Genomic DNA, 115,343 nt, shown 5'->3' on the forward strand with positions numbered 1-115,343 from the left:
CGAGGCCCGGCGTCCGCCCGCCACGGTCGCGTCCCAGCCGGCGTCCACCCCGGGGAGCGCGGCCGTGGGCGCACCCTGAGCCGCTAGAGGGCTGGGGGCGCGCTGTCCATGGAGGCCTGGCGCGACCGCTCGTCCTCGAGCTCCTCTTCCTCCGCCGCGCGGCTGGCCTCGTCCGCGGAGGCGAGCGTCTGGACCTTCACCTCCTCCAGCAGCGCGGCGGCTCGCGCCTGGGCGGTGTCCGGCACCAGCAGCTCCCACCAGGGCAGCAGGTTGCCCGTGGTCAGCTCGTCCACCACGCCCGAGCGGCCGGGGCGCACGATGAGCGGGATGCGGTGCTCCTCCAGCACGTCCACGAAGACCTGGGCCGTCACGGGGTCGTCCGCGATGCCCGCCCTCACGAAGCGGCGTTGATCCAGCTCATGGGGCAGGGGCAGCCCCCGCTCGCGCATCTCCTCCGCGGAGACGAGCGGTGGGTGGTTGGGGCAATCCGTGCAGTCCACGACACTGTCCTGATACTCCGAGCCACACCGTGCGCAGTACCTCATGAAGCCCTCCTGGGCGATGGCTGGAAAGTTAGGAACGGCTCGCGCGGATGGCAGGCGGCCCCCCGCGCGAATTTCCCTCAGTGCCGCGCCGCGTCTCCCAGCTCGCCCACCATGCGGCTCAGGCGCTCCACGTCGATGGGCTTGCGCAACACGGCGTCGCAGTAGTCCGCGTTCTCCACCTGGGCGTAGCCGGACACGAGGACGACACGGGCATTGGGTTCGCGCTCCTTCACCTGCTGCGCCAGCTCCGTGCCGTTCATTCCGGGCAGGGATTCGTCCGTCACCACGACGTCGGGGTGCGTGGCCTCGAACGCCTTCAGTCCCGCCACGCCGTCGGACGCGGTGGTGACCTCGAAGTCGTCCTCCAGGAGCTCCGCGAGGAGTTCCCGGCTGTCCCCGTCGTCCTCCACCAGCAGGACCTTGATTCGCTCGCCATCCATGCGACTAGAGCAACCCGGTGCCACGGAGGATTCGTCCAACGCGTCCCGGGCGCGGTGACGTCCGGCCGGCTGCTTCGGGGGAGGGCAGGCGGGAAGGCTTGCGGCGGCCCCTCACGGGCGGGCGGGGGACTGCCCATGTTTGTGCCCGGAGGTGATTCCATGAAGGTGCTGTTGCGTGGAGTGCATCTGGGGCTGAACGACAACCTGAAGCAGTACGTGGACACCCATCTGGTGGCCCACATCGAACGGTTCGCCGAGGACGAGGCGTCGGAGATCGACATCGCGCTCGTGGACATCAACGGGCCCAAGGGAGGCGTGGACAAGGAGTGCCGGGTGACGGTGCGCATGCCTGGATTGGAAGCGGTGCACGTGACGGAGACGTCGGAGACGCTGTTCCAGGCCATCGACGCAACGCGTGATCGCCTGGAGAAGGCCATCAAGCGCGCGGTGGAGCGCCGGCGCCAGGGCATGGGCAACAGCGGGATGCCCTTCGACCTGAACGCGGACGCGACGAACTACTAGGCGTCCGGCTGTAGCACGATGGGATAGAGCGAAGGGCCCGGGAATTCCGGATGCCAGCCAGGCATCCGGCCCCCGGGTTCCTTCGGGCCAGTTCCTTGCTGGGGTTGAACGGTGGACGCTATAAGCGGACCCCTCACCCTTGGGCTAAAGGACGGCGATGGTCCGCCTCAAGTTCCTGCTGTTCGCACTCCTGGTCCTCGGACTGGGCCTCGCTCACCTCCCGATGCTGTCGGCGCCCCAGCGTGCGCGCGCGGTGGATGGTGCGGCGCTCCAGGCCGCGTCGGGCACCGGCGAGGTCGCGCGTCGCGTGGATGCGCGCCGCGCTGAAGTCCAGTCCCTGGCGCTGAAGCTGGCCGGCAGCCCCCAGGTGGCCGCCGCCGTGCACGCGCTGAATCCCACGCCCGTGGCGAAGTCCCCGCGCGACCGCGGCTATGGGCGCGACGCGGAGGAGCCGGCCGGGCTGCTGCCGCTCACCGCCGAGCGCTTCGGCGCGCTGCGCACCGCCGCGGAAGCCGGTCTGCCCAAGGAGCTCCAGGGCGCGGTGGTGGCGGTGGTGGCCGGCGACGCGAGCTTCCATGCGCGCGCGGGCGCCGAGCCCTCCTCCGACACCGCGGCGCTGGACGTCGCGGCGCTCGCCAAGGCGGGCACGTCCGTGGTGGACGCCTTCGGGGCGCCGCACGTGTTCGCGTCCGTGCCGCTCGCGTGGAGCGGTGAGGGCACTCCCGCTCCGGCGGTGACGCTGGTGGTGGGCGCGCCGCTCGCCGCCGACGCCGCGCTGCAGGGCGCGCTGGACGCGTCCGGCGCGGCCGCGGTGGGCCTGGTGCAGGGCGACAAGGTGGTGGGGGGCGTGGGCGCGGAGAAGGCGCGGCTGGATGGCGCGCTGCCCCGCCTGAGCGCTGGTGCGAAGGACACGGTGCTGGAGTCGGGTTCGCTCCAGGCGCTGGGCCCGGTGCAGCTGCCCGCCTTCACCAATGGCGACGCGATGGGCGGCCAGGCGCCGCTGTTCGTGGGCTCCCGCCAGGCGCTGACGGGCACGCCGTATGAAGTCGTGGTCCTCGCGGGCACGGCGGCGACGCTGGCCCCGCTGGCCGCGTACCAGCACACCGCGCTGCTCGCGCTCGCGGGCCTGTTGGTGCTGAGCCTCCTCTGGACGGCGCTGATGGGCGGGGGCAAGAAGGCCTCCGACGAGGAGGCCGTGTCGGGCAGCTCGGACACGCTGGGCTGGTCCGCGGCGCTCGCCGCGCAGACGGCTCCGGCCGCGCAGCCCGGGGCCACCTCGCCGCCGGCTCCGGCCGCCGTGGCGCCCGTGGCCGCTCCCGCGGCGGATCCGTTCGGTTCGAACGCTCCCGCGGAGCCCCTGTCCAACCCGTTCGGTTCGAGCGCTCCCGCGGAGCCCCTGTCCAACCCGTTCGCCTCGGCCGCGCCGCCGGCCGCGGATCCGTTCTCCGGCCCGGATGCGTTCCCGTTCCCGGGGTCGCCGGCTCCGGCCGCGGATCCGTTCGCGATGCCGCCTCCGCAGGCCGCCGCGCCGCTGGCGGATCCGTTCGCGATGCCGGCGCCCTCGGCCCCCAATCCGTTCGGTGCGCCGCAGGCCGCCGCGCCGCTGGCGGATCCGTTCGCCGGGGCGGAGTCGTTCCCCTTCCCCTCGCCGCCCGCGGCCTACCCGCCGCCGGCCGCGGAGCCGTTCACGCCGCCTCCGGCGTACGCGCAGGGCGGAGCGATGCCCTTCGAGCACCCGGCCCCGGAGCCCATCGCCCCGGCGGCGCCGCGTCACGGCGCGTTCGCCTTCGAGGACCAGCCCACGGCGGCGTACTCGCTCCAGCAGGCGGCCAATCCGTTCGCGCTGGCGGCGGCGCAGACCTCGGATCCGGAGTCCCCGGAGACGACGCGCGTGGCGGCGATTCCGCGCGAGCTGCTCCAGGCGAGCACCCGGCCCACGTCGGAGGCCATCCCGATGCCGCCCCCGCGCTCCAGCGCGCCGCAGGCGGTGCCGCTGCCCATGCCGGGCGCCAACAGCGCGGCGGCGGTGGCCCTGTCGGAGGAGCAGCACTTCCAGGACGTCTTCCGCGAGTTCGTCACCACGCGCGAGCGCTGCGGTGAGCAGGCGGATGGCCTGACGTACGACAAGTTCGTGCAGAAGCTGCGCAAGAACAAGGAGCAGCTCGTCACGAAGTACGCGTGCAAGACGGTGCGCTTCCAGGTCTACGTGAAGGAGGGCAAGGCCGCCCTCAAGGCGACGCCCGTCAAGGACTGACGTCCCCTCCCGCCACCGTGCGGTGCCCGAAGGCCCGGGACCTCTTCCACGAGGTGCCGGGCCTTCTTCACGTGGTGCCTGCTTCCGGTCAGCTCGCGCGGGGGAGCACGACGCTGAAGCGGGCACCCTGGCCCGGCTCTCCGCCGACCTCCAGGCGGCCGCCGTGCTCCTGGAGGATGCGCGCGGCGATGGCGAGCCCCAGGCCGGTGCCGCCGTCCTTGGTGGTGAAGTAGGGCTCGAAGATGCGGGCGCGGTGCTCCAGGGGGATGCCGGGGCCTTCGTCCTCCACCTCGACGATGGCGTCCGCGTCGGTGCCCTTCACGCGCACGCGCAGCGCGCCGCCCTTGCCCGTCATGGCCTCCTCGGCGTTCTTCACCAGGTTGACGAGCACCTGCGTGAGCTGGTCGCGGTCCGCTCGGGCCACCACGCCCGTCTGGAGCGCGGGCTCCAGCTGGATGCCTTCGGGCGGCGCGGCGTACAGCGACAGGACACTCTGGGCCAGCTCGCTCAGGTCCACCGGGGCGAGCTGGGGCTTGGGCAGGCGCGCGAAGCGGCTGAACTCGTCCACGATGCGCCTGAGGCGCTCCACCTCCTCCAGCACCACGCCCGCGCTCTCCTTGAAGAGGGTGGGGAAGCTGGGGTGGCGCGCCTCGTGGGCGGCCATCAGCGTCTCCAGCGACATGCGGATGGGGGTGAGGGGGTTCTTGATTTCGTGCGCCAGGCGCCGGGCGACCTCCTGCCACGCGGCGATGCGCTCGGTGGCCATCAGGCGCTCGGTGGTGTTCTTCAGCTCGGACGTCATGTGGTTGAACGTCCGGACCAGCTCGCCCACCTCGCCGGTGGCCCGGGCCGTCACCTGGACGTCCAGCGCCCCTTCCGCCACGCGGCGCGCGCCGGAGGTGAGGGCCTCCACGGGCCGCGTCATCCAGCGCGACACGAGCATGCCCAGGAGCGCCGCGAAGCCCAGGCCCAGGCCGGCGAGGAGGAGGAACGCGCGCATGACGCCCTCTTCGGCCTCACGCGCGGCGGCGCGGCTGAAGGTGAGGCGCACGGAGGCCGCGTTGCCCAGGGGCAGCACCTGCTCCACGGTGGGCGGGGCCGCGCTGCCCGCGTGCGCGACCTGCGTGTCCCCGGACAGGAGCGTCACGTCGGATTGCGTGAGGCGGGCCAGGTGCTGGGCCAGGCCGTCATCCAGCACCACGCCGCCCACTGCCCACAGGCGCACGTCGCCGTAGTCCACGGGGCGCGCGGTGACGAGGGCGGGGACCTGACGCAGGCCCGCGTCGCCGCGCACGTCCACGCGCACGGGGACGGGCTTGGGGGACTTCTCCTTCGTCACGGCGAAGAGGACGGGGTCCGGGTCTCCGCGCCGGGCGGGCAGGTGGCCAGAGGACAGCACGGTGCCGTTGCGGTCGAAGAGGGCGAGCACCGTGAGGCCACGGCTCTTCATCAGGCCCTCGGCGGTGTTGGCCTGGATGGCGCGCAGGGGGGCGGAGCGCGCTTCGCGCACGAGGTCCTCCATGGCGGGGCTCTCCACCAGCTCCTCGACGGCGCGGCGCGCGTTGGCGGCGGAGCGCTCCAGGGACTCCTGCGCGGAGGTGGTGGCGGCCGTCATGCGCGCGTCCAGCTCGCGTGACAGCGTGTCGCGCAGGCGCGTCAGCGTGAGGGGAACGACGATCGCCAGCGGCACCAGCGCGAGCAGGGCGAAGGCGAGCGCGAGCCGGGTCCTCAGCCGCATGCGGGCCGCTCCTTCCTGGGGGCCTGACGGCCGAGGCGCTTCAGGGCCGCGGTGCGAACCGTCACGTGGGCCGCGCTCACGGCCGCCCTCCACCACCCGAGGCCTCGACGGGGGCAAGCCAGGCGCCTTCGAGCACCGGCAGGCCCTGGGCATCCAGCACCAGCCCCGTCACTTCCGGCGCCGCGCGCAGGGCGAGCCCCTGGGCGTACAGCGGGATGAGCGGCACGGAAGGGGCGAGGGCCAGGGCCCTTTCGCGGCTGCGCGCATCGCGGGCCGTGGCGTCCGTGAGCGCTCCGATGGGGGGCAGCTCCACGCCGAGCAGGTCCCTGCGCCCGCCTGCTTCCAGCACCACCGCCAGCGCGGGGCCGGGGATGGGCGGCAGGAGGAACGCGTTGAGCATCAGCTCGAAGTCGCCCCGGGCCTGACGGCTCCGCAGCGCCGCGCGCGACTGGGGCTCCAGCGCGACGGTGTAGCCCTGGTCGTGCAGCTTCACCTGGATGCGCTCGGCCACGGCGCGCTGATCCGCGAGCGCGGCGTCATAGGCGAGCGTCACCTTGCGCGTCGCGCCCGCCGGGGGCGTTCCGGGCCGGGCCTTGGAGGTCTGGGGCATCAACGCGGGCGGCAGCAGGTTCGCCATGGGCACGGCGGGCCCCTTCACGAACAGCCGCGTGAGGTCCTCGCGGTCGATGGCGCTCTCCACGGCCTGACGGAAGTCCGCGGGCACCTTCCGGGGCGAGTACGCCAGATAGGTCGCGTACAGCGCGGCGCCCGTGAGCGTGTCGTTGTCCGGCGGCGTGCCCAGCTCCACCTGCACCTGCCGCGCGGACCACAGCCGTGTGAGGCCGCGTTCATCCGTGGCGGTGAGCGCCAGCCGGTCCAGGTATGGCCGGCCTTCAGGCCACGCGGCCTGGGCCTCCAGCACGCCCCGGCCCGCCGCGCTGAACGGGCCCGACGCGGGCGACGGCGGCGTCGCGAGGGCAGGGTGACACAGCGCGCGCTCCAGATCGGGCCAGGGGAAGGCCAGCGCCAGGTCCAGCGTGGCGCCCGTGGACGTCACCTGCCGGCCCTCACCGCGCAGCGGATACAGCAGCGCGCGGTACGGTGACGGCGACTCCGTGGACGACAGCCGCGTCCACGCACGGGCCAGGGCGGTGGCGCTGGCGGCGGAAGGCATCGCAATGCGCAGGGCCTGCGGCACGGGCCGGGGCAGCTCACGCGACAGCGTCGCATGCACCTGCCCGTTGGCGTCCACGCGACACACGGGCCGCGTGAGCAGGCCCAGCAGCGCGGCCTCCATCGGCGTGTCGGCGAGGGCGGGCTCACCGATTTCGGGCGGGCCCGCGTGGGCCACCCTCAGCTCGCCGCCATAGCGGGGACGACTGGCCGCCAGTGCGGGCGTGGAGGAAAGAAGAACGAGGCCCGCGAGGGCGGAGCGGATCATCACGGTGCACCCTGGCGCAGGAGGAACAGCTCGCTGGTGCCGTCCGGCTTCCATGAACCCACGAGGACCTCGCGGCGCTTGTCGCCATCCAGGTCCGCCGTCACCACGTACAGCGCCCGGCCCGGCGGGAGCGCTCCCTGCCACAGGGGCTCGTGTGCCATCGGCGCGTCGGACGTCAGCGAGAACACCCGCAGCACCTCCGGTGCCGGCTGGAGCTGCGGTGACGTGGTGAGCAGCTCCGGCACCCCGTCCCCATCCAGGTCTCCCAGCGCGCTGCCTGCTCCCAGCCCGGACACCCTCGCCGGCGCGGACGCGGGACGCGCGTAGAGCGACGCGGTGCTGTCCGCATGAACGAACAGCATGCGCGGGGCCGCGAAGCTCGCCGTGCTGAAGGGCGCGGGCACCGTGAGGGTCCGCCCGTCCGCCAGCCGCACCTCGGGCGCGAACGCCGTCTGCCCCGGCACGAACGTTCCGCGCTCCGCCGTCCCCAGCGGCGCGGCGTCCAACGTCCCCGACGGGCGCAGCGTCCCCTTCGCCTTGTCCAGCACCAGCACCTCGCCCCGTGCGTACCGCGTGCTCCAGGCCGCGAGCCTCGGCGGCCCCGTCAGCACCGCCAGCGCACCGAAGGCCTCGCGCGTCGTCGCCGCCGCCGCCGCTCCTTCCAGCTCCCGCCGCGCGAGCACCCGCCCGTCCGCGCTGAACACCACCACCTCGTGCTCGGTGAGCGCGGCCACTTCGTCGCGGCCGTCACCGTCCAGGTCACCCGCCGCCAGCGCGCCCAGCGGCATCTCCAGCCGCGCGAACACCGCGCCCAGCAGCCGCACCGGCCGCCGCTGTTGCGGCCCCGGGCCCGGCGTTCCCGACGACGGCGTCCCCACCGCGGCCAGCGCCAGCACCGCGGCGTCCGCCTCCACCCCTTCCGCCACCGCGGCGGCCGGCTTCGGCGGACGCGTGGGTGTGCGGCCGGACCAGAAGTTCACCCACGTGCCCAGCACGTCGCCTCGCGCCACCAGCTCGCCGCCCTCCACGTCCAGCGTGAGCCGCGCCAGCGAGCGGGCCCCGTGTTCGCGGGCGGCGGCCTCGGCGCGTTCGGCCGGGACGTCCAGCACCACCGGCCCCAGGTTCATGGCCGAAAGCCGCGCGGCCAGCAGCGTCCCGAACGCCCGGCGCAACTCGGCGGAGCCTCCGGACAGGCTGAGGGCCACGGGCGCTTCGGCGGGCGCACCGCGAATGGCGTCCGCCACGGCCAGGGCCAGCCGGGCGGAGGCGGGAGGCGCGCCTTCGTCCGACTCCGCCTGGGCGGGCAGGGCGAACGCGAGCGCGAGGACCAGCGTCAGGAGCGAGCGACTCACAGGCCCCTTTTGCCACCTTCCTCCAGGAAGTAGTTGTCCGGCGTCACCTGTCCGGGCGGCGGGGCCTCGGCGGTGGGCTGGGTGCCCTCCAGGTAGGGCTCCATCCGGCCCGGAACGGCGTTGCCCGCGAGCAGCCCCGTCGCCGGGTCGATGCGCACCTGGGTGACGCCCGGAGGCACCTCGAAGTCGCGCGCGGGCAGGCCGTCCTCCGCCACCCGCATGAAGTTGAGCCAGATGGGCAGCGCGGCCCGGCCACCCGTCTCGCTGCTGCCCAGGGGCGAGTTGTCATCGAAGCCCACCCACGCGCTGGCCACCCAGTCCATCGTGTAGCCGTTGAACCACGTGTCCTTGGACTCGTTGGTGGTGCCCGTCTTGCCCGCGGCGGGCCGGTTCAGCTCCCGCACCGCGCGCGCCGAGCCGTCCTCCACCACGCTGCGCATGAGCGACGTCGTGAGGTACGCCACCGCCGGAGGCAGCGTCTCCTCGAAGGCCGGCTGGTGCTCCTCCAGCACCGTGCCCTTCGCGTCCTGCACGCGCAGCAGCGTCAGCGGCTCCGCGTAGCGGCCGTTGGCCTGGAGCGTGGCGTACGCGTTGACGGCCTCCAGCATCGTCACCTCGCCGGTGCCTAGCGCCAGCGTGAGGTTCTCCGGCATCGCGGAGCGGATGCCCGCCCGGCGCGCGAAGTCGATGGCGGTCGCGGGGGTGATGGCCTCGATGAGCCGCACGGACACGGTGTTCTTCGACTTGCTCAGCGCCGTGCGCAGCGTCATGGGGCCCTCGAAGCGCCCGTCGAAGTTCTTCGGCCGCCACTCCTTGCCCGTGTACGGGTCGCGGATGGACTCCGGCGCGTCGTTCACCATGGAGAGCGGCGTGAAGCGGCCGCTGGCCAGCGCCGCGCCGTAGATGAAGGGCTTGAAGGACGACCCCGGCTGGCGCTTCGCCTGCGTGGCGCGGTTGAACGACGAGCGCTCCGCGTCGTAGCCGCCCACCATGGCCACCACGTTGCGGTTGGCCGGGTTGATGACCACGAGCCCGCCCTGCACCACGGGCACCTGATCCAACGTGGCCTCCACGAAGGCCGGCGCCGGAGGCGCCTTGAGCACGCGCACGAACACCAGTTCGCCGGGCGTGAAGACGTCCGCGATGTTCTTGGGCGCCTTCTTGTTCTTCTGCCGCGCCCAGGAGACGGAAGAGAAGGACACCTCCGCGGTGCGGCCCACCAGGTCCACGCGCGCCACGTCGCGCTTCGTGTCCACCTCCGTGACGTAGCCGGTGAGGCGCAAGCCCTCCTCCATCGGCTTGAGGAGGACCTGGCCCGCGCGCGCGCGCTCCGGCGACTGGACCTCCTCTTCTTCCGAATCCGTGTCCGCGGCCAGCGCGGCGGGGCGCTGCTCCTCGGCGCCTTCCACCTCGGGCGCGGTGGGTGACTTGGGCGCCGGAGCCGGAGCGGCGAGCGGCTGCGCGAGCGGCGCCAGGTCCGCGACGTAGCCCTGGTCCTTCTGCCGGCGGCCGGCCTCCTCGATGCGCTGGACGATGAGCTCGCGGTAGCGCTTCCACTGCGCTTCCTCCAGCTTGCCCTGCGCGCCCCGGTATCCCTGGCGCCGGTCCACGGCCTCCAGGCCGTCGCGCACGGCCTGCTCCGCGGTGGCCTGGAGCTTGGGGACGAGCGCGATGTTCACGCGCAGGCCGCCCTCCATGACCGTCTTCTCGCCGTAGCGTTCAATCAGCGTGCGGCGGATCTCCTCCGCGTAGTAGGCGCCCGCGCTGACCGGCTTGCGCGGCGCGAGCACGATGGGCTTCTCCTTCTCCGCCTCCACCACCGCGCGCGGCACGAAGCCCTGGCCCGCCATCTGCTCCAGCACGTAGCGCTGGCGCGCCTTGGCGCGGGTGATGTTCGCCACCGGGTTGATGCGGTGCGGAGACTGCACGGTGCCCGCGAGCACCGCGGCCTCGCCCACGGACAGGTCCTTCGCGTGCTTGCCGAAGTAGAAGAGGGCGGCCTCCTCCAGCCCGTAGCGGCGCTGCCCGAAGTACACGCCGTTGATGTAGAGGCTGAGGATCTGATCCTTGGTGAGGGCCTGCTCCAGGCGCGGGGTGAGGATCCACTCACGAATCTTGCGGCCCAGGCTGCGCTCCGGCGTGAGCAGCATGTTCTTCACCACCTGCTGCGTGAGCGTGGACGCGCCGGACTTGCGGCTGCCGGGGATGAGGTTCTTCACGCCCGCGCGCAGGATGCCGAAGGGGTCCAGGCCCTCGTGCTTGTAGAAGTCCGCGTCCTCGGCGGCGAGGAACGCGTTGCGCACGTGCGGGGGCAGGTCCTCGATGCGGATGAGCGTGCGGCGCTCCAGCGCGAACTCCGCGCACAGCGAGCCGTCCGCGCACGTCACCTTCGTCACCTGCGGCGGCTGGTAGTTGCGCAGTGACTCCACGGAGGGCAGGTCGCGGCTGAAGTAGACGTACGTGCCCACGCCCACGCCGATGAGGAGCACCAGCCCGACGACGCCCAGCACCAGCAGCCGCTTCGTCCAGCGCCACAGCGCGGCGCCGAAGCCGCCCTTCCTGGGCGGCGGGGCTCCGGTCGGGGCCGGGGGGAGAGGCTCGGGAGAGGAGGGCATCGGTCGGGCCGGAGTCATGACGCTCGTGAAGGCGGGGAGAAGGTTGGAAGGTTAGACCGGGGGGCGGGCGGGGTGAACCCATGCGGGCCCATCCCCCCGGGACAGGGGCTGTTTCCTGGTTGCCCGCCCTACGGCGCGACGGGCGGGAGGGCTTCCGGCAGGGCCGGGGCGGCGGGGTCGGCCCGGGCGACGCGGCCCACCCGCTCCGCGTTGACGCGGGCCTGCACGTAGCGGGGCGACAGCCGGGTGGCGGCGGCGTAGGCGGCGCGGGCCTCCTCCAGCCGGCCCAGGCGCTCGCAGGCGACGCCCAGGTTGTTCTGCACGTAGGCCACGTGGGGCAGGAGGCCCGCGGCCTGGGTGAGGACCTCCACGGCGCGGGCGTTGTCGTTGGCGCGCAGGTAGGCAAAGCCCAGGTTGTTGAGCGCGTGGCCGTGCTCGGGGTCCAGGTGCACCGCCTGCTGGAAGCGCAGGATGGCGGAGGCCAGCTCGTTGGCGCCCAGGTGGGCGCGGCCGAGCACCTGGTACACCTCCGGGTCCTCCGGGTCGCGCAGGAGCGCCTCCTCTCCCACGCGGACCCCTTCCGCGAAGCGGCCCTCGGACACCAGCAGCCGCGCCTGCTGCACCAGCGCCCCCGCGTCGGAGGGCTCCGCCTGCCCCAGCCGGCCATACGCGGCGATGGCGAGCTTCGTGTCCCCGGCCAGCCGCGCCGTGCGCCCGAGCTGCGCCAGGGCGTCCGTGGCACCCGGGTCGTCATGCAGCGCGCGGCGCAGTTCCGTCACCGCCCCGGACAGGTCACCCAGGTCGCGCAGGCCCTGGGCGCGGGCCACGTGGTCCACCCGGCGGGCGTGCGTGTGCGGCAGCGCCAGCGCGTCGCCGGAAGCCGGAGCGTCGGCCAGCGCTTCAGCGGGGGCGGCCTCGTCCACGAGGCGCGGGGCGGCCAGCAGCGAGGGCTCGTGGGTGGAGGGCTCCAGCGGAAGGGTGGGTGCGGCGGCGACAGGGGCCTGGGCGGCGCGGGCCTCCACGGCGTGGGCGAGCCAGGGCTTGAGCAGGCGGGGCAGGGGGACGTCCTCCCAGGCGGCGAGCCCCAGGGCGGCGAGCGCGGCGGGGACGAGGGCCTTGCGAAGCGCGGGCGGCACGGTGAAGCGCCGGAAGGAGGCGGGGTGGCGGGACCGGGTGCGCGTCTTCGGGTTCATGGCAATCCCCTCGGGGCTGCTCAGGACAGCGGCGGGCGCCTGGAGCGGCGGCCCGGGGCCGCGCTGGTGGCGGCCCGAGACTCCCTATTGCGACCGGTGTGCCAACGGCTTTCCCCTCGGGAGGCCAGCGGGTGTGTCCCTGGGGCCACAGGCGGCGGGGGAAAAGCGTGGCAGGGGCGTGGGCCGCGTGCGACGGTCCGCGCCGCATGCGAATCGCGACCTGGAACGTGAACTCGGTGAGGGCTCGGCAGCAGCGGTTGGTCAACTGGCTGAAGAGCGCCCAACCAGACGTGCTGTGCCTGCAGGAGCTCAAGTGCACCGACGCGGACTTCCCCTTCGACGCGGTGAAGGAGGCGGGCTACTTCGCCGCGGTGCACGGGCAGAAGACGTACAACGGCGTGGCCATCCTGGCGAAGACGGAGCCCACGGATGTCATCCGGGGCCTGTCGGACGGGGTGGATGACACGCACGCGCGCTTCATCTCCGCGACGGTGAACGGCATCCGCGTGGTGAGCGCCTACGCGCCCAACGGGCAGCAGGTGGACTCGCCCGCGTACGTCTACAAGCTGGAGTGGTACCGGCGCTTGAGGAACTACCTGGACACGCGCCACAAGCCGGACGACCTGGTGGTGATGGGCGGGGACTGGAACATCGCGCCGGAGCCCATCGACGTGTACGACGTGGCGCAGTGGGAAGGGCAGACGCTCTTCACCCTGCGCGAGCGGGACGCGCTCCAACAGGTGTGCGCGTTCGGGCTCACGGATGCGTTCCGCAAGCTGCACCCGGACGTGCAGAAGTTCTCCTGGTGGGACTACCGGATGCTGATGTTCCCCAAGAACAAGGGCGTGAGAATCGACCACCTGTTCCTCACGGCGCCGCTGGTGCCCCGGCTCACGGCGTGTGACGTGGACCGCGAGGAGCGCAAGGGACAGCAGCCGTCGGACCACGCGCCGGTGTGGCTGGAGTTGAAGGACTGAGTAGAGTCGGAGGCATGTCCGTCCTCCGACTTGAATGCACGAAGTGCGACCAGACGTATGCGCCGGGCAAGGTGTGGAACCTGTGCACGGCGTGTCAGGCACCGCTGTTCGCCCGCTACGACCTGGAGCGCGCGGCCCGGACGCTGCGCAAGGAAGCGCTGCCCGGGCGTGAGCGTTCGATGTGGCGCTACCACGAGGTGCTGCCGGTGGACGACCCGGCGCACCGCCTGACGCTGGGTGAAGGCTTCACGCCGCTGCTCTCCGCGCCCCGGCTGGGCTCATGGCTGGGATTGCAGCGGGTCCTGGTGAAGGACGAGAGCGGCAACCCCACGGGCTCCTTCAAGGCGCGAGGCCTGTCCGCCGCCGTCTCCATGGCGAAGGCGCTGGGCGCGAAGGCGGTGTGCCTGCCTTCCGCGGGGAACGCGGGCAGCGCGCTGGCGGCGTACGCGGCGCGGGGCGGGCTGGAGGCGCACGTCTTCGTGCCCAAGGACATCGCGTCGTTGTTCCTGATGGAGACGCGGGCGTACGGCGCGCACGTGGAGACGGTGGACGGGCTCATCTCCGACGCGGGCCGGGTGTGCGCGGGGCTGGCGGAGGAGCATGGCTGGTACGAGTGCGCCACGCTGAAGGAGCCGTACCGCGTCGAGGGAAAGAAGACGATGGGCTACGAGCTGGCGGAGCAGCTCGGGTGGACGCTGCCGGACGTCATCCTCTACCCGACGGGCGGGGGCACGGGGCTCATCGGGATGTGGAAGGCCTTCGAGGAGATGGAGGCGATGGGGCTCATCGGCGCGAAGCGGCCGCGCATGGTGGCGGTGCAGGCGCAAGGGTGCGCGCCCATCGTGAAGGCGCACGCGGAGGGCAAGCCGGACGCGCCGATGTGGCAGGGTGCGACGACGCACGCGCACGGCCTGCGGGTGCCCAAGGCGCTCGGGGACTTCCTCATCCTGCGCGCGGTGAAGGACAGCCACGGCACGGCGGTGTCGGTGACGGAGGAGGAGATCGTCCAGGGCACGAAGGACATCGCCGCGGCGGAGGGCCTGTTCGTGGCGCCGGAGGGCGGCGCGTGCGTGGCGGCGCTCAAGAAGCTGCACGCGGCCGGGGACGTGAAGCCTGAGGAGACCGTGGTCGTGTTCAACACGGGTACGGGCTTCAAGTACGTGGAGAACATGGCGCCACTGTGGTGAGCCATTGGTTCAAGAAAGTCTTCGCGGTGGTCGTCTCCGTGATGCTGGCCGGGTGCGCGTCCGCGCCCCTGCCCGCGCTGGAGGACTGGGGCGCGGCGGAGGAGGACCACGCCTGCGATGGTCACGATCGGTGCGTGGCGCTGGTCTGCGCGGATGACCTCTGCGGCCTCTATCGCTGTGAGGACACCGGTGTGTTGCTGGCGCGGGGAGGCATCCGGCCTCCCGTGTCGTCAGCGGCACCCGGAGCAGGGCCCCGGCGCAACTGAGGCAGCGCCCAGCCGCTTCCGGGTGACCGCGACGCCATCTTCGTCATCCGTTGGTACAACCATCCCGCTCCGCCGCCGCCCCCGGATGGCAGGAAGCCTTCAGGCTCTGGATGGGTTCGGCACCATCTCTATCCCCAGGCAACGGACCTTGCGCGGTACTTCAAGCGTCAGGCGGGAATCAACGTGCATGATTTTACCATGGTGATTCCTCGCGCTGAGCACGTACGAATCCATGGCCCGGGAGGACGGGGCGGTCCCTGGAATCAGACTTGGAGGGAGTTCGCGGAGCAATACCCGCTCGCGACGCCACAACAGATCCAGAACCAGTTGGCCCGAATGATCGTTGACTTCAACATCATTGGGCCGATCGTCCACTATTACTACATGCGGTGATACCAGGAGGACCTCGTGAAGTTCTTCAGGCTTAGGGCCGCTGAAGGCCCACGCTTTACAGGTTTCCTGGATGCAGGGCATCGCTGGGGATTGCCGGGAGGGCTCTGCCCTGTTTGCAAGGCAAGCCCAGGGGGGCTGGGAGAAGCGTATCCCTCCGTTGATCTCTCAGGCTGGGCCCACAGAGGCGAGCTCACGGAACCAAGGCAGGAACCGCTCGAAGAGTATGAGCGACTGCGAGAGCTTCTCCGGCCGCAGGTGCCTTTCGAGGCGCCATTGCGTCCTGGGGCCGAATTCGGGCCGCTCACTGGAAAAGCCTCCGGCAAATGGAGCGCGCTCGATCTTCCGAGCCCTTGGACCCTGGTGATGCGAAGTGAGACCGTGGACCAGCTGTGCGAGGCTGGCATTGCGCTTCGCGCGAGCAAGATGGACCTGCGGTTCCGGAGCAAGACCGAAGTGGACCTGCGGGAGGTCGAAATCCATTGCCGGGGCCGACTGCACGACAGCTGTTTCCCAGGCGGACGGGAACGTCCCTGCGAACGGTGCGGGCGACAGGGAGGCAGCTTTCCAGATGCGCCCATCCTCGACGGGAGCACCCTGACCGGCGACCTGGACCTGTTCCGGCTGACGGACTACACGACCATCATCATCGCCACGGAGCGCTTCGTGGACGCCGTGAACCGCTTCGAGTTCGAAGGCGTCGTGTTCAAGGAAATCCCCGTCCTCTGACCTACGGCTCCACGTCCAGCCGGGTCCAGTCCGCGGCGACCTGAAGCTCCAGCACGCCGTTCTCGAAACGGTGTGCGCGAGCCCCTGTCACGTGTTTCACGGACTTCAAGCCATACACCCGCACCGTCTCCTCCGACCGGGCCCGAGAGAGCTTTCCCGTCTCGCTCCGCTCCAATCGCAGCACGCCCGCGTTCACGCCGCCGCGCAGCACCGTGAGCCGTGACTCGCCGTACCCATCCCCCGCGTCCTCGTAGAGCCGGCCGTGCACCTCCGGCGACGCGTGCACGTGCCACTCCAGGTGCTTCCAGTTCGCGTCCGTGGTGTGCATCGCGGGCCGCGTCAGCGCCACCGCGCCTCCCGCGCGCAGCCACACCGGCACCGTGTCCAGGGGCCCTTCCGCGATGACGTGCTGTCCTCCCTCGCGCACCGCTCCCGTGCGCTCCAGGCCCGGCCACTCCAGCCATTCCCCCGCCGGCAGATACGCCAGCCGCTTCGTCTGCCCGGGCCGCACCACCGGCGCCACCAGCAGGTCCCGTCCGAACAGGAACTGATCAAACGCCCCCGCCGCCTCCGCGTCCCCGGGCGCCTCCATCAAGAGCGGCCTCAGCGGCGCGAGCCCCGTCTCCGACGCCTCGTGCATCAGCGTGTACAGCGTGGGCAGCAGCCGGTAGCGCCGCTCCAGCGCCGCTCGCGCCAGTGACAGGTACGGCTCTCCGTACCGCCACGGCTCCTGCGGCGACGTGCCCTTGCCCGCGTGGTTGCGCATCAACGGGTAGAACGTCCCCGCCTGCATCCAGCGCACCAGCAGCTCACCCGTCGCCCGGCCGATGAACCCCGGGATGTCCACTCCCGTGAAGGCCACTGCCGCCAGGCCCAGTCCCATCAACATGGGCAGGGAGGTCTCCAGTTGCGTCCAGTGGCTGGAGTTGTCCCCCGTCCACACCGCCGAGTAACGCTGGATGCCCGCGAACCCCGCCCGCGTCAGCAGGAACGGCCGGGCCTCCGTGCGCAGTTCGCGCAGGGCCTCGAACGCGCCCTTCACCATGCCCAGCGCGTAGACGTTGTGCACCTCCAGGTGCCGCTTGTCCCCGTGCCGGGCGTCGTAGGGCAGCGTGTTGCCCTCCACCTTGCCCACGCCCTCCGAGCGCTCGCTCGTCAGCGTGAGGATGCCCACGTCCGGCTGCACCGCGAAGCACGACGGCTCGTTCATGTCATTCCAGAACCCCGCCATGCCCAGCGCCACGAAGTCGCGGTGCAGGCCGCCCCACCAGCGCTGCACCTCCGGCCGCGTCAGGTCCGGGAACACCGCGGGCCGGGGCCACACCTCGCCCACCAGCACGCCGCCCCGGTCGTAGCGCACCAGGTAGTCGCGCGCCTTCGCCTCCTCGTACACGCTCCAGCCCGGCTCCAGCTTCAACGCCGGGTCGATGATGGGCACCAGCCGCACACCCTGCGCCGCCGCCTCGCGCACCAGGCCCGCGGGATCCGGGTAGCGCGCCCCGTCCCAGGTCCAGACCTTGTACCCATCCATGTAATCGATATCGAGATACACGCAGTCCAGCGGCAGGCCCCGCTGCCGGTAGCCCTGGATGACGCCCCGGACGTCGTCCGCGTTCTCGTAGCCCCAGCGGCTCTGCTGCGCGCCCAGGCTCCACAGCGGGGGCAGGGGAGGCCGCCCCGTCAGCGCCGCGTACCGCCGCACCACGTCCGCCACGCCCGGGCCCGCGAACAGGTAGCAGTCCAGCTCCGGCCCCCAGGACTCCCACGTCACCCGCGCCACGTCCGCGAGCGCCACGTCCACCTCCGAGCGCCAGGACTCGTCGAGGAAGAACCCCCACGCCACGCCCTCGCGCAGGCCCATGAAGAACGGGATGGACTGGTAGAGCGGATCCGTGTCCGGGTGGTGCGGCACCACGTCCGTGTTCCAGAACGTGAAGTGCATGCCGCGCTTGTCCAGCGGCCCCACCTTCTCGCCGAAGCCCAGGTAGCGCTCCCCTTCAGGCGCTCGCAGCGCCAGCCGTGCGCGATGCCGGCTCATCGGATACGCGGCCTGCACCTCCCCGGACACGTCCACGCAGCGCGCCAGCTCCCGCCCCTGCGCGTCCCGGAAGCGCCACGTCCCCGCCTCCGCGTCCACCTCCAGGGACACCCCCTCCGCCGTCACCCGCACGTGGTCGCCCTCGCGCTCCACCGTCAGCGCGCGGCCCCCTTCCGCGATGACGGACCAGGAACGCTTGCCGGGCAGCTCGGGATGGAGGAAGCCGATCTCCGACGACACCGGCGCGTGCCTCAGCCGCAGGACACCGGGCAGCGGACACGACACCTCCAGGACGGCGTGCCGGCCGGACAGGCGCAGCCGGTAGGGTTCGACGTGGGCGTCAGCGACGTGCATGCCTCGCAATCTAGGGAGCGCGCACGGCCGGCACCCGCCTTTCCTTCCGGGCCCGTGCGATGCTGTCCACTGCCATGACGCCGCCCCCGGATCCGCTGCCGTTCCCGGACAGCCTCTGCCACCGCTGTGCCGCGCCGCCCCGCTACGTCCAGACGCGGACCTCCACGTTCATCATGTGTCCGCTGCTGCCCCAGAAGTACGCGCCCCAGCCGGTGCGCGCGTGCTCGCTGTTCAGCCCCCGCGAGCCCGGCGCCGCGCCCACGTAGCGCCCACCTGGCTCCAAGGGTGGGCAGGCGGCGGAGCAGGGAAGCCACTCCACCCCGGGCATCCGTACCTTTGCCCCAAGCAAAGGAGCCTTCATGGCCATCCGACGGAAGACCCCCGCCGCTCCCCGGCGGAAGCACGCCGCCGCCTCGCCCGCGAAGCGCGCCGCGCGCAAGAGCCACGCGTCCGCCAGCGCCAGTGGCCGGTATACGAACCCCGCGCTGCGCGAGCGCCTCAAACGGCGCATCTTGAAGGGAGACAAGGGAGGCCGCGCCGGCCAGTGGAGCGCGCGCAAGGCCCAGCTCCTCGCCACGGAGTACAAGAAGGCCGGCGGCGGCTACCGGGGCGGGCGTGGCACCGCGCAGCGGCACCTGTCCTCCTGGACGAAGGAGGAGTGGGGCACCCAGGACGGCGGCACCCGCGCCCGCCATGGGCGGACCACCGCGCGTTATCTCCCGAAGAAGGCCTGGGCCCACCTGAGCCCGGCCCAGAAGAAGGCGACCGAGCGCCGCAAGCGCGAGGGCTCGAAGGCGGGCCGCCAGTTCGTCGCCAACACGCCCGCCGCACGCCGGGCGAGGAAGCAGGCCACGAAGCGCCAGGCCGCGCCATCCCGCTCCTGAGGGCGTGCGACAGGTCCCGCGAGGACGGCCCGCGCTCGTGGCATAGAGTGCGGACCTCCTGGACGCGGGGGAACTCGCGCGCGCTCCGGGAACGGAGAGGACGTCATGGACTGCGACTGGCTCATCATCGGCTCGGGGTTTGGCGGCAGCGTCAGCGCGTTGCGGCTCGTCGAGAAGGGCTATCGCGTGGTGATGCTGGAGAAGGGCCGGCGCCTCCAGGGCCAGGACTTCCCCAAGTCCAACTGGAACCTGAAGCGCTGGTTGTGGATGCCGCAGCTCGGGTGGCGCGGCCTCTTCAAGATGACCTTCTTCCGCCACGTCACCGTGCTGTCCGGCGTCGGCGTGGGCGGCGGCTCGCTCGTCTACGCCAACACGCTGCCCATCCCGAAGGACGACTTCTTCGACGCTGGCTCCTGGGGCCACCTGGCGCCGTGGAAGCAGGAGCTGGCGCCGCACTACACGACCGCGCGCCGCATGCTGGGCGCCACCGTCAACCCGCTCAACACCTTCCCCGACCAGGTGCTCAAGGAGGTGGGGCAGGACCTGGGCCGCACCGACTTCCAGCCCACCACCGTGGCCGTCTACTTCGGCGAGCCCGGCGTCACCGTGAAGGACCCCTACTTCAACGGCGAGGGCCCGGACCGCACCGGCTGCAACGCGTGTGGCGGCTGCATGCTGGGCTGCCGCAACAACGCCAAGAACACGCTCGACAAGAACTACCTCTACTTCGCGGAGAAGCGCGGCCTCACCCTCCACGCGGACACGGAGGTGACGTGGGTGCGCCCCCTGCCGGGCGGCGAGGGCTACGAGGTGACGGCGAAAGAGGGCACCGGCTTCTTCAAGAAGACGCGCCGCTTCACCGCGAAGCACGTCATCTTCGCGGGCGGCGTGCTGGGCACGATGGACCTCCTGCTCAAGCTCAAGGCCTCGAAGGACGGCCTGCCCCTGCTCTCCGAGCGCGTGGGCGACGGCGTGCGCACCAACTCCGAGGCGCTCATCGGCATCGTCAGCGGCAAGCAGCAGAAGGACCGCGACCTGTCCCGGGGCATCGCCATCGGCTCCATCCTCCACACCGACGCGCACTCGCACCTGGAGCCCGTGCGCTACCCGGCGGGCTCCGGCTTCTTCCGCCTGCTCATGGCGCCCCACGTCCCCGGCGCCACCGCGTGGACGCGCGTGGCCCGCCTGGTGGGCCTGCTCGCGCGAAGGCCCCTGCGCTTCCTCCAGGCGTGGTTCGTCCCGGACTTCGCGCGCCGCACGATGATCCTCCTGTACATGCGCACCATGGAGGGCCACCTGCGCATGCGCCGCGGCCGCGCGCTCACCACCGGCTTCCGCTCCGGCCTCACCACCGGCCTGCAGGAGGGCCCCGCGCCCACCGCGAACATGCCGGAGGCCTTCGACCTGGCGAAGCGCGTGTCCGACAAGCTGGATGGCTACCCCATGACCATGGTCAGTGAGACGCTCATGGGCATCCCCACCACCGCGCACATCCTGGGCGGCGCGTGCATGGGGGATTCCGCGAAGACAGGCGCCATTGATTCACGCCACCGCTTGTATGGCTATGAGGGGCTGTATGTGGTGGATGGCGCGGCCATCTCCGCCAACCCGGGCGTCAATCCCTCTCTCACCATCACCGCGCTCGCCGAGCGCGCCATGACCTTCATCCCCGCCGCCCGCGAGCTGCCCCGGGGCGACACCGACGCCACGCTCGAAGCGCCCCGGCAGCCCCGCGCCGCCGCCTCCTGATGGTGCCCCGCGGGGCGTGTACGCGGACGGCCCCTGTGCCCCCTTGAGACCCGGGGCGCTCCGAGTGGACAGACGTGGGCGCAAGCCTCGTACTCCGGTCCCGGATGCGCCCGGTTCCATGGACGCCGGGATGGCCAGGATGTCATTGTTGGCTGCGAATGCACGGGATGGAGCCAGCCTGGTTCTGTCTCACACCGTCGGCGTGGGTGGGGGCCGGCAGTGTTCAAGCGAGGGCACTCCTCGTGCCCTCGGGCAGCATGGTTGGCCTGGGGAGTTCCGTGTAGTTCCTATTTTACAGGGTTAATCGCTTCCGCCACCATTCCGGTCGGGTGAAGAGATGACTTCGTCCATGTCTGCCTTTTCCTTTCATGCTCCGGCGAATGTCTCTCAAGGTCTGGAAGGGCGGGCGGCGGCGCTCCTGGCATTGCAGTTGCGTGAGTCTCGCAAGCGGGTGGATGGCCTGTTCTCCTGGCTGATGCTGGGGCAGTGGGTGGCCGCGGTGCTGGTGGCGGTGGTCGTGTCGCCCCACGGCTGGGAGGGCAAGGTGCGCGCGCTGCACCTGCACGTGCAGACGGCGGTGCTGCTGGGCGCGGCGTTGAGCCTGTTCCCGGTGATGCTCACGCGCCTGCATCCGGGGGAGGCGGTGACGCGTCACGTGGTGGCGGTGAGCCAGATGCTCTGGTCCGCGCTGCTCATCCACCTGACGGGGGGCCGCATCGAGACGCACTTCCACATCTTCGGGTCGCTGGCGGTGCTGTCGTTCTACCGCGATCCGAAGGTGCTGCTCACCGCGAGCCTGGCCATCGTCGCGGACCACTGCATGCGGGGCGCGCTGTGGCCGGAGTCCGTCTACGGCCAGCTCCACCCGGAGTGGTGGCGCTTCCTGGAGCATGCCTTCTGGGTGGCCGTCATCGACGCGGTGCTGCTCGTCGCCTGCCGGGACGCGCTGCGGGACCTGGGGGAGCGGGCCGCGCGCCAGGCCCTGACGGAGGCCGCCATCGAAGAGGAGCTGGCGCTGCGGGCGGGACAGCTCGACGCCGCCGTGCGCGAGGTGCACGCCTTCCGTGACCACGCGGAGCGGATGGAGCGGCTGGCGTCGCTGGGGCAGCTCACCGCCAGCGTCAGCCACGAGCTGCGCAACCCGCTGGCGGCCGCGCGCACCGCGCACGCGTTCGTCCTGCGCCGGCTGCGCAAGGCGGAGGCCTATCCGTCCGACCCGCGCATCCCGCGCTTCCTGGACATCATCGACCGGGAGCTGCAGGCGTGCTCGGTCATCATCTCCGACCTGCTGGACTACGCGAAGGGCCGGCCTCCGCGCCGCAAGCCCTGTCCGCTCAAGCCGCTGGTGGAGGAAGCCATCAGCGTGGTGCCCCGCCGCGAGGGCGTGCGCGTGAACAACCAGGTGCCGGACGGGCTGCCGGTGCCGCACCTGGACCGCGAGCAGTTCCGCCAGGTGCTGGTCAACCTCATCCAGAACGCGGTGGAGGCCATCCCGCCGGAGCGCTCCGGGACGGTCTGTGTGCACGCCGACGCGCGGGGGGACGGCGGCTGGAGCCTGCGCGTGACGGACGACGGCCCGGGCATCCCCGCGCCGCTCCTGGAGCGCATCTTCGAGCCCATGTTCACCACCAAGCTGCGCGGCACCGGGTTGGGGCTCGCCATCGTGAAGAGCCTGGTGCAGGGCCACGGCGCGCGCATCCAGGCGGAGAGCGACTTCGGCCACGGCTCGCGCTTCACAGTCCTGTTTCCAGAAGCGTCTGTTCAGGCGGCTGGAGTGGTGGCGCATCCCTGAGAAGAGAGCAGCGGCAGGTTGGCGACGCGCCGTGGGGCGTGGGCCCACGCGAACATGGAGGAATCACATGCAGGCACAGGCGAAGCCGTTCCCGGAAGCGGGCTCAGTGGAAGCGGACTGGGCGGTGCGGCGCATGGCGGCGACGGAGCTGGACACCGCCCGGGGCATGTTCTTCCTGGGGGTGCTGGAGTCGGTGCGCACCGGCGTGGGCGAGGAGGCCGTGGCCACGTGCCGGGCCGTCACCGACGAGCGCCGCTTCGTGGGCTTCTTCAACTACCCGGTGGCCACCTTCCTCAAGCTGTCGCAGGTGGCGGCGCGGTTGCTGTCGCCCCGGTGGGGCGGGTTCGACGAGGCGCTGCGGCAGATGGGCATGCAGGCCACGCGCAGCTTCCTGGAGTCCGCGGTGGGCCGCACGTTCCTGCTCCTGGCCGCGGGCGACGCGCGCAAGCTCGTGACGAACCTGCCATCCGGCTACCAGATGGCGGTGAGCTACGGGGAGCGCTCCGTCGACTGGAAGGGGGCAGGGGACGCGCTGTTCGTCATGCGGCGCGACTTCATGCCGGCGGCGTACCACGAGGGCGTCCTGCGCGAGGTGCTCACCATGGTGGGGGCGCGCAACCCGCGCGTCCAGGGGCGCAAGCTGGGCCTGCTGGACACCGAGTACCACATCACCTGGGAAGCCCCCGTCGCGCTGCCCACGGGAACTCCGAAGGAGTCCCGCTGGCGGATGTTCCAGTAGGCCGCGCGAAGGACCCGGAGTGGGGAGGGCCCGGTCCCCCACCGGCCGGGCGCCCGGAAGGTGCGAGCCCGGCCGCCGGGCGTTACGCTCCAGTCCCATGTGTGGCCGAGTCACCGTCCGGACCTCCCCCGCGCAGCTCGTCGCCGAGCTGGAGCTCGCGGGCGCGCGCGCGACGCTGGAGCGCGAGCGCTTCAACCTCTGTCCCACGCAGCTCTTGCCCGTGGTGCCCAACGACGGCGCGCGGCTGCTGGACGTGTTCCGCTGGGGGCTCATCCCGTCCTGGGCGAAGGACGCGTCCATCGGCAACAAGCTCATCAACGCGCGCGGTGAGACGGTGGCGGAGAAGCCCAGCTTCCGCTCGGCGCTGAAGCGCAGGCGGTGCCTGGTGGTGGTGGACGGCTGGTATGAGTGGAAGCAGTCCACGAAGCCCAAGACGCCGTACTTCTTCCACCACCGCGACAGCAAGCCGCTGGCGCTGGCGGGCCTCTGGGAGGAGTGGACGGCGCCGGACACCGGCGAGGTGCTGCGCACCTGCACCATCATCACCACCGGCCCCAACGCGCTGATGGCGCCCATCCACGACCGGATGCCCGTCATCCTGTCGCCGGAAGGCCAGTCCGTGTGGCTGCGCCCGGAGCCCCAGGAGGCGTCCGTCCTCCTGCCGCTGCTCGTGCCCGCGCCGGAAGCGCCGCTGGACGTCTACGAGGTGGCGCGCGGGGTGAACTCGCCCGCCAACGACAGCCCGGAGTGCGTGGCCCGCATCGCGGCCTGAGCTGGACCGGCTAGCCCGCCGCGGAGCTCTCCTTTTCACCCGGAGGCGGGCAGTACGGCGCGACCGCCTCCAGCAGCAGCTCCATGTGCAGGGGCTTGTGCAGCAGCCCCACGACGCCGGCCATCCGCTCCGTCTGGAAGCTGGCGGTGAGCACGAAGACGGGCAGTCCGCAGAGGGTCGCATCGTCGTGCAGGCGCCGGAGGAAGCCGTAGCCGTCCATCACCGGCATCATCAAATCCAGCAGGACGATGCAGGGCTTGCGACAGGAGGCCAGGGCCAGCAGTCCCTCCTCGCCATTGGTCGCCGTCAGGACGGAGTAGCCTTCGAGCTCGAGGTACCGGGCCATCACTTCCAGCTCCGGCTCGTCATCGATGATGAGAATCAGGGGCGGGGTCGTCGCGTCGGGCACGGCTCTCTCTTCCGTGTGTTCGAAAGAAAGCTAGGTCGCCCAAGCGACGCACTGCCCAGGGGCCGCCGTTGATTCCGGGCACGCCGTCCCTCCCGCGGCCAATAGGGCAGGGGGCTGGTTGGCCGTCTACCCTGAAACAGTGGCGCGGCGGCCGCGGACACTTCCTGGGTCCGCTGGAAAAAGCCCTCTAGAATTCAGGGCATGACGTCCTCCGACAGGGCCGTGCGGAACCGGGGCCGGCGCATCGCCGCGGCCTCCGTCGCGGGGCTCGTCGTGCTGGCCGGCGCCTGCGGGGTGGGCGCGGAGGCGTGGTTCCAGCGGGAGGTCGAAGCGCCGCTGCGCCTCCACCGCGAGGCGCTCGCCGCGAACGTGGACGCCTACTGCGCGCAGGAGGCCGCGCTGGGCGCCGACCCCTGGTTCCACGAAGGCCGGACGGAAGGAGACGCGGGGCTGCTGCTCAACGCCTGGCTGCCCTGGTCGCGCGACCTGAAGCGGGCGCCGCCGGAGGGCTCGCCGCTCGTGCTTCCCCAGGCGCTGCGCGAGGAGGCCCTGGACCTGAGACAGGGCCGCTGGCTCACCGCGGACATCGACGTGTCCCGCCTGGACTTCGACTGGATGGTCCGGCTGCTCGCGTATGACCGGTGGGACCTGTTCAACGGCAGCCCCTTGAGCAGGGAGGGACGCTTCAGCTGGGTCGCCGGTGAAACCCCCGACTTCTTCCTGCTCCAGCGCTGGGCGAAGTTCCGCATGTTGCACGGCCTCAAGACGGGCCACCCGCTGGAGGCCGCGCAGCAGGTGCGCCACCTCGCGTGGCTGAGCCTGCGCACGGACTCGCTCGCGGGCGGCTCCCTCGCCATCAACCTGCTCGACATCGAGCGGCTGGCCCACGACGCCATGGCCTCGCCGCCGGCGGACTGGACGCCCATGCCCGCGGAGCAGACGGCCCGGATGAACACCCTGCTCCTGACGGGCCCCCGCTTCGCCAGCCTCGCCGCGCCTCCGGACGTGGCCCGTCAGGCCCGCCGCTGCGCGACCCCGGCGAACCGGTGCATCGCCCTCACGGAAGGGGCCTTCCACGCGCGGCTGCTGGAGCCCTTCGCCGCCACGTCCCTCGCGGAGGCCTCCGCCACGCTCGACCGCGACCTGGCGGACGCCGGCTGTCCTACGCTCGCCGCGCACGAGGTCCGGACGCGGAGTGTGACGCTGCTCGACCCCGCTTCGGGCCTGTCCACCCTGGCCTCCACCGTGGCATGGATCCCCGGGCCTCCCGGCCGCTGGCTTCGCTCCCGCATCGCCTGGGGCGTCCTCGCCAGCGCCCTGGGAGACCTCCCACCGCTGGACGAAAACAAACCGAAACCTCCCGACCGTCTCCGTGGCCAGGCAAGCACTCCAACCCCCTGAATCACCGTCCCCGAAGCGCCGTACAGAGGCCTGCGCCTGCCCACCTCCACGGTTTTCCATGGATGACATGGAACTGGCGCCTCGACTGACCTACAGTTCTTGAACGGAGGGGGAAGTTGCCCGAACTGCCACCCAGCGCGTATCCGGCCTTGTTCGAGCACACGCGAGACGGCGTGCTCGTGCTGGACCCGACCCTGCGGGTCGTGGCCGTGAACCGCGCCGCGGAGGCGCTGCTGGGACCCCGTGACCTGCTGGTGGGACAGGCGGTGGACCGCCTGTTGCCGGGCTGGACGCCCCCCCAGGTCTCCTCTCCGGGCGCCGCTCCTCACGAGACGGACTGCCACGTGGGGCCGGTGCACCCGGTGCGGGTGACGGCCGTGCCGCAGGACGGGGGCTGGATGCTGCTGCTCCGGGGCATGGACGCCGCCCAGACGGCCGAGTCCATCCTCCGGCAGCAGAAGGAGTTCTTCGAGGCGGTGGTGCGCCACAGCCCGGTGGCCATCATCACCATCAGCCGCGCCTTCGAGGTGCTCACCTGGAACCCCGCCGCGGAGCGCCTCTTCGGCTACACGCCGCAGGAGGCGCTGGGGCGCAACATCCTCAAGCTGGTGGCCAACGCGGACGGCATCCGTCCGGAGGCCGAGGAGACGTCGCGCGAGGTGCTGCGCAAGGACCGCGTGCACGTCGTCACCAAGCGCGTGCGCAAGGACGGCACGGTGGTGGACGTGGAGCTGCGCGCGCTGCCGGTGACGGTGGCCGGGCAGTCCATGGGCTTCATCGCCATCTACCACGACGTCACCGACCTCCAGCGGGCGCGCCAGGCCGCTGAAGACGCCAACCAGGCCAAGAGCCTGTTCCTGGCCACCGTGAGCCATGAAATCCGCACGCCGATGAACGCCATCATCGGCATGGCGGGGCTCTTGATGGACACGGCGCTCACGCCCGAGCAGCGCGACTTCGCGTCCACCATCCGCCAGAGCGGGGACGCGCTGCTGGGGCTGCTCAACGACATGCTGGACTTCTCCAAGATCGAAGCCGGCCGGGTCGAGCTGGAGCAGCAGCCCTTCAACCTGCGCCAGTGCGTGGAGTCCGTGTTGGACCTGCTCGCCATGCGCGCGAGCGAGAAGTCCCTGGACCTGGGCTACCACGTCACCGACGAGACGCCCGTCACCGTGGTGGGCGACGGCGCGCGCCTGCGGCAGGTGCTGCTCAACCTGGTGGGCAACGCGGTGAAGTTCACCGAGCGCGGCGGCGTGTCCATCTCCGTGGACACCCCGCGCCAGCCGCTCGCGCCGGGCGGCCTCTTCGAGCTGCACTTCGCGGTGCAGGACACCGGCCTGGGCATCTCCGAGGCCGCGCGCGGCGGCCTGTTCCAGCCCTTCAACCAGCTGAACGAGTCCGTGTCGCGCCGCTACGGCGGCACGGGCCTGGGGCTGGCCATCAGCAAGCGGCTGGTGGAGGCGATGGGCGGGCGGCTGTGGATGGAGAGCGAGGGCGTCCCGGGCCGGGGCGCCACGTTCCACTTCACCTTCCAGGCGCGCGAGGCCCCGCGCAGCGCGGAGGCCCTGCGCCCGGACGCGCTGAAGCTGCACGGCCGGCGCGTGCTGGTGGTGGACGACAACGCCATCAACCGCAAGCTGCTGGGCCGTCAGCTGGCCGCGTGGGGGATGACCATCGTGGAGGTGGGCTCCGGCGCGGAGGCGCTGACGAAGCTGGAGTCCGGGGCCCGCTTCGACCTGGCCATCCTGGACCACCGCATGCCGCTGATGGACGGCCCCACGCTGGCGGCGCACATCCGCCAGCAGCGCGACGCGCGCGAGCTGCCCCTCCTGCTGCTCACGTCGTATGACCAGCGCGACGCGCAGCCGCCGGGCCTGTTCACCGCGGTGCTGCCCCGGCCGGTGAAGGCGTCGCAGCTGCATGACGCGCTGATGACGTGCCTGGCCCAGGACCTCATCTCCGCCCGGCCCCTGCCGCCCGCCCCCGCTCCCGCCACGCGCGAGCGCTCCGTGTTCAACACGCGCCCTGGCGAGCAGATGCCGCTGCGCATCCTGCTGGTGGAGGACAACCCCACCAACCAGAAGCTGGCGCTGCTGGTGCTGGACCGGCTGGGCTACCCGGCGGACACCGCGAACAACGGCCGCGAGGGGCTGAACCTCCTGTCGCGCAGCCGCTACGACGTCGTGCTGATGGACGTCCAGATGCCGGAGCTGGACGGCCTGGAGACGACGCGCCAGCTGCGCAAGGACGTGCCCCCGCGCGAGCAGCCGTGGGTCATCGCCATGACGGCCAACGCGATGACGGCGGACCGGCGCGAGTGCCTGGACGCGGGCATGGACGACTTCCTCAGCAAGCCCATCCGCGTGGAGGAGCTCATCTCCGCGCTGCGCCGCGCCTGGGAGCGCCTGCCGCGCGAGCCCGGTGCCGCCCCCATCGCCCGCGTCCCGGAAGCGCCCCGCATGGGCGCCCCGCGCATCCGGGGGCTGGAGGCGGGCGCGCTGGACAGGCTCTGGCAGTCGTTGGACGGGCAGGTGGAGCGGATGCTCCCGGAGCTCGTCGACACCGCGCTGGAGAGCATGCCCCGGCTGATGGACGACGCGCGGGGCGCGCTCGCGCGCGGCGAGCTGGAGAACCTGGCGAGGGCCGCGCACACGCTCAAGTCCAACGCGGCCTACTTCGGGGCGGCCACGCTGGAGTCGCTGTGCTGGGACATCGAGCAGCGCGCGGACGCCCGGGTGCTGGAGGGGCTGGAGCCGCTCGTGGCCCACTGCCAGGAGGCGCTGGAGGAGAGCCGCCAGCTCCTGGAGCAGCTCAAGCGCACGGTGCGCTGACCGCCGCCGTCAGGCCCGCTGGGGCGCGTTCGGGTCGGTGATGGTGAGCGCCTGCCTGCGCCCGTCCTTCGCGACGAGGCTGGCGGTGAGGGCGAAGTCCGGCCCCATGCGCAGTTCCAGCGTGGTGGGGCCCGGGTGGGCCACGCGCCAGTCCGGTTCGATGCGCACGGTGCCCAGGAGCTCGCGCTCCACGGTGGTGCGATCCAACGCCTCGAACAGCGCCACCGGCACGGGGCCGGGCCAGGGCGGCAGCTCCAGGTCCACCGTGCGCGTGCCGGGCACGGGCGTGTTGGCGGGGAGCACCTCGTGCTGGCCGCCGCCGGGCACCATGGCGCCAATGGGCATGGGCACCACGTCCGACAGGCCGCTGATGCCGCGCGCCAGGTTGCGCCCGAGGATGGCCGCGCCCACGGCCACGCCCAGCTCCGGGTGCACCTCCTTGTCCGACGACAGCTTCTTGAAGTGGGACAGGCGCGTGCGGATGGCGGGCATGCGCGTCTGGCCGCCCACCATGACCAGCTCGTCGATGGCGTCCGGCTTCAGGCCCGCCTTCTCCAGCACGTCGTCGCACGCGGCGGCGGTGCGCTCGATGAGCTGGAACACCATGGCCTCCATCCGCTCGCGGGTGAGCGTGACGTTGAAGTCCACGAAGGCGCCGTCCTTCTGCGTGATGCAGGGGATGCGGATGGGGACGGACGCGCCGCTGGAGAGGGCAATCTTCGCGGACTCGGCGGCGAAGACCAGCCGCTGCATCACGACCTTGTTGTCCCGCAGGTTGATGCCGTGCTCCCGCTGGAAGTCGTCCACCAGCGCTTCCACGATGGCCTCGTCGAAGTTGGCGCCGCCGAGGAACGCGTCGCCGCCGGTGGCCAGCACCTTCACCACGCGGTTCTGCACGGACATGAGGGTGACGTCGAAGGTGCCGCCGCCCAGGTCGAACACCATCACCGTCTGCTCGGGGTTGCGCAGGTTGGCGTAGTAGAGCGCCGCGGCGGTGGGCTCGTTGACGATGGCGCGCACGCGCAGCCCCGCCTTCTCCGCCGCGCGGCGGATGGCCTCGCGCTGGCGGATGTTGGCGTGCGCGGGCACGGTGAGCACGCACTCCTCGAACTTCATGCCCGCCGCGTGCGTGGCCAGCGTGTGGATGTGCTTGAGGATGAAGTGCGCCACGTCGATGAGGGGCGTCACCTTCCCGTACACCTGCACGGCGGTGTAGCCGTCCGGGCCCTCCACCAATTCGAAGGCGAAGCGGCCGCGGTGGCGGGCCACGTACTCGGACTGGAAGCGGCGGCCCAGGAAGCGCTTGGCGCCGAAGACGGTGTGGCGCGGGTCGTCGATGATCTGCCGCCGCGCCGCGGGGCCGACGATGGCCTTGTCGCCCGCGTGGAACCACGCGATGGAGGGCAGGGTGAGGCTCTTCTCCGCGATGGGCACCACGCGCAGCTTGTTCGCCTTGTCGAAGAAGGCCGCCGCGGTGTTGGTGGTCCCGAAGTCAATGCCGAGGATGGGGGCGGCGCTCGTGCTCATGAGAGGCCGCCATCCTCGCACGTCCCGCCGCGCCGGGGCACCCTGCAAGGCGGGCGGGATGTGCTCAGGGGTGCTCCAGACGGACCTCCATTCGCCTGTGCGCGGAGGTCCGTTGAACCCACCGTGTCAGGGCCTGGGGGGCGCGTTGTAGCCGGCGTCGCCGTAGGGCTTCAGGCGCTCCAGCCACATCTCCTCCAGCACCTTCAGCTCCTCCGCGGGCGGAGGCCCGCCGGGCTCCTCGCGGGGCGGCAGCTTGTCCAGCACCTCGAAGGAGAAGGCCGCCTCGCCATGGCGCTCCCAGTCCGCCTGCAGCTCGGGGACGCGGTGCATGCGCTGGGCGAACTCGAACCGGATGCGGTTGAACATCGCGGTCAGGTTGAGCGCGTGGCCCACGAAGAGCTTGCCGTTGGCGTGGCAGCGGATGGCGTAGATGCCCATGGGCACGTCCGCTTCCTTGTACGCGCGCTTGCGTTCGGCGCGGGACGCGCGCGAGTCCTCACCGGGCGACATGGTGGCCTCCGTAGCCCAGCGCGACGAGCTTCGCTTCCAGCCGCTCCTTCGCGGCGCCGTCCCGGGGGCGCACCCAGTCCCGGCCCATCCGCTCCCAGTCCGCGTCCCTCGGGTCGATGCCCAGCGCCTGGAGGAAATCGGCCTCGCAGACGAAGCACTGCGCGCGGAAGGGGAAGAGGAAGCCGCCCTGGGCTTCCAGCGAGCGCGCGGCCTCCTCGTAGGTGGAGAACCACCGGTTGAGGAACACGGCCTGGACCTTCTGGAAGAAGGCGCGTGTGTCCAGCCCGCGCGCACCGTCCTCCAGGGCCTGCTTCAAGTCGGTCCAGGTGGCGTGGCCGGCTTCCCGCGCGATGACGGCGAGCCCGTGCTTGTGCCGCACGGTGTCCCGGCGCGCGAGCACCTCGCCCAGGGACAGGGCCGCGAAGAAGGGCAGGGCGCGCATCCGCTCCGCGGCGCGCGTGGCTCGGGCGGTGTCGGACGAGTCCAGGTCCTTGATGAGCAGGGACGCGCGGACCTTGTATTCATGAAGCGTGACGGGGAGGGTGCTGCCGGTACCCATGACGAATCCTCCGGTGCTGGCCCTCACCCGTTGGGGGACCGTGGAAGGACTGCATCAGGAGTCTGGCGACAGCGGGTGAAGCGAGGGTGACGTCGTCTTTCCGGGCGGCGGGCGCCCCTCGGCACCCGTGGGACGAATAGACCAGACGCCTCCCGCGGCCGTCAACGCGCTCGCGCAACGGACCCCGGGTCGCACGCGAGCGTGTGCTGGACGGCAGGCAGGCGCGGCGTGGCCGGCGGCCCGGAGGGGAGGTCACTGCGTCTGATACCGTCCGGGCGGTTGCACCGCGCAGGGGGGCAGTGATGCATCGATACATCGGGTTGCTGCTGATGCTGTGGCTGACGTTCTGGCCCGAGGTCGCACGGGGCCAGGCCAGCGCTGCCTCACGAGACCCGGAGTCGCTGAACCTCCTGGCGCCTCCCGGCATGGCGCCGGAGCCACCCGCCTTCGCCCCCACGACCGTCTCCACCACCGCGAAGCCTTCGCCGGACTATCGCGTGGGCAAGCACCTGGCCCTGGGAACGCTGATGGGGAGCGCCGGGTTCGTGAGTGGCGCCCTGACCGGCCTGGCCGTCGGCATCGGGCTGGACCGCCGGTGTGATGCGCTGGGCTGCCCGGGCTCCGCGATGAGCCTCGTCCCCGTGGGGCTGGGGGCGGCCATCGGGACCTCGATTCCCATCTACTTCGCCGGAAACATGTCGGGAGGGCAGGGAAGCTACGGCCTCACCCTGCTGGGGGCCACCCTGGGGGCCGTGCCTTCCGCGCTGCTCACCCTCAGCGAGGACAGCGCCCTGCATTCCGTGGGCGTCATCGGGCTGGTGGTGACGCCCTTCCTGGGCTCGTTCCTGGGCTACGGGCTGTCCCAGGGCGGTGACGCCCCGGATGCGTGGACTCCCTCGACCCCGAGCCTCCCGGGCACCCAGGTCACGCCGATGCTCGGCATGTCGAGGAAGGGCGCCGTCGTGGGCGGCCTCATGGGCCAGTTCTGAGGGAGGACCTCACGCCTCGGACTGGCCGCGGCGCAGGCCCAGGGCCTTCATCTTCTTGTAGAAGTGCCCCCGCTCCAGGTCGAGGATCCGCGCGGCCTCCGTCACGTTGTCGTGCGTGTGGGCGAGCACCCGCTGGATGATCTCCCGCTCCGCGTCCTCCACCTGCTCGCGGAAGGTCTGATCCACGCGCGGCCTCCATCCGCCCGGGCTCGCGAGGGCGGGCTCGGCGGCGGGGGCCGTCGCCGCCGGCGGAGGCGCGGCGGGCACGTCCCCGCCCACGGTGGGCTCGGGCATGGGGGGCAGGGGGCGGCCCCGGGGCAGCAGCTCCAGCGCGTCCGTGCGCGAGACGATGGGGCCCTCGCACAGGATGGCCAGCCGCTCCACCAGGTTGCGCAGCTCGCGCACGTTGCCCGGGTAGTCATACGCGCTCATCACCGCGAGCGCGTCCGGCGACAGCGCCAGCGGCCGCCGCCCGTTCTTCGCGCACGCCTCGCGCAGGAAGGTGTCGATGAGGTCCGGCAGGTCCTCGCGGCGCTCGCGCAGCGGCGGGGAGTGAATCTGCACGACGTTGATGCGGTAGTAGAGGTCCTCGCGGAAGCGCCCCGCGGCGATCTCCTTCTCCAGGTTCTTGTTCGTCGCGGCGATGACGCGCACGTCCACCTTGAGCGTCTCCGCGCCGCCCACGCGCTCCAGCTCTCCCTCCTGGAGCACGCGCAAGAGCTTCGACTGCATCGCGGCCGGCATGTCGCCAATCTCGTCCAGGAAGAGGGTGCCCTCGTGCGCCAGCTCGAACTTGCCGCGCCGCACGCTCACAGCGCCAGTGAAGGCGCCCTTCTCATGGCCGAACAGCTCGCTCTCGATGAGGTCGTGCGGCACCGCGGCGCAGTTGAGCTTCACGAACGGGCCGCCCTTGCGCTTGGAGTTCTGGTGCAGCGCCCGCGCGACCAGCTCCTTGCCGGTGCCGTTCTCACCCGTGATGAGGACCCGCCCCTCGCTGGGCGCGGTCCGCTGGATGAGGGAGAAGATGCGCTGCATGGCGGGCCCGCCGCCCACCATGTCGAAGCGGCCCAGCTGCGCGCGCAGCTCCTGCAGCTCCTCCATCGCCGCCTGGTGCTTGAGCGCGTTGCGCAGCGCCACCAGCAGCCGGTCGCGCGCCAGGGGCTTCTCCAGGAAGTCGCGCGCCCCCAGCTGCGTCGCCTTCACCGCGGTGTCGATGGTGCCGTGCCCCGACATCATGATGACGGGCAGGTCCGGCTTGAGGGCCGTGAGCTTCGAGAGCACCGTGAGGCCGTCCATGTCCGGCATCTTCACGTCCATCAACACCGCGTCCACGGGACGCGCGCTCACCACGTCCAGCGCCACCTGCCCGCTGCTGGCAAGCTCCGTGCGGTAGCCGGCCAGCTGCAACGACTGGCTCAGGGTGAGGAGGATGTTTTTTTCGTCATCGACGATGAGGACGGCGGCGGGCATGGGCAAACCGCTCACACTCTCACGGAAATAATCGGGGCATCAAGGGTCTCGTGCCGCCCCGCGGGGCTGGGAAAAGACAAATCTTTTGACTCCCCCCGGTGGGTCCGACTACACGCGACAGGCCCGGCCCACCCCCCGTGGGCCTCTCTTTTCCCGTGGTTGCTGTCGGAGGAATGATGCGTCGGATTTCGCTTTGGGCCGGGTTGGCCCTCGCCGTGGCCGTGCTGACCGGGTGCCCGCCCACCTACCCCAAGTGCAACAACGACGAGCAGTGCCAGGAGAAGGGCGAGGTCTGCGTCCAGGGCCAGTGCCAGGAGTGCGCGACGGACGCGAACTGCCGTGAGGGCTTCACCTGCCAGGCCAACAAGTGCGCCCCCAAGCCGCCCGAGTGCACCACGGACGCGGCCTGTGGCGACGGCCGCATCTGCGAGGCCGGCAAGTGCGCCGAGGCCCAGTGCAAGGACGACTCCGCGTGCAACGGTGGCAAGTGCCAGGCCGGCCGCTGCCAGGCCCCCAAGGACACCTGCTCCGCCAACACCGACTGCGGTGAGGGCCAGGAGTGCCAGTCCGGCAAGTGCGTGACGGCGGACGCCTCCTCGCGCTGCGACTTCTCCCCGGTGCGCTTCGGCTTCAACGAGTCCACCCTGGACTCCAGCGCGCAGTCGCGCCTGGGCGACCTGGCGGCCTGCATCAAGGCCAGCCAGGGCAAGATCACCCTGGGCGGCCACGCGGACGAGCGCGGCACGGAGGAGTACAACCTCCAGCTGTCCAACCGCCGCGCCGCGGCCGTGAAGCGCTACCTGACCGACCTGGGCGTGCCGGGCAACCGGCTGTCCACGGTGGGCTATGGTGAGACCCGCCCGGTCTCCAGCGCCGCCACCGAGGAAGGCTGGGCGGAGAACCGCCGCGTGGAGTTCCAGCGCTAGTTCTGGGGTAGGCTCTGGGGCGCATGGCCGCCCTAGAGTCGGAAACGACGCGACAGTCCTACCTGGTCTTCGCGTGTGGAAGCAGTTGGTACGCGGTGCCCGCGGAAGCCGCGGCGGAGGTCGTCACCTTCCCCGAGCTGACGCGGGTACCGGGTTCCCCGCCCCACCTGCTGGGTGTGTTCGCGCACCGGGGTGAAGTCATCCCCGTCGTGGACATGAGCCTGCTGGTGGGCGGGGTGTCCGCCGGGTCCCGCCGCGCCGTCCTGGTGCGGCTGGCCCGCGGCACGCTGGCCCTCACCGCCAGCAACGTCGCCGGCGTGTCCGCCCTGATGGGACCGCTGGAGCCCCTGGGCCCCTCGGGCGTGCACGTCCACCTGCGCGGCCCCGTGAAGAGCGGCTCGCGCGACGTGGCCGTCATCGACCCGGAAGGCCTCTTCGACCACCTCAGCCAGGGCGGCTAGCCCCATGCTTCCCGCGGGCCGGGTCGAGGGGACGCTCCTGTGCCACGTGGGGCCACACCGCATCGCCTTCGAGGCGGGCGAGGTGGCCTCCATCGCCGCGCCGGACGCTGGCACGGTATCCGCCCACCGGGCCTTCCAGGGCGCCGGCGGCGCCCAGCGCGTGCTCGTGACGGCCGCCGGGGGAACGGTGGGCGTGGACGGGCTGGAGATCGACTCGGAGGTGCTGTCGGTGCTGCCGCCCTCGCCGGTGGTGGCGGGGGCTTCCGGGGGAAGCCTGCGCGGCTTCGTCATCACGCGCGGCGTGCTCTGGCCGCTCTTGCGCCTGGAGGACTTCCAGCGCTACCTGCTGGGCCTGGCCGGGGAGGGCGCATGACGCCGCCGCCGGAGCTGCGCGCGCTGGGCCGCTGGACGACGCGGCCGCGCATCCCGGGCAGCTGCCTGGGCGTGGGGGTGGCGTTCCTCCACATCCACCTGTCGCACACGCTGCCGGAAGCCGGGCGCACGCCGCTGACGTGGCTGATGTTCTGCGCGCTCGCGCTGTTCATCAGCGTGGGGTACGCGCGCGACACGCGGGCCCTGCGCACGCTGTTCGCGCTGGGCGAGGGCCGGCTGCCCGTCACGTCCGAGCACCTGCTGGTGGCGGTCCAGGAGGTGGCGGCCATCCCCGGCCGCAGCTTCTGGTTCGTGATGCAGGGCTGGCTGGGCGGCACGCTGACGGTGGCGCTGGCCTTCCCCACGCTGGCGCACGTGCCGTGGACGGAGGGCCTGCGGGTGATGGTGCTGGGGCTGTCCATCGGCCCCCTGAGCGCGATGCTCGTCTACCTGATGGTGGTGCGCCGCGCGCGGGCCACGCTGGAGCGGCTGGTGGCGCTGGGCCCGTCGCCGCTGGAGGTGCTGGCCGCGCTGCCGCCCCGGCGCATGCACATCCGCCGCCGGCTGGTGGTGTTCACCGCCATCGCGGTCCTGAGCCCGTCCCTCTTCATCCTGGACGTGGCCTTCACGCGCACCGTGACGGTGGTGGACGCGTGGGCCCAGGCCAACACGCCGGCGGAGCGGGCGGAGGTGATGGCGCGAGCTCTCAAGGGCGAAGGCCCGCCGCTGGGGCTCATCGCGGGGCTCGTGACGCTGCTCATCCTGGGCACCGCGGCGCTCGCGGGCACGGCGCTGTCGGAGCCCCTGCGCGCCATCACCGAGGACGCGACGCGCATCGCGCGCGGCGAGGTGCGGCCCCCGCGCGTCATCCACGCCGAGGACGAGGTGTGGGCCACCTCCGCGGCCTTCACCCAGATGCAGGTGCAGCTGGTGCAGGCCCTGTCGCAGCTCAAGCGGGCGGGCATCCAGATCTCCTCCACCACGGAGCAGCTGGTGGCCACCAGCACGGAGCAGGAGGTGGGCGCGGACGAGCAGGCCGGCGCGCTCAACGCCACCAGCGCCACCACGGAGGAGCTGGCCCGGTCCGCGCAGCAGATCGCCGACAACGCGGAGTCCGTGTCCGCCATCGCGGAGACGACCTTCGGCGCGGCGCAGTCCGGGCAGCGCGGCGCCACCGCCTTCCTGGGCGCCATGCAGCGCATGAAGGAGGACAACGAGGCCATCGCGGACGCGGTGGTGCGCCTCAACAAGCGCGTGCAGCAGATTGGCAAGGTGGTGGAGTTCATCAACGAGATCGCCGACAAGTCCGACCTCTTGGCGCTCAACGCGGAGCTGGAGGGCACGAAGGCGGGCGAGGTGGGGCGGGGCTTCTCGCTGGTGGCGGCGGAGATGCGAAGGCTGGCGGAGAACGTCATCCGCTCCACGAAGGAGATTGAAGGCCTCATCGGGGAGATCCGCGACGCGACGAACGGCGCGGTGATGGCCACGGAGGCGGGCCTGAAGACGACGGAGCTGGGCACGCTCCTGGCGGCGCAGGTGGACGACAGCCTGGGGCTCATCCTGGAGCTGGCGCGGCAGACGTCGCACGCGGTGCGCAGCATCTCGCTGGCGACGCTGCAGCAGCAGACGGGCACGGATCAGCTCGCGGCGGCCATGGGCGACATCCTGCGCGTCACCGAGCAGAACGCCGCGGCCACCAAGCAGATGGTGGCGGCCAACGCGGACCTGTCCACCCTGGCGGCGGACCTGCAACACGTGGTGCAGCGCTTCCACGTCGAGCCTGTGGGCGAACCGACCGGGGCTCCTCATGCGCCCCCTGCGTCGAGAGGTGGGTGACATGGCCTCCCCTTCGCGCGTGGCCCCCCGGCGGGCCGGCTTCAGCCGGCAGCTGATGGTCCCCATCCCGCTGGCGAACCTGGTGGGCTCCACGCTGGGGCTGCACTTCGCGTCGCTCGTGGTGGGCGGTGAGCTGGTGGAGCGGCTGGGCAGGCTCGTCATCCTGGTGGTGGGCGTGAGCGCGCTGCACATGCTCCTGGGCGTGGGCGTGTCCCTGCGCCGCTTCCCCCGGCTGCGGGCGCTGGAGCGCGGGGAGCTGCCGCCCACGCCCGAGCACCTGGCGATGGCGGTGGGCGAGGTGGCGCGCGCGCCGGGTGAGGCGTTCTTCCGCTCGCTGGGCCTGTGGGGGCTCACCACGGGCGTGGTGGCGGTGGCGCTCTGGTCGGGGATGGAGCTGCCGGGGGACATCACCCTGCGGGTCGCGGGGCTGGGCGCGCTGTTCGGCCCGCTCACGTCGCTGCTCGTGTACGGGCTCGTCACGCTGAGGGCGCGGCGCGGCGTGCTGTGGGTGGCGGAGCAGGGGCTGACGCATGCGCAGGTCATCGCCGCGCTGCCCCGGCGCTCGCGCATCCGCGCGCGGCTGGTGGCCTTCACCGCCATCTGCGTGGTGACGCCCGCGGTGATGTGCGCGCAGGTCGTGACGGCGCTGACGGACCGGCTCTTCTCGCGGCTGATGGAGGCGGGCAGCCCGGACGCGCAGGGCGTGCTGGTGGACGCGCTGCGGCTGGACGCGTTCACGTCCAGCGCGCTGCTGTGCGCGGTGGTGTTCGGCCTGGCGCTCGCCACGGCGTACCTGGGCGGGACGCTGCTGGGGCGGCCCATGCGGGAGCTGTCCGGCGAGGCGCGCCGCATCGCCGCGGGCGACCTGGCCAGCCCCCGGCTGGTGCCCGCGGAGGACGAGGTGTGGGCGGTGTCCGCGGCCTTCACCACGATGCGCACGCACCTGGCGGACGTGCTCGCGGAGCTGCAGCGCGCGGGGGCGCAGATCTCCGCCACCACGGAGGAGATCCTCAGCACCTCCGGGCGCTACGAGGAGGGCGCCGCGGAGCAGGCCAGCAGCCTGGACGAGACGAGCGCCACCACGGAGGAGCTGGCGCGCTCGGCGAAGCAGATCGCGGAGAACGCGAGCTCCGTGGCGGAGATCGCCCAGCGCACGCTGGCGGCGGCCCAGGGCGGACAGCGCAGCGCGGAGTCGTTCCTGGGCGCCATGTCGCGCATGCGCCAGGACAACCAGGCCATTGGCTCGGCGGTGGCGCGGCTCAACAAGCGCGTGCAGCAGATCGGGAAGATCGTCGAGTTCATCAACGGCGTCGCGGACAAGTCCGACCTGCTGGCGCTCAACGCGGAGCTGGAGGGGACGAAGGCGGGCGAGGTGGGGCGGGGCTTCTCGCTGGTGGCGGCGGAGATGCGAAGGCTCGCGGAGAACGTGCTGGAGTCCACGAAGGAGATTGAGGGGCTCATCGAGGAGGTGCGCGAGGCCTCCGCCGCGGCGGTGACGGTGACGGGCGGCGGGGTGCGCGCGGTGGAGACGGGGACGGGGCTCGCGGAGCAGGTGTCCGAGTCGCTCCGGCAGATTGTCAGCCTGGCGGGACAGACGTCGGACGCGGTGCGGATCATCTCCCGGTCCACGCAGCAGCAGCAGGCGGGCACGGATCAGCTCGCGGACACGATGGCGGACATCCTGCGCATCACCCAGCAGAGCCTCAACGCGACGAAGCAGGTGGGCGCGGCGAACGGGGACCTGCTGGGGCTGGCGCAGGACCTGCGTGGGGTGGTGGAGCGCTTCCAGATCCACCAGGCGACCCTGCGCAAGGGGGGCGGCGGGTGAACCCCAGCGAGCGGCTCCTCAAGCAGTTTCGCGACCTGGTCACGGTCCGTCTGGAGCGCATCAACCGCTCCCTGATGGAGCTGGAGTCCGGGGGCAACCTGGAGGCCGGGCAGCGGGTGCTGCGCGAGCTGCACGGGCTCAAGGGCGAGGCCCGGATGATGGGCTTCAGTGAAATCAACACGCTCGCGCACGAGATGGAGGAGCTGGTCCGGTGCGCGGAGCCGCAGCGCTACCGCCTGTCGTCGGAGTCCACGGACGCGCTGCTCGCCACGGCGGACACGGTGCTCGCGCTGTCGGGCGCGCTCCAGGCGGGGGAGCCGCTGCTGGCGGTGGAGACGCTGGTGGCGACGCTGCAGCAGCAGGTCGCCGTGGAGTCCGCGCGTCCGCCGGGAGCCTCCCGTGCGGACGAGGGCGGCCGGGCCGCGAAGGGGGAGGGGACGCAGGGCGCGTCGCATCTGATCGTGCCGGACCGCCGGGAGCCGTCAGGGGCCGTGGTGGTCCCCGCGCACTGGGGCGTGCCGGCCTCGCGCCCGGACGCGCCGGCAGGAGGCGCATCCCCGGCCACCGCCGCGGCGCAGCTCCTCGCATCGGCCCTCCGCGCGGATCCGTCCGGGGCTTCGACGGAAGGACACGGTGATGGGGGCGCCGCGGGGGCCGTATCGGGCACGCACCTCGTGCACCCCGGCCTCGGAGTCGCGCCGGGTGCTGCGCAGGGAAGCGCTGCTTCCGGTCACGCCGCTGGAGCCACATCGGGCACGCACCTCGTGCACCCCGGCCTCGGAGTCGCGCCGGGTGCTGCGCAGGGAAGCGCCGCTTCCGGCCACGCCGCTGGAGCTGCATCGGGCGCGCACCTCGTGCACCCCGGCCTCGGCGTCGCGACGGGTGCTGCGCAGGGAAGCGCTGCTTCCGGTCACGCCACCGGCGCTGCGCCGGGCCCGCACGGTGCGCACACGGGGGGCGTGGGAAGCTCGCTCCTCGTGGCGCCAGCGACGGGAGGCCCGGGAAGCCCGCACCTCGTGGCGCCCACTCCTGGAAGCGCGGGCTCGCACCTGGGCAGTGCCTCCGGAATCCCGGGCAGCTCGCACCTCGTGGCCCCCGCGACGGGTGCCTCCGCGAACGCGCACCTCACCGCTTCCACCGCGTCTGCCGGCACGCGGACGGCTGACACCGCGCGCTCGCGCCCGCCCTCCAGCGCCACGCCGAAGGCCGGTCCCGGCACGGTGCGCACCGGCGACGTCCGCATGGACACGGCCGTGCGCATCGGCGTGGCCAGCCTGGACATGCTCACCAGCGCGGTCACCAACCTGGGCCAGGTGGCCCGCCGCCGTGAGCTGGCCACCGCGCGCCGCCTGGAGCTCGTGCGCGAGCTGAGCGAACTGGCCCGCGCCGCGGAGGACCTGGGCCCCGCGGGCCTCGCGCTCGCCGAGCGCCTGGGCCGCGCCAAGGAGCTGGCCGCCACCCTGCACCGCGAGGCCAAGCTGCTCGCCAACGCGGAGCTGCGTGACCTGAGCCAGGTGTCGGAGGAGATCCAGGGCCTGCGCATGCTGCCCCTCTCCGTCCTCTTCGAGCCCTACCCCCGCATGGTCCGAGACCTCGCGCGGGAGCTGGGCAAGGAGGTGGAGCTCGTCGTGGACGGCGAGGACACCCGCGCGGACCGCTCCGTCGTGGAGGCCCTGCGCGAGCCCCTCATGCACCTGGTCCGCAACGCGCTGGACCACGGCCTGGAGACGCGCGTGGACCGCGTCGCCTCCGGCAAGCACCCCCGGGGCTGCCTCACCCTGCGCGCCGCCCGCGAGGGCAGCCGCATCATCCTGCGCGTGGAGGACGACGGCGCGGGCATGGACCCGGCGCTCCTGCGGCGCGTGGCCGTGCGCCGGGGCATGCTGGACGAGCCCGGCGCCAACGCCCTGTCCGACGCCGCCGCGCGCGACCTCGTCTTCCTGCCCGGCTTCACCTCGCGCGAGGTGGTTACCGACCTGTCAGGTCGGGGCGTGGGGCTGGACGCCGTGCGGACCTCCCTCCAGGCTCTCGGCGGCGATGTGGGCGTGGAGTCCGCGCCCGGCTGGGGCACCATCTTCACCCTGCGCGTCCCGGTGTCCCTCACCGTGGCGCCCCTGCTCTTCGTCCAGGTCTTCGACGAGACGCTCGCCTTGAGCGCCGTCCACGTCTCCCGCGCCCTCAAGGTGGACGCCTCCGAGGTGGGAGAGGTCGCCGGCCGTCCCACCCTCCGCATGGAGGGCCGCGTGCTGCCCTTCGCCTCGCTGGCGTCCCTGCTGGGGCTCGCCACCGAGCGCCCCGCCCGGGAGGGGGAGCTGGTGCTGGTGGTGAAGGGCCAGGGCATGGAGGCCGCACTGGCGGTGGACCGGGTGCTGGAGGAGCGCGTCCAGGCCATCCTCCCGCTCAAGGGGATCCTCGCGCGCTTCACGCACCTCACCGGCGCCACGTCGCTCGCGGACGGGCGGCTGGCCATGGTGCTGTCCGCGGCCGCGCTGGCGGCGGGCGTGCACGGCACCGTGCCCCTGAGGCTCGCCCGGCCGCCGGTGCGCTCGCCCGCCCCGCGCCGGCGCCGCATCCTCGTGGTGGACGACTCGCCCCTCACCCGCGAGCTGGTGGCCAACCTGCTGGAGGCGGTGGGGTACGACACCCTCCGGGCGGCGGATGGCCCCTCGGCGCTGGACCTGCTGGACCAGGAGGGCCCGCCGGTGGAGCTGGTCGTCACCGACCTGGAGATGCCGGAGATGGACGGCGTGGAGCTCACCCGGCGCCTGAAGACCGACCCGGCCCGGGGCCGCCTGCCCGTCGTCATCCTCACCACCCGGGGAGGGGAAGCGGACCGGGCGCGTGGGCTGGCGGCCGGGGCGGACGGCTACATCACCAAGGGGGACCTCGTCCGGCAGGACCTGGTGGACGTCGTGGGTCGGCTGCTGGCCTGAAGTCGCTTGAGGCACGGAGACACGCGGGGGCCCCTCGCATTGCTATACTCCCGCGGCGCGTACGGGGTATTGAACGGTCATGGGCAAGAAAGTGTCGGTGCTGGTGGTCGATGACTCGGTCATCTGCCGCCAGCTCATCAGCGCGGCGTTGAGCGACGACCCGGACATCCAGGTCGTTGGCACCGCCGCGAACGGCCAGGAGGCCGTTGCCCTCACGAAGGAGCTGCGCCCCCACGTCATCACCATGGACGTGGACATGCCCGTCATGGACGGGCTCACGGCCGTGGAGCACATCATGGCCGAGGTCCCCACGCCCATCCTGGTGCTGACGGGAGACCCCCGCTCGCAGGCCCCCGCGCTCACGTACCGCGCGCTGGAGCTGGGCGCGCTGGCGCTGCAGATCAAGCCCTCCATCGACGCGGGGCCGGAGGCGTGGAACCTCACCAAGGAGGTGAAGCTCATCTCCTCCGTGCGCGTCATCCGCCACGTGCGCGGCCAGAAGCGTGGCGCGCCCGGGATGCCGCACACGCCCGTCCCGGCGCTGCCCGCGGCCTCCATGGGCATCGTCGCGGTGGCCGCCAGCACGGGCGGTCCGCAGGTGCTCTACCGGATGCTGTCGGAGCTGCCGGCGGACTTCCCGGCGCCCATCGTCATCGTCCAGCACATCAACGCCGCCTTCTCGGAGTCGCTGGCCAGCTGGCTCGCCAACGCGAGCAAGCTGAAGGTGCGGCTGGCCGGGGACGGGGACACGCTGACGCCGGGCCTGGTGCTGGTGGCGCCGCCGGATCAGCACATGGTGGTGCCCGTGCGCGGGCGCGTGGCGCTCAAGGCGGGCGTGGAGCGCGACGGGCACATGCCCAGCGGCACCGTGCTGCTGGAGAGCGTGGCGAAGGCCTATGGCCGGCGCGCGGTGGGCGTGGTGCTCACCGGCATGGGCGCGGACGGGGCGGACGGACTCTTGGCCATCAAGCAGGGCGGTGGGCTGGCGCTGGCGCAGAACGAGGAGTCCTGCGTGGTGTTCGGCATGCCGGGCGCGGCGGTGGAGCGCAAGGCGGTGGACCACCTCATCCACGGCGATGACGTCGCGGCCACCCTGGCGCGGCTGGCGCGAGGAGAGTCGTTGGCCGTCGGCCGCTGACCGCGCGCGCGATGACGTCCTCCTCCGAGCGCTGGGCTCCCGTCCACGCATGGCTTCAGGCGCACACGGGCATGGCGCTGAGCGGGGCCCAGCGGCGGCGGCTGGACGCGCGGCTGGAGGCGCTGGGACACGGCGGAAGCCCGGCGCAGCTGGCGGCGCACCTGCGCTCCCCGTCGGGCGCGGCGGACCTGGCCCGGCTGGTGGACGCGGTGGCGGTGCACACGTCGGAGGTGTTCCGGGACGAGGTGCAGCTCGCCGCCTTCCGTGAGCACGTGCTGTCGCCCCGCATCCAACGCTCGAAGGCGCCGCTGCGCGTGTGGAGCGCGGGCTGCGCGGCGGGGGAGGAGGTCGCCACGCTGCTCCTGCTGATGGCGCAGGAGGGCGCCGACCCGGCCAGCCGCGTGCTGGGCACGGACATCTCCGAGCAGGTGCTCACCCGGGCGCGCGAGCTGAGCTTTCCGGCGGAGGCGCTCCGGCGCGTGCCGGAGGGGCCGCGCGCGCGCTACTTCGAGCCCCGGGGCCGGCGTCACGGGCTGGTGGACGCGCTGCGCACGCAGGCGGAGTTCCGGCGCCACAACCTGATGGAGGCCCCGTATCCGGAGGCCTCGGGCGGCGGCGGGTTCGACGTCATCTTCTGCCGCAACGTCCTCATCTACTTCACCCCGGACGCCTTCCAGCGCACGGTGCGGAGCCTGTGCGAAAGGCTCGCGCCCGGCGGCGTGCTGGTGCTGTCCGCCGCGGAGCCCCTGCTCCAGGTGCCTCCGGAGCTGCGGCTCCTGCCCAGCGAGCACGCCTTCTTCTACGTGCGCGAGGACGCCCCGGCCGCGGAGGCCTCCCGGCCGAAGCGGGACTCCGGAGCGGGTGTCGCCGGGGTCGCCCCACCGAAGCCGGACGCGCCCGTGCCCCCCGACGACACCGCCATGGCGGAGGCGGACTGGCTGTTCTCGTGCGTGCTCGACGGGGCCTCCACGGGCGTCCCGGATGAGCGCTCGGAGCGCGACCTGCGCCGGTGCCTGGAGCTGGATCCGGACCACGTCGCCGCGCGCTACCTGCTGGGGCTGCTGCTGGAGCAGTGCGGCCAGCCCGGCGCGGCCCTGGAGGCGTACCGCCGGGCCCTGCGGGCGGTGGAGTCGGGGCGGGCGCGGCCGGTGCCCTTCTTCCTCAACCTGCCCCGGCTCCGGGTGGCCTGCGCCCGGGCCGTGGAGCGGCTGGAGGCCGAAGGGCCTCGCTGAGGGGGCAGGGGGTGGCCCGCCTGCCCGCTGAAACAGAAGCGGCGCGCGGGGCGCTTTGGACCTAGGATGCCCGGCCCATGCGCAGGCTCGTGCTCTTCGCCCTGTTGACCGCCGCCGTTCCCGGCTGTTTCTACCCCGCCGACCGCGGCCGTGCCCTTGAAGCCAAGGTGGACCGGCTGGGCGCGGACAACGCCAGGATGACCACGGAGCTGAAGGAGGCGCGCGACCAGCTCGCCGCCACCCAGCCGAAGATCGACGAGAAGATCGCCCAGGTGACCCAGGCGCTGCAGAGCCTGGACACCGCCGCGCGCCGCAAGGACGCGGACATCGGCGTGCAGTTCCAGAAGACGGTGGAGGACCTGGCGCAGCTGCGCGGCCAGGTGGAGACGTACCTCTACAAGATCGCCGAGCTGGAGGCCGCGCTCGGCAAGAGCACGGAGGAGACCAACCAGCGGCTCCTGGCGCTCCAGGGCACGGAGGCGGTGAAGGAGGCCGAGGCCAAGAAGAAGGCCGAGGAGCTCCAGCGCCCCACGGACAAGAAGGAGTTCCTCTCGCTCGCGCAGGAGAAGGCGAAGGCGGGCGACTCGCTGGTCGCGCGCCAGCTCTACAACGAGTTCGTGAAGAAGTGGCCCAAGGACGCGCTCGTCGGCGAGGCGCACTTCGGCCTGGGCGAGACGTACTTCACCGAGTCCAAGTGCCGCGAGGCCCTCTTCGAGTACGGCAAGGTGGTGCAGGACTTCGCGAAGACGGCGTCCGCGCCGGACGCGTACCTGCGCTCCTCCGACTGCTTCCAGAAGCTGAAGATGAAGGAGGAGTCGAAGCTGGCGCTGGAGGAGCTGGTGAAGAGCTACCCCAAGTCGGACGCGGCCAAGACGGCGAAGACGAAGCTGGCGGAGCTGGACAAGAAGGCCGCGCCGGCTCCGAAGAAGGGGAAGAAGTGAGCCCTCGCGCGCCGAAGCTCGCCGCCCTGGCGCTCCTCTTGCTCCTGCCCCTCGTGGCGGGGGCCGCGCCGAAGAAGCTCGTGCTGCTCTTCACGGGAGACAACGGGGGCGAAATCGCCCCCTGTGGTTGACGACACAACCCGTCTGGCGGTCTGGCCAGACGAAAGACGGTCCTGTCGCAGGAGCGCGCGAAGGGCGTGCCGGTGCTCGCACTGGACGCGGGCAACGCGCTCTTCAAGACCCTGGCGGACGGCCAGGATGCGACGGCGAAGCCTCGCGCGGAGCTGCTCCTGGAGCAGCTGGACGCGCAGGGCTACGCGGCGATGGCCGTGGGCCAGCGCGACCTCGTGCTGGGCGTGGACTTCCTCAAGAAGAAGACGAAGGGCGCGAAGCTGAAGCTCGTGTCCGCGAACCTCGTGGACGCGAAGGGGCAGCCGCACTTTCCCGCCTCGGTGGTGACGACCGTCGGCGGGCTGAAGGTGGGCGTCATCGGCGTGTCGCCCGCGTCGGCGGACCCCCAGGCGCCGCCCGGAAGCTCGGACGGTTCGGCCGTCCTGCCCCAGGGCGTCCGGGGCCTGCCGGTGGGGCCGGCGGTGGCCGCGGAGGTGAAGCGCCTGCGCCAGAAGGAGCAGGTGGGGCTGGTGGTGCTGCTCGCGGCGGTGCCCTACGTGGAGGCCGTGAAGCTGGCCCAGGGCGCCGAGGGCGTGGACTTCGTGGTGCAGTCGCACGACGGCCGCGGCGTGGGCATGGCGCAGCGCCAGGGCGTGTCCACGCTGGTGCCGCCCGGGGAGCGCGGCCGCCAGGTCGCGAAGCTGGAGGTGTCCGTGGAGGGCACGGGCCCCTTCACCGACCTCTCCGAGGCCCACCGTGCCCGGGAGAGCCAGCGCATGGTGGAGGCGAACATCGCGCGGGTGCAGGAGCGCCTGAACGCGGAGAAGAACGAGGACACGCGCCGCTCGCTCCAGGAGACGCTGACCTCCTTCGAGTCCCGGCGCGACGTACTGGCCCGCACGGCGGCGGCCCAGGGCCCGGCGACGGGGCGCACCTACCTGCTGACGTACCTGCAGCTGGGCGCGGACGTGGCGTCGGATGCCGCCGTCCAGAAGCAGGTGGAGCGCGTCGAGCCACCCGGCTCCGCGGGTCACTGAGCTTGCTTGCGTGAAACCCACCCCGTCCATCCTGGGACGGGGGCTGAAACACCTGTTTCATTCGCCCCGTCGCGGGACGTGTCAGGCCTGTTCCAGCCCCGCTGGAGAGCAGGCAGGCCGCGCGTCATGGAACGCATGGCAGGCCGCTGTTCAACCGAATAGTGTGAACAGCAGGTTTTATGGCCTCCCCCACGCTGCTCGCGCGACGAGCGGCAGGCCGTGCGTGATCGACATTTGGCGACATTGACCCGAAGGCCCTGCGTCCGGAGTCCGGGCGTCCTTCCGGGCCGCGTCGCGTCCAGGGTGCGGAGTCAATCCGATGAGCAGCAGCGGTGATCTGTCGAAGCGAATCGCGAATCTGTCTCCGGAAAAGCGCGCGGAGCTGCTGAAGAAGATGGCCGCGCAGAAGCAGGCCTCGGGCGCGGCGAACCGGGCCTCCTTCCCGCTGAGAGACCGCTCGCGGCCGGCGGAGCTGTCCTTCGCGCAGCAGCGGCTGTGGTTCATGGATCAGCTGGCGCCGGGCAGCCCGCTCTACAACGTGCCCGTGGCGGTGCGGCTGGAGGGCGCGCTGGACGTGGCGGTGCTGGAGCGCTCGCTGCGGGAGGTGGTGCGGCGGCACGAGTCGCTGCGCACGACCTTCCAGGGAGGCGATGGCGGGCCGGTGCAGCACTTCGCGGAAGCGCCCGTGCTGGAGCTGGAGCGGACGGACGTGAGCGCGCTCGCGGCGGAAGCCCGGGAGCCGGAGGCCTGGCGCCGGGTGAAGGAAGGGGCGCTGCGCCCCTTCGACCTCGCCACGGGCCCGCTGATGCGCGCGCTGCTGGTGAAGCTGGCGGACGCGGATCACCTGCTCCTGGTGGCGATGCACCACATCGTCTCCGACGGCTGGTCGCTGGGCGTGCTCGTGCGCGAGGTGGCGGTGCTCTACGCCACGTTCCAGCAGGGCCAGCCATCGCCGCTGCCGGAGCTGGCCGTGCAGTACGCGGACTACGCGGCGTGGCAGCGGGACACGTTGCAGGGCGCGGCGCTGGAGAAGCAGCTGGCGTACTGGCGCGGGCAGCTCTCGGGCGCTCCGCCCGCGCTGGAGCTGACGACGGACAAGCCCCGGCCCCCGGCGCGCGGCTTCCGGGGCGCGCGCGCGCCCATCCAGTGGTCGCGCGAGCTGACGGACGCGCTCCGGACGCTGGCGCAGCAGGAGGGCGCGACGCTGTTCATGGTGTTGCTGGCCGGGTGGCAGTCGCTGCTGTCGCGCTACTCCGGGCAGGACGACGTGAGCGTGGGCTCTCCCATGGCGGGGCGGACGCGCTCGGAGCTTGAAGGCCTCATCGGCATGTTCGTCAACACGCTGGTGCTGCGCTCGCGCTTCACGCCGGAGCTGTCCTTCCAGGGGCTGCTGCGCCAGGTGCGCGAGACGATGGTGGGCGCGACGGACCACCAGGACCTGCCCTTCGAGCGGCTGGTGGAGGCGCTCCAGCCGGACCGCGACTCGGGGCGCACGCCGTTCTTCCAGGTGATGTTCGCGCTGCAGAACGCGCCGCGCGGCCCGGTCGCCGTGCAGGGCCTGAAGCTGAACGCGATGGAGGTCGACACGCAGACCGCCAAGTTCGACCTGCTCCTCCAGCTCACGGAGGCGGACGGCAGCCTGAGCGGCTACGTGGAGTACGACACCGACCTCTTCCACGCCGCCACCGTCGCGCGGATGGTGGAGCACCTGCGCGGCCTGCTGGAGTCCGCCGTGGCCGAGCCCGGCAGGCCCGTGGCCCGGCTGCCCATGCTGGGGCCCGCCGAGCAGCGCCTGCTGGCCGAGGACTGGAACCGGACGCAGGCGGCGTATCCGCGGGAACAGCCGGTGCACGCGCTCTTCTCCGAGCAGGCGCGCAAGACGCCGGACCGGGCGGCGGTCGTGCAGGGCGTGGATGGCCGGACGCTGACGTACGGCGAGCTGGACGCGAAGGCGAACCAGCTGGCGCACCACCTGCGCGAGCTGGGCGTGAAGCGCGGCACGCGGGTGGGCGTGTACGTGGAGCGGTCGCTGGAGATGGTGGTGGGGCTGCTGGCCATCCTGAAGGCGGGCGGCGCGTACGTCCCGGTGGACCGCAACTACCCGGCGGAGCGCATCGCGCTGCTGCTGGAGGACGCGGGCGTCGAGGTGACGCTGACGCAGCAGTCACTGGTGGAGAAGCTGCCGGCTGGCGCGGGGGCACCGCTCTGCGTGGACACGGCGTGGGAAGCCCTCTCCCGCCATCCGGAGACGGCGCCGGACGTGGAGGCCGGGGGCGGGGACCTCGCGTACATCATCTTCACGTCGGGCAGCACGGGCCGCCCGAAAGGCGTGTGCGTCCCTCACCAGGGCATCACGCGGCTGGTGGTGGGCAACGGCTTCATGCGCTTCGGACCGGACGCGGTCTGGTCGCAGACGGGCCCGGTGGCGTTCGACGCCTCGACGCTGGAGCTGTGGGGCGCGCTGCTGCACGGAGCGAAGCTGGTGCTGGCGCCGCCACACGCGCTGACGCTGGAGGAGCTGGGCGGGCTCTTGAAGAAGGAGCGCATCAGCACGCTGTGGCTGACGACGGCGCTGTACGAGCAGATGGCGCTGCACCAGGGCGATGCGCTGGCGGGCGTGACGCAGGTGCTGACGGGCGGCGACGTGATGCCGGCGCAGCGAGCCCGTGAGCACCTGAAGCGGCTGCCGGAAGGCGCGGTGCTGGTGAACGCGTACGGCCCGACGGAGAACACCACGTTCTCCACCACGTACACGATGACGGGACGGACGGCGCTCGATGGCGCGGTGCCCATCGGCAAGCCGATCGGCAACTCGACGGCGTACGTGCTGGACGCGCACGGGGGTGCCGCGGGCGTGGGCGTACCGGGTGAGCTGTACGTGGGCGGCGAGGGCCTGGCGTGGGGCTACCTCAACCGTGCGGACCTGACGGCGGAGCGCTTCGTGCCGAACGCCTTCAGCACGGAGCCCGGCGCGCGGCTGTACCGCACCGGAGACAAGGCGCGGTGGAAGGAGGACGGCACGCTGGAGTTCCTGGGCCGCACCGACTTCCAGGTGAAGGTGCGTGGCTTCCGCATCGAGCTGGGTGAAATCGAAGCGGCGCTCATCCAGCATCCCGACGTGGCGGAGGCCGCGGTGGTGGTGCGCGGCCTGGGCGGGGACAAGCAGCTGGTGGGGTATGGGGTCCCGAAGCCGGGGCGGACGCTCGACGTGGCGGAGCTCCGGGGACACCTGCGGCAGCGGCTGCCGGAGTACATGGTGCCCGCCGTCCTGATGGTGCTGGAGGCGTTGCCGCTCAGCGCCAACGGGAAGGTGGACCGCAAGGCGCTGCCGGAGCCGGAGGCCCCGCGCTCGGAGAAGGTCCACGAGGCGCCCCGCACGGAGACGGAAGCGAAGCTGGCGGACATCTGGGCGCAGGTGCTGCGCGTGCCCCAGGTGGGCGTGAAGGACAACTTCTTCGAGCTGGGCGGTCACTCGCTGCTGGCGACGCAGGTGGCTTCGCGGATCCGGGCCGGGTTCGGTGTGGAGCTGCCCCTGCGGGAGCTGTTCGAGTCCGCCACCCTGGAGGCCCTGGCGCTGCGCCTGGAGCGCGCCACGCGCTCCCTCGCCCCGCCGCTGGTGTCCGTCTCGCGCGAGCAGTCCCTGCCGTTGTCGTTCGCGCAGCAGCGCCTGTGGTTCATTGATCAGCTGGAGCCGGGCAGCCCGCTCTACAACGTTCCGCTGGCGGTCCGGCTGGAGGGGCGGTTGGACGTCGCGGTGCTCCAGCAGGCGCTCGATGAGCTGGTGCGCCGTCACGAGGCGCTGCGCACGACGTTCACCGCGCACGAAGGCACCCCGGTGCAGGTCGTGAACCCGCCGTCGGCGATGCCGCTGGAGGTGGAGGACCTGCAAGGCCTTGAAGCGGGCCTGCGTGAGGAAGAGGCCCGCCGCCGCGTGATGGCGCAGGGACAGCGGCCCTTTGACCTGATGAGCGGGCCGCTGGTCCGCGCGCAGCTGGTGCGGCTGGACGCGCAGGACCACCTGCTCGCGCTCACGATGCACCACGCCATCTCGGATGGCTGGTCATTGGGCGTGCTCGTGCGGGAGATGGGCGCGCTGTATTCGGCGTTCGTGCAGGGGCAGCCGTCCTCCCTGCCGGAGCTGCCGTTGCAGTACGCGGACTACGCGGCCTGGCAGCGCGGCTGGCTCCAGGGAGACGCGCTCGAACGCGAAGTGGCCTTCTGGAAGGGCCGGCTCGAGGGCGCGCCCTCCGCCCTGGACCTGCCCACGGACCGTCCGCGCCCGGCGGTGCGGGGCAACGCGGGCGCGATGCACTTCTTCCAGTGGTCCCCCGCGATGACGCAGCGTCTGCGCGCACTGGCGCAGCGCGAGGGTGCCTCGCTGTACATGGTGCTGCTGGCGGGCTGGCAGGTGTTGCTGTCGCGCTACAGCGGCCAGCGGGACATCTGCGTGGGCTCGCCCATCGCGGGCCGGACGCGAGCGGAGCTGGAAGGGCTCATCGGCTTCTTCGTCAACACGCTGGTGCTGCGTGCGCAGGTGGACGGGGAGACGTCCTTCCGTGACTTGCTGAAGCAGGTCCGGGGCACGGTGCTGGAGGCCTACGAGCACCAGGACGTGCCCTTCGAGAAGCTGGTGGAGGCGCTGCAGCCCGAGCGCAGCCTGAGCCACACGCCGCTGTTCCAGACGCTGCTGGCGCTCCAGAACGTGCCTCAGGGCGACCTGGGCTTGCCGGGCATGACGCTCAAGCCGGTGATGATGGAGAGCCGCACGTCGAAGTTCGACCTGAGCGTCTTCTTCGTGGAGGAGGGCGAAGGGCTGAGGGGAACGCTCGAGTACAGCACCGAGCTGTTCGACGCCGCGACCGTGCGCCGGATGGTGGAGCACCTGCGAGTCCTCCTGGATGCGGCACTGTCGCGTCCGGAGCAGGCCGTGTCCCGGCTGCCGATGGTGGACGCGGAGGAGCGGCAGCGGATCCTCGACGGTGGCACCCGCACGGTGGCGGCGGCCACGGTCACCACACCGGTGCACGTGCTCTTCGCGGAGCAGGCGAGGAGGACGCCGGACGCGGTGGCGCTCAAGGCGCAGGATGGCCGGACACTGACGTACGCCGAGCTGGACGCGAAGGCGAACCAGCTGGCGCACCACCTGAGGAGCCAGGGAGTGATGCGCGGCACGCGAGTGGGCGTGTACGTGGAGCGCTCGGTGGAGATGGTGGCGGGCCTGCTGGCCATCCTGAAGGCCGGAGGTGTGTACATCCCGGTGGACCGCAACTACCCGGCGGAGCGCATCGCGCTGATGCTGGAGGACGCGGGCGTCGGGGTGACGCTGACGCAGCAGTCGCTGGTGGAGAAGCTGCCCAGGAGCGCAGGCCGGGCGCTGACGCTGGATACGGCATGGTTCGAAGCCTCCCGTCTGCCGCGGACTGCGCCACAGGGAGAAGTGAGCGCTGAGGACCTGGCGTACGTGATGTTCACGTCGGGGAGCACGGGGCGTCCGAAGGGCGTGAGCGTTCCGCACCGGGGCATTGCCCGACTGGTGGTGGGCAACGACTTCCTGCGCTTCGGGCCGGAGGAAGTCTGGCTGCAACTGGCGCCAGTGGCCTTTGACGCATCGACGTTGGAGCTGTGGGGCGCGCTGCTGCACGGAGCGAAGCTGGTGCTGGCGCCGCCGCACGCGCTGACGCTGGAGGAGCTGGGCGGGCTCTTGAAGAAGGAGCGCATCAGCACGCTGTGGCTGACGGCGGCGCTGTACGAGCAGATGGCGCTGCACCAGGTGGAGGCACTGGCTGGCGTATCGCAGGTGCTGGCGGGCGGAGACGTGCTGCCGGTCCCGCGCGTGCGTGAACACCTGAAGCGCCTTCCGCACGGCGCGGTGCTGGTGAACGGCTACGGCCCGACGGAGAACACCACCTTCTCCACCACGTACACGCTGACGCGTGACACGGCCCTTACGGCCTCGGTCCCCATCGGCAAGCCGATCGGGAACTCGACGGCATACGTGCTGGATGCGCACGGGGACGTAGCGGGCGTAGGCGTGCCGGGTGAGCTGTACGTCGGAGGCGAAGGCCTCGCATGGGGCTACCTCAACCGGTCGGACCTGACGGCGGAACGCTTCGTCCCGAACGGCTTCAGCACGAAGCCTGGCGCGCGGCTGTACCGCACCGGAGACAAGGCGCGGTGGAAGGAGGACGGCACGCTGGAGTTCCTGGGCCGCACCGACTTCCAGGTGAAGGTGCGTGGCTTCCGCATCGAGCTGGGCGAAATCGAAGCGGCGCTCCTGAAGCACGAGGGCGTCGCGGAGGCCACGGCGATCGTGCGGGAGGTGGGCGGCGACAAGCGGCTCATCGCCTGGCTCGTGGCGAAGCCGGGGCAGCACATCGACCCGAAGGCGGTGGAGTCGGAGCTGCGGCAGCGGTTGCCGGAGTACATGGTGCCGTCGGCGATGGGCGTGCTGGATGCGCTGCCGCTCACGGCCAATGGCAAGGTGGACCGCAAGGCCCTCGTGGCGCTGGACGCGCACGAGGCAGGCACCGCCTACGAGGCACCCCGCACGGAGGCGGAGCGAAAGCTGGCGGCCATCTGGGCGGAGGTCCTGCGCGTGCCCAGGGTGGGCGTGAAGGACAACTTCTTCTCGCTCGGTGGGCACTCGCTGCTGGCGACGCAGGTGGTGTCGCGGATCCGCGCGGAGCTGGGAGTGGAACTCTCGTTGCGAGTCCTCTTCGAGGCTCCCGTGCTGGAAGTCCTGGCCGAGCGGCTGGCAACAGCCGCGCGTCCGCGCCCCTCGGCGCTGGAGTCCGTCGCGAGTGATGGGGCGCCGCCCCTGTCGTTCGCGCAGCAGCGCCTGTGGTTCATCGATCAGCTGGAACCCGGAAGCGCGATCTACAACGTGCCCGTCGCGGTCCGGTTGCAGGGCACCTTGCAGCGGGGCGCGCTGGTGCGAGCCCTGGACGAAATCGTCCGGCGCCACGAATCCCTCCGCACGACGTTCGAGCTGCACGAAGGCCAGCCCGTGCAGCACATCCATCCCCATGCGCGCCTGCAGGTGGCGGACGTAGATCTCGAGGGAATCGACAGCGAGCAGCGGGAGCAAGAGGTCCGGCGTCGGCTCGGAGCCGAACTGGAGGAGCCCTTCGACCTGCACAGGGGGCCACTCATCCGCGCGAGCCTGCTGCGGCTGGGAAGCACGGACCATGTGCTGCTCATCACGATGCACCACATCGTGTCGGACGGCTGGTCGCTGGGAGTGCTGATCCGCGAAGTGGGGGCGTTGTACGCCGCCTTCACGGAAGGGCGCCCGTCGCCGCTGCCGGAGCTGTCCTTGCAGTACGCGGGCTACGCGGCGTGGCAGCGCGGTTGGCTGCAAGGGGAGACGCTCCAGAAGGAAGTGGACTTCTGGAAGGGGGCGCTCGCCGGGGCGCCGCCGGTGCTGGAGCTGCCCACGGATCATCCGCGTCCCGCGGTGCGAGGCAACGCGGGCGCGGTCCAGGCCTTCGTGCTGCCCTCCGCGCTGGAGCAGGGGCTGAAGGCCCTGGCGCAGCGCGAGGGTGCGTCGCTGTACATGGTGTTGCTGGCGGCATGGCAGGTGCTGCTGTCGCGCTACTCGGGGCAGACGGACATCAGCGTGGGTTCGCCCATCGCGGGCCGGACGCGGGCGGAGCTGGAAGGGCTCATCGGCTTCTTCGTCAACACGCTGGTGCTACGTGCCCAGGTGGATGGAGAGACGTCCTTCCGTGACTTGCTGAAGCAGGTCCGAGGCACGGTGCTGGAGGCCTACGAGCACCAGGACGTGCCCTTCGAGAAGCTGGTGGAGGCGCTGCAGCCCGAGCGCAGTCTGAGCCACACGCCCCTCTTCCAGTCCCTGCTGGCGCTGCAGAACACGCCGGAAGGAGAAGCACGGCTGCCCGGCCTCACGATGAAGCCGCTGGAACTGGAGATCCGCACGTCGAAGTTCGACGTAAGCGTCTTCTTCACGGAGACGGCGCAGGGCTTGAGTGGAGCGGTGGAGTACAGCACCGAGCTGTTCGAAGCCGCGACGGTGCTCCGGATGGTGGAACACCTGCGCGTGCTGCTGGAAGGCGTGGTGGCGAAGCCGGAGGCAGCGGTGGGTCGGCTGCCCCTGCTCACGCCCGCGGAGCGCCAGCAGGTGCTGGTGACGTGGAACCAGACGGCCACGCAGTACCCCCGCGAGCTGCCGGTGCACGCGCGCTTCGAGGCACAGGCGAGGAAGACGCCGGACGCGGTGGCGCTCAAGGCGCAGGACGGGCGGACGCTGACGTACGGCGAGCTGGACGCGAAGGCGAACCAGCTGGCGCACCACCTGCGGGGCCAGGGCGTGAAGCGCGGCACGCGGGTGGGCGTGTACGTGGAGCGCTCGTTGGAGATGGTGGCGGGGCTGCTGGCCATCTTGAAGGCCGGAGGTGCGTACGTCCCGGTGGATCGCAACTACCCGGCGGAGCGCATCGCGCTGCTGCTGGAGGATGCGGGCGTCGAAGTGACGCTGACGCAGCAGTCGCTGGTGGAGAAGCTGCCAGCAGGCGCGGGCACACCGCTGCTGCTGGATACGGCATGGAGTGAGGTTGTCCGTCAGCCGGAGACTGCGCCGCAGGGAGAGGTGGGCGCGGAAGACCTGGCGTACGTGATGTTCACGTCGGGGAGCACGGGGCGTCCGAAGGGCGTGAGCATTCCGCACCGGGGCATCACGCGGCTGGTGGTGGGCAATGACTTCCTGCGCTTCGGGCCGGAGGAAGTCTGGCTGCAACTGGCGCCAGTGGCCTTCGATGCGTCGACGTTGGAGCTGTGGGGCGCGCTGCTGCACGGAGCGAAGTTGGTATTGGCCCCGCCGCACGCGCTGACGCTGGAGGAACTGGGCGCGCTGTTGAAGCAGGAGCGCATCAGCACCCTGTGGCTGACGGCGGCGCTGTACGAGCAGATGGCGCTGCACCAGGTGGAAGCGCTGGCCGGTGTATCGCAGGTGCTGGCGGGCGGCGACGTACTGCCGGCCCCGCGCGTGCGCGAGCACCTGAAGCGGCTGCCGGAAGGCGCGGTGCTGGTGAACGGCTACGGCCCGACGGAGAACACCACCTTCTCCACCACGTACACGCTGACGCGCGACTCGGCCCTTACGGCCTCGGTGCCCATCGGCAAGCCGATCGGGAACTCGATGGCATACGTGCTGGACGCGCGCGGAGACGTGGCGGGCGTAGGCGTGCCGGGCGAGCTGTACGTGGGCGGCGAGGGCCTGGCGTGGGGCTACCTCAACCGTGCGGACCTGACGGCGGAGCGCTTCGTGCCGAACGCCTTCAGCACGGAGCCCGGCGCGCGGCTGTACCGCACCGGAGACAAGGCGCGGTGGAAGGAGGACGGCACGCTGGAGTTCCTGGGCCGCACCGACTTCCAGGTGAAGGTGCGTGGCTTCCGCATCGAGCTGGGCGAAATCGAAGCGGCGCTCCTGAAGCACGAGGGCGTCGCGGAGGCCACGGCGATCGTGCGGGAGGTGGGCGGCGACAAACGCCTCGTCGCGTACCTCGTGGCGAAGCCGGGGCAGAACATCGACCCGAAGGCGGTGGAGTCGGAGCTGCGGCAGCGGTTGCCGGAGTACATGGTGCCGTCGGCGATGGGCGTGCTGGAAGCGCTGCCGCTCACGGCCAATGGCAAGGTGGACCGCAAGGCCCTGCCTGAGCTCGAAGTGGCGCGCTCGGAGCGCGAGTACGAAGCGCCCCGCACGGAGGCGGAGCGAAAGCTGGCGGCCATCTGGGCGGAGGTCCTGCGGGTGCCCAGGGTTGGGCTCGGGGACAACTTCTTCTCGCTCGGTGGGCACTCGCTGCTCGCGACGCAGGTGGTGTCGCGGATCCGCTCGGAACTGGGCGCGGAGCTGCCCCTGCGGTCGCTGTTCGAGGCTCCCACCCTTGAGGCCCTGGCCCGACGGGTGGACACGGCCGCGCGTCCGCTGCCCTCGGTGCTCGAGGCCACCCTGAACGGTGGACCGGCGCCCCTGTCGTTCGCGCAGCAGCGGCTGTGGTTCATCGACCAGTTGGAGCCGGGCACGGCGCTCTACAACGTGCCCGTCGCGGTACGCCTGGAAGGCGAGCTGGACGTGGGAGCCCTGGAATGGGCTCTGCGTGAGGTCGTGCGCCGCCACGAGTCCCTCCGCACGACGTTCGACTTGCACGAAGGCCAGCCCGTGCAGCGCATCCAGCCCGATGTACGCCTCGGCATGGCGGAGGTCGACCTGGGAACGCTGGACAGCGCTCAGCGGGAGGAGGAGGTCCGTCGCAGGATCGGAGCGGAGCTTGCGGAGCCCTTCGACCTGCACAGGGGGCCACTCATCCGCGCGAGCCTGCTGCGGCTGGGAAGCACGGACCATGTGCTGCTCATCACGATGCACCACATCGTGTCGGACGGCTGGTCGCTGGGAGTGCTGATCCGCGAAGTGGGGGCGTTGTACGCCGCCTTCACGGAAGGGCGCCCGTCGCCGCTGCCGGAGCTGCCCTTGCAGTACGCGGGCTACGCGGCGTGGCAGCGCGGTTGGTTGCGAGGGGAGACGCTTCAGAAGGAAGTGGACTTCTGGAAGGGGGCGCTCGCCGGGGCGCCGCCGGTGCTGGAGCTGCCCACGGATCATCCGCGTCCCGCGGTGCGAGGCAACGCGGGCGCGGTCCAGGCCTTCGTGCTGCCCTCCGCGCTGGAGCAGGGGCTGAAGGCCCTGGCGCAGCGCGAGGGTGCGTCGCTGTACATGGTGTTGCTGGCGGCATGGCAGGTGCTGCTGTCGCGCTACTCGGGGCAGACGGACATCAGCGTGGGTTCGCCCATCGCGGGCCGGACGCGGGCGGAGCTGGAAGGGCTCATCGGCTTCTTCGTCAACACGCTGGTGCTACGTGCCCAGGTGGATGGAGAGACGTCCTTCCGTGACTTGCTGAAGCAGGTCCGAGGCACGGTGCTGGAGGCCTACGAGCACCAGGACGTGCCCTTCGAGAAGTTGGTGGAGGCGCTGCAGCCCGAGCGCAGTCTGAGCCACACGCCACTCTTCCAGTCCCTGCTGGCGCTGCAGAACACGCCGGAGGGAGAAGCACGGCTGCCCGGCCTCACGATGAAGCCGCTGGAGCTGGAGATCCGCACGTCGAAGTTCGACGTGAGCGTCTTCTTCACGGAGACGGCGCAGGGACTGAGTGGAGCGGTGGAGTACAGCACCGAGTTGTTCGAAGCCGAGACGGTGCGCCGGATGACGGAGCACCTGCGCGTGCTGCTGGAAGGCGTGGTGGCGAAGCCGGAGGCAGCGGTGGGCCGGCTGCCCCTGCTCACGCCCGAGGAGCGCCAGCAGGTGCTGGTGAAGTGGAATCAGTCGCAGGCGGAGTACGCCCGCGACGCGACGATTCCGCAGCTCTTCGAGGCGCAGGCGAAGCACACCCCGAATGCCGTGGCAGTGGTGAGCGGCAAGCAGCACCTGACGTACCGGGAAGTGGAGGCGAGGGCGAACCAGCTGGCCCACCGGCTGCGCAAGCTGGGCGTGGGCCCGGAGTCGCGAGTGGGCCTGTGCGTAGAGCGCACGGCGGACGTCGTGGTGGGAACGCTGGGCATCCTCAAGGCCGGTGGCGCATACGTGCCGCTGGACCCGAGCTACCCGAAGGAGCGCTTGGGCTGGCTGCTGGAAGACGCGCAGGGCCCAGCACTGGTGGCGCACTCGCACCTGCTGGAGTCGTTGCCTGCCTTCAGCGCGCAGGCCGTGTGCCTGGACCGTGAAGAAGACTGGGCGGACGAAACCTGCTGCCCGGTGACGTCGGGAGTGCGCCCGGAGAATGTGGCGTACCTCATCTACACGTCGGGAAGCACGGGCCGCCCGAAGGGCGTGGCGGTGACGCACCGGAACGCCGTGGCCTTCCTCGCGTGGGCAACGGAGACGTTCACGGAGGAGGAGACGAAGGCGGTGCTCGCGGCGACGAGCCTGAACTTCGACCTCTCCGTCTTCGAGCTCTTCGCGCCGCTGGTAAGGGGCGGCAGCGTGGTGGTGGTGCGCAATGCCCTGCACCTGGCGGAGGAGAAACCCGAGGCTGAAGTCACGCTCATCAACACGGTGCCCTCGGCGATGGCGCAACTGGTGCGCATGGGCGCGGTGCCGCCATCGGTGCAAGTCATCAACCTCGCGGGCGAAGCGCTGCCGGAGACACTGGCGAAGCAGGTGTACGCGGTGCCGACGGTGCGCAAGCTGTACAACCTGTACGGCCCGTCAGAGGACACGACGTACTCGACGTGGTCGCTGGTGGGGCGCGCGGAGGTGCCGAACATCGGCCGGCCGCTGACGAATACGCGGGCCTACGTACTGGACCGCTACCTCCAGCCGGTGCCCGTGGGTGTGGGCGGAGAGCTGTACCTGGCAGGAGAAGGCCAGGCACGTGGCTACCTGCTGAGGCCGGAGCTGACGGCGGAGAAGTTCCTGCCAGAAGTCTACGGGCCTGAAGGCAGCCGCATGTACCGCACGGGAGACCGGGTGCGGTACCGGGCGGACGGAGTGCTGGAGTACCTGGGCCGGGTGGACTTCCAGGTGAAGGTGCGAGGCTTCCGCATCGAGCTGGGCGAAGTGGAGTCCGCGCTGCGCCAGCAGGAGGCAGTGAAGGAAGCGGTGGTGGTGGCGAAGGGGGAGGGCGCGGAGAAGCGGCTCGTCGCGTACGTGGCGCCGAAGGCAGGCGCGACTTTGGAAGCCGAGGCCCTGAAGGCGAGCCTGCGTCAGCGGCTGCCGGAGTACATGGTGCCGGGCACGGTGATGGTGCTGGAGGCACTGCCGCTCAACTCCAACGGCAAGGTGGACCGCAAGGCCCTGCCGGAGCCGGAGGCACCGAAGGCCGGAAGCACATTCGAAGCGCCGCGCACGGAGACGGAAGCAAAGCTGACGGCCATCTGGGCGGAAGTGCTGCGCGTGCCGCGGGTGGGCGTGAGGGACGACTTCTTCGCGCTCGGTGGCCACTCGCTGCTCGCGACGCAGGTGGTGTCACGGGTGCGCATGGAGACGGGCGCGGAGCTGCCGTTGCGCGCGTTGTTCGAAGCGCGCACGGTGGAGTCGCTTGCTCGCCGGCTGGAGCAGAGCGCGTTCTCGAACATGACGGCGATGGGGCGGAGGCAGGGAGGTTCCGCCCGGCCGCTGTCGTTCGCGCAGCAGCGGCTGTGGTTCATCGACCAGCTGGAGCCGGGCACGGCGCTCTACAACGTCCCCGTGGCGGTGCGATTGGAGGGAGCACTGCGCCAGGACGTCCTGGAGCGGGCGCTGCGCACGGTGGTGCAGCGCCATGAAACGCTGCGGACGACCTTCGCGGAACAGGATGGTCAACCCATCCAGGTCATCCACGCGGACATGGCCTTGCGCCTGGACCGGGTGGAGTTGTCCGCAGGGGATGTGCTGCAACGGGAGGAACAGGCCCGAAAGCGGATCGAGCAGGAGGTGTTGACGCCGTTCGACCTGTCGCGCGGCCCGCTGTTCCGGGCACTCCTGCTGAAGCTGGGGGACGCCGGGCACGTGCTGGTCGTCACGATGCATCACATCGTGTCGGACGGCTGGTCGCTGGGTGTGCTCGTGCGGGAGATGGGCCTGCTGTACGCGGCCTTCACGGAGGGCCGTCCGTCGCCGTTGCCGGAGCTTCCCGTGCAGTATGGGGACTTCGCGGCCTGGCAGCGGGACTGGTTGCAGGGGGCGACGCTCCAGCGGGAGGTGGACTACTGGAAGCGGAAGCTCGCGGGCGCGCCGCCGGTGCTGGAGCTGCCCACGGATCATCCCCGTCCGCCGGTGCGAGGCAGTGCGGGTGCGACGCTGAACTTCCTCTGGCCGCAGTCGCTGGTCCAGGTGCTGCGGGAGCTGGGGAAGCGCGACGGCGCCTCGCTGTACATGGTGCTGCTCGCGGGCTGGCAGGTCCTGCTGTCGAGGTACTCGGGGCAGGAGGACATCAGCGTGGGCTCGCCCATCGCGGGCCGCACGCGCACGGAGGTGGAGGGCCTCATCGGCTTCTTCGTCAACACGCTGGTGCTGCGGACGCAGGTGTCCGGTGGCGCCTCCTTCGGTGCGCTCCTGAAGCAGGTCCGTGAGACGGTCCTGGAAGCGCAGGACCACCAACAGGTGCCGTTCGAGAAGCTGGTGGAAGCACTCCAGCCCGAGCGCGACCGGCGTCACACGCCCCTGTTCCAGGTGTTGTTGGCACTCCAGAACCTGCCCGACAGCGAAACCCACCTGCCAGGAATGACGCTCAAGCCCGTGAAGTTCGAGGGCGCGACGTCGAAGTTCGACCTGAGCCTCTTCTTCATGGAGACGCCGGGTGGGTTGCTCGGGTCGGTGGAGTACAGCACCGACCTGTTCGAAGCCGCGACGGTGCGCCGGATGACGGAGCACCTGCGCGTGCTGCTGGAAGGCGTGGTGGCGAAGCCGGACGAGGCAGTGGGCCGGTTGCCGCTGCTGACGGAGGCGGAGCGTCAGCAGGTGCTGGTGACGTGGAACCAGTCGCAGGCGGAGTACGCCCACGACGCGACGATTCCGCGGCTCTTCGAGGCGCAGGCGAAGCGCACTCCGGATGCCGTGGCGGTGGTGAGCGGCAAGCAGCACCTGACGTACCGGGAAGTGGAGGCGAGGGCGAACCAGCTGGCCCACCGGCTGCGCAAGCTGGGCGTGGGCCCGGAGTCGCGAGTGGGCCTGTGCGTGGAGCGCACGGCGGACGTCGTGGTGGGAACGCTGGGCATCCTGAAGGCAGGCGGCGCATACGTGCCGCTGGACCCGAGCTACCCGAAGGAGCGTCTGGGCTGGCTGCTGGAAGACGCGCAGGGCCCCGCGCTGGTGGCGCACTCGCACCTGCTGGAGTCGCTGCCTGCCTTCACCGCGCAGGCGGTGTGCCTGGACACGGATGCGACGTTGCCTGCGGAGCCGAAAGAGGCGCCGGAAGCAGGACTGCATCCAGAGAACGCGGCGTACCTCATCTACACGTCGGGAAGCACGGGCCGTCCGAAGGGCGTGGCCGTGACGCACCGGAACGCCGTGGCCTTCCTGGCCTGGGCGACGGAGACGTTCACGGAGGAGGAGACGAAGGCGGTGCTCGCGGCGACGAGCCTGAACTTCGACCTCTCCGTCTTCGAGCTCTTCGCGCCGCTGGTAAGGGGCGGCAGCGTGGTGGTGGTGCGCAATGCCCTGCACCTGGCGGAAGAAAAGCCCGAAGCGGAAGTCACGCTCATCAACACGGTGCCCTCGGCGATGGCGCAGTTGGTACGGCTGAATGCCGTACCTCCGTCGGTGCGGGTGGTGAACCTTGCGGGTGAAGCCCTGCCGGAGACACTGGCGAAGCAGGTGTACGCGGTGCCGACGGTACGCAAGCTGTACAACCTGTACGGCCCGTCAGAGGACACGACGTACTCAACGTGGTCGCTGGTGGGGCGCGAAGAGGTGCCGAACATCGGCCGGCCTCTCACCAACACTCGGGCGTACGTGCTGGACAAGTACCTCCAGCCCGTACCGGTGGGTGTCGCCGGAGAGCTGTACCTGGCAGGAGAAGGCCAGGCACGCGGCTACCTGCTGAGGCCGGAGCTGACGGCGGAGAAGTTCCTGCCAGAAGTCTACGGGCCTGAAGGCAGCCGCATGTACCGCACGGGGGACCGGGTGCGGTACCGGGCGGACGGAGTGCTGGAGTACCTGGGCCGGGTGGACTTCCAGGTGAAGGTGCGAGGCTTCCGCATCGAGCTGGGCGAAGTGGAGTCCGCGCTGCGCCAGCAGGAGGCGGTGAAGGAAGCGGTGGTGGTGGCGAAGGGGGAGGGCGCGGAGAAGCGCCTTGTCGCGTACGTGGCACCGAAGGCAGGTGCGACGTTGGAAGCAGAGGCCCTGAAGGCCAGCCTGCGTCAGCGGCTGCCGGAGTACATGGTGCCGGGCGCGGTGGTGGTGCTGGAGGCCCTGCCGCTCAACTCCAACGGCAAGGTGGACCGCAAGGCCCTGCCGGAGCCGGAGGCCCCGGCCTCCACCCGCACGTACGAAGCCCCGCGCACGACGGCGGAAGCGACGCTGGCGGCCATCTGGGCGGAAGTGCTGCGCGTCCCGCGGGTGGGCGTGAAGGACGACTTCTTCGCGCTGGGAGGCCACTCGCTGCTGGTGACGCAGGTGGTATCGCGCATCCGGACGGAGACCGGCGCGGAGCTGCCGCTGCGGGCAATGTTCGAGGCTCCCACCCTCGAGGCCCTGGCCCGACGGCTGGAGACGGCGAACCGAGCCCAGGAGTTCCTGCTGGGCGACACGTCCATGGGCACGGTGTCTCCGCTGTCATTCGCGCAGCAGCGGCTGTGGTTCATCGACCAGATGGCGCCAGGCACAGCGCTCTACAACGTGCCCGTGGCGGTGCGGCTGGAGGGCGCGCTGGACGTGACGGCCCTGGAGCGGGCCCTGCACGAGGTCGTGCGTCGCCATGACTCCCTGAGGACCACCTTCGAGGAGCGCGGCGGTCAGGCCATCCAGGTCATCCACCCCACGGCGTCGCTGGAGCTGGGCCGGGTGGACCTGCGGACCGTTGATGAAGCCCGCCGTGAGGCGGAGGCCCACCGGCAGGTGGAGCAGGAGATGCTCCGTCCGTTCGACCTGGGCCGTGGGCCGTTGATCCGCACCCAGCTGTTCACGCTCGGGGAGCGCGAGCACGTCCTCGTGGTGACGATGCACCACATCGTGTCGGACGGCTGGTCGCTGGGCGTGTTGATCCGCGAAGTGGGCGCGCTGTACGCGGCCTTCGTCTCGGGAAAGCCGTCACCCCTCCCCGAGCTGCCCGTGCAGTACGCGCGCTACGCCGCCTGGCAGCGCGGCCGGCTCCAGGGCGACGTCCTGGCTCGGCAGGTGGACTACTGGAAGCAGAAGCTCGCCGGCGCGCCGCCGGTGCTGGAGCTGCCCACGGACCGTCCGCGTCCTCCCGAACGGGGCATCGCGGGGGCGGCGCACGCCTTCACCCTGTCCCAGCGGCTGGCTGAAGGCCTTGGCGCCCTGGCCCAGCGTGAGGGCGGGTCGCTGTACATGGTGCTGCTCGCCGGGTGGCAGGTGCTGATGGCGCGCTACTCCGGCCAGACGGACATCAGTGTGGGCTCGCCCATCGCGGGCCGCACACGCGCGGAGCTGGAGGGGCTCATCGGCTTCTTCGTCAACACGCTGGTGCTGCGCGCGAACGTGGAGGGCCGCCTGTCCTTCCGCGAACTGCTCGCCCAGGTGCGCGAGACGGTCCTGGACGCGTACGAGCACCAGGAGGTGCCGTTCGAGAAGCTGGTGGAGGCGCTGCAGCCGGAGCGCAGCCTCAGCCACACGCCGCTCTTCCAGACGATGCTGGCCCTGCAGAACGTGCCTCAGGGCGAGCTGCGGCTGCCGGACCTGGCCCTCAAGCCAGTGGAGGCGGAGAGCCCCATCGCGAAGTTCGACCTGAGCGTGACGCTCATGGAGGGGCCTCGCGGGATCTCGGGTGCCCTGGAGTACAGCACGGAGTTGTTCGACGCGGGCACCATCCAGCGGATGGTCACGCATTGGATCACGCTCCTCGAAGGCGCGGTGGAGCGTCCGGACACGCGCGTGTCCCGCCTGCCCCTGCTGACCGGCGCCGAGCGCCGCGAGATGCTGGTGACGTGGAACGCCACGCGGGCGCCGTTCCCCGAGGCGTGCGTGCATTCGCTCTTCGAGGCGCAGGTCCGTCGCGCGCCAGAGACAGTGGCTGCGGTCTTCGAGGGGACGCAGCTGACGTATGCGCAGCTGGATGCGCGCGCCAATCAGCTCGCCCATGCCCTGCGCCGTCGTGGCGTGGGTCCGGAAGTCCGCGTCGCCCTCAGCGTCGAGCGTTCGCTCGATGTCGTCATCGGCCTCCTCGGCATCCTGAAGGCCGGTGGCGCCTGGGTGCCCGTGGATCCGCTGCTGCCCCGTGAGCGTCTGGCCTTCATGCTGGAGGACAGCGCCGTGCAGGTGCTCGTCACGCAGCAAGCACTGGTGGCCCGCTTCCCGGAGGCGCTGCATGCCCGGGCGCTCTGCCTGGACACGGAGCGCGGTGCTCTCGCCGAAGCGCCTGCGCATGCGCCCATGACAGGTGTGACGCCCGCGAACCTGGCGTACCTGCTCTACACGTCCGGCAGTACGGGGACGCCGAAGGGCACGGCGGTGGAACACCGCGGTGTCGCCAACCTCGTCACCCACGAGGCGGTGGCCTACGGCATCGGGCCCGGCAGCCGCGTGCTCCAGTTCGCGAGCCTCAGCTTCGACCTGTCGGTGGAGGAGATCTTCACCACGCTCTGCAACGGCGCCACGCTGGTGCTCGCCCCGCTGGAGAAGTTGATGCCGGGCGCGCCCCTGCCCGTGCTGCTGCGTGAGCAGGAGTTGAGTGTCGTCAGCCTCACCCCCGCGGCGCTGGCGGCTACGTCGTCCGAAGGGCTGTCCAAGGTGCGCACCGTCATCTCCGGCGGGGAGGCCCTGCCCGCGGAGGTCGTCGCGCGCTGGGCTCCGGGGCGGCGTCTGCTCAATACGTACGGCCCCACGGAAGCCACCGTCGTCGCCACGTTCGGCGAGGTGGTCGCGGATGGAAACGTGCCCTCCATCGGCAAGCCCTTGGCGAACGTGCGCGTCTACGTGCTCGACCCGCACGGGCAGCCGGTGCCCATGGGCGTGCGCGGCGAGCTGCACATCGGTGGCGTGGGCGTCGCGCGTGGGTACGCGGGACGGCCGGGCCTCACCGCCGAGCGCTTCATCCCGGACGCCTTCTCAGGTGAAGAGGGCGCCCGTCTCTACCGTACGGGCGACGTGGTGCGCTGGCGCGCGGATGGCCAGCTGGACTTCATCGGCCGCATCGACGCCCAGGTGAAGGTGCGCGGCTTCCGCATCGAGCTGGGCGAGGTCGAAACCGCGCTGGCGCGGCAGCCGGGCGTGAGCGAGGCGGTGGTGTTGGTGCGGGGCGACGGCGCCGACAAGCGGCTCGTAGGCTACGTCGTGGCGAAGGAAGGCCACGCGCTGGACGTGGACACACTGCGCACGGGCCTGCTCCAGGGGTTGCCCGAGTACATGATCCCCTCGGCGTTGCTGCTGCTGGACGCGATGCCGCTCAACGCGAATGGCAAGGTGGACCGCAGGGCATTGCCGGAGCCGGAGGCCGCCCGCCTGGGCAACGCCTACGTGGCCCCGCGCACCGTGACGGAGGCGAAGGTCGCGACCGTCTGGGCGGAGGTGCTGCGCCTGGAGCGCGTGGGCGTGAAGGACAACTTCTTCGCGCTGGGCGGCCACTCGCTGCTGGCGACGCAGGTGGTGTCGCGCATCCGCATGGCGCTGGGCGTGGAGATGCCGTTGCGCCTGCTGTTCGAGGCGCCCACGGTGGAAGCGCTGGCGCTGCGGCTCAGCCAGCTGGGACGCTCCGGCGTGCCGATGCTGAGCGCCGGGGCGCGTCCCGCGTCGCTGCCGTTGTCGTTCGCCCAGCAGCGGCTCTGGTTCATCGACCAGCTGGAGCCGGGCAGCCCGCTCTACAACGTGCCGACGGTGGTGCGGCTGGAGGGCGACCTGGACGCCTCGGCGCTGGAGCAGGCCCTGCACGGGGTCGTGCGCCGCCATGAAGCCCTGCGCACGACGTTCGAAGAGGAAGCGGGCCAGCCGGTCCAGCGCATCCACGCGTCCGTGGACGTGCCGCTGCGCCTCGTGGACCTGGGGATGTCCGGTGAAGCGGGGGAGGAGGAGGCCCGACGCCGGGTGCTGGAGGAGATGGCCCGGCCCTTCGACCTGATGCGGGGCCCGCTCGTGCGCGCGCTGTTGGTGCGCCTGGACGCGCGCGACCACGTGCTCGTCGTCACGATCCACCACTCCGTCTCCGACGGATGGTCGGTGGGCGTCCTGCTGCGGGAGCTCGTCATGCTGTACACCGCGCGGTCACGGGGGCTGGAGGCGAGCTTGCCTCCGCTGCCGGTGCAGTACGCGGACTACGCGGCCTGGCAGCGGGACTGGCTGCGGGATGAGACGCTTCAGCGCGAAGTGGCCTACTGGAAGCAGTCGCTCACGGGGGCGCCGCCGGTGCTGGAACTGCCCACGGACCGTCCGCGTCCGGCGGTGCGCACCAACGCCGGCACGACGCTGGGCTTCATGCTGTCCCCGGAGCTGTCGCGCGGGCTGGGCGCGCTCGCCCAGAAGGAGGGCGTGTCGCTGTTCATGGTGTTGCTGGCGGGATGGCAGGTGCTGCTGTCGCGCTACTCCGGCCAGACGGACATCAGCGTGGGTTCGCCCATCGCGGGCCGCACGCGCGCGGAGGTGGAGGGCCTCATCGGCTTCTTCGTCAACACGCTGGTGCTGCGCGCGCAGGTGGAGGGGGACCTGTCCTTCCGGGCGTTGCTCGCGCAGGTGCGGGAGACGGTGCTGGGCGCGTACGAGCACCAGGACGTGCCCTTCGAGAAGCTGGTGGAAGCGCTGCATCCCGAGCGCAGCCTGAGCCATACGCCGCTGTTCCAGACGCTGCTGGCGCTCCAGAACGTGCCCATCGACGAGGCCCAGCTCCCGGGGCTGGTGCTCAAGCCCCTGGCCTTGGAAGGCCGCACGTCGAAGTTCGACGTGAGCGTCTTCTTCACGGAGACCCCGCAGGGGCTGAGCGGATCAGTGGAGTACAGCACCGACCTGTTCGAAGCCGAGACGATGCGCCGGATGGTGGAACACCTGCGCGTGTTGCTGGAAGGCATGGTGGCGAAGCCGGAGGCAGCGGTGGGCCGGCTGCCCCTCCTCACGCCCGAGGAGCGCCAGCAGGTGCTGGTGCAGTGGAATCAGTCGCAGGCGGAGTACGCGCGCGACGCGACGATTCCGCAGCTCTTCGAGGCGCAGGCGAAGCGCACCCCGAATGCCGTGGCGGTGGTGAGCGGCAAGCAGCACCTGACGTACCGGGAGGTGGAGGCGAGGGCGAACCAGTTGGCCCACCGGCTGCGCAAGCTGGGCGTGGGCCCGGAGTCACGAGTGGGCCTGTGCGTGGAGCGCACGGCGGACGTGGTGGTGGGGACGCTGGGCATCCTGAAGGCAGGCGGCGCATACGTGCCGCTGGACCCGAGCTACCCGAAGGATCGGCTGGGCTGGCTGTTGGAGGATGCGCAGGGCCCTGCGCTGGTGGCGCACTCACACCTGTTGGAGTCGCTGCCTACCTTCAGCGCCCAGGCGGTGTGCCTGGACCGTGAAGAGGACTGGGCGGACGAGTCCTGCTGCTCGGTGACGTCGGGAGTGCGCCCGGAGAACGTGGCGTACCTCATCTACACGTCGGGAAGCACCGGGCGTCCGAAGGGCGTGGCGGTGACGCACCGGAACGCGGCGGCCTTCCTCGCGTGGGCGACGGAGACGTTCACGGAGGAGGAGACGAAGGCGGTGCTCGCGGCGACGAGCCTGAACTTCGACCTCTCCGTTTTCGAACTCTTCGCACCGCTGGTAAGGGGCGGCAGCGTGGTGGTGGTGCGCAATGCCCTGCACCTGGTGGAGGAGAAGCCCGAGGCGGAAGTCACGCTCATCAACACGGTGCCGTCCGCGATGGCGCAACTGGTGCGCCTGGGAGCGGTGCCGTCGTCGGTGCAAGTCATCAACCTCGCGGGTGAAGCGCTGCCGGAGACGCTGGCGAGGCAGGTGTACGCGGTGCCGACGGTGCGCAAGCTGTACAACCTGTATGGCCCGTCAGAGGACACGACGTACTCGACGTGGTCGCTGGTGGGGCGCGAAGAAGTGCCAAACATCGGTCGGCCTCTCACCAACACGCGGGCCTACGTACTGGACCGCTACCTCCAGCCGGTGCCCGTGGGTGTGGCCGGAGAGCTGTACCTGGCAGGAGAAGGCCAGGCGCGCGGCTACCTGCTGAGGCCGGAGCTGACGGCGGAGAAGTTCCTGCCAGAAGTCTACGGGCCTGAAGGCAGCCGCATGTACCGCACGGGGGACCGGGTGCGGTACCGGGCGGACGGCGTGCTGGAGTACCTGGGCCGGGTGGACTTCCAGGTGAAGGTGCGAGGCTTCCGCATCGAGCTGGGCGAAGTGGAGTCCGCGCTGCGCCAGCAGGAGTCGGTGAAGGAAGCGGTGGTGGTGGCGAAGGGGGAGGGCGCGGAGAAGCGGCTCGTCGCGTACGTGGCACCGAAGGCAGGCGCGACTTTGGAAGCGGAGGCACTGAAGGCGAGCCTGCGTCAGCGGCTGCCGGAGTACATGGTGCCGGGCGCGGTGGTGGTGCTGGAGGCCCTTCCGCTCAACTCCAACGGCAAGGTGGACCGCAAGGCCCTGCCGGAGCCGGAAGCGCCGAAGGCCGGAAGTACGTACGAAGCGCCGCGCACGGAGACGGAAGCAAAGCTGACGGCCATCTGGGCGGAAGTGCTGCGCGTGCCGCGGGTGGGCGTGAGGGACGACTTCTTCGCGCTCGGTGGCCACTCGCTGCTCGCGACGCAGGTGGTGTCACGGGTGCGCATGGAGACGGGCGCGGAGCTGCCGTTGCGCGCGTTGTTCGAAGCGCCGACGGTGGAGTCACTCGCTCGCCGGCTGGAGAAGTCCGGACGCGCGAGGGCACCGGCCCTCGTGCCCGTGTCACGGGAAGCACCGTTGCCGCTGTCGTTCGCGCAGCAGCGGCTGTGGTTCATCGACCAGCTGGAGCCGGGCACGGCGCTCTACAACGTGCCGGTGGCGGTGCGGCTGGAAGGTGACCTGGACGTGGGCGCGCTGAAGCGGGCCCTGCAGGAGGTGGTGCGCCGCCACGAGGCCCTGCGCACGACGTTCATCGCGGGCAACCCGGAGCCGGTGCAACGGACCACGTTCGACAGCACCTTCAAGCTGGCGGTGGACGACCTGACGTCGAACGCCCCCGCGCTCCAGCGGCGCGTGGAGCAGGAAGTGCTGCGGCCCTTCGAACTGGCACACGGCCCGCTGATCCGGGCGCTGTTGCTGAAGCTGGCCGAACGGGAGCACGTGCTCGTCGTCACGATGCATCACATCGTGTCGGACGGGTGGTCGCTCGGTGTGCTGATCCGCGAGGTCAGTACGCTCTACGCGGCCTTCGTGCAGGGCCTTCCCTCACCGCTGCCGGAACTGCCGGTGCAGTACGCGGACTACGCGACGTGGCAGCGCGGCTGGTTGCAGGGCACGACGCTCCAGAGGGAAGTGGACTACTGGAAGCAGAAGCTCGCCGGTGCGCCGCCGGTGCTGGAACTGCCCACGGACCGTCCGCGTCCCGCGGTGCGAGGCAACGCGGGTGCGACCCAGGGCTTCCTCTGGCCTCAATCGCTGGCCCAGGGGCTGCGAGGTCTCGCGCAGCGCGAAGGCGCCTCGCTGTACATGGTGCTGCTGGCGGGCTGGCAGGTGCTGCTGTCGCGCTACTCCGGCCAGACGGACATCAGCGTGGGGTCGCCCATCGCGGGCCGCACGCGCACGGAAGTGGAGGGCCTCATCGGCTTCTTCGTCAACACGCTGGTGCTGCGGACGGACCTGTCCGGAGACCCCAGCTTCCGGGGCCTGCTCCAGCAGGTGCGTGAGACGGTCCTGGAGGCGCAGGAGCACCAGGAGGTGCCCTTCGAGAAGCTGGTGGAGGCGCTCCAGCCCGAGCGCAGCCGCAGCCACACGCCGCTGTTCCAGACGCTGCTCGCGCTCCAGAACGTGCCCGTGGGTGAAGCCCGGCTGCCCGGAATGACGCTCAAGCCCGTGGACTTCGAAGGGCGCACGTCGAAGTTCGACGTGAGCGTCTTCTTCACGGAGACCCCGCAGGGGCTGAGCGGATCGGTGGAGTACAGCACCGAGCTGTTCGAAGCCGAGACGGTGCGCCGGATGGTGGAGCACCTGCGCGTGCTGCTGGAAGGCGTGGTGGCGCAGCCGGAGGAGTCCGTGGGCCGATTGCCCCTACTCACGCCCGCGGAGCGTCAGCAGGTGCTGGTGACGTGGAATCAGTCGCAGGCGGAATACGCGCGCGACGCAACCATCCCGCAGCTCTTCGAGGCGCAAGCGAAGCGCACTCCGGAGGCCGTCGCGGTGGTGAGCGGCAAGCAGCGGCTGACGTATCGCGAAGTGGAGGCAAGGGCGAACCAGTTGGCGCACCGGTTGCGCAAGCTGGGCGTGGGCCCGGAGTCACGAGTCGGCCTGTGCGTGGAGCGCACGGCGGACGTCGTGGTGGGAACGCTGGGCATCCTCAAGGCCGGCGGCGCATACGTGCCGCTGGACCCGAGCTACCCGAAGGAGCGCTTGGGCTGGCTGCTGGAAGACGCGCAGGGCCCCGCGCTGGTGGCGCACTCGCACCTGCTGGAGTCGTTGCCTGCCTTCAGCGCGCAGGCCGTGTGCCTGGACCGTGAAGAGGACTGGGCGGACGAGACCTGCTGCCCGGTGACGTCGGGAGTGCGCCCGGAGAACGTGGCGTACCTCATCTACACGTCGGGAAGCACGGGCCGTCCGAAGGGCGTAGCCGTGACGCACCGGAACGCCGTGGCCTTCCTGGCCTGGGCGACGGAGACGTTCACGGAGGAGGAGACGAAGGCGGTGCTCGCGGCGACGAGCCTGAACTTCGACCTCTCCGTTTTCGAGCTCTTCGCGCCACTGGTAAGGGGCGGCAGCGTGGTGGTGGTGCGCAATGCCCTGCACCTGGTGGAGGAGAAGCCCGAGGCGGAAGTCACGCTCATCAACACGGTGCCCTCGGCGATGGCGCAACTGGTACGCCTGGGAGCGGTGCCGCCGTCGGTGCGCGTGGTGAACCTCGCGGGCGAAGCGCTGCCAGAGACGCTGTCAAAGGCCGTGTACGGCATCCCCACGGTGCGCAAGCTGTACAACCTGTACGGCCCGTCAGAGGACACGACGTACTCGACGTGGTCGCTGGTGGGGCGCGAAGAAGTGCCGAACATCGGCCGGCCTCTCACCAACACGCGGGCATACGTGCTGGACCGCTACCTCCAGCCGGTGCCCGTGGGTGTCGCCGGAGAGCTGTACCTGGCGGGAGAAGGTCAGGCGCGCGGCTACCTGCTGAGGCCGGAGCTGACGGCGGAGAAGTTCCTGCCAGAAGTCTACGGGCCCGAGGGCAGCCGCATGTACCGCACGGGAGACCGGGTGCGGTACCGGGCGGACGGCGTGCTGGAGTACCTGGGCCGAGTCGACTTCCAGGTGAAGGTGCGAGGCTTCCGCATCGAGCTGGGCGAAGTCGAAGCCGCCCTGCGCCAGCAGGAGTCGGTGAAGGAAGCGGTAGTCGTGGCGAAGGGGGAGGGCGCGGAGAAGCGGCTCGTCGCGTACGTGGCACCGAAGGCAGGCGCGACGCTGGAAGCGGAAGCCCTGAAGGCCAGCCTGCGTCAGCGGCTGCCGGAGTACATGGTGCCGGGCACGGTGATGGTGCTGGAGGCACTGCCGCTCAACTCCAATGGCAAGGTGGACCGCAAGGCCCTGCCGGACCTGGACGTCTCCAGGTCCCAGGCCGAGGACTTCGTCGCGCCCCGTGACGCGCTGGAGTCCCAGCTCGTCAAGGTGTGGGAGGAGGTCTTGGGCGTGCAGCCCATCGGTGTCCGCACCAGCTTCTTCGCGCTGGGAGGCCACTCGCTGCTCGCGGTCCGCATGGTGGCGGAGCTGCGCGAACGCCTGGGCCGCGAAGTGCCCCTGGCCGCGCTCTTCCAGCACCCCACCGTGGAGGAGCTGGCGAAGCTGCTGCGCGACGAAGCCGGAGCGTGGTCGCCGCTCGTCCCGCTGGAGAAGGGCGAGCCGGGCCGCAGGCCCCTGTTCCTCGTCCATCCGGGTGGCGGCAACGTGCTCGCGTACCCGGAGCTGGCGCGGCTCCTGGGGCCCCACCAGCCCGTCATCGGCATCCAGGCGCGGGGCCTCCAGGTGGGCCATGCCGTCGTGGAGACCGTGGAGGAGATGGCGGCCCTGTACGTGGACGCCATCCGCGCGGAGCAGCCGGAGGGGCCCTACCTCCTCGCCGGCTGGTCACTCGGCGGCGTCATCGCCTTCGAGATGGCTCGTCAGCTGCGCGCCCAGGGACAGCCCGTGGGCCTGCTGGCGCTCGTGGACGCCTTCGTTCCCGGCGTCCAGCAGCCTTCCGCCGAGGCCCCGAAGAAGGACCCCGACGCCAGCGTGCGCGTCGCCTTCGCCCAGACGGTGGCCCAGGCCTTCTCCCTGACCCTGCCCGTGCCGGACGAGGCCCTGGAGCGCATGGACGACGACGCCATGCTGGGGACGCTCCTCGCCGTGGGCGTCCAGGCCGGCCTCCTGGAGGAAGCGACGGGCCGCGAGCAATTGCGCGCCCTGTTCCGCGTCTACCAGGCCAACCTGCGCGCCATGGACCGCTATACCCCCGGCCCCTACGAGGGCCCGGCCCTGCTCCTCGCCGCCACGGAGGCGACGCCTACCTCCGGGGTGCCTCGCCACCGGGGCTGGGAGCCCTGGGTCCGGGGGGGACTGGACGTGAGGGACGTCCCTGGGGGACACCATCAGCTCATGCAGGAGCCGTACGTGCGGCACGTGGCCACGCTGTTGCGCGAGGCCCTGGAGGACAAGTCATGACCGTTGAAACATCCGAGACATCCCGCGGGGGCTCGCCATGGCCCAACCGCCTCATCCTGGCCGTGTGGTTCGTGTGCTTCTCCGTGGGCTCGCTGATCCACATCCTCACCGTGGCGAAGTTCGGCCTCTTCGCGAACGACCCGGCGGATCCGCTGCCCATGGGCTTCGTCGTCGTGAACGAGCTGTTCACCGTCCTCAACCCCCTCACCATCCTGCTGCTCATCTTCAAGCGGCGGGCGGGCATCGTGTCGGCGCTGGGCGTGGTGGCGCTCGTCTTCGCCCTCAACATCGCGTTGATGGTGTGGTTCTGGGTCGCGAAGCAGCACCTGCACACCGTGTGGCTGTACCTCAATGGCACCATGGGGGTGTTCATGGCCGCCACGGCCAGGCGCCTGTGGCGGGCCGCCCCCCCGGCGGGCGAACTCCCACCCGTCACCACCCCGAGCCCCACCTAGCCCCCGTCCCCCTGGCTGGTCACCGGCCGGCCCCGGAGAGGCGTCCCCAGGGTGAAACCCTCGGCCTGGACGGGCATCCTTGAGAAAGGGCGGGGCCGTAGCTATAAGCCCCGACCCACCTACAACGCTGGACCTCCCTCCCATCCTGGGCGGGGGCAAGGCGCACTGGAGAGAAGCCATGAAGCCCGAACTGCACCCGGTCTACCCGCCCGCCCGCATCACCTGCGCTTGCGGCAACATCGTCGAGACCAAGTCCACCCGCGGCTCGTTCAGCGTGGAAGTCTGCTCGAACTGCCACCCGTTCTTCACCGGCAAGTACAAGCTGCTGGACACGGCCGGCCGCATCGACCGCTTCAAGAAGAAGTACGCGAACAACGCGCCGGCCGCCAAGAAGGGCGCGAAGGCCGCCGAGCCCGAGAAGGCGTAGTCCTTCCGTTCGACAGCATCCCGCAGCACCCCACGAGCAGGGTCGTGGAGGGCCTCGAAAGACAGAGGCGCTCCCGCCCTGCTCGCGGTGTTTCAACTCCCCGCGCTCGTCAAATTTTCGCGCGCGCTTTGGCTGCTACAGCCAATTACAGGCCAGAAATTCGACGTAGCAGCCAACTGACCGCACAGTCCGCCGCGTCCCTGAAGACGTCTGTCCCAAAGACGGAGGCGTGATGTTCGCGGAAGCTGCTGCCCCTGCCCTGAAGATTGTCCGACGCTCCCAGAACGACAGCGTCTTCGCGAAGCGCGGGGAGGCCTACACGCTGCTGCAGGGCGACAGCCTGGAGCTGATGGCCCAGCTGCCCGAGCAGTCCTTCGACCTCATCTTCGCGGACCCGCCGTACTTCCTCTCCAACGGCGGCACCACCTGCAAGAACGGCAAGCGCGTCTCCGTGGCCAAGGGCCAGTGGGACGTCTCCCGCGGGGTGGAGGAGGACCACGCCTTCACCACGAAGTGGCTCGCCGCCTGCCAGCGCCTGCTGCGCCCCACCGGCACGCTGTGGGTGAGCGGCACGCAGCACGTCATCTTCAACGCCGGCTTCGCCATGCAGAAGCTGGGCTACAAGCTGCTCAACACCGTCACCTGGTACAAGCCCAACGCGAGCCCCAACCTGGCGTGCCGCTACTTCACGCACTCCACGGAGCTGCTCATCTGGGCCTCGCCGTCGTCCGGCGGCAAGCTGAAGCACGTCTTCAACTACCAGCGCATGAAGGCGGAGAACGGCGGCAAGCAGATGCGCGACGTGTGGAACCTGCCGCGCAACGGTGACGAGGAGCTCACCGCCGACGGCGCCGGCCGCATGTGGACGCAGACGGCCCCGCGCGGCGAGGAGAAGGCCTTCGGCAGCCACCCCACCCAGAAGCCGGTGGCCCTGCTGGAGCGCATCCTGGAGGCGAGCTGCCCGGAGAACTCGCTCATCCTGGACCCCTTCAACGGCAGCGGCACCACCGGCGTGGCCGCCCTGAAGCACGGCCACCGCTACGTGGGCATCGACATGAACCCGGAGTACCTGGCCCTGTCCAAGAAGCGTCTGGACGCGACCCTCAAGCAGTCCCCGTGACTCACGCGCGGGCGAGGATGAGCTCCACGCCCTGCCGCGCGATGGGGTGGTACCTCGCCCCGTGCTTCTCGAACGCCGCGCGCGCCACCTTGCGGTGGTCGCGCGACGAGGCGAGCACGCTGTAGAGCGGCTTCAGGTACTTCATGCGCCCCACCTCGCCGAGGAACTCCTCGGCCCGGCCGAGCGGCGCATCGAAGCCCGCGCGCAGCGCCGCCACCAGCCACGCCACCAGCACCTCCGAGTTGCGGCTGGCCGTGAGCGCGTACTTCGCGTCCAGCTCCCGGAAGACGTCCTTCGCCGTGTCCGCCGGCATGGACTCCAGGAAGAGCTGCCACTCGGTGGGCGTCCAGTCCTTCGTGTCCGCCTGCGAAGGCACCTTCCCGCGCAGCTTCTCCAGCGCCTCCAGCCGCGCGGAGGCAGGGCGGGGCGCGCTCTCCGGCACGCCGGGCCGGTTCAAGTACGCGTCCGCGTCCACCTTCGCCAGCGCGCCGGGCAGCTCGCTTTCCGTGAAGCGGACGAACTCCTCCGTGGTGAGCGCCTGGAAGCGGTACTTCGCCAGGTAGCGGCGCAGGAAGCCGTCGAAGGCGGGGCGGCCCACCGCGTCCTCCAGCGCGCGCAGCAGCAGGTAGCCCTTCTCGTAGGGAATCTGGGAGAAGGCCTCGTCGGGGTCCACGCCGGACAGGTGCGTGCGCAGCGCGGTGAGCTGCGGGTGCGCGCGGAAGTGGTGCATCGCTTCATCCAGCGAACGGCGCCCCAGGGCCGCGTGCAGCGCCGCGACCTCCGGCCCCGCCAGCGCCTCCAGGATGCGGCGCTCGGCGAAGACGGTGAAGCCCTCGTTGAGCCAGAAGTGCTCCGCGGACGCGTTCGTCACCAGGTTGCCCGTCCACGAGTGCGCCAGCTCATGCGCCACCACGTTCACCAGGCTCTTGTCCCCCGCGATGAGCGTGGGCGTGAGGAACGTCAGGCGCGGGTTCTCCATGCCGCCGTACGGGAACGACGGCGGCATCAGGAGCAGGTCGAAGCGCTCCCAGTCGTACGGCCCGAAGAGCGACTCCGCGGCCTTGAGCATGTCGTCCACGCCCGCGAACTCATCCGCCGCGTCCTCCAGCGCCTCCGGCTCCGCCCACACCCGCGAGCGCGGCCCCAGCTCCTTCGACGTGAGGCTGCCCACCGCGAACGCCAGCAGGTACGGGGGCACCGGCTGCGGCATCTCGTAGTGCTCCTCCGCCTCCACGCCGTGCTCCTCGCGCCCCACGAAGGACGCCGCCATCACGGACTTGAGCTGCTTGGGCACCCGCAGGGACGCGCGGTAGCGGATGCGGATGCGCGGCGTGTCCTGCAGCGGCACCACGCTGCGCGCGTGGATGGCCTGGCACTGGCTGAACAGGAACGGCTGCTGCCCGCCCGCCGTCTGCGGCGGAGACAGCCACTGCAGCGCGCTCGCCTCCGGCGAGGTCCGGTAGCGCACCGTGAGCTGCTTCACCCCCGAGGGCAGGTCGATGCGCAGCCGGCTTCCCAGGATGGGCTCAGGAGGGGAGAGGATGTAGGGCAAGGGGCGACCCTGGGCATCCACCACGCCCCGGATGTCCAGGTCGCGGGTGTCCAGGTCGAGGGGGCCCGCTGACGCCTCCTTGAGCGTCAGCGTGGCCTCCGCGTGCAGGCGGCGCGTCCGGAAATCGACGCGGGCCTTCCAGTCCAGCGTTTCCGTCTCAGGCTGCGTGCTGTCGTTGTACGAGTGCGGGTCGAGGCGAGCCATGGGGGGACGACTTGTAGTCGGGGAGCCGACCTCCTGGCGAGCACACCCGACGGCAATGCCGGTTGACTTCCGGGTCAATCGCCTACATTTGTGCAGTCCCCTACTTCCTTTCAAGGGAGCCAATTTCCGATGACGACCCGGATCCGAAAAGTGGCGGTGCTTGGCGCTGGCGTGATGGGCAGCGGCATCGCCGCGCATCTGGCCAACTCCGGCGTGCGCGCCCTGCTGCTGGACATCGTTCCGCCCAAGGCTGCTCCGGGCGAGGACACCGCTTCCAAGGCGTTCCGCAACAAGTTCGCTCAAGGAGCGCTGGCCAACCTGCGCAAGGCGAAGCCCAGCCCCATCGTGTCCGAGCAGGTGCTGGCGGCCATCGAAGTGGGCAACCTGGAAGACGACCTCGCGCGGCTGGGCGAGTGCGATTGGATCATCGAAGTGGTGAAGGAGGACCTGGCCGTCAAGCAGGCCCTGTTCGCCAAGGTGGAGAAGCACGCCCGCAAGGACGCCATCATCTCCTCCAACACCTCCGGCCTCTCCATCGTGGGCATGACCGAAGGCCGCGGCGCGGAGTTCAAGAAGAACTTCCTGGTCACGCACTTCTTCAACCCCGTGCGCTACATGAAGCTCCTGGAGCTGGTCGCGGGCCAGGAGACGAACCCGGAGGTCGTGAAGACCGTCCACAAGTTCGGTGAGGAGGTCCTCGGCAAGGGCATCGTCTACGGCAAGGACACCACCAACTTCATCGCGAACCGCATTGGCGTGTACGGGATGATGCGGACCATCTCCGAGATGCAGAAGACGGAGATGTCCATTGAAGAGGTGGACAAGATCTTTGGCCCGGCGATGGGCCGTCCCAAGTCCGCCGTCTTCCGCACCGCGGACATCGTGGGCCTGGACACGTTCACCCACGTCGCGAAGAACTGTTACGACACGCTGACCCACGACGAGGAGCGCAGCGTCTTCGCCGCCCCCGACTTCCTCCAGAAGATGGTGGAGAAGGGGATGCTGGGCGACAAGACGGGCGGCGGCTTCTACAAGAAGGACCGCGCCGCGGGCGGCAAGGACATCCTCGCGCTGGACCTGAAGACGCTGGAGTACCGGCCGCAGGCGAAGGTGCGCTTCGACTCGCTGGGCGCCGCGAAGGACATCGAGAACGTCAAGGAGCGCGTGGCGTCCGTGATGAACGCGGACGACAAGGCCGGCAAGTTCGCCGAGCGCGTCACCCTGGACGTGCTGGCGTACTCCAGCCGCCGCATCCCGGAGATCGCCGACGACCTGGTCAACGTGGACCGCGGCGTGCGCTGGGGCTTCGGCTGGGACCTGGGGCCCTTCGAGGTCTGGGACGCCTACGGCGTCCAGAAGGGCGTGGAGCGCATGAAGGCGCTGGGCCTCAAGCCCGCCGCCTGGGTGGAGGAGATGCTGGCCAAGGGCCGCACGTCCTTCTACGGCGTGCAGGACGGCCGCGACACCTACTGGGACATCCCGTCCAAGTCCGTGAAGCCGGTGGTGGAGAACGCGCGCACGTCCCGCGTGGAGTACCTCAAGCGCGGCAACAAGAAGATCACCGGCAACGACAGCGCGTCGCTGTGGGACATGGGCGACGGCGTCACGCTCTTGGAGTTCCACTCCAAGATGAACTCCATCGACGATGACATCATCGCGATGATGAACACCGCGCTGGATGAGACGGAGAAGAACTTCAAGGGCCTCGTCATCGGCAACGACGGGTCCAACTTCTCCGCGGGCGCGAACATCATGGCCATGCTGATGGCGGCCAAGAGCGAGGACTTCGACTCCATCCGCAAGATGGCGTCCGCGTTCCAGCAGGCCAACCAGCGCATGCGCTACAGCCCCGTGCCCGTCGTGACGGCGCCCTTCAACCTCACGCTGGGCGGCGGCGCGGAGGTCACCATGGGTGGCAACGCGGTGCAGGCCAGCGCGGAGCTGTACATGGGCCTCGTGGAAGTGGGCGTGGGCCTCATCCCCGGCGGCGGCGGCACCATGATGCTGCTGCGCAACGTGTTCGGCACCTACGCGGCGGACAAGGACTTCGACGCGCTGCCCTTCCTCAAGAAGGTGTTCCTCGCCATCGGCACCGCGAAGGTGGCGACGAGCGCGGAGGAGGCCCGCGAGTTCGGCTTCCTGTCGCAGCAGGACGGCATCACGGGCAACCGCGACTTCCTGCTGTCGGACGCGAAGTCGCGCGTGCTGGGCCTGGCGAACGGCGGCTTCCGCCCGCCGCGTCCCACGCGCTTCCGGCTGCCGGGCCCCAACGGCGCGGCCACCATCGACATGATGCTGTACGACATGCAGCTCAACAATCAGATCAGCGCCCACGACCGGAAGATCGCCCAGAAGCTGGCGCGCGTGCTCTCCGGCGGTGACACCAGCCCGTCCGTGCTGGTGACCGAGGAGAAGCTGCTGGAGCTGGAGATGGAAGCGTTCCTGAGCCTCATCGGCGAGGAGAAGACCCAGGACCGCATGATGTTCATGCTCGAGAAGGGCAAGCCGCTGCGCAACTAGCGCGAGGCGTTTACCCAATGGTTTTCCAGACGCGAATTCCGAAGCACGCCCGGACGCTGTCCGGGCAGGGAGACATCTAAAATGTCCGGTCGAGTCGTAATTGCCAGCGCGGTGCGCACCCCCTTCACCCGCGCCCACAAGGGAGAGTTCAAGGACACGCGTCCGGATACGCTCGCGGCCCTTGCCATCAAGGAGGCCGTCGCCCAGGTCCCCGGCCTGAAGCCGACGGACGTGGAGGACGTCATCCTGGGCTGTGCCATGCCGGAGGCCGAGCAGGGCATGAACGTGGCCCGCAACGCGAGCCTGCTCGCGGGGCTGCCGGACACCGTGCCGGGCATGACCATCAACCGCTTCTGTTCCTCGGGCGTGCAGTCCGTGGCGCAGGCGGCGCAGGGCATCAAGTCCGGGATGATGCAGGTGGCCATCGCCGGTGGCACCGAGTCCATGACCATGGTGCCCATGGGTGGCAACAAGGTCTCCGCCAACCCGGAGATCATGGAGAAGATCCCGGAGGTCTACACCTCCATGGGCGCCACCGCGGAGAACATCGCCACGCGCTACAGCGTCACGCGTGAGGACGCGGACAAGTTCGCGGCGGAGTCCCAGCGCCGCGCGGCCACCGCCCGCGAGCAGGGGAAGTTCAAGGAGGAGATCTTCCCCGTCACCACGACGGTGTTCGACGAGGACGGCTCCAAGAAGGAAGTCACCGTCTCCGTGGACACCATCCTGCGTCCGGAGACGACGGTGGAGGGCCTGGCCAAGCTGCGCCCGGCCTTCAACGCCAAGGGCGTGGTGACGGCGGGCAACGCGTCGCCGCTGACGGACGGCGCGGCGGCCGCGGTGGTGATGAGCGAGGAGAAGGCGAAGGAGCTCAACGTCAAGCCGCTGGGCTACTTCGTGGACTACGTGGTCGCCGGCGTGCCGCCGGAGGTCATGGGCATCGGCCCCGTGCCCGCCATCCGCAAGCTGCTGGAGCGCAACAAGCTGAAGATTGAAGACATCAGCGTCTTCGAGCTCAACGAGGCCTTCGCCGCGCAGGCGCTGCACTGCATCCGCGAGCTGGGCATCCCGCTGGACAAGGTGAACCCGAACGGCGGCGCCATCGCCCTGGGCCACCCGCTGGGCGTGTCCGGCGCGCGCATGGTGGCCACCATCCTGCGCGAGCTGAAGCGCCGGGACGGCCGCTACGGCGTGGTGAGCATGTGCATCGGCGGCGGCATGGGTGCCGCGGCGCTGGTGGAGCTGGCGAAGTAGTCCGCTTCCCGTTCGCGCCCCCTGTCACACGAAGGGGGCGCGAAGGGGATGAGTCAGGAGGCCGGGGCGTCCGGGTCGTTCACCGGGACGCCCGCCAGGCGCAGCACGCGCAGCGCGTTGGTGGTGTCCACCACCCCCTGCCGGAGCCGGTAGTCGAACACCATCTTCCCGTCCTCCAGGTGGTCGCGGAAGTGGACGTTCACCACGTGCGAGCCCGGCTCGTCCGCCAGCACCGCCAATGACAAGTCATGCGTCGTCACCGCGCCACACGCGCCGGAGGCGAGCAGCAGGCGCAGCACCTCGCGCGAGGCAATCTGGCGCTCGCGGGTGTTGGTGCCCAGCAGGATTTCGTCCAGCAGGAAGAGGGCCTGGCCCTTCGCGGCCGCCGCCGCGTCCAGCACCATCTTCAGCCGCAGCACCTCCGCGTGGAAGTACGACACGCCGCGCTCCAGCGAGTCCTTCACGCGCATGCTGGTGAGCACCTGCACCGGAGACAGCCGGAACGCCGCCGCGCACACCGGCGCGCCCGCCAGCGCCAGCACCACGTTGGCGCCCAAGGCCCGCATCAGCGTCGTCTTGCCGCTCATGTTGGAGCCGGTGATGAGCAGCGCGTGGCGCGGGCCGGGCAGGGACACGTCGTTGGGCACCGGCGCGTCCAGGAGCGGGTGACCCAGCGCGGTGGCCGTCACGCTCGGGCCCTGGGCCTCCAGCTGGGGCCAGGTGAACGCGGGGCGGTCATGCGCGAGCCCTCCCAGGCAGCAGAGGGCCTCCAGCTCCGCGAGCCCCTCGAACCACTGGCGCACGTCGCGGCCGTGCGCGGCCCTCCAGCCCTCCAGCGCGAAGAGGGCGTGGATGTCCCAGAGCGTGAGCCAGTGCACCACGGGGTGGAACTGGTGCCGCTTGAACTCGATGAGCGAGTACAGCCGGCTGAAGCGCCGGAACAGCGCGGACACCGGAGGGCCTCCTTCCGCCCGCAGGCCGGCCTGGAGCTGCTTCAGGCGCGGGTGCTCGAAGGTCTGCCCCTCCACGCGCTCGAAGAGGGACGCGTAGCGCACGAAGCCGCGCTCGCCCTGCTCCACGGCGTCGTCCATCCGCTTCAGCGTGCGGCGCGTGGCCACCGCGATGCCCAGCTGCGCGAACAGGCCCAGCCACACGAGGCTGTCGGGAATCACGCCCACCGTGCCCAGGATGAAGAGGGTGAGCGTCACGGGGGGCAGCAGCACGGCCAGCGGGCGTGCCCAGCGGATGGCGTCCAGCGACGGGCCAGCCTCCGCCCACTGGATGAAGAGGGCCGGGTCCGCCTTGTCCTTCGCCACCACGCGGGCGTCCGCGCAGAGGTCCTGGCGGAAGTCCACGCGCGGGGCCAGCTCGCGCGCGGCGCCCTGCCGGGTCACCACCGTCTCCGCGTTCGCGGGTGCGGACAGCCACGCCGCCAGCCGCTCCTCGCCCGCGCGCGTCGCCGTCTCGTTGATGAGCTGGAAGAGGCTGCCCTGGCCAAAGACATCCAGGTCCGTCGCGTACAGGTGGTTGGGGGAGAGGAAGCGCTCACCCTTGTCGGTGAAGGAATGCCAGCCGCCCTCCAGCCGCGCCAGGCCGCGCTCGTTGAGCAGGACGAAGAGGCGCGCGCGCTGCTCCTTGAGGAACACCTGGTGGTGCAGCACCGCCAGCACGCCGTAGACGGCGAGCGCGCCCGCCGCCGCCCACCACCAGGGCTTGGGCAGCCGGCCCATCAGCGTCAGCGCCGCGATGACGAGCGCCACCACGAAGGCCACGGTGCGCAGGTTGGCGTACCTCGCGCTGACGCGGTCCAGCGCCGTCAGGTCCGCCTGGGCGGCGGCGCGGCGGTCGGTGTACGTGCGATGGGGGCTCGGGGACTCGGTAGGGACGGGCACGATGGCCGCGCATGCTGTGCGGTGGCACCCCCGAGGGCAAGCGCGCAACGTGCTCCGTCACGCTTCGCCGCCGCGTGACGTTGACTTCCCGTGGGCCCCCGGGATTTGAATGCGACGTGTGAGGGGCGGTCGGGCCGGCCGTGCCTCGCGGAGGGGGTTCAACCCCATGTCGTTCCCCAAGGTCGTGCTGGGCGGAGGGCTCCTCGCGGGCCTGCTCGCCGCGCCTCCCGCTGAAGCGCGCTTCGGCAAGCGCTCGGATTCCAACGAAACGTCGAAGCCCGTCCACAAGGCGTCCGCCATTGGCGCCAATGACGGCGATTCGAAGCAGGAGGACGAGAACCAGAACCGCTCACCGAAGACGACGACGGTGTCCTCCACGGAGGACTCCTTCGAGTTCCGCGACAGCAGCGCTTCCGACGATGCCGCCGCCATCATCCTGGGCGCGGTCTTCGAGCTCTTGTTCAGTGGAGTAGGGGAGGCCATCGCCGCCACCGGCACCCACCATGGCCACGACATCGACGCGCCGGACGCGTCGCCCCAGCGCAACTCGCTGCGGCACGCCGTGCCGTTCTCCTTCCGCGCGGGCGTGCTCGCGTCACCCATCGAGGGGGGCATGGGCGTGGACTTCGACGTCGGCTGGGACGTCCGCCGCTTCGGTGTGGACCTGCGGCTGTCCCGGCTGATGGGCACCCGGGAAGGGACGACGTCCCGGGACGCGCGCACCCTGGGCGAGATGCACGTGACGTTCTCTCCCCTCGTCCGGCAGGACCTGCGCCTGCGCGCGGAGGCCGGTGTCTCCACCGTGGACCTGCCCGGTCGCGTCTACGTGGGCCCCAGCCTGGGCATGTCCGTGGAGGCGTGCGTCCTGGGCCCCCTGGACGCGGAGGCGCGCCTGCAGGTGACGCCCGTGCCCTACCAGCAGGTGGACGCACGCGCGGGCCTGGCGCTGCACCTGGGCAGCCTCATGCTGCGGGGTGGGGCGCGCTACCTCGCCCTGGACTCGGAGGTCGCCCCGCGGGGGCTGGCCCTCGGCTTCACCCCCGAGTTCGGCATGGGCTTCACGTTCTGAAGAGCGCCGTGCCGTGAAAACACCACGGGCCCGGCCGCGGATGCTCTCGCGGTCAGGCCCGTTGGACGTCACGGTCCCCTGGACGGGGACGCGCGGCCTACTTTTCGCCTACTTCTCCTTGGAGGCCAGCTTGCGCAGGGCCTTCTGGTCACGCACGCAGAGGATGCGGCCGACGTTGCCGAGCACGCCCTCGCGCTTCATCTCGTTGATGAGCGTGGACACGAAGGAGCGCGAGGCGCCGACGAGGTCCGCCAGGTCCTGCTGGGTGATGCCGCGCAGGTCCGTCTCACCGCCGTGCGGGCAGCGCTCGCCGTGCGCCTCCACCAGCGTGAGGAGGGTGTCCGCCAGCCGGGCCGGCACTTCCTTGAAGGTCAGGCCCAGCACGCGCTTGCGCAGCGAGCGCACGCGGTCCGCGTAGGCGCGCACCACGTCCACCGCCAGGGCCGGACGGGCCTCCAGCTGGGCGCGGAAGTCACGGCCCTCGATGCTCCACACCTCGGCCTCGCCCGCCGCCACGGCCATCTCCTCGATGGGCGTGCCCTCGGGGCGGAACAGCTCGCCGAACAGGTCGCCCGGGCGGAGGATGGACACCACCGAGCGGGTGCTGTTCTTGCCAATGCGCATCAGGCGCACGCGGCCGGACTTCAGCAGGTACACGCGGTCCGACGTGTCGCCGGGGCGGTAGATGGTGGAGTTGTGCGGGAAGGACTCGACCTTGAAGTAGCCCTTGAAGTCGATGGCTTCCTGGCCGGGGACCAGCTTGTTCGCGGTCACCATCATGCCGGACGACGTCGCCTGCAGGGGCGCCACGACATTGGAACCGATGGGGCCGAGGGGGCGGTTGAAGCCGTGCATGGGAGTCTCCTGGAAAGACGGAAGGGGATGGGGAAGGTTGGTCGCTGCTGCTGCTGCGGACGGACCTTGCCCTTTCCAAGAGGCGTGCCACGGGCACTTGAAGTATTCCCAGGGGAACAGTTCGAGGAATGCCGGGTACTTAGCGCTACAGCCCTGCCCAGTCCCCCCCACTGTGTCCGAAACCTGAAACAGAACGTTCAAACAGTCTGATCAGTTTGAACGAAACGTTAAAGGGGCACACCGGTTTGTCCGGGCTGGGACACTGTCAGGAAGCATCCTTCACCGGATAAGGGTGCACCTGTGGACCATGACCCTGTGCAAGACCGAACTTTTGAAGCTTTCGTTCAAGGGTCGGACGGCTGATGCCGAGAATCTGACACGTGCGCCCCTTGTGGCCCTTCGTGACGGCCATGGCCCGGGCAATGAGCTGCCGCTCGGCCTCTTCCAGGGTGGGGATGAGGCTCACGTCGTCCACGGCGGGGGCCGCGAACATGCCGCCCGCGGGGCCGGGGGCGCGCTGGGGGTCCAGGGGGCCTGACGGGTGGGCCTCCAGGGCGGGCAGGTCGTCGCCGCGCAGCACGTCGCCAGGGGCGAGCACCACGGCGCGGGTGAGGACGTTCTCCAGCTCGCGCACGTTGCCGCGCCAGGGCAGGCGGGTGAGGCGCTCCATGACCTCGTGGGGCACGCGGGTGACGCGCTTGTGCACCTTCTCGTTGATGCGCTCCAGCAGGTGCTTCACCAGCGGGGGGATGTCCTCGCGCCGCTCCCGCAGGGGCGGGATGACGAGGGTGATGACCTTGAGGCGCTGGTAGAGGTCCTCGCGGAAGCGGCCCTGGTCCACCTCGTCCGCGAGGTGGCGGTGGGTGGCGGCGATGACGCGGGCGCGCAGCTTCACGCGCTTGACGCCGCCCACGCGCTCGAACTCGCGCTCCTGGAGGACGCGCAACAGCTTCGCCTGGAGCATCAGCGACATGTCGCCAATCTCATCCAGGAACACGGTGCCGTCCTCGGCCAGCTCGAACTTGCCAGGCTTGGCGCCCACGGCGCCGGTGAAGGCGCCCTTCTCGTGGCCGAACAGCTCGCTCTCCAGCAGCGTGTCCACGATGGCGGAGCAGTTGATGCCGATGAAGGGGCGGGGCTCGTCGTAGGAGTAGTTGTGGATGACGCGGGCGATGAGCTCCTTGCCCGTGCCGCTCTCGCCGTTGATGAGCACGGTGGCGGTGCTGCCCGCGACCTTGCCAATCTCCTTCACCAGCTGCTGCATGGAGGGGCTGGTGCCCACGATGTCGCCCAGGCGGACGACGGCGTTCTCGCGGTGGACCTCGTCCGCGCGGCGCGACAGCTGGCGGTACTCCAGCGCGCGCTCCACGACGAGGTCCAGGGCGGCCGGGTCCGGGAAGGGCTTGTGGATGTAGTCGAACGCACCGGCCTTCATGGCCCGGATGGTCGTCTCCATGTCGTGGTAGGCGGTGACGAGGATGATGCGCGCGTCGCCGCACAGCCCCTTCATCTCCTCGATGATCTCCAGGCCCGTCCGATCCGGGAGCATCATGTCCAGGATGACCACGCTGGGCAGGGTCTCCTGGGCGGCCTTGAGGCCCGCGGCGGCGCTGGTGGCCGTCACGACCTGGTAGCGCGGCTGCCCGTCGTCCTGCGAAATCTCCTCGAAGTGCATCGTGAGGGTTTCGAGCAGGGACACGTCATCGTCGACGATGAGGAGGGTCTCCATGGGGTCCTCAGGCGGCGAACGTCAGCGTGAACACCATCCCTGGCTCCGCACTCCCCTGGGCCGCCACGTCGCCCCCCACACCCGTCATCACCCGCCGCAGGGCGGCCAGGGACAGCCCCGCGCCCCGCGCCAGCCGCGAGCCGAAGGGGTCGAACAGCGAGCCCCGCTCCTCCGGGGGCAGGGCCGCCGCCGGATCATCCAGGATGAGGCTGACGTGGCCCGGGTCCGGCTGGCGCAGCGTCACCTGGACGCGGCCTTCTTCGGGCAGGCCCATGGCGACATTGAGCAGGACTTGAGCGAGCACGGGCCTCAACCGGTTGGGATCCACCCTCACGCGGGGCAGGTCCGCCTCTTCCTTCACATCCACCTCGATGCGGCGCTCGGCCAGCTCCGGGGCCACCATGGCGGTCGCCTCCTGGACGACCGAGCGCAGGGCGTGGGCGTCCAGGTTCGCGGCGCTCTCCCGGCCATACTCGGAGAGCAGCCAGAGCATGCGCTCCATGGTGCGGATCTCCCGGTTGGCGATGGTGAGCCGCCGCTTGTCGCGGTCCGACAGGCCGGTGTTCCGGGCCAGCGTCTGCACCGCCATCTTCACGGAGGAGAGCGGGTTGCGGATCTCATGGCTGAGCGACGACGACAGCTTGGAGATCTGCACCGGCGGGGCGCCCTCCAGCACGGTGCCCAGGTCGAGCACGCCCGCGGCGGCCTCCTCGCCGTCCATGCCCAGCACGAGCCGCAGGTGGGACGCGGGCGGGTTGCCGGTGGGGCCGCCCGCGGAGAGGGTGACGAACTCCACCGCGCGGCGGTCCTCGCGCGCCCGGGCATCCAGCTCGCGGGCGCGCTCCTGCGGAACCCCGAGCGCGGTGTGCAGGGGCATGCCCACGAGCGCCTTGGCGTCGCGGCGCAGCACCTGGGCGCAGTCCCCCTCGGCGCGTGTCACCCGGAGGTGGGGGGACCAGGCGAGCTGCGCGGCTTGCAGGAGTTGGGCGTTCATTGGTGGACCTGAAACATACCGGGTAACGTCGAGTGCTGTCCCTATGACCCGCACCCCACGTCCTCCGAAGAACCTTGTGGCCGCCCTTCTGTTCCTGTCCGGGGCGACGGCGCTCGTCTACGAGCTGGTCTGGTCCAAATACCTGGGGAACGTGCTGGGTAACAGCGGGCAGGCGCACGCCGTCGTGCTGGCCACGTTCATGGGGGGGCTGGCGCTGGGGGCCTTTGTCTTCGGGCGGACAGCGGACCGGGTGAAGAGCCCCCTGGCCCTCTACGGGGTGCTGGAGCTGGGCGTGGGCCTGTACGCGCTGGCGTTCCCCACCGTGCTGGGCGGGCTGGAGCACCTGTGGCTGGCCCTGGCGCCCCACGTGCCGGAGGGCCTGCGGGTGGCGCCGCGCCTGCTCGTGTCCTCGCTGTCCCTGGTGGTGCCCACGCTGCTGATGGGCGGCACGCTGCCGGCGCTGGTGCGCCACTTCGCCTCGAGCCTCTCCGGGGTGCGCAAGGAGCTGGCGCGGCTGTATGCCATCAACAGCCTGGGCGCGGCGGTGGGCGTGTACGTGGCGGGCACGCGGCTGGTGCCGCTGGTGGGCCTGTCCGCGTCCGCTCAAATCGCCGCCGGGCTCAACGTGTTCCTCGCACTGGCGGCGTTGGCGCTGGCCCGGCAGCACCCACCGGCGGTGGTGGTGGGGGCGGCCCCGGCCGCGGAGGACGTGGCCTATCCCCGGCGGGCGGTGCGCGCCGCGCTCATCGGCGTGATGCTGTCTGGCTTCACGTCCATGCTGTATCAGGTGACGTGGATCCGCCTGCTGGCCATCGTGCTGGGTGCGTCCACGTATGCCTTCACGCTCATCCTGACGGCGTTCATCCTGGGCATCGGCCTGGGCAGCTTCTGGCTGATGACGCGCAAGGAGGGCGGGGACTCGCTGAAGCTGTATGGCTGGACGCAGGTGGGGCTGGTGTTGAGCCTCTGCGTGGCGCTGCCCCTGTACGTGCGGCTGCCGCACCTGTTCCGCTGGTCGGAGTGGATGCTCACGCGCGCGGTGGAGACGTGGCCCATCTTCCAGGGCATCACCTTCGCGTTCTGCTGCGTGGTGCTGCTGGTGCCCACGTTCATCATGGGCGCGGCGTTCCCGGCGGCGGCCCGCGTGGCCACGGCGAAGGTGTCCGAGGTGGGGCGCGAGCTGGGCGGCGTCTACCTGTGGAACACGGCGGGCACGCTCTCCGGCTCCGTGCTGGGCGGGCTGGTGCTGATGCCCTTCTGGGGCATGCAGGGCAACTTCATCGCGGGCGCGGTGGCGAACCTCGTCGCCGCGGCCCTGGCGTTCCGCGCGCTGTCCCCGCCGAAGCAAGGGGAGGGCGCGGGCGCGGTGCCTGCCTGGCGGACCTTCGCGCCGGTGGGCGTGGCGGCGGTGCTGGCGGCGGTGGTGCTGGGCAGCATGCAGGGCTGGCCGCAGCGGCTGTCCAACATCGCGGCGGTGCGCGCGTACCAGAAGCCGCCGGAGAGCTACGCGAAGCTGGTGGAGGACACGGAGCGGACCATCGTCCCCCGCTTCTACGCCGACGACACCTTCGCCACGGTGATGGTGGGAGACCTGGCGAGCGAGAACCTCCGCTTCATGAAGATCAACGGCAAGACGGACGCCACGAACGGAGGCGACATCGAGACGCAGGTGATGGCGGGCCACCTGGGGGTGCTCCTGCACCCGCGCGAGCCGAAGAACGTGCTGCTCATCGGCTCTGGCGCGGCCATCACCGCGGGCAGCGTGCTGGCGCACCCGGTGGAGCGCCTGGACATGGTGGAAATCTCGCCGGCGGTCATCGAGGCGGCGCGTCTGTTCAAGGCGGACAACCGCAACGCGGTGGATGATCCGCGCACGCACGTGCACATCGACGACGCGAAGACGTTCATGGCGCTGGCGCCCATCCAGTACGACCTCATCGTCAGCGTGCCGTCCAACCCCTGGGTGACGGGCGTGTCCGGCCTCTTCACGCGCGACTTCTTCCAGCTGGTGGACAAGCACCTGACGGACGACGGCGTGCTGGTGCAGTGGATCCACACCTACGAGAGCAACCGCGAGCTGGTGCGGCTGGTGATGCGCACGCTGCACGACACCTTCCCGCACGCCACGACGTGGCTGGGGCCGGAGGACCTGGTGATGGTGGCCAGCCGCAAGCCGCTGTCGTTCGACGCGGCGGCGGTGGCGGCGCGCATGGCCCGGCCGGACGTGAAGGCGGACCTGGCGCGGGTGGAGATCCACGACATGTTCGGCCTGCTGTCCAAGCAGGTGCACACCGAGGCCGGCCAGAAGGACTTCGCGGGCGAGGGGCCCATCAACACGGACGACCACAACCTGCTGGAGTACGCGTCGCCGGTGGCCTTCTTCCTGGCGAACCTGGACGTGCGCGTGAAGGACGAGCGCCGGGCGCCGGACAGCGGGCCGGGGCTGCTCTTGCATCAGTACCTGCGCGAGCACCCGCCCACCGCCGAGCAGGTCGCGGGGCTGTACCGCAACGTGGAGCGCTACCACTCGGAGAGGGACCCGGTGGTCCGGGGCGTGGCGGCGCTGTGGCGGTCGCTGGCGCCGGAGGACCCCGCGTCGGCGCTCGCGCTGGGCCGGGCGGTGCTGGCGCAGGGGGACCTGACGCTGGCGGCGTCGCTGCTGGAGCCGGAGGTGGCGAAGGGAGGCCGTTCCCCGGAGCTGGTGACGGAGTACCTCAAGCTGGTGACGGCCCGGACCTGGTCGTCGCGCACGGTGTGGACGCCCATGAACGCGGACGGGGCGCTGGCGGTGGGCCGGGAGGTGGCGGCCCGCCATCCCCAGGACGCGAAGCTTCAGAAGGCGTTCAAGGCCTACTGCGAGGCCCTGCCGCCGGCCGCCTGTGAGAGCACGACCCGTGCGCCCACGGCGGCGCCCGGCGGGCCCTGAAACAGGGGCGGATCAGGCCTTGAGTGCTTCCATGTCCGCGATATTCCTTGATCAGGCCCCCCATCCTCCCGATGACGGATGGAGGCGCTTGCCCGCCCGTTGTACTGTCTGTATCGACCCTGACTTCCCGCAGGGTGTGTCTTTCCACCGCTGCAACGACCCCCGGAGCTTCCCATGAACGCGATCGCGAAGGCCCCCAAGAAGCAGTTCCGCAAGAACCGTGGTCAGGGCATGACCGAGTACATCATCATCGTGGCCCTCATCGCGATCGCCGCCATCGGCGTCATCACCCTGTTCGGCGACAACATCCGCAAGCTGTTCGGCGCCTCCGCCGCGGCGCTGGCCGGTAACGACAACGTGGCGAACGACGGCCAGACGGCGTCCGACGCGCTGAAGAAGAAGACGATGAAGAACTTCGGCCAGAACAACACCTACAACTGAGCCACCTCGGTTGTGCGGAAATGGCAGGTCCCTCCACCTGGAAGGGCCTGCCATTTTTCTTTGCGGGGGAGGGGACTACCGCGCCTCGGGAGCGGGGCGGGGCGCGAGGGTGAAGCCCAGGCGGCGCAGCATCACCTGCCGGATGGAGGGGATGCGGAAGCGGAAGATGAAGGCGTCCGCGAAGTAGTGCGCGAGCACGCACGCGAAGCCCAGGCAGGTCAGCGCGCGGAGCAGGGGATGGGCCTGCGCGCCGCCGCCGATGCCCAGCGAGCCGCGCATGGGGCCATCCAGCAGGAAGCCATGCACCACGCCCAGCGCGAACAGCGGGAGCATGGACGCGACCATGGCGGGCCAGATGAGCTTCTGGCTGAGGCGGGGCGGGTCGCCCTCGCGAGGCTCCAGCATGCGGGCGCTGAGGACGTAGTACTCCAGGCCGTGCATGCCCGGGAGCATCACGTAGCCCCAGGACGGGGCGACGAGCGCCAGGCCCGTCGCGGTGGCCATGCCCAGGAGGTAGAGCACCTTGGGGCCGCTGGCGGCGCCGGAGCGGAGCACGGAGCGGAAGAGCAGGAGGAAGTAGCCCAGCCAGACGGCGATGAGCACGGGCAGCGTCTGCCACGGCAGGACCGCGCCCTGGCCCACGTCGAGGTAGGCGGGGGCGCCCGGAGCGGCGGACTCGGCGACGAAGAAGATGCGGATGAGCAGGACGGAGAGGAGCACCGGGACGTAGAGCTGCTGGAGCTTGCGCTCCAGGGCGGAGGGCGGCGCGAGGCCGGCCTGTCCACCGCGCAGGCCGTGCAGGGACCACAGGCCCCGGTGCTGTGACAGCGTGTGGTGCATGCCGAAGACGTTGAAGATGACGGCGACGGCGAAGGTGTGGATGGAGCGGTCGGCGTAGAAGGTGAAGAACAGCGCCGCGCCCACCGCGAGCATGGCCAGTGCGCCGGCGAGGATGGTGCGAGGCTGCCTGGGGGCGGCGGTCAGCACGTCGCGGTGCACGCCGAAGAGCAGGAACGTGAGGATGACGTGTGTGGCATTGCCCAGGAGGTTCTGGGCGGTCCACCCCAGGAGCCGGTGGGCGTTGTCCGCGGCATCCGGGGCGAAGAACGTGCTGGCGAAGGCGGCCACCAGCGTCAGGGCCAGGGGGATGCCCAGGATGGCGAGGTCTGCCCGGGGAGAGAACAGCCACAGGCGGCGAAAGCGCAGGGAGCCGGGGGCGGCCGGCGCGTCCTGCTCCGTGGCGGTGGCGACTCCGGGGCTCAGCGGTGTCATGGGACTGGGAGTATACCGGGTCCCCCGGCCCCAAGAACCCGGGCCGCCCTGCCTGCCAGGCAGGAGGGAGGGGACGGGAGCCGATGATGGCGAGGGTCTCAGCGGCTTTTCAGATCACGCAGGGAACGCCACTTCTTGAGACAATCATGGAATTCGTGAGGTTGTCTGGAACTGCGTTGTCGCTCCCCGCGCTTCCGACACGCGGGTCCGAACGGTGCGGCGACTTCGCGCGGCCCAGGTGCTCTCCGCGTTGATGAACCGCGCACGCGCCCCGAGTGAGCCACGAGCAATGCGAGGCCTCTCTATGATTTTCAGTTGAATGCGCATAGAAGGCCGCGCATGCATCGTGGTGGTGAGTCGCGGAGTCGTGGTGGTGTGGGACGTCAGGTAGGTGCTTCCCTGGTGTTGTTGCTGTACTGGACGCAACTCCTTGCGAGCTGCGGGCCCGTGGGCACCTTCCGCACTGAAGAGGATGAGGCACGGGAACAGCGGAAGCTGGCGCTGTCCATCCAGCCCCAGGACACCAGCCCGCTGGAGGTCCCCGCGGACACACTGGTGCCGAGTCCCTCGGGACCGTCTACCGCGACGACGCCCTACACCGCCGACGTGACGGGCGATGGCGCGGCCTCTGTCTCCATTCCGCTCTGGACTCCGGAAGGGCGCGCGGGAATCCAGCCCCGCCTGGCATTGAGCTACAACAGCCGGGGGCCCGACGGTCCGCTGGGCGTGGGCTTCAACCTGGTCGGCCTGTCCCAGGTGACGCACTGTCCCCGGACGCTCGTGCAGGATGGCGCCTCCCAGGCCGTGGACGTCAATGCCCACTGGAGCAATGCGCTCTACTGTCTGGACGGGGAGCGCCTCGTCCTCGTTTCGGCCTCCAATAGCGAGGGCTTGCCCGAGTTTCGCACCGAGCGGGAGTCCTACGCCAAGATTGTCATTGCGCGGCAGGATTACCTGGGGCGGCCGCTGACCTTCCGTGTCTCCACCCAGGAAGGCCGTGTCATGACCTTCGGCGAAGTGGGCACGCGCACGGATGGCCTGCTGATGGCGAGCACGCTCGGCCCCATGAGCTGGGCGCAGACCCTGCTGGAAGACCGGGCCGGAAACCAGATGGAGGTCTTCTACGAGGGCGCGCCCAACACGGCGGGCGCGGGCGCATGGATCCGGCCCGACCGGATTCTCTACACCCGCTTCGTCGCCCCCGTTGGCAGCGGAGAGACGGACGCCCCCGCGCGGCGCTCGGTGAAGTTCCGGTACGACGACAATCGCCCCGACGTGTTCGTGGGATTCATGGCGGGGCAGAAGCTGCGCCGTCACTTCCGCCTCTCCAGTCTCGAAATGCGCGGCCCTGACGCGAGCGGCGCGGACGCCGTGCTGCGCACCTACACCCTGCGCTACGACAACAAGAGCATCAGCAAGCGAAGCCTCCTGCGTGAAGTCCAGGAGTGCGATGGCTTCGGCACCTGCAAGCTCCCTGTCCAGTTCGACTGGGAGCAGGGCTCCTGGGAGTTCGAGGACAAGGACGTCGGCGAAATCCAGGAGACGGTCACGGGCGGAGGAGTGCATGCGTTTGGCCTGGGCGCGGGCCGCTTCGGGCTCGGGTACCTGTCTCAGTCCTTCAAGGTGCGGACCGAGACGTGCGGGTACCAGCAGCAATCGCCTTGCTACGAGCGTTTCCCGCCCAACCTGAACCCGACGTTCACCCGCGACCACTGGCAGGACGTGTTCCGCATGCACGTCCAGAAGGACCCGGCTGTCGACCAATGGCAGGTCGAGACCCCCACCGCGAACTCCACGTGGGACTCCATCCTGTGCATCCCGCGGCCGGCCCTTCGCCCCCTGGTGGTGGACTGGCACGGCGATGGGAAGTCCAGCCTCGCGGCCCAATCCTGCCGCGTGGGTGAGTTCACGGTGCGCGCCAGCAATGGCATGGACGTCGACATTCTGGAGTCCCAATACGGCTACCGGCACGACGACCAGTACGACTCCGTCTGGGGCAGTTCACGCACCGTCTACTGGCTGGACATGGATGGCGATGGCCTCAACGACATGGCCTACATTGGCACCCCGCCCACGGTGTCGTCCTCGGACCGGGTCGGCGTCCGGCTGCACAATGGGGGCGAGCGGCTGAGCACCGCCTCGCGCTTCTTCGCGCGGACGGACCTGGGCATCCGCGCCGTCGACCTCGAGGGCGCCGGGCGCATGAGCCTGGTGGGCCCGACGGAGGCCGACCCCTCCTACCTCTGGGCCGTGAGCGCGTCTCCGGGACAGAGCGCGCTCGTCGAGCTGCCGACGCGCTTCAAGCGCCCCTTCTGGTTCGGATCGCCCTACGAGACTCCAAGCCATGGCCTGTTCGACTTCCTGGACGTCAATGGAGACGGACTGGCGGACGCGGTCGCCCTGGGCAGCGACGCAACCACGTTCCTGTCCCGCATGGAGGTCCAGCTCAACGACGGCATGCGAGGCTTCGCTGACTCCACCGTCCAGCAGCGCTATCCCGTGGCCGATGCGTCCTACATGGCGAAGCGGACGGGTGACTTTGATGGAGACGGGCGGACGGACATCCTGCTCGTGGAGTTGAGCGGTTACATGCGCCTGCTCCTCGCGGGGCCGCAGGGCGCGTTCACGGAGTTCAAGACCCTGCCGCTCTCTTCGGGCCAGGGCCTGAAGTGGATGCAGGTCGTGGACGTCAACGCAGACGGCCTGCTCGACATCACGCGACGGGTGGGAAACCGGCTGCACGTCTATGTGCGCAAGCACGCGACGGACGCCCTCACGCGCGTGTATGCCGGAACCCAGCTTCCAAGTGGAACGGCCGCCTCCGGCCTCCAGCACCGCTTCGACTACGCGTACCTCTCGGACAAGTGCGACCCCGCGGTGTCGAACTGCGACCCCTGGGTCTCGCCCCGCGTCTACTCAAGCACCGTCACGGATGACGCGCTGATCCGGCGGGCTCCCGAGACGATGCGGGTCGTCCGCCGGCTCAGCGTCTACGTCAACGATACGCAGGAGCGCGGCTGGACCTATTCCTACAAGGACGGGCGCTACCACATCCGCGGGCATGGCTGGCTGGGGTTCGCCGAGCGCTCCCGGCTGGATGGACGGACGTTTGAGCTCACGACGACGACCTTCGACAACCGGAGCTTCCCGCTCTGCAACGAAATGCTCTACTCCCAGTGCCTTCCGGGCCTGGCGCATCAGCCCCTCCGGGAAGTGACGCTCACACCGGTTCATGTGGAGACCGGGCTGCAGGAGCACCGGCGTCACACGGTGGAGTGGAAGTACCAGATGGCACTGCTCGCGCCCGGCCGCTACGAGCGCTACGTCCGCGTCGTCTCCGAGAAGTTGGAGATGGTCAAGTCCGGGCAACCCGTCACGCCCCTGGGCGAGACGGAGCGGGTCACGCAGCTCGACGCATACGGAAACACCGTCTCCAGCATCGTGCGCACGCGGGATGCGAACAGCACGGAGGAGTTCGCCACCCACACGACGGGCATCACGTTCGACGCGGCGCAGTGGATTCCCCTCGGCGCCTGGACCTCCACGAAGACCTGGGCGCGTTGTGGCTTCACCGCCCCCGAAACAGGTTGCGGAGGCGGCGACCCCGCGTCGGCGCAGGTGAGGCGCGTCACCTTCGACAGCCAGGGGCGCGCGGCCATCCTGGAGCGCGAGCCCGGCAGCCAGGGCGCGGCGGTGGCGCCGAACGTCAGCGACCTCTATCTGAAGACGGCCTTCGCCTGGGGGGAGAAGGGCTTGGTGACCGCGGTCACCCGCGAAGGCGGCGGCCAGTCACGCGTGGAATCCATCGTCTATGACACGGTGGATCAGGTCTATCCGCGCCACACGGTGGACGCGGTGGGGGGCGTGACACGCTTTGCCTTCCACTCGGGCCTCGGGGTGTTGGCCCAGAGCGCGGACCCCAACGGAGTCCGCACGCGTTACCAGTACGACGGCTTTGGCCGGGTGAGGACGTCGGTGCCCCCCTACACGGGGCCGGCGGAGGCCTGCCACCGGATCGTCACCCAGAGCCATTACGAGTGGGAGGGGAACCTGCCCCGGGTCCGCACCTCGGTGGTGGACCGGGACAATGCCCCCGGCCTGGGGTGCGACAGGACAGACAGCCTGCCCGCCGAGAGGCTGACGTCGTCCATCGTCCGGTTCGATGCGCTGGGCCGCCCTGAGAAGGCTTCGACCCAGGACTCGACCCTGGTCCAGACGTATGAGGACTTCCGGTACGACGTCCACGGCAACCTGTCGAAGCACTACCTGCCCAGGCTCGAGGCGGAGATTCCCGAACTCGCGCCGGCGCTCCTCACCGAAACGCGCGACAACCTGCAGCGGCTCGTCTCGCGTCAGCTCCAGGACCAGAGCACCACGGCGGCGTTGTTCACGGTGGAGCCTTACCGGACGTCGACGACGGTGACGGATGCGGATGGACGCAAGCGCCGGAGCACCCTCGACCACCGCGGGCTGCTGATGGAGAGCCGGGATGGCGTGGGCACCTCGCTCGAGGTTCCCACGACGTACCAGTACGGCGCGTTCACCCGGCTCGTGGGCATCACGGACACGAACAACCAGACCCTCACCACCACGTTCGACAAGCTGGGGCAGCCGGTGCGCACCCAGGACCCCAACGCCGGCGTGCGGCTGCGGGCCTTCAACGCCTTCGGTGAGCTCAAGTGGGAAGCGGATGGAGAGGACACCGACGCGGCCCGCCACGTCACCACGCTCAGCCGGGACGCCCTGGGCCGTGTGACGCAATCCCTGACCCAGCAGGGGAGCTCCGTCCAGGAGCTCACGACGTTCGTCTGGGACACGGCCCTGCATGGCTTCGGGCAACTGGCCAGCACGACGACGGAGGTCGCGGGCTCCCCCGCCATCACCACCGTCTATTCGTATGACACCCTCGGCCGGCAGGGCACGCTGACACAGCAGGTGGGCAGCGGGGACATCCTGGCGCTCACCCAGACCTTCGACGCCCATGGCCGGCTGTCCACGCTGGCCTATCCGCCCACGAGCGATGGGCGTCAATTCAAGCTCAAGTATGAGTATACGCCCCGGGGGGAGGTGCTCTCGGTCAAGAACGCGGACTCGGGGCAGGTCTACTGGACGGCGCTGGAGCGCGACTTCCAGCGGCAGGTGACGCGTGAGCGCTTCGGAGACCAGGTCACCCGCACGCGGCGCTACGACGTGATGGGGCGGCTGCGTTACCTGGACGCCGTCCGGGGAAGCACCAACGTCCAGCGGCTCATCTATGAGTACTCGAAGGGCGGCAATCTCAAGGCGCGTCACGACCACGTGCAGCAGTCGAGCGAGCAGTTCACCTATGACGCGTTGGACAGGCTCGAGAGTTGGACGCTGTATCAGCAGTTCAATTACTGCGTGACGTCAACGACCCTCTTTGCCTACGACGACGTCGGCAATCTCCTGGGGCGCGATGTCGTCTGGGGCCAGGGGACTTCCGCGACCTATTCCTACAGCGAGCCTGGCGCCACGGGAGGGCCGCATGCCGTGAAGCGGGCCACCTGGGGCGGCACACAGCAGACGTTTGACTATGACCGGCGCGGAAACCAGACCGTCGCGCGGAATGCCCAGACAGGCGCGGTGGCCCGCACGTACGAGTACACGCTGTCAAACCTGCCCTCTCACATCACGGAAGGGGGCGTGGACGTGCGCATGGCCTATGACGGCACGGGTGCGCGCGCACTCAAGCGGAGCACCCAGGCAGGAGCCACCCACGAGGTCATCTACCTGAGGGGGCTGTATCAGCGCCGGGATGGGACGTCACATGTCTATGCGGTGCCGGGCGTGGAGGGGCTCGTCGCGGAGGTGCAGTGGACGGACAACACCTCCGCGGAGCAGGTCCGCTACCTCCTGGCGGATCGCCTGGGCAGTCCCGACACGGTGGTGGGCGCCGCGGGGGAGGTGTTGGAGCGCCACAAGTACGAACCGTTCGGACAGCGCCGCAGCGACGTCAACCTGACGCAGGACTCGACGGCGCCGTTGTCCGGAGGCCATGTCGGTTTCACGGGGCATGAGTTCGATGACGAGCTGGGACTCGTGAACATGCGGGGCCGGATATACGACCCGCGCCTGGGCCGGTTCCTGAGTACGGACCCCGTCGTCGTCGACATGGGCAGGAGCCAGGCGTTCAACGCATACGCCTATGTGCTCAACAACCCGATGAAGTACACGGACCCGACGGGGATGTATCCCCAGTACGTGTCAACGACGTACAGCGGCTCGAGCATCGGGTTGGGGGTGGGGCTGGGGGTGGCTACCGGGTTCGTCCCGTGGGCGCTCTCGAAGATCCTGGGGACGGGGCCCAGCTCCTCCACGCGCATGCGGACCGATGACGCCACCGTCTCGCCGATGCGCCACATTGGGGATGAAGGTGGCAGTGTGGGCGCGCAGGTCAGCGAGAGCACGCCGCCCCTGTGGCAATGGGGGTCCGCGGCGGAGGTCGCCAATGCGTGGGACAACGGCCCCCGCCAGGACTACTACAAATGGCTCGCGAATGAGCTCAGGCCCCGTATGTCGGCCGGGGAGATCCGGGACCTGGCGCTGTTGACCCTGTCCGTGGAGCTGGGCGCGGGGACGGTCGATTCGCTTCGCTTCGGCGAGGGCTCGGCGGAGGGGTCCGCCGGTGGGTTCGTCCAGGATGTGTTCCGGGCGCTGACGCTGGTGGGGGGAGCCTCCAAGGTGGCGAGGACGCTGCGCCCCGCCAAGGCTCCCGTGCCCGCCGAAACGCCTGCCCAAGCGCCTGCTCAAGCGCCCAACCAGGTGCCGCCCCAGCTGACCGCGGGGGTTCTTGAAGAGGCGCAGGCTCTGAAAGCGCTGGGTTCGAATGGGAAGGTCACGTTCCAACCCACCATCGAACAAACGGAGAGCGCGGCATTCAAGGTGATTGTCGGAGAGCCCAAGCTCACCCGCCAGGGCAACCTTGTATCCACCATCTATGATGGGTCGTCGGTCGCGTCTGGCGTGGCTGAGATCAAGGCCGGAAGAAGCCCGCTCAACTCCAGCTACCAGCTCCGCCTGCAGGTCTATGGGGCGCTTGTCAATGGTTGGAACTACACCCTCTATACAAGTAGACCCATCAATCCGGCGTTCCGCGCGTTTCTGATTCGCATGGGCGTCTCGATTCAACCCCTGCCTGGGAAGACCCCATGAAAGTCAAGTACACGCGACACCAGGTTCCCCGTGGAACGCGCCCTGATGCGGAAGTGATGGGCAAGATCTACTTGATCAAGAAGGTGTCAGTGCTTCGAGCGACCTATCAAGTCAGGCTCCTGGCTTTCAAGGCGGTGGAGGAGCGCAAGCGGCTCATGCTGAAGGTCCCAAAGTCCTGCCAGTTCCACCCCTCGCTCAAGGCACTGATTCGGTTGACCGGAAGCACCATCAAGCGGGAGGAGATGTAGTGGGGCTCTATCTTTGTGTCTTCGAAGATGACGAGGAGCTGGAGGGCGTCGAGGTCGGGTCCTATGCGGACTTCGGCGCGTTTCGTGACCATGTCACTCGCGAACTGGAGCCAGCGGGAAAGGTGGGCTCCCGCTTCCCCACGCTCATCATGCACTCGGACTGTGATGGTGAGTGGTCTGCCGCCGAGTGTGAGCGATTGCGTGACGAACTGGCGACAATCGCAAAGGAGTTGAAGGTGCGGCCGGCGGTCGCTTTCACGTCGGACTGGCAACGGGCCGTCGCGAAGTCCATTGGCCTGGTGCCTCAGAACGCGTTCGAGTCGTTCATCGACGTGGATGGTGAGTTCCTGGTCGAGCGGCTGCAGGGGCTGGCTGAGTTCGCGGTCCAGCGTCAGGCGCCCATCTTGTTTCAGTAGCTGTCACCCGCTTCCCGTACCGGGTGGTACTTGCTTCAGAGAGAGGTCCGTCGTGCATTGTGAGTTGAAGTCCGGGTTGGCGGTGTTGGGTGGGGCCCTCTGGTGCCTCTTCGCGCTGGTGGGCTCGCCCGCCTACGCCATCTGCCCGAACCCTCCACCTCCACCCACCTCGTGCGTCAACGCGAATGGCTGCTACGGGATGACGGAGTGCGACGACTACCCGACGTGTGGTGGGTTCACGGGAGCCTCGAGGATTCCGTGCTCGGTCTGCGGCCAGGGAGGCACCCGCCAGTGTGACGCGGAGGGCAACATCATCCCGGGTTCGTGCTCAGCCTATGGCGAGGAGCAGTGCGACGGGTGCGACAACGACGGCGACTCCTTGATTGACGAGGGGGCCGAGGGCGGCGTGCTGACGGGTGGCTCCTGCGACCCGCTCTCCAATGGCTGTACGGGGACGCTCACCTGCAGCGCGGGCCAGTTCCAGTGCGTCATCCCCGCCGGCACGCGGAGAAGCTGCGACGAACCGGAATACGCCTGTGAGAACGCGACCGCCGCCTGTCTGCCCAACGGGGCGCATGGTCCCTGCCGGCCCGCCGTGCGCACCCAGGAGAAATGCAACAGGTGCGATGACGACTGGGACGGGTTCATTGACAACCAGCCCGGCGAGGGAATTGGGACGCTGACCCAGGAGTGCCGAACCTCGGCGGGCACCTGCGCGGGTTCGGTGCAGGCTTGCGTCGTTGGGAATACCCGTAGCTGGTGGGGAGCGTGTGTCAGCCCGGCGGAGTCCTGCAACGGGTTGGATGATGACTGCGACGGAGACATCGACGAAGGGGACATCTGTACCCTGTTCTGCTCGTGCACTCCGACCACCTGTGCCGCGGAGGGGAAGAACTGTGGCTCCATCTCGGACGGATGCGGCGGCACGCTGAACTGTGGCTCCTGTGGGGCGGGGCAGACGTGCAACAACAACGTGTGCGTCTGCCAACCGACGACCTGCGCGGCCGCGGGGAAGACCTGTGGCTCCATCCCGGATGGATGCGGCGGTACGCTGAACTGTGGTGTCTGCGGGGAAGGGGAGACCTGCGTCGATAATCAGTGCAGCTGCCAGCCGAAGACGTGCGCCGCGGAGGGGGCCACTTGTGGCTTCATCGCGGATGGTTGCGGCGGCTCCCTGAACTGCGGCTCCTGCCCGACAGGCCAGTCCTGTAGCGCGGCCCGGACCTGCGTCAACAAGGTGACGTGTCCGCTGCAGCAATACCTGTGCTGCGACCAGCAGACGTGCAGCAAGACCAAGGGTTGCCCGGAGATCGCCTGCCAGCAATGAGGCTGCGGTGGCGAGGTCTCCAGCCCCCAGCGGCCTCCTTCGGTCTGTCTGATGGAAGCAGGGCCGTCACCGGCCCTGCTTCACGGGCTCAACACGGAGTTGGAGCGACCTCTGGTGGGACTTCGTGGACTGGGTTTCCAGGCCGACGCCCTGCATGGATCCGCCCCTCGGGGGCTCTCAATAGGAGACGGGGTTCATCCTCCACCCACCCCGTGCTAAAACGGGGAGGTCCATGGAAGGCCGACTGCTTCTGAAGAACTGCGCCGTGTTCCGTGCGGACGGTCGCGTCCGTCACGGCATGGCCGTCGTGGTCGAAGAGGGCATCATCCGCCGCGTCGCCCCGGACGCCGAGGTGCCCGTGCTCCCCGGTGACTGGGAGGTCGCGTGTCGCGGCCGGCTCGTCGCGCCCGGCCTCGTGGACTGTCACTCGCACCTGGTCAACGGGCAGCTCTTGCCCCCCAATGGCGACTTCCTCCTGCGCCAGCCCCGCTCGCGCCTGGAGCGGATGCGCGGGGTGGCCAACCTCCTCACTGCCGAGGACGTGGAGATCCTCACCCGCTTCGCCGCCGCCCGCGCGCTGCTGGATGGCGTCTCCCTCGTCGTGGACCACCTGTCGTGTCCCACGGACGTCGCTGGCGGCCTGGAGGCCCAGGCCCGCGCCGCGAACTCACTGGGCATCCGCCTGGTCACGTCCCACTCCACGCACAGCCTGGATGGCGCCGACGTGGCCGACGCCCAGGCCGACGCCAACGCCGACTTCGTCCGTCGCTACCGCGAGCACCCCCGCGTCCGTGGCGCGCTGGGCTTCCATGCGTCCTACACCTGCGAGGACTCCCTCCTGTCCCGCATCGCGGGGCACCGCCAGGAGCTGAACGCCTCCGTCGTCTTCCACCTCGCGGAGAACGAGGACGACCTCTCCACCACCTATTCCACGCACGGCCGCCGCGTCGTGCCGCGCCTGGACGCGCTGGGCCTCCTGGGGCCTCACGCCATCGCCGGCTATCCCCGCGCCGTGGAGCGCTCCGAGGCCGAACGGCTGGCCGCCTCCGGCACCTTCATCGCCCTCACGCCCCGCGCCACCCGCTCCATGGACCGCGCGGCGGAGTCCGCTGACGGCGCGCTGTCCAGCCTCCACCTCGTGGGTCTGGGCACCGGCGGCCACGGCACCCTCCAGGAGGAGCTCGCCGGGGCGCTCGTCAGCATGCTGTCCCTGGCGCGCTCCGGGCGCATGCCGGACCTGGATGACTCGCTGGCGCACCTGTTCGTCAGCGGCCCCGCGGAGCTGTGCACCCGCCTGTACGGCAAGCCCTCGGGCGGCGTGGACGAGGGCAGCATCGCGGACCTCGTCGTCTACGACGCCATTCCCGCCGCTGATCCGGAGACGGGCTACTCGCCCTTCCTCCTGGGCCAGCTCACCGCCGCCCGCGTGGCGTGGACCATCGTCGATGGCCGCGTCTGTGTCCGCGAGGGCCAGCTCCTGGGCAGCGACTTCGTGGACCTGGCCCGTGACGCCGCCGCGGCGCTCGCCCGCGTCTGGTCCCGCGCACGGCTGGGTTCGTAGGGTAGAAGGGGCGCGTGAGTGCCCTGCCTCCCCATCTCGTGGACCTGCTGCGCGCTTCCCGCGCCCGCCGGGGTCCGCTGCTCGCCGACCCCGCGACCTCCGCGTTCCGCCTCCTGAACGGCGCCGCGGACGGCGTGCCCGAAGTGACGGCGGACATCTTCGGCGACGTCGTCGTGGTCAGCCTCTACCGCGACCTCACCGACGCGGAAGAGGCCACGCTGCTCGACGCCGCCGTCTCCGCGTGGACGCCCCGGAGCGTCTACCTCAAGCGCCGGCCCCGGGAGGCGCGCGTGCTCGCCAACGTGGCGAAGGACGCGCTGGCTCCGGAGTCCGCCGCCCGCGGTGAGCCGGTGGAGGACTTCGTCGCGAAGGAGAACGGCCTGTCCTTCCACATCCGCCCGGGACAGGGGCTCTCCGTGGGGCTCTACCTGGACATGCGCGACACCCGCGCGTGGCTCCAGGCCCAGGCCTCCGGGCTCACCGTCCTCAACCTCTTCGCCTATACGTGCGCCTTCGGCGTCGCCGCGACCGCCGGGGGCGCGAAGCGCGTGCTCAACATGGACGCCAGCCGCCGCGTGCTGGAGTGGGGCGAGGAGAACGCGCGCCTCAACGGGCAGGCCGTGGACCGCTACGACTACGTGGCGGGGGATGTCTTCGATTGGCTCGGACGGCTGGCGAAGAAGGGGGAGAGCTTCGACGTCGTGGTCGCGGACCCTCCGTCGTTCTCCACCACGAAGACGACGCGCTTCTCCGCCGCTCGCGACTACGCCCGGCTGGCCGAGGCCGCCGCGAAGGTGGTGGCTCCCAAGGGCCGCCTGGTCGCCTGCTGCAACCTGGCGGGACTGCCCTCGCGCCGGTTCGAGACGATGGTGCTGGAAGGCGTGACGCGGGCGGGCAGAGCGGGGAAGGCAGCGGGGTCGCTCGGTCCCTCGGGGCTCGACTTTCCGGCCCCTCCTGGTGAGGAACCGGCGCTCAAGGTGCACGTCGTCCAACTTCGTTAGCGCCTCCGGGCAGGGCGCGGCTACATTGCTTCCATGGCTCCCGCCGCCTCCTCGCCCCCGCGCGACGCGTTCCGCTTCGGCAACTACCGGCTCATCGACCGGATCGCCGTGGGGGGCATGGCGGAGATCTTCCTCGCGCACCAGGTGGATGCCCGTGGCGACGAGACGCCCATCGTCATCAAGCGCATCCGCCCGCACCTGTCCAAGCACGCGGCCTTCGTGAAGATGTTCCTCAACGAGGCGCGGCTGGCCGCCCAGTTGAACCACCCCAACATCGTGCAGATCCACGACCTGGGGAAGATCGTCGACAGCTACTTCATCGCCATGGAGTACGTGTCCGGCCGTGACATGCGCCGCGTCGTGCCCAAGGCCGAGTCCCTGGGGATTCCCTTCCCCATGGTGTACGCGCTGAAGATTGCCTCCTGCGTCTGCGCGGGCCTGCACTACGCGCACACGAAGAAGGACCGCTACGGCAACCCGCTCAACATCGTCCACCGCGACGTGACGCCGGAGAACATCATCGTCGCGTTCGACGGCTCGGTGAAGGTGCTCGACTTCGGCATCGCCAAGGCCGCCAACCAGGTGGAGGAGACGCGCTCGGGCGAAATCAAGGGCAAGCTCAGCTACCTCTCCCCGGAGCAGTGCCTGGGCCGGCCGCTGGACTGCCGCAGCGACATCTTCTCGCTAGGCACCGTCCTCTACGAGTGGCTCACCGGCTTCAAGCTCTTCACCGGCGACTCCGACGTCGCCGTCATGCGCAGCATCACCGAGGCGAAAATCTACGCGCCGTCGTACTTCCGCGAGGACCTGCCGGAGCGCGTGGAGGCCATCCTGATGCGCGCGCTGGCCCGCGACCGCGAGCGCCGCTACCAGACGGCGCTGGACATGCAACGCGACCTGGACGCCTTCCTGGACGCGTACGACTTCACGCCCTCGCCGCTGCACCTGGCCAACTTCGTCAAGCAGCTCTTCGAGGACGAGCGCCCGCAGGAATTGAAGCGGCTGGCCACGCGCCAGTCCTCCGCGCCCACGTCGGAAGTGGCGCTGGAGCTGTCGGAGGTGGCGGCGTCCGTGGACGGCCCGCCCACGGAGGCCATGCGCCTGGACGAGGGCACCGCCACCGAGCCGCGCCTGCTGGCGCTGCCCCTGGACCCCGCGCTGTACGAGAAGCTGGAGGCCCAGGCGCGCAAGGCGAACGTCTCCCTGGCGAAGCTCGCGGCGGACGTGTTGGAGGGCTGGCTGAAGACGCGCTGACCGCGTGCCTCTTTTGTCGCCGCGCCCATGCCCCGGCTGAAGCTGACGCTCGAATACGAAGGCACGCGGTACGTGGGCTGGCAGGTGCAGCCCAATGGCCCGTCCATCCAGTCCACGCTCCAGGACGCGCTCCAGAAGCTCCTGGGGGAGCGCGTGTTCGTGGCCTCCGCCGGCCGCACCGACGCGGGCGTGCACGCGACGGGACAGGTGGCCTGCTTCGACTCGCCGCGCGTGCTGCCCATGAAGGCCTACACGATGGGGCTCAATGGCATCCTTCCGCCGGACATCGCCGTGGTGGCCGCGGAGGAGGTGGTGGCGGAGTTCGACCCGCGCCGCTGGTCGCGCGGCAAGCGCTACCGCTACCGGCTGAGCAACCGGCGCACGCGGTCCCCGCTGTTGCGCACGACGCACTGGGAGCTGTTCGCCCCGCTGGACGTGGAGGCCATGCGCCGCGCGTCGCAGGCGCTGATTGGCCGGCACGACTTCTCCGCGTTCCGCGCCGCGGACTGCCAGGCGAAGCACGCGGTGCGCGAGGTGCGGCAGGTGCGCGTGGAGGGCGTGTCCGGCGACACCGTGGCCGTCGTGGTGGAGGGCACCGCGTTCCTCAAGCACATGGTGCGCAACCTGGTGGGCACGCTGGTGGAGGTGGGCAAGGGCCGCCGCCCCGAGGCCTGGGTGGCCGAGGTGCTGGCCTCGCGCGACCGCAAGCTGGCCGGATCCACCGCGCCGCCGCAGGGGCTGGTGCTGGAGGAGGTGTTCTACGGCGACGGCCCGCCTCCTCGCTCGGCGGGGGACGCGGCTGTCGGGGAAGAGGACGAAGGGTGAGAGTGCGCTAGGCTTTGGGCCCGTGAGCTCCAAACCCGGTGTCCTCGAGCCCCTGCGCGTCCGCGTTCGTCGCTTCCAGTTCATCGTCGGACTGGGCTTCCTGTCGCTGGTGCTGGGGGCCATGCTCAGCGTGTCGCTGGTGCTGCGCCTGCACTCGCGGGTGAACGCGCTGCCCTCCGACTTCCTGCGCATCCCGGTGGCGGTGGTGCTGGAGGACCTGTGGGTGCTCGCGGTGCTGCCGGTGCTCTGCTACGGCGCGGCCCGCATCGTCGCGCTGCGCACGTGGACCACGGCCGTGGGGGCCGCTGTCTCCGGGGGCGTGTTCGTGGTGGCGCTCAACTTCGTGCGTGACGGCCTGGATGGCCTCACCACGGGCTGGAGCTTCGCGTCCGGGCTGCGCATCCTGGCCTTCGTGGGCGGCATCCTGCTGAGCGCCCGGGCCATCCGCGCGGGCCGTGCCGCCGCCGAGAAGGGCTCCGCCGCCGCCCAGGAGAAGGCCGCCGCGCGCAAGTCGGAGTACGACGAGTTCCTCAAGGCCGCTGAAGCCGGAGGCGCCCGTCTGGAGCAGCGCGAGGGTGGCGCCGCCGCCGAAGCACCGGCCGCGCCCCAGGCAACGGCCTCCGCCGCTCCTTCGGGTGAAGCGAGCAGCGCGGGGGAGGGCACCGCGCCTTCGGGTGACGTGCCGAAGACACCCGCGGCTTGAGGCGGCCCCGGCTTCACGCCGAAGCCGCCTCTCGTTCCACGTCCTACGGGTAGCAGGCCGCCTGGCGCAGGCCGGTGTCCTCGGGGTAGCCGAGCGCCACGTTGAAGTTCTGCACCGCCTGCCCGGCCATGCCCTTCACCAGGTTGTCCAGCGCGGCCATCACCGCCACGGAGCGGCCCTTCGTCGCCACGGAGATGTCGCAGAAGTTGCTGCCCGCGACGGCCGCCACGCGCGGCGTGCCCTCCACGATGCGCACGAACTTCGAGCCCTCGTAGTAGCGGCGGTACTTCTCCGTCAGCGACTGCGTCACCACCGCGCCGCCGTGCTCCGGCCACTCGAACTGCACCGTGGCGAAGATGCCGCGCACCATGGGCGCCGAGTGCGGCACGAAGGCCAGCCGGTGCCGCTGCGCGCCGTGCGCCACCAGCATCACCTCCACCTCCGCCTCGTGCTGGTGCTCCAGCGGCTTGTACGCGCGGAAGTCGTGCGCGCGCGTCGGGTGGTGCGTGCCCTCGCCCGGCAGCGAACCGGAGCCGGACGAGCCCGTCACGCCCGACACCGCCAGCAGTCCCAGCCCCGGCGTGGCCGCGATGGGCAGGAGCGCCAGCTGCACCGCCGTCGCGAAGCAGCCCGGGTTGGCGATGCGCTTCGCGGTCTTCACCTGCTCACGCTTCCACTCCGTGAGGCCGTAGGTGAACGTGCCCAGCAGCTCCGGGGACGGGTGCGGCCGGCCGTAGGCGCCCGCGTACCGGCCCGGGTGGTCCAGGCGGAAGTCGGACGACAGGTCCACCAGCAGCATCCGGTCCGCGAGCCCCGCGTCCGCCCACTGCTTCTCCAGCCCGGCGAACTGCGTCGCCAGGTCGCCGTGGCCCAGCGCGCTGAACACCACCGGGCGCTGCGAGTCCGCGAGCCAGCGCCAGTCCGGCTCCGCCTCGAAGCGGCCGTCCACCAGCCCGCGCAGGTGCGGGTGCACCTTGTGGATGGGCGAGCCCGCGTGGTGCCGGGACACCACGCGGATGCCGGCGTTGCCGGGGTGGCCCGCGAGCAGCCGCAGCAGCTCGCCTCCGCCGAAACCGGAGGCCCCCAGGATGTAGATGTGCGCAGGCGACGTCATGACTTCCTCCCCGCGCCCAGCCGGGGCGCGAGCTTCTCCACGATGAGATTCCCCAGGGCGTTCGGATCCGCGCGCGCGTTGCGAGCGGGCAGCCCCACCACCTGCTCCACGAAGCGCACGCCCACCGCGTTGTCCGTGGCGGGCCCGGCCACCATGTCCATCTCGATGCCGTACACCTCGCGCAGGTGCCGCACGCCGCCGGCCGCGCCCACCGGGTCGTTGGCGCACAGGATGTACGCGCCGCCCAGCGCCTTGAGCTCCGGGTCCGCCAGGATGGCCTGCACGCCGTACTCGCCCATGATGCCGTCGCCCGTCTCCGCGACGATGACGTCCACCTCCTGGGCCGCCATCTCCGAGAAGACGATGCGCGCCACCTTGGACGCCGTGCGCGCCCCGGTGCACACGATGCCCGCGTCGGTGAAGTCCATCACCACGTCCGCGCCGCTGTCCTGCATGGACAGGGTGTCGCGCATCAGCGACACGCCGGTGAGCTTCGCGCCGCCCACGCGGTAGCCCGCCTGGGAGAGCTTCCGCACCACGACGCTGGCCGCGTACGTCTTGCCCGCGTTCATGCAGGTGCCCACCACATACACCACCGGGCACGTCACCGCCCTCGACGTGCCCTTGAGCGCGCCGGTGGAGATGTGCGCGTGCTGGCCCGCGCGCGACTGGAACTCCGGGAAGGTGAGGACCTGGCCCAGCACCTCCGCTTCGAAGGGCGCGCCCACGCCCGGGTTGTGCGACGTGCACTTCCCGATGACGCCGCCCATGTTGAGGATGTGGAGCTTGTCGCCCACCGTGACGGACGTGGGCACCACGCCCTCGTAGCCGTGCAGGGCGTTGCGGTGGCCCAGCGCGCCCACGACGATGTCGCCCGCGTGGAGCGTGACGAGCCGGCCGTTCACGTCCTCCAGCTGGTTGTAGACGCTCTTCTCCCCGTGGATGCGCACCGCGATGACGGCGCCCTCCTCGCACTTGACCTCATCCGTGAGGTGCACCGTGCGCCCCAGCTGGAGGTTGCGCGTGACACTGCCCACCTTGTCGACGTGGATCTTCATGTCGTCACTTCGCTTTCTGCGAGAGCATCTGCGCGACGCCGTAGAGCTTGGCGAACCCTGCCGCTTCCGTCCCCGTCCACAACACGTTGGCCTCTCCGTACGTCGCCACCTTCGCGTCCATCAGCGAGTGCGGTGAACGCACGCCTTCCACGACGTGGGCGCGCGGGGTGAGCACCAGCTTCACCTCGCCCGTCACGCGGTCCTGCGAGGAGGCGAGGAACGCCTCCAGGTCCTTCACCAGCGGGTCGAAGAAGTGCCCCTCGTGCAGCAGCGACCCGTACAGGTTGCCCACCGTCTCCTTCCAGAAGAGCTGCTTGCCCGACAGCACCAGCTTCTCCAGCTCGCGGTGCGACGCGATGAGCAGGTGCGCCGCGGGCGCCTCGAAGCCCACGCGGCCCTTGATGCCCAGGATGGTGTCGCCCAGGTGCACGCCCCGGCCGATGCCGTACGGCCGGCCCAGGGCGTTGAGCTTCTCCACCACGTCCACCGCCGACAGCGCCTTGCCGTCGAGCGCCACCGGCACGCCCTTGTCGAAGGAGATGATCAGCGGCTGCGGCTTCAGGTCGGTGGGAATCTCGCCGCCGGGGAAGGCCGCCTCCGGCAGGGTGCTCCACGAGTCCAGCGTCTCGCGGCCGCCCACGGACGTGCCCCACATGCCCTCGTTGACGGAGTACGTGCCCGTCTTCGCCGGCAGGTGGAAGCCGCGCTCCGCGAGGAAGGCAATCTCCTGCTGACGGGAGAGCGCCAGGTCGCGGATGGGGGTAATGAGCTGGAGCTGCGGCGCGAGCGTGCGGAAGGCCACGTCGAAGCGGACCTGATCATTCCCCGCGCCGGTGCTGCCGTGGGCCACGGCCTGCACGCCCAGCTTCTCCGCCATGCGCACGGCCTCCACGGCCTGGCAGGCGCGCTCGGCGGAGACGCTCAGCGGGTAGAGCTGGCCGCGCAGCACGTTGCCGGCGATGAGGAAGCGCAGGTAGCCCTGGAAGAGGGTGTCGCGCGCGTCCACCGTGTGGTGCGCCACCGCGCCCAGCTTCTGGGACAGGGCCTGGATGCGCTCCAGTTGCTCGGGCGGGAAGCCGCCCGTGTCCACGGTGACGGTGGTGACGTCCCAGCCCTGCTCGCGCAGGTACACCGTGCAGAAGGCGGTATCGAGGCCACCAGAGAACGCCAGCACCACGGACTTCTTGCTCATCTTCGGACTCCTGTTGCTGCGAAAGGGGTGAGGAAGGTTTCAGGGGGCCCAGACGCGGGAAGCAGCCTCGGCCTGCTGTGCGTGGGTGCGCGTGAGCCAGTCGCGCGCATCCGCCAGTTCCTCGCGCGCGGTGGCGAGGCCCAGGTTGCCGGCGCCCCCCAGGTGGGTGGCCGTCAGCGCGCCGCGGTCCGGCTGGAAGCTGCCGTTGTTCAGCTGACGGCCCACCTCCCGGTACGCGTCGCGGAAGGGCTGGCCCTTGGCCACGAGCGCGTAGGCGTGGTGCGCGGCGTAGAGCGTGTCGTCGCACGCCGCGCGCGCCTTCTCCGCGTTCACCTTCAGCGCGGGCACCAGCCGCGAGAGCACCTCCAGCAGCGCCTTCGCGCTGGTGAGGGCCTGGAGGGTGGGGCGCTTCAGCAGCTGGAAGTCACGGTGGTAGCTGGAGGGAAGCCCTCCGGCCACCGCCTCCACCTGGTGCGCCAGGCCGCGCAGCTCGCGGCAGCGGCCCCGGGCCAGCTCCACCACGTCCGGGTTCTTCTTCTGCGGCATGATGGACGAGCCGGTCGTGAAGGCATCCGGCAGGGCCAGGAAGCCGAACTCGTCCATGCTGTAGAGCTGCACGTCCCAAAGCCACTTCTCCAGAGTGCCCGCCACCGAGCACGCCCAGGTGAGCAGCGCTGCTTCATGCCGCCCCCGACTGTCCTGCGCGTCGATGGGGCTGCGTTGAACGCGCGTAAAACCGAGCAACCGCGCGACATATTCACGGTCGATGGGCAGCGGCACGCCGAAGCCCGCGGCGGCGCCCAGCGGGCAGCGGTCGAGCCGCCCCCACACGCCCTTCAGCGCCTCCAGCTCTTCCAGCAATCCTTCGGCGAAGGCCATGCCCCACAGGCCGAAGGTGGACGGCATCGCGCGGCGCAGGTGCGTGTAGCCGGGCAGGGGCAGGTCCGCATGGGCTTCCGCGAAGTCGAGGAACGTGCCCGCCAGCTCCGCCGTGCGCGCGCCCAGCGCGAGCAGCTCCTCGCGCATGAACAGGCGCAGGGCGAGCAGCACCTGGTCGTTGCGCGAGCGCGCCAGGTGGATGCGCTTGCCCGCTTCTCCGGTGCGCTCCACGAGCGCGGCCTCCAGCGCGGTGTGGCCGTCCTCCTGCTCCGGGCGGATGATGAAGCGGCCCGCGCGGGCTTCGTCATGCAGCGCGTGCAGCGCGGCCACGAGCGAGCGGGCGGCGTCCGGCGCGAGCAGCCCCACGTGCGCGAGCATGCGGGCGTGCGCGGCGCTGCCCAGCGCGTCGTGCGGCACCAGCGACAGGTCCACCACCGGGTCATCGCCCACGGTGAAGGCGTGGATGGCCGCGTCCAGCGGCTGGCCCTTGCCCCACAATGTCTCAGCCACGCGTCACCTCCCCGGCATAGCCGTGCAGCAGTCGTCGATAGAACGCGAGCCCCGCTTCCAGCTCCGCGCGCGTGAGGTACTCGTTCGCCTGGTGGCTCCGCAGCGTGTCGCCCGGGCCCACCTTCACCGCGGGCAGGTCGCCCAGGAACGCCCAGTCAGACGTGGTGCTGGAGCCCACGGTCGCCTGGCCGGAAGCGGCCACCGCCGCGCGCACCAGCGGGTGAGACGCGTCCGTGCCCTTGGGCAGGTAGCGCGCGGAGTGCACCAGCACCTCGCTCTCCAGCGCCTGGCCCACGTCCTCCGCCACCTTCGCGTGGTCCATGCCCGGCGTGGTGCGCAGGTCCACGAAGAACTCGCACCGGTCCGGCACCTGGTTGCGCGCCAGCCCTCCGGACACCTGCGTCACCTGGGCCCGCGCCTCACCCAGCAGCGGGTGCGCGGGGAAGCGCAGCGCGGACACGGCCTGGATGTCCCGGGCCGCCTTGAGGATGGCGTTGTCCAGCCCGCCCGTGTGCGCGTGCGCGACGTGGCCGCTCTTGCCGTGCGCCACGCAGCGCAGGAGCAGCATGCCCCGCTGCGCCGTGCAGGGCTTGAGCGACGTGGGCTCGCCCACGATGGCGGCGTCCAGCGGCCCCAGCGTGGGCAACAGCGGCCCCAGCCCCTTGCCCCCTGTCTCCTCCTCGGCGGTGAGCGCGAAGACGTACTCCACACCCTCGGGCGCGCCTTCGGCGAGGAGCGCCTTCGCGGTGAGGAGCATGGCGGTGACGCAGCCCTTGGCGTCGTTGGCGCCCAGGCCGTAGAGCGTGTCGTCCTTCCACACGGCCTCGTGCGGCTCGGTGTTCCACCCGGCGCACGGCTTCACCGTGTCCAGGTGCGAGTTGACGAGCAGGCGCTTCGGCCCGCTGCCCACGCTGAACCACACGTTGTGGCCCTGGCGGTGCACGCGGGCACCCCAGGACTCCGCATGGCCCGCCACGAGGTCCGCGATGCGGGCCTCGTCGCCGGAGACGCTGGGCGTGGCGACCAGCGCGGTGAGCAGCTCGGCGGGGTTCAACCCTTGGCCTCGCCGTGCTTCACCGGGTGCTCGCGCACGACCATGGTGCCGCTGCCCTCGTTGGTGAAGACCTCCTCCAACAGCGCATCGGACTGCTTGCCGCTCACCAGGTGCACGCTGCCCACGCCGCCCACGAGCGCGTGGCGCATGGCGTGCGCCTTGGGACGCATGCCGCCCGTGAGCCGGCCTTCGGCCTCCAGGGACGCCAGGTCCGACAGCGTGGCCAGCGAGATGAGCGACGACGGGTCGGAGACGTCCTTGAGGAGCCCCGGCACCTCCACCATGAAGAAGAGCTTCTCCGCGTGGAGCGCCGCCGCCAGGGCCGCCGCCACCGTGTCCGCGTTGGTGTTGTAGACGGCGCCGTCCTGACCGCCCGACAGCGGGGCGATGACGGGCACGTAGTCCGCGCTGCGCAGGTGCTCCACGACGCGCGTGTCCACCGACTCGATGTCGCCGACGAGGCCGTAGTCCACCATGCGGCCCTGCGTTTCACCGGGCTCCGTCACCAGCACGGGCGGACGCTTGCGCGCCTTGATGAGGCCCGCGTCCACGCCGGACAGGCCCACCGCGGGCACGCCCGCGGCCTGGAGGTCCGCGAGCAGGTCCGTGTGCAGCTTGCCCGCGAGCACCATCTTCGCCGCGTCCAGCACGGGCGCGGAGGTGATGCGGCGGCCGGCCACCTTTTCGATGGGCAGGTGCAGGGCGTCACAGAGCGCGTCCAGCTCCGGACCGCCGCCGTGCACGACGACGGGGCGGATGGAGAAGGCCCACAGGAGCGCGATCTGCTCGCACGCCGTCTTGCGCGTGCGCGGATCCGTCAGGACGGCGCCGCCCAGCTTCACCACGAAGGTCTTGCTGCGGAACTGCTTCACGTACTTCGCCGCGTTGCGGAGTGCGGCGTACGGGTCGGGAGACAAGGGCACTGTGGACCTCTGGAAAGTCGAAAGGGGACGAAGAAGGGTGGGGCGGTCGGCTTCGGGACTCAGCCGCCGCGCATCCAGGCCAGGAGGGCGCGCTGCACGTGGTAGCGGTTGCCCGCCTCGTCCACGACGCGGCTGCTCGCGTGATCCAGCACCTCGTCAGCGACCTCGACGTTGCGGCGCACGGGCAGGCAGTGCAGGAACGCCGCGTCCTTCGCGGCCTTCCCCATGTGCCGGCGCGTGGGCATCCAGCCCGAGTACGACGCGAGCAGCGCCGCCACGTCCGTGGGCGTGCTCGCCGTCTGCGCCGTGGGGCCCCACGACTTGGCGTACACGGCGCGGCTGCCCACCAGCGCCTCGTCCTGGTCGTGCGTGTACGTGATGCTGCCGCCGGTGGCCTTGGCGTACGCCTCCGCCTCCGCGCGCACGGCCGGGTGCAAATCGAAGCCCGGTGGATGCGCCACGCGCACCTCGCAGCCCGCGGCCGCCGCGGACAGGAGGAACGAGTTGGGCACGGCCTTGGGCAGCGGCTTGATGTGCGGCGCCCAGGTGAGCGTCACCGGCAGCTTCTTCGTGGTGCCGAACGTCTCGCGCAGCGTGAGCGCGTCCGCCAGGCCCTGGCAGGGGTGCTCGCGCGCGGACTCCATGCTCACCACCGGCACGGTGGCCCACTTGCGGAAGGCGTTGATGACGGGGTCGGCCTCGTCCTCCTCGTCACCGCCGCCCTGGGAGAACGTGCGGATGCCGAGCATGTCCACGAAGCGCGACAGGACGGGCGACGCCTCCTTGATGTGCTCCGCGCGGTCCGCGTTCATCACCGCGCCGGGCCGGTCCTCCAGCTTCCACACGCCGGAGCCCACGTCGAGCACGATGGCGTGCCCGCCCGCGCGCACCATCACCGCCTCGAAGGACGTGCGCGTGCGCAGCGACGGATTGAAGAACACCATGCCCAGGACCTTCCCGGGGAAGAGGGCTCCCGGATCCTTCAGCTTCCACGCGGCCGCCTGCGAGAGGACCGCCTCGACGCCTTCCGGGCCCAGGTCCTGGATGCGGGTGACATGCTTCATGGGCTTCGTGCTCCCCCGGCCGCGCCGGATGGATGGGGACTGCTGAATATGCACTCGAATTCATGCATATTCGCTAAGGAGGCGCGGATATTATGCAGAACGGCGCAGCGCGCAAGAACATTCACTGGGATTTTTCATGCGCCTTGCGTGCGTATTCAGCCGCATGCATGGTGAACGTGAATGAACCTGGACGAGACCATCCTTCAGCTCATCTCCCGGCAGGACGTTCCGGATCAGGCGGTGCTGCAGACGTTGCTGGAGGAGGCGGGGCACACGCCCAGCCAGTCCACGCTGTCGCGGCGGCTGAAGAAGCTGAGCGTGCAGAAGGTGAACGGGCGCTACCAGCGCGCGGAGCCGCCGGTGGTGCCGGTGCCGCTCGCGCCGAGCGTGACCATCATCGAGGCGCCGCCCAACATGCTGGTGCTGAAGACGGCGCCCGGCTACGCGCAGATCTTCGGGCTGGCGCTGGACCGCGAGGAGGTGGAGGGCCTGGCGGGCACCGTGGCGGGCGACGACACCATCTTCATCGCGGTGAGGGATCCGTCGCTCTTGCAGGACGTGCGCGAGGCGGTGGAGCAGCTCATCCTGCGCGGCCCGTGAACGGGAAGCGCCGCACGAGCTCCCACGGGCCTCCGAGGTAGCGCCAGAGCAGCAGCGCCGGGGCAGGGGACTCGAAGGAGGCCCAGCCCGCGCCCAGCTCCGCGAGCGCGGCCTTCGCCTCCTCGACGCTGGCCTTGTTCATCAGCGTGACGTGGGGCCGGAAGGGCTGACGGTCCTGCGGCGTGAGCCACTCCGCGAAGGCGCGGGACAGCTCGCGGTGCACGGGCGCGAGGCCCGGGGCCTCCACGTCCACCGCCATGCCGCGGCCCAGGCTCCGCGGCTTCGTGAAGCGCAGCGTGGGCGCGGGCCACTCGGTGACGACCTCGAGCGCGGCCTCCACCGCGTCCTGTTCCGACGCGGGCAGGTGGTGGAAGAGGGAGACGTGCGCGGGGATGACGTTGCGCTCGGGCGGGAAGTAGCGGCGGCGCAGGCCGTCCAGGCGCGCGAAGGTCTCCGGCTCCATCTCGGCGGTGACGAGCAGCGGGGCTTCGGTGGGCGCGGTCATGGAGGGAGCACTCTTGGCCCGGCGCCGCCGCACTACAAGCACTCCCGGGGGGGCGTCACGCCAACGCCCCCGCCGGGATTGAAAGCCACCGCCTGCCCGGGCTCACTTCTGCGCTTCGAAGTACTTCTTCAACCCCTCGTTGGCGTTGAGCCGGTACTCCGGGAGGCGGCTGCGCTCGGCCTCGGCGAGGGCCTTCTTCACGCCCGTCGCATCGAAGTCGTGGGTGTAGACCGGGGTGCCGGGCTGCTGGCGCCACGACTCGGAGAGGCCCCCCGCGTCGATGCCGTCGAAG

General features: G+C 70.7%; 73 protein-coding genes and 1 pseudogene (2 of these 74 running past the window's edge). 46 read left to right on the forward strand and 28 right to left on the reverse strand.

Annotation, left to right across the window (positions count from 1 at the left end; genetic code table 11):
• Positions 1-79 carry the final stretch of an N-acetylmuramoyl-L-alanine amidase-like domain-containing protein gene (locus NR792_RS38935; RefSeq protein ID WP_375757748.1) on the forward strand. It extends 911 nt beyond the left edge of the window, so the window shows 79 of its 990 coding nt (coding positions 912-990); its start codon lies beyond the left edge, outside the window; its stop codon occupies positions 77-79.
• A gap of 4 nt (positions 80-83) precedes the next feature.
• Here the strand turns inward: NR792_RS38935 and NR792_RS38940 are convergent, their stop codons facing one another.
• Complete coding sequence (locus NR792_RS38940) at positions 84-545, reverse strand: hypothetical protein (protein WP_375757749.1); 462 nt, start codon at positions 543-545, stop codon at positions 84-86.
• 77 nt (positions 546-622) lie between these two features.
• Positions 623-985: a response regulator gene (locus NR792_RS38945; protein WP_207049295.1), complete on the reverse strand. Its 363-nt coding sequence runs from the start codon at positions 983-985 to the stop codon at positions 623-625.
• 159 nt (positions 986-1,144) lie between these two features.
• On the opposite strand from NR792_RS38945, the gene hpf reads away from it, so the two are divergent.
• Complete coding sequence (hpf, locus tag NR792_RS38950; protein WP_375757750.1) at positions 1,145-1,507, forward strand: ribosome hibernation-promoting factor, HPF/YfiA family; 363 nt, start codon at positions 1,145-1,147, stop codon at positions 1,505-1,507.
• Between the two features lie 157 nt (positions 1,508-1,664).
• Positions 1,665-3,761 (forward strand): MXAN_5187 family protein, encoded by a 2,097-nt coding sequence (locus NR792_RS38955; RefSeq protein WP_375757751.1) that lies wholly within the window; start codon positions 1,665-1,667, stop codon positions 3,759-3,761.
• Between the two features lie 88 nt (positions 3,762-3,849).
• Here NR792_RS38955 and NR792_RS38960 read toward each other — a convergent pair whose 3' ends face one another.
• From NR792_RS38960 to NR792_RS38980, 5 genes are all read right to left on the reverse strand, one after another.
• Complete coding sequence (locus NR792_RS38960) at positions 3,850-5,499, reverse strand: ATP-binding protein (RefSeq protein WP_375757752.1); 1,650 nt, start codon at positions 5,497-5,499, stop codon at positions 3,850-3,852.
• A gap of 76 nt (positions 5,500-5,575) precedes the next feature.
• Positions 5,576-6,940: an ABC transporter substrate-binding protein gene (locus tag NR792_RS38965; protein WP_375757753.1), complete on the reverse strand. Its 1,365-nt coding sequence runs from the start codon at positions 6,938-6,940 to the stop codon at positions 5,576-5,578.
• Positions 6,940-8,292, reverse strand: coding sequence for an FG-GAP repeat domain-containing protein (locus NR792_RS38970; RefSeq protein ID WP_375757754.1), 1,353 nt, complete (start codon positions 8,290-8,292; stop codon positions 6,940-6,942). Before NR792_RS38970 ends, NR792_RS38965 begins: the two co-directional genes overlap by 1 nt.
• Positions 8,289-10,907 carry a penicillin-binding protein 1A gene (locus NR792_RS38975; protein WP_375757755.1) on the reverse strand — a complete coding sequence of 873 codons (2,619 nt, stop codon included), beginning with the start codon at positions 10,905-10,907 and terminating at the stop codon, positions 8,289-8,291. The genes NR792_RS38970 and NR792_RS38975 overlap by 4 nt, the downstream gene beginning before the upstream one ends.
• 128 nt (positions 10,908-11,035) lie before the next feature.
• The gene (locus NR792_RS38980) at positions 11,036-12,100 is read right to left on the reverse strand and encodes a tetratricopeptide repeat protein (RefSeq protein WP_375757756.1); all 1,065 of its coding nucleotides are present in this window, start codon (positions 12,098-12,100) and stop codon (positions 11,036-11,038) included.
• A 206-nt stretch (positions 12,101-12,306) separates the two neighbouring features.
• Between NR792_RS38980 and xth the strand changes: the two genes are divergently transcribed.
• The 4 genes and pseudogenes from xth to NR792_RS39000 all read left to right on the forward strand — a co-directional run bounded on the left by xth (position 12,307) and on the right by NR792_RS39000 (position 15,649).
• Entirely contained in the window at positions 12,307-13,077 is a 771-nt protein-coding gene (gene xth / locus NR792_RS38985; protein WP_375757757.1) for an exodeoxyribonuclease III, read from the forward strand.
• Between the two features lie 14 nt (positions 13,078-13,091).
• Positions 13,092-14,264: a threonine synthase gene (locus NR792_RS38990; RefSeq protein WP_375757758.1), complete on the forward strand. Its 1,173-nt coding sequence runs from the start codon at positions 13,092-13,094 to the stop codon at positions 14,262-14,264.
• Positions 14,265-14,305: 41 nt separating this feature from the next.
• A pseudogene (locus NR792_RS38995) lies at positions 14,306-14,923 on the forward strand (TIGR02269 family lipoprotein).
• A 15-nt stretch (positions 14,924-14,938) separates the two neighbouring features.
• On the forward strand, positions 14,939-15,649 hold the full coding sequence (locus NR792_RS39000) for a double-CXXCG motif protein (RefSeq protein ID WP_375757759.1): 711 nt from the start codon (positions 14,939-14,941) through the stop codon (positions 15,647-15,649).
• Position 15,650: 1 nt separating this feature from the next.
• Here the strand turns inward: NR792_RS39000 and NR792_RS39005 are convergent, their stop codons facing one another.
• The gene (locus tag NR792_RS39005) at positions 15,651-18,041 is read right to left on the reverse strand and encodes a TIM-barrel domain-containing protein (RefSeq protein ID WP_375757760.1); all 2,391 of its coding nucleotides are present in this window, start codon (positions 18,039-18,041) and stop codon (positions 15,651-15,653) included.
• 74 nt (positions 18,042-18,115) lie between these two features.
• On the opposite strand from NR792_RS39005, the gene NR792_RS39010 reads away from it, so the two are divergent.
• From NR792_RS39010 to NR792_RS39035, 6 genes are all read left to right on the forward strand, one after another.
• A complete protein-coding gene (locus NR792_RS39010) occupies positions 18,116-18,307 on the forward strand; it encodes a hypothetical protein (RefSeq protein ID WP_375757761.1) in 192 nt (63 codons plus the stop codon).
• Between the two features lie 93 nt (positions 18,308-18,400).
• A complete protein-coding gene (locus NR792_RS39015; RefSeq protein ID WP_375757762.1) occupies positions 18,401-18,925 on the forward strand; it encodes a hypothetical protein in 525 nt (174 codons plus the stop codon).
• A 105-nt stretch (positions 18,926-19,030) separates the two neighbouring features.
• Complete coding sequence (locus NR792_RS39020; protein ID WP_375757763.1) at positions 19,031-20,674, forward strand: GMC oxidoreductase; 1,644 nt, start codon at positions 19,031-19,033, stop codon at positions 20,672-20,674.
• Between the two features lie 349 nt (positions 20,675-21,023).
• Positions 21,024-22,466 carry a sensor histidine kinase gene (locus NR792_RS39025; protein ID WP_375757764.1) on the forward strand — a complete coding sequence of 481 codons (1,443 nt, stop codon included), beginning with the start codon at positions 21,024-21,026 and terminating at the stop codon, positions 22,464-22,466.
• Positions 22,467-22,533: 67 nt separating this feature from the next.
• Positions 22,534-23,205, forward strand: a complete 672-nt coding sequence (locus tag NR792_RS39030) for a DUF2378 family protein (protein ID WP_375757765.1) — start codon at positions 22,534-22,536, stop codon at positions 23,203-23,205.
• Positions 23,206-23,302: 97 nt separating this feature from the next.
• Entirely contained in the window at positions 23,303-23,977 is a 675-nt protein-coding gene (locus tag NR792_RS39035) for an SOS response-associated peptidase (RefSeq protein WP_375757766.1), read from the forward strand.
• A 10-nt stretch (positions 23,978-23,987) separates the two neighbouring features.
• Here NR792_RS39035 and NR792_RS39040 read toward each other — a convergent pair whose 3' ends face one another.
• Positions 23,988-24,386 carry a two-component system response regulator gene (locus NR792_RS39040; RefSeq protein ID WP_375757767.1) on the reverse strand — a complete coding sequence of 133 codons (399 nt, stop codon included), beginning with the start codon at positions 24,384-24,386 and terminating at the stop codon, positions 23,988-23,990.
• Positions 24,387-24,587: 201 nt separating this feature from the next.
• Here NR792_RS39040 and NR792_RS39045 point away from each other — a divergent pair, with 201 nt between their 5' ends.
• Entirely contained in the window at positions 24,588-25,787 is a 1,200-nt protein-coding gene (locus tag NR792_RS39045) for a hypothetical protein (protein ID WP_375757768.1), read from the forward strand.
• A 116-nt stretch (positions 25,788-25,903) separates the two neighbouring features.
• Complete coding sequence (locus NR792_RS39050) at positions 25,904-28,618, forward strand: response regulator (RefSeq protein ID WP_375757769.1); 2,715 nt, start codon at positions 25,904-25,906, stop codon at positions 28,616-28,618.
• A 9-nt stretch (positions 28,619-28,627) separates the two neighbouring features.
• Here NR792_RS39050 and NR792_RS39055 read toward each other — a convergent pair whose 3' ends face one another.
• The 3 genes from NR792_RS39055 to NR792_RS39065 all read right to left on the reverse strand — a co-directional run bounded on the left by NR792_RS39055 (position 28,628) and on the right by NR792_RS39065 (position 31,214).
• Positions 28,628-30,145, reverse strand: coding sequence for an Hsp70 family protein (locus NR792_RS39055; RefSeq protein WP_375757770.1), 1,518 nt, complete (start codon positions 30,143-30,145; stop codon positions 28,628-28,630).
• 126 nt (positions 30,146-30,271) lie between these two features.
• Positions 30,272-30,655, reverse strand: a complete 384-nt coding sequence (locus NR792_RS39060) for a GIY-YIG nuclease family protein (RefSeq protein WP_375757771.1) — start codon at positions 30,653-30,655, stop codon at positions 30,272-30,274.
• Positions 30,642-31,214 carry a hypothetical protein gene (locus NR792_RS39065; protein ID WP_375757772.1) on the reverse strand — a complete coding sequence of 191 codons (573 nt, stop codon included), beginning with the start codon at positions 31,212-31,214 and terminating at the stop codon, positions 30,642-30,644. The genes NR792_RS39060 and NR792_RS39065 overlap by 14 nt, the downstream gene beginning before the upstream one ends.
• A gap of 302 nt (positions 31,215-31,516) precedes the next feature.
• On the opposite strand from NR792_RS39065, the gene NR792_RS39070 reads away from it, so the two are divergent.
• The gene (locus NR792_RS39070) at positions 31,517-32,203 is read left to right on the forward strand and encodes a hypothetical protein (RefSeq protein WP_375757773.1); all 687 of its coding nucleotides are present in this window, start codon (positions 31,517-31,519) and stop codon (positions 32,201-32,203) included.
• A 9-nt stretch (positions 32,204-32,212) separates the two neighbouring features.
• Here NR792_RS39070 and NR792_RS39075 read toward each other — a convergent pair whose 3' ends face one another.
• Complete coding sequence (locus tag NR792_RS39075; RefSeq protein ID WP_375757774.1) at positions 32,213-33,673, reverse strand: sigma-54-dependent transcriptional regulator; 1,461 nt, start codon at positions 33,671-33,673, stop codon at positions 32,213-32,215.
• Positions 33,674-33,849: 176 nt separating this feature from the next.
• Here NR792_RS39075 and NR792_RS39080 point away from each other — a divergent pair, with 176 nt between their 5' ends.
• The 15 genes from NR792_RS39080 to NR792_RS39150 all read left to right on the forward strand — a co-directional run bounded on the left by NR792_RS39080 (position 33,850) and on the right by NR792_RS39150 (position 74,936).
• Complete coding sequence (locus NR792_RS39080) at positions 33,850-34,599, forward strand: OmpA family protein (RefSeq protein ID WP_375761759.1); 750 nt, start codon at positions 33,850-33,852, stop codon at positions 34,597-34,599.
• Positions 34,600-34,622: 23 nt separating this feature from the next.
• A complete protein-coding gene (locus NR792_RS39085) occupies positions 34,623-35,060 on the forward strand; it encodes a chemotaxis protein CheW (protein WP_375757775.1) in 438 nt (145 codons plus the stop codon).
• A gap of 4 nt (positions 35,061-35,064) precedes the next feature.
• Positions 35,065-35,433, forward strand: coding sequence for a protein CrdC (locus NR792_RS39090; RefSeq protein WP_375757776.1), 369 nt, complete (start codon positions 35,065-35,067; stop codon positions 35,431-35,433).
• Positions 35,430-37,268 carry a methyl-accepting chemotaxis protein gene (locus tag NR792_RS39095; protein WP_375757777.1) on the forward strand — a complete coding sequence of 613 codons (1,839 nt, stop codon included), beginning with the start codon at positions 35,430-35,432 and terminating at the stop codon, positions 37,266-37,268. The genes NR792_RS39090 and NR792_RS39095 overlap by 4 nt, the downstream gene beginning before the upstream one ends.
• 1 nt (position 37,269) lies before the next feature.
• On the forward strand, positions 37,270-39,096 hold the full coding sequence (locus NR792_RS39100; protein ID WP_375757778.1) for a methyl-accepting chemotaxis protein: 1,827 nt from the start codon (positions 37,270-37,272) through the stop codon (positions 39,094-39,096).
• Positions 39,093-42,029 carry a response regulator gene (locus tag NR792_RS39105; protein WP_375757779.1) on the forward strand — a complete coding sequence of 979 codons (2,937 nt, stop codon included), beginning with the start codon at positions 39,093-39,095 and terminating at the stop codon, positions 42,027-42,029. Before NR792_RS39100 ends, NR792_RS39105 begins: the two co-directional genes overlap by 4 nt.
• Before the next feature lie 79 nt (positions 42,030-42,108).
• Positions 42,109-43,167, forward strand: coding sequence for a chemotaxis-specific protein-glutamate methyltransferase CheB (gene cheB, locus NR792_RS39110; protein ID WP_375757780.1), 1,059 nt, complete (start codon positions 42,109-42,111; stop codon positions 43,165-43,167).
• 11 nt (positions 43,168-43,178) lie between these two features.
• Positions 43,179-44,399, forward strand: a complete 1,221-nt coding sequence (locus NR792_RS39115; protein ID WP_375757781.1) for a CheR family methyltransferase — start codon at positions 43,179-43,181, stop codon at positions 44,397-44,399.
• Between the two features lie 77 nt (positions 44,400-44,476).
• Complete coding sequence (locus NR792_RS39120; RefSeq protein ID WP_375757782.1) at positions 44,477-45,340, forward strand: tetratricopeptide repeat protein; 864 nt, start codon at positions 44,477-44,479, stop codon at positions 45,338-45,340.
• Entirely contained in the window at positions 45,337-45,471 is a 135-nt protein-coding gene (locus NR792_RS39125) for a hypothetical protein (RefSeq protein ID WP_375757783.1), read from the forward strand. Before NR792_RS39120 ends, NR792_RS39125 begins: the two co-directional genes overlap by 4 nt.
• A gap of 66 nt (positions 45,472-45,537) precedes the next feature.
• A complete protein-coding gene (locus NR792_RS39130) occupies positions 45,538-46,488 on the forward strand; it encodes a 5'-nucleotidase (RefSeq protein ID WP_375757784.1) in 951 nt (316 codons plus the stop codon).
• A 319-nt stretch (positions 46,489-46,807) separates the two neighbouring features.
• Positions 46,808-72,934, forward strand: coding sequence for a non-ribosomal peptide synthase/polyketide synthase (locus tag NR792_RS39135; protein WP_375757785.1), 26,127 nt, complete (start codon positions 46,808-46,810; stop codon positions 72,932-72,934).
• Positions 72,931-73,389, forward strand: coding sequence for a hypothetical protein (locus tag NR792_RS39140; protein ID WP_375757786.1), 459 nt, complete (start codon positions 72,931-72,933; stop codon positions 73,387-73,389). The genes NR792_RS39135 and NR792_RS39140 overlap by 4 nt, the downstream gene beginning before the upstream one ends.
• A gap of 178 nt (positions 73,390-73,567) precedes the next feature.
• Entirely contained in the window at positions 73,568-73,816 is a 249-nt protein-coding gene (gene rpmE, locus NR792_RS39145) for a 50S ribosomal protein L31 (RefSeq protein WP_375757787.1), read from the forward strand.
• Positions 73,817-74,048: 232 nt separating this feature from the next.
• On the forward strand, positions 74,049-74,936 hold the full coding sequence (locus NR792_RS39150; protein ID WP_375757788.1) for a DNA-methyltransferase: 888 nt from the start codon (positions 74,049-74,051) through the stop codon (positions 74,934-74,936).
• Between the two features lies 1 nt (position 74,937).
• Here the strand turns inward: NR792_RS39150 and NR792_RS39155 are convergent, their stop codons facing one another.
• Positions 74,938-76,692, reverse strand: coding sequence for a M1 family metallopeptidase (locus NR792_RS39155; RefSeq protein ID WP_375757789.1), 1,755 nt, complete (start codon positions 76,690-76,692; stop codon positions 74,938-74,940).
• Positions 76,693-76,821: 129 nt separating this feature from the next.
• Between NR792_RS39155 and NR792_RS39160 the strand changes: the two genes are divergently transcribed.
• Complete coding sequence (locus NR792_RS39160) at positions 76,822-79,212, forward strand: 3-hydroxyacyl-CoA dehydrogenase/enoyl-CoA hydratase family protein (protein WP_375757790.1); 2,391 nt, start codon at positions 76,822-76,824, stop codon at positions 79,210-79,212.
• An 81-nt stretch (positions 79,213-79,293) separates the two neighbouring features.
• The gene (locus tag NR792_RS39165) at positions 79,294-80,466 is read left to right on the forward strand and encodes a thiolase family protein (RefSeq protein ID WP_375757792.1); all 1,173 of its coding nucleotides are present in this window, start codon (positions 79,294-79,296) and stop codon (positions 80,464-80,466) included.
• Positions 80,467-80,519: 53 nt separating this feature from the next.
• Here NR792_RS39165 and NR792_RS39170 read toward each other — a convergent pair whose 3' ends face one another.
• A complete protein-coding gene (locus tag NR792_RS39170) occupies positions 80,520-82,358 on the reverse strand; it encodes a DNA mismatch repair protein MutS (RefSeq protein WP_375757793.1) in 1,839 nt (612 codons plus the stop codon).
• Positions 82,359-82,524: 166 nt separating this feature from the next.
• Here NR792_RS39170 and NR792_RS39175 point away from each other — a divergent pair, with 166 nt between their 5' ends.
• Positions 82,525-83,427 (forward strand): hypothetical protein, encoded by a 903-nt coding sequence (locus tag NR792_RS39175; RefSeq protein ID WP_375757794.1) that lies wholly within the window; start codon positions 82,525-82,527, stop codon positions 83,425-83,427.
• Positions 83,428-83,535: 108 nt separating this feature from the next.
• Here the strand turns inward: NR792_RS39175 and mrpC are convergent, their stop codons facing one another.
• The 3 genes from mrpC to NR792_RS39190 all read right to left on the reverse strand — a co-directional run bounded on the left by mrpC (position 83,536) and on the right by NR792_RS39190 (position 87,005).
• Positions 83,536-84,282, reverse strand: a complete 747-nt coding sequence (gene mrpC / locus NR792_RS39180; RefSeq protein ID WP_014395195.1) for a Crp/Fnr family transcriptional regulator MrpC — start codon at positions 84,280-84,282, stop codon at positions 83,536-83,538.
• A 265-nt stretch (positions 84,283-84,547) separates the two neighbouring features.
• On the reverse strand, positions 84,548-86,011 hold the full coding sequence (locus tag NR792_RS39185; RefSeq protein WP_375757795.1) for a sigma-54-dependent transcriptional regulator: 1,464 nt from the start codon (positions 86,009-86,011) through the stop codon (positions 84,548-84,550).
• 7 nt (positions 86,012-86,018) lie between these two features.
• The gene (locus NR792_RS39190; protein ID WP_375757796.1) at positions 86,019-87,005 is read right to left on the reverse strand and encodes a sensor histidine kinase; all 987 of its coding nucleotides are present in this window, start codon (positions 87,003-87,005) and stop codon (positions 86,019-86,021) included.
• 76 nt (positions 87,006-87,081) lie between these two features.
• Between NR792_RS39190 and NR792_RS39195 the strand changes: the two genes are divergently transcribed.
• Complete coding sequence (locus NR792_RS39195) at positions 87,082-89,931, forward strand: fused MFS/spermidine synthase (RefSeq protein ID WP_375757797.1); 2,850 nt, start codon at positions 87,082-87,084, stop codon at positions 89,929-89,931.
• A 174-nt stretch (positions 89,932-90,105) separates the two neighbouring features.
• Positions 90,106-90,372, forward strand: a complete 267-nt coding sequence (locus tag NR792_RS39200) for a hypothetical protein (protein ID WP_375757798.1) — start codon at positions 90,106-90,108, stop codon at positions 90,370-90,372.
• A gap of 75 nt (positions 90,373-90,447) precedes the next feature.
• On the opposite strand, the gene NR792_RS39205 is transcribed toward NR792_RS39200, so the two are convergent.
• Complete coding sequence (locus NR792_RS39205) at positions 90,448-91,644, reverse strand: hypothetical protein (RefSeq protein ID WP_375757799.1); 1,197 nt, start codon at positions 91,642-91,644, stop codon at positions 90,448-90,450.
• A gap of 375 nt (positions 91,645-92,019) precedes the next feature.
• Between NR792_RS39205 and NR792_RS39210 the strand changes: the two genes are divergently transcribed.
• From NR792_RS39210 to NR792_RS39250, 9 genes are all read left to right on the forward strand, one after another.
• A complete protein-coding gene (locus NR792_RS39210) occupies positions 92,020-98,817 on the forward strand; it encodes an RHS repeat-associated core domain-containing protein (protein WP_375757800.1) in 6,798 nt (2,265 codons plus the stop codon).
• Entirely contained in the window at positions 98,814-99,065 is a 252-nt protein-coding gene (locus NR792_RS39215) for a hypothetical protein (RefSeq protein WP_375757801.1), read from the forward strand. The genes NR792_RS39210 and NR792_RS39215 overlap by 4 nt, the downstream gene beginning before the upstream one ends.
• Entirely contained in the window at positions 99,065-99,481 is a 417-nt protein-coding gene (locus NR792_RS39220) for an Imm70 family immunity protein (RefSeq protein ID WP_375757802.1), read from the forward strand. Before NR792_RS39215 ends, NR792_RS39220 begins: the two co-directional genes overlap by 1 nt.
• A gap of 52 nt (positions 99,482-99,533) precedes the next feature.
• Positions 99,534-100,808 carry a hypothetical protein gene (locus tag NR792_RS39225; protein ID WP_375757803.1) on the forward strand — a complete coding sequence of 425 codons (1,275 nt, stop codon included), beginning with the start codon at positions 99,534-99,536 and terminating at the stop codon, positions 100,806-100,808.
• Positions 100,809-101,040: 232 nt separating this feature from the next.
• On the forward strand, positions 101,041-102,369 hold the full coding sequence (locus NR792_RS39230; RefSeq protein ID WP_375757804.1) for an amidohydrolase family protein: 1,329 nt from the start codon (positions 101,041-101,043) through the stop codon (positions 102,367-102,369).
• A gap of 14 nt (positions 102,370-102,383) precedes the next feature.
• Positions 102,384-103,370: a class I SAM-dependent rRNA methyltransferase gene (locus NR792_RS39235; protein ID WP_375757805.1), complete on the forward strand. Its 987-nt coding sequence runs from the start codon at positions 102,384-102,386 to the stop codon at positions 103,368-103,370.
• 33 nt (positions 103,371-103,403) lie between these two features.
• A complete protein-coding gene (locus tag NR792_RS39240) occupies positions 103,404-104,624 on the forward strand; it encodes a serine/threonine protein kinase (RefSeq protein ID WP_375757806.1) in 1,221 nt (406 codons plus the stop codon).
• Between the two features lie 27 nt (positions 104,625-104,651).
• Positions 104,652-105,449, forward strand: a complete 798-nt coding sequence (truA, locus tag NR792_RS39245) for a tRNA pseudouridine(38-40) synthase TruA (RefSeq protein ID WP_375757807.1) — start codon at positions 104,652-104,654, stop codon at positions 105,447-105,449.
• Between the two features lie 22 nt (positions 105,450-105,471).
• On the forward strand, positions 105,472-106,152 hold the full coding sequence (locus NR792_RS39250; RefSeq protein ID WP_375757808.1) for a hypothetical protein: 681 nt from the start codon (positions 105,472-105,474) through the stop codon (positions 106,150-106,152).
• Between the two features lie 43 nt (positions 106,153-106,195).
• Here NR792_RS39250 and argC read toward each other — a convergent pair whose 3' ends face one another.
• Genes argC through NR792_RS39285 form a run of 7 tightly spaced genes read right to left on the reverse strand, consistent with a single transcriptional unit; the run spans position 106,196 to position 113,946 of the window.
• Positions 106,196-107,266, reverse strand: a complete 1,071-nt coding sequence (gene argC / locus NR792_RS39255; protein ID WP_375757809.1) for an N-acetyl-gamma-glutamyl-phosphate reductase — start codon at positions 107,264-107,266, stop codon at positions 106,196-106,198.
• Positions 107,263-108,324 carry a hypothetical protein gene (locus tag NR792_RS39260; RefSeq protein WP_375757810.1) on the reverse strand — a complete coding sequence of 354 codons (1,062 nt, stop codon included), beginning with the start codon at positions 108,322-108,324 and terminating at the stop codon, positions 107,263-107,265. The genes argC and NR792_RS39260 overlap by 4 nt, the downstream gene beginning before the upstream one ends.
• A 4-nt stretch (positions 108,325-108,328) precedes the next feature.
• Positions 108,329-109,516 carry an argininosuccinate synthase gene (gene argG, locus NR792_RS39265; RefSeq protein WP_375757811.1) on the reverse strand — a complete coding sequence of 396 codons (1,188 nt, stop codon included), beginning with the start codon at positions 109,514-109,516 and terminating at the stop codon, positions 108,329-108,331.
• 39 nt (positions 109,517-109,555) lie between these two features.
• Positions 109,556-110,905 carry an argininosuccinate lyase gene (gene argH, locus NR792_RS39270; RefSeq protein WP_375757812.1) on the reverse strand — a complete coding sequence of 450 codons (1,350 nt, stop codon included), beginning with the start codon at positions 110,903-110,905 and terminating at the stop codon, positions 109,556-109,558.
• A complete protein-coding gene (locus tag NR792_RS39275) occupies positions 110,898-111,959 on the reverse strand; it encodes a M20/M25/M40 family metallo-hydrolase (RefSeq protein ID WP_375757813.1) in 1,062 nt (353 codons plus the stop codon). The genes argH and NR792_RS39275 overlap by 8 nt, the downstream gene beginning before the upstream one ends.
• Positions 111,956-112,882: an acetylglutamate kinase gene (gene argB / locus NR792_RS39280; protein WP_120577889.1), complete on the reverse strand. Its 927-nt coding sequence runs from the start codon at positions 112,880-112,882 to the stop codon at positions 111,956-111,958. Before argB ends, NR792_RS39275 begins: the two co-directional genes overlap by 4 nt.
• Before the next feature lie 59 nt (positions 112,883-112,941).
• Entirely contained in the window at positions 112,942-113,946 is a 1,005-nt protein-coding gene (locus NR792_RS39285; protein WP_375757814.1) for an N-acetylornithine carbamoyltransferase, read from the reverse strand.
• 180 nt (positions 113,947-114,126) lie between these two features.
• Here NR792_RS39285 and NR792_RS39290 point away from each other — a divergent pair, with 180 nt between their 5' ends.
• Complete coding sequence (locus NR792_RS39290) at positions 114,127-114,546, forward strand: arginine repressor (protein WP_375757815.1); 420 nt, start codon at positions 114,127-114,129, stop codon at positions 114,544-114,546.
• Here NR792_RS39290 and NR792_RS39295 read toward each other — a convergent pair.
• Complete coding sequence (locus NR792_RS39295; protein WP_375757816.1) at positions 114,527-115,051, reverse strand: 2'-5' RNA ligase family protein; 525 nt, start codon at positions 115,049-115,051, stop codon at positions 114,527-114,529. The genes NR792_RS39290 and NR792_RS39295 overlap by 20 nt on opposite strands.
• A 102-nt stretch (positions 115,052-115,153) precedes the next feature.
• Positions 115,154-115,343 carry the end of an NADPH-dependent F420 reductase gene (locus tag NR792_RS39300; protein WP_375757817.1) on the reverse strand. 509 nt of this gene lie beyond the right edge of the window, so only the last 190 of its 699 coding nucleotides appear in the window; its start codon lies beyond the right edge, outside the window; it ends in the stop codon at positions 115,154-115,156.

Origin of the sequence: Corallococcus exercitus (assembly GCF_042231735.1) — a bacterium.
In the GTDB taxonomy this organism is placed as follows: Bacteria; Myxococcota; Myxococcia; order Myxococcales; family Myxococcaceae; genus Corallococcus; species Corallococcus exercitus_B.

What these genes read in the sequence shown, in the direction of transcription:
- NR792_RS38940 (WP_375757749.1), bottom strand. Translation starts at nt 545, where the DNA reads ATGAGGTACTGCGCACGGTGTGGCTCGGAGTATCAGGACAGTGTCGTG.
- NR792_RS38945 (WP_207049295.1), bottom strand. Translation starts at nt 985, where the DNA reads ATGGATGGCGAGCGAATCAAGGTCCTGCTGGTGGAGGACGACGGGGAC.
- hpf (WP_375757750.1), top strand. Translation starts at nt 1,145, where the DNA reads ATGAAGGTGCTGTTGCGTGGAGTGCATCTGGGGCTGAACGACAACCTG.
- NR792_RS38955 (WP_375757751.1), top strand. Translation starts at nt 1,665, where the DNA reads ATGGTCCGCCTCAAGTTCCTGCTGTTCGCACTCCTGGTCCTCGGACTG.
- NR792_RS38960 (WP_375757752.1), bottom strand. Translation starts at nt 5,499, where the DNA reads ATGCGGCTGAGGACCCGGCTCGCGCTCGCCTTCGCCCTGCTCGCGCTG.
- NR792_RS38965 (WP_375757753.1), bottom strand. Translation starts at nt 6,940, where the DNA reads ATGATCCGCTCCGCCCTCGCGGGCCTCGTTCTTCTTTCCTCCACGCCC.
- NR792_RS38975 (WP_375757755.1), bottom strand. Translation starts at nt 10,907, where the DNA reads ATGCCCTCCTCTCCCGAGCCTCTCCCCCCGGCCCCGACCGGAGCCCCG.
- NR792_RS38980 (WP_375757756.1), bottom strand. Translation starts at nt 12,100, where the DNA reads ATGAACCCGAAGACGCGCACCCGGTCCCGCCACCCCGCCTCCTTCCGG.
- xth (WP_375757757.1), top strand. Translation starts at nt 12,307, where the DNA reads ATGCGAATCGCGACCTGGAACGTGAACTCGGTGAGGGCTCGGCAGCAG.
- NR792_RS38990 (WP_375757758.1), top strand. Translation starts at nt 13,092, where the DNA reads ATGTCCGTCCTCCGACTTGAATGCACGAAGTGCGACCAGACGTATGCG.
- NR792_RS39005 (WP_375757760.1), bottom strand. Translation starts at nt 18,041, where the DNA reads ATGCACGTCGCTGACGCCCACGTCGAACCCTACCGGCTGCGCCTGTCC.
- NR792_RS39010 (WP_375757761.1), top strand. Translation starts at nt 18,116, where the DNA reads ATGACGCCGCCCCCGGATCCGCTGCCGTTCCCGGACAGCCTCTGCCAC.
- NR792_RS39015 (WP_375757762.1), top strand. Translation starts at nt 18,401, where the DNA reads ATGGCCATCCGACGGAAGACCCCCGCCGCTCCCCGGCGGAAGCACGCC.
- NR792_RS39020 (WP_375757763.1), top strand. Translation starts at nt 19,031, where the DNA reads ATGGACTGCGACTGGCTCATCATCGGCTCGGGGTTTGGCGGCAGCGTC.
- NR792_RS39025 (WP_375757764.1), top strand. Translation starts at nt 21,024, where the DNA reads ATGTCTGCCTTTTCCTTTCATGCTCCGGCGAATGTCTCTCAAGGTCTG.
- NR792_RS39030 (WP_375757765.1), top strand. Translation starts at nt 22,534, where the DNA reads ATGCAGGCACAGGCGAAGCCGTTCCCGGAAGCGGGCTCAGTGGAAGCG.
- NR792_RS39035 (WP_375757766.1), top strand. Translation starts at nt 23,303, where the DNA reads ATGTGTGGCCGAGTCACCGTCCGGACCTCCCCCGCGCAGCTCGTCGCC.
- NR792_RS39045 (WP_375757768.1), top strand. Translation starts at nt 24,588, where the DNA reads ATGACGTCCTCCGACAGGGCCGTGCGGAACCGGGGCCGGCGCATCGCC.
- NR792_RS39055 (WP_375757770.1), bottom strand. Translation starts at nt 30,145, where the DNA reads ATGAGCACGAGCGCCGCCCCCATCCTCGGCATTGACTTCGGGACCACC.
- NR792_RS39060 (WP_375757771.1), bottom strand. Translation starts at nt 30,655, where the DNA reads ATGTCGCCCGGTGAGGACTCGCGCGCGTCCCGCGCCGAACGCAAGCGC.
- NR792_RS39065 (WP_375757772.1), bottom strand. Translation starts at nt 31,214, where the DNA reads ATGGGTACCGGCAGCACCCTCCCCGTCACGCTTCATGAATACAAGGTC.
- NR792_RS39070 (WP_375757773.1), top strand. Translation starts at nt 31,517, where the DNA reads ATGCATCGATACATCGGGTTGCTGCTGATGCTGTGGCTGACGTTCTGG.
- NR792_RS39075 (WP_375757774.1), bottom strand. Translation starts at nt 33,673, where the DNA reads ATGCCCGCCGCCGTCCTCATCGTCGATGACGAAAAAAACATCCTCCTC.
- NR792_RS39080 (WP_375761759.1), top strand. Translation starts at nt 33,850, where the DNA reads ATGCGTCGGATTTCGCTTTGGGCCGGGTTGGCCCTCGCCGTGGCCGTG.
- NR792_RS39085 (WP_375757775.1), top strand. Translation starts at nt 34,623, where the DNA reads ATGGCCGCCCTAGAGTCGGAAACGACGCGACAGTCCTACCTGGTCTTC.
- NR792_RS39090 (WP_375757776.1), top strand. Translation starts at nt 35,065, where the DNA reads ATGCTTCCCGCGGGCCGGGTCGAGGGGACGCTCCTGTGCCACGTGGGG.
- NR792_RS39095 (WP_375757777.1), top strand. Translation starts at nt 35,430, where the DNA reads ATGACGCCGCCGCCGGAGCTGCGCGCGCTGGGCCGCTGGACGACGCGG.
- NR792_RS39100 (WP_375757778.1), top strand. Translation starts at nt 37,270, where the DNA reads ATGGCCTCCCCTTCGCGCGTGGCCCCCCGGCGGGCCGGCTTCAGCCGG.
- cheB (WP_375757780.1), top strand. Translation starts at nt 42,109, where the DNA reads ATGGGCAAGAAAGTGTCGGTGCTGGTGGTCGATGACTCGGTCATCTGC.
- NR792_RS39115 (WP_375757781.1), top strand. Translation starts at nt 43,179, where the DNA reads ATGACGTCCTCCTCCGAGCGCTGGGCTCCCGTCCACGCATGGCTTCAG.
- NR792_RS39120 (WP_375757782.1), top strand. Translation starts at nt 44,477, where the DNA reads ATGCGCAGGCTCGTGCTCTTCGCCCTGTTGACCGCCGCCGTTCCCGGC.
- NR792_RS39135 (WP_375757785.1), top strand. Translation starts at nt 46,808, where the DNA reads ATGAGCAGCAGCGGTGATCTGTCGAAGCGAATCGCGAATCTGTCTCCG.
- NR792_RS39140 (WP_375757786.1), top strand. Translation starts at nt 72,931, where the DNA reads ATGACCGTTGAAACATCCGAGACATCCCGCGGGGGCTCGCCATGGCCC.
- rpmE (WP_375757787.1), top strand. Translation starts at nt 73,568, where the DNA reads ATGAAGCCCGAACTGCACCCGGTCTACCCGCCCGCCCGCATCACCTGC.
- NR792_RS39150 (WP_375757788.1), top strand. Translation starts at nt 74,049, where the DNA reads ATGTTCGCGGAAGCTGCTGCCCCTGCCCTGAAGATTGTCCGACGCTCC.
- NR792_RS39155 (WP_375757789.1), bottom strand. Translation starts at nt 76,692, where the DNA reads ATGGCTCGCCTCGACCCGCACTCGTACAACGACAGCACGCAGCCTGAG.
- NR792_RS39160 (WP_375757790.1), top strand. Translation starts at nt 76,822, where the DNA reads ATGACGACCCGGATCCGAAAAGTGGCGGTGCTTGGCGCTGGCGTGATG.
- NR792_RS39165 (WP_375757792.1), top strand. Translation starts at nt 79,294, where the DNA reads ATGTCCGGTCGAGTCGTAATTGCCAGCGCGGTGCGCACCCCCTTCACC.
- NR792_RS39175 (WP_375757794.1), top strand. Translation starts at nt 82,525, where the DNA reads ATGTCGTTCCCCAAGGTCGTGCTGGGCGGAGGGCTCCTCGCGGGCCTG.
- mrpC (WP_014395195.1), bottom strand. Translation starts at nt 84,282, where the DNA reads ATGCACGGCTTCAACCGCCCCCTCGGCCCCATCGGTTCCAATGTCGTG.
- NR792_RS39185 (WP_375757795.1), bottom strand. Translation starts at nt 86,011, where the DNA reads ATGGAGACCCTCCTCATCGTCGACGATGACGTGTCCCTGCTCGAAACC.
- NR792_RS39190 (WP_375757796.1), bottom strand. Translation starts at nt 87,005, where the DNA reads ATGAACGCCCAACTCCTGCAAGCCGCGCAGCTCGCCTGGTCCCCCCAC.
- NR792_RS39200 (WP_375757798.1), top strand. Translation starts at nt 90,106, where the DNA reads ATGAACGCGATCGCGAAGGCCCCCAAGAAGCAGTTCCGCAAGAACCGT.
- NR792_RS39205 (WP_375757799.1), bottom strand. Translation starts at nt 91,644, where the DNA reads ATGACACCGCTGAGCCCCGGAGTCGCCACCGCCACGGAGCAGGACGCG.
- NR792_RS39215 (WP_375757801.1), top strand. Translation starts at nt 98,814, where the DNA reads ATGAAAGTCAAGTACACGCGACACCAGGTTCCCCGTGGAACGCGCCCT.
- NR792_RS39230 (WP_375757804.1), top strand. Translation starts at nt 101,041, where the DNA reads ATGGAAGGCCGACTGCTTCTGAAGAACTGCGCCGTGTTCCGTGCGGAC.
- NR792_RS39240 (WP_375757806.1), top strand. Translation starts at nt 103,404, where the DNA reads ATGGCTCCCGCCGCCTCCTCGCCCCCGCGCGACGCGTTCCGCTTCGGC.
- truA (WP_375757807.1), top strand. Translation starts at nt 104,652, where the DNA reads ATGCCCCGGCTGAAGCTGACGCTCGAATACGAAGGCACGCGGTACGTG.
- argC (WP_375757809.1), bottom strand. Translation starts at nt 107,266, where the DNA reads ATGACGTCGCCTGCGCACATCTACATCCTGGGGGCCTCCGGTTTCGGC.
- NR792_RS39260 (WP_375757810.1), bottom strand. Translation starts at nt 108,324, where the DNA reads ATGAAGATCCACGTCGACAAGGTGGGCAGTGTCACGCGCAACCTCCAG.
- argG (WP_375757811.1), bottom strand. Translation starts at nt 109,516, where the DNA reads ATGAGCAAGAAGTCCGTGGTGCTGGCGTTCTCTGGTGGCCTCGATACC.
- NR792_RS39285 (WP_375757814.1), bottom strand. Translation starts at nt 113,946, where the DNA reads ATGAAGCATGTCACCCGCATCCAGGACCTGGGCCCGGAAGGCGTCGAG.
- NR792_RS39290 (WP_375757815.1), top strand. Translation starts at nt 114,127, where the DNA reads ATGAACCTGGACGAGACCATCCTTCAGCTCATCTCCCGGCAGGACGTT.
- NR792_RS39295 (WP_375757816.1), bottom strand. Translation starts at nt 115,051, where the DNA reads ATGACCGCGCCCACCGAAGCCCCGCTGCTCGTCACCGCCGAGATGGAG.